General features: G+C 65.3%; 70 protein-coding genes and 1 pseudogene (1 of these 71 only partly in view). 20 read left to right on the top strand and 51 right to left on the bottom strand.

Annotation, left to right across the window (positions count from 1 at the left end):
* The coding region (locus BMY25_RS03260) for a ParB/RepB/Spo0J family partition protein (protein ID WP_092495109.1) at nt 1-1,816 on the bottom strand (1,816 nt) is incomplete at its 3' end.
* Between the two features lie 566 nt (nt 1,817-2,382).
* Here BMY25_RS03260 and BMY25_RS03250 point away from each other — a divergent pair.
* A complete protein-coding gene (locus tag BMY25_RS03250; RefSeq protein ID WP_238858126.1) occupies nt 2,383-3,939 on the top strand; it encodes an AAA family ATPase in 1,557 nt (518 codons plus the stop codon).
* Between the two features lie 2 nt (nt 3,940-3,941).
* Entirely contained in the window at nt 3,942-4,787 is an 846-nt protein-coding gene (locus tag BMY25_RS03245) for an HNH endonuclease (RefSeq protein WP_092495107.1), read from the top strand.
* A gap of 298 nt (nt 4,788-5,085) precedes the next feature.
* Here BMY25_RS03245 and qatD read toward each other — a convergent pair whose 3' ends face one another.
* From qatD to BMY25_RS03205, 8 genes and pseudogenes are all read right to left on the bottom strand, one after another.
* Nucleotides 5,086-5,832: a Qat anti-phage system TatD family nuclease QatD gene (qatD, locus tag BMY25_RS03240; RefSeq protein ID WP_092495106.1), complete on the bottom strand. Its 747-nt coding sequence runs from the start codon at nt 5,830-5,832 to the stop codon at nt 5,086-5,088.
* A gap of 8 nt (nt 5,833-5,840) precedes the next feature.
* A complete protein-coding gene (gene qatC, locus BMY25_RS03235) occupies nt 5,841-7,190 on the bottom strand; it encodes a Qat anti-phage system QueC-like protein QatC (protein ID WP_092495105.1) in 1,350 nt (449 codons plus the stop codon).
* Nucleotides 7,187-7,780: a Qat anti-phage system associated protein QatB gene (qatB, locus tag BMY25_RS03230; RefSeq protein ID WP_238858125.1), complete on the bottom strand. Its 594-nt coding sequence runs from the start codon at nt 7,778-7,780 to the stop codon at nt 7,187-7,189. The genes qatC and qatB overlap by 4 nt, the downstream gene beginning before the upstream one ends.
* A 290-nt stretch (nt 7,781-8,070) precedes the next feature.
* A pseudogene (gene qatA, locus BMY25_RS03225) lies at nt 8,071-10,029 on the bottom strand (Qat anti-phage system ATPase QatA).
* A 156-nt stretch (nt 10,030-10,185) separates the two neighbouring features.
* Nucleotides 10,186-11,442, bottom strand: a complete 1,257-nt coding sequence (locus BMY25_RS03220; protein WP_092495104.1) for a three-Cys-motif partner protein TcmP — start codon at nt 11,440-11,442, stop codon at nt 10,186-10,188.
* Nucleotides 11,443-11,467: 25 nt separating this feature from the next.
* On the bottom strand, nt 11,468-12,250 hold the full coding sequence (locus BMY25_RS03215; protein WP_092495103.1) for a DUF5131 family protein: 783 nt from the start codon (nt 12,248-12,250) through the stop codon (nt 11,468-11,470).
* Nucleotides 12,251-12,286: 36 nt separating this feature from the next.
* Complete coding sequence (locus tag BMY25_RS03210; RefSeq protein ID WP_092495102.1) at nt 12,287-12,718, bottom strand: PIN domain-containing protein; 432 nt, start codon at nt 12,716-12,718, stop codon at nt 12,287-12,289.
* Nucleotides 12,715-13,017 (bottom strand): hypothetical protein, encoded by a 303-nt coding sequence (locus tag BMY25_RS03205; RefSeq protein WP_092495101.1) that lies wholly within the window; start codon nt 13,015-13,017, stop codon nt 12,715-12,717. Before BMY25_RS03205 ends, BMY25_RS03210 begins: the two co-directional genes overlap by 4 nt.
* Before the next feature lie 184 nt (nt 13,018-13,201).
* On the opposite strand from BMY25_RS03205, the gene BMY25_RS03200 reads away from it, so the two are divergent.
* Nucleotides 13,202-14,599: a hypothetical protein gene (locus tag BMY25_RS03200; protein WP_092495100.1), complete on the top strand. Its 1,398-nt coding sequence runs from the start codon at nt 13,202-13,204 to the stop codon at nt 14,597-14,599.
* 425 nt (nt 14,600-15,024) lie between these two features.
* Here BMY25_RS03200 and BMY25_RS03195 read toward each other — a convergent pair whose 3' ends face one another.
* Nucleotides 15,025-15,741: an alpha/beta fold hydrolase gene (locus tag BMY25_RS03195; RefSeq protein ID WP_255365481.1), complete on the bottom strand. Its 717-nt coding sequence runs from the start codon at nt 15,739-15,741 to the stop codon at nt 15,025-15,027.
* Between the two features lie 100 nt (nt 15,742-15,841).
* Nucleotides 15,842-17,008: an MFS transporter gene (locus BMY25_RS03190; protein ID WP_238858123.1), complete on the bottom strand. Its 1,167-nt coding sequence runs from the start codon at nt 17,006-17,008 to the stop codon at nt 15,842-15,844.
* A 124-nt stretch (nt 17,009-17,132) separates the two neighbouring features.
* On the opposite strand from BMY25_RS03190, the gene BMY25_RS03185 reads away from it, so the two are divergent.
* Nucleotides 17,133-17,621, top strand: coding sequence for a MarR family winged helix-turn-helix transcriptional regulator (locus BMY25_RS03185; RefSeq protein WP_092495098.1), 489 nt, complete (start codon nt 17,133-17,135; stop codon nt 17,619-17,621).
* Nucleotides 17,622-18,314: 693 nt separating this feature from the next.
* On the opposite strand, the gene BMY25_RS03175 is transcribed toward BMY25_RS03185, so the two are convergent.
* Complete coding sequence (locus BMY25_RS03175) at nt 18,315-19,823, bottom strand: MFS transporter (RefSeq protein WP_092495097.1); 1,509 nt, start codon at nt 19,821-19,823, stop codon at nt 18,315-18,317.
* 108 nt (nt 19,824-19,931) lie between these two features.
* Here BMY25_RS03175 and soxR point away from each other — a divergent pair, with 108 nt between their 5' ends.
* Nucleotides 19,932-20,402 carry a redox-sensitive transcriptional activator SoxR gene (gene soxR, locus BMY25_RS03170; protein WP_092495096.1) on the top strand — a complete coding sequence of 157 codons (471 nt, stop codon included), beginning with the start codon at nt 19,932-19,934 and terminating at the stop codon, nt 20,400-20,402.
* 978 nt (nt 20,403-21,380) lie between these two features.
* On the opposite strand, the gene BMY25_RS03165 is transcribed toward soxR, so the two are convergent.
* From BMY25_RS03165 to BMY25_RS03155, 3 genes are read right to left on the bottom strand one after another with little or no spacing between them, the layout of a single operon-like run.
* The gene (locus BMY25_RS03165) at nt 21,381-22,493 is read right to left on the bottom strand and encodes an ABC transporter permease (protein WP_092495095.1); all 1,113 of its coding nucleotides are present in this window, start codon (nt 22,491-22,493) and stop codon (nt 21,381-21,383) included.
* Nucleotides 22,494-22,496: 3 nt separating this feature from the next.
* Nucleotides 22,497-25,286, bottom strand: coding sequence for a ribosome-associated ATPase/putative transporter RbbA (rbbA, locus tag BMY25_RS03160; RefSeq protein WP_092495094.1), 2,790 nt, complete (start codon nt 25,284-25,286; stop codon nt 22,497-22,499).
* The gene (locus tag BMY25_RS03155; protein ID WP_092495093.1) at nt 25,283-26,353 is read right to left on the bottom strand and encodes an HlyD family secretion protein; all 1,071 of its coding nucleotides are present in this window, start codon (nt 26,351-26,353) and stop codon (nt 25,283-25,285) included. The genes rbbA and BMY25_RS03155 overlap by 4 nt, the downstream gene beginning before the upstream one ends.
* 210 nt (nt 26,354-26,563) lie before the next feature.
* Here BMY25_RS03155 and BMY25_RS03150 point away from each other — a divergent pair, with 210 nt between their 5' ends.
* Nucleotides 26,564-27,097 carry a TetR/AcrR family transcriptional regulator gene (locus BMY25_RS03150; RefSeq protein WP_177176675.1) on the top strand — a complete coding sequence of 178 codons (534 nt, stop codon included), beginning with the start codon at nt 26,564-26,566 and terminating at the stop codon, nt 27,095-27,097.
* 230 nt (nt 27,098-27,327) lie between these two features.
* On the opposite strand, the gene BMY25_RS03145 is transcribed toward BMY25_RS03150, so the two are convergent.
* Genes BMY25_RS03145 through BMY25_RS03105 form a run of 9 tightly spaced genes read right to left on the bottom strand, consistent with a single transcriptional unit; the run spans nt 27,328 to nt 38,792 of the window.
* A complete protein-coding gene (locus tag BMY25_RS03145; RefSeq protein WP_092495091.1) occupies nt 27,328-29,007 on the bottom strand; it encodes a formate--tetrahydrofolate ligase in 1,680 nt (559 codons plus the stop codon).
* Nucleotides 29,008-29,042: 35 nt separating this feature from the next.
* On the bottom strand, nt 29,043-30,710 hold the full coding sequence (locus BMY25_RS03140; RefSeq protein WP_092495090.1) for a hydantoinase B/oxoprolinase family protein: 1,668 nt from the start codon (nt 30,708-30,710) through the stop codon (nt 29,043-29,045).
* Nucleotides 30,707-32,806, bottom strand: a complete 2,100-nt coding sequence (locus BMY25_RS03135; protein ID WP_092495089.1) for a hydantoinase/oxoprolinase family protein — start codon at nt 32,804-32,806, stop codon at nt 30,707-30,709. The genes BMY25_RS03140 and BMY25_RS03135 overlap by 4 nt, the downstream gene beginning before the upstream one ends.
* A gap of 49 nt (nt 32,807-32,855) precedes the next feature.
* Entirely contained in the window at nt 32,856-33,959 is a 1,104-nt protein-coding gene (locus tag BMY25_RS03130; protein WP_092495088.1) for a DSD1 family PLP-dependent enzyme, read from the bottom strand.
* Nucleotides 33,956-35,368: an MmgE/PrpD family protein gene (locus tag BMY25_RS03125; protein ID WP_092495087.1), complete on the bottom strand. Its 1,413-nt coding sequence runs from the start codon at nt 35,366-35,368 to the stop codon at nt 33,956-33,958. Before BMY25_RS03125 ends, BMY25_RS03130 begins: the two co-directional genes overlap by 4 nt.
* 3 nt (nt 35,369-35,371) lie before the next feature.
* Nucleotides 35,372-36,127, bottom strand: a complete 756-nt coding sequence (locus BMY25_RS03120) for an ABC transporter ATP-binding protein (RefSeq protein WP_092495086.1) — start codon at nt 36,125-36,127, stop codon at nt 35,372-35,374.
* Between the two features lies 1 nt (nt 36,128).
* Nucleotides 36,129-37,157, bottom strand: a complete 1,029-nt coding sequence (locus BMY25_RS03115) for an ABC transporter substrate-binding protein (protein WP_177176674.1) — start codon at nt 37,155-37,157, stop codon at nt 36,129-36,131.
* A gap of 55 nt (nt 37,158-37,212) precedes the next feature.
* Complete coding sequence (locus BMY25_RS03110; protein ID WP_092495084.1) at nt 37,213-37,968, bottom strand: ABC transporter permease; 756 nt, start codon at nt 37,966-37,968, stop codon at nt 37,213-37,215.
* The gene (locus BMY25_RS03105) at nt 37,968-38,792 is read right to left on the bottom strand and encodes an ABC transporter permease (protein WP_092495083.1); all 825 of its coding nucleotides are present in this window, start codon (nt 38,790-38,792) and stop codon (nt 37,968-37,970) included. The genes BMY25_RS03110 and BMY25_RS03105 overlap by 1 nt, the downstream gene beginning before the upstream one ends.
* A 126-nt stretch (nt 38,793-38,918) precedes the next feature.
* On the opposite strand from BMY25_RS03105, the gene BMY25_RS03100 reads away from it, so the two are divergent.
* Complete coding sequence (locus BMY25_RS03100) at nt 38,919-39,650, top strand: GntR family transcriptional regulator (protein ID WP_177176673.1); 732 nt, start codon at nt 38,919-38,921, stop codon at nt 39,648-39,650.
* Here BMY25_RS03100 and BMY25_RS03095 read toward each other — a convergent pair.
* Nucleotides 39,647-40,570 carry a LysR family transcriptional regulator gene (locus tag BMY25_RS03095; RefSeq protein WP_177176672.1) on the bottom strand — a complete coding sequence of 308 codons (924 nt, stop codon included), beginning with the start codon at nt 40,568-40,570 and terminating at the stop codon, nt 39,647-39,649. The two genes, BMY25_RS03100 and BMY25_RS03095, sit on opposite strands and share 4 nt — an antisense overlap.
* Nucleotides 40,571-40,725: 155 nt before the next feature.
* Here BMY25_RS03095 and BMY25_RS03090 point away from each other — a divergent pair, with 155 nt between their 5' ends.
* Genes BMY25_RS03090 through BMY25_RS03060 form a run of 7 tightly spaced genes read left to right on the top strand, consistent with a single transcriptional unit; the run spans nt 40,726 to nt 49,725 of the window.
* Nucleotides 40,726-42,777 carry a hydantoinase/oxoprolinase family protein gene (locus BMY25_RS03090; protein WP_092495080.1) on the top strand — a complete coding sequence of 684 codons (2,052 nt, stop codon included), beginning with the start codon at nt 40,726-40,728 and terminating at the stop codon, nt 42,775-42,777.
* Nucleotides 42,774-44,486 (top strand): hydantoinase B/oxoprolinase family protein, encoded by a 1,713-nt coding sequence (locus BMY25_RS03085; RefSeq protein WP_177176671.1) that lies wholly within the window; start codon nt 42,774-42,776, stop codon nt 44,484-44,486. Before BMY25_RS03090 ends, BMY25_RS03085 begins: the two co-directional genes overlap by 4 nt.
* Nucleotides 44,487-44,534: 48 nt before the next feature.
* A complete protein-coding gene (locus BMY25_RS03080) occupies nt 44,535-46,103 on the top strand; it encodes an ABC transporter substrate-binding protein (RefSeq protein WP_092495078.1) in 1,569 nt (522 codons plus the stop codon).
* Between the two features lie 7 nt (nt 46,104-46,110).
* The gene (locus BMY25_RS03075) at nt 46,111-47,061 is read left to right on the top strand and encodes an ABC transporter permease (protein WP_092495077.1); all 951 of its coding nucleotides are present in this window, start codon (nt 46,111-46,113) and stop codon (nt 47,059-47,061) included.
* Complete coding sequence (locus BMY25_RS03070; RefSeq protein WP_177176670.1) at nt 47,058-47,939, top strand: ABC transporter permease; 882 nt, start codon at nt 47,058-47,060, stop codon at nt 47,937-47,939. Before BMY25_RS03075 ends, BMY25_RS03070 begins: the two co-directional genes overlap by 4 nt.
* Nucleotides 47,936-48,904 carry an ABC transporter ATP-binding protein gene (locus BMY25_RS03065; protein WP_092495075.1) on the top strand — a complete coding sequence of 323 codons (969 nt, stop codon included), beginning with the start codon at nt 47,936-47,938 and terminating at the stop codon, nt 48,902-48,904. The genes BMY25_RS03070 and BMY25_RS03065 overlap by 4 nt, the downstream gene beginning before the upstream one ends.
* On the top strand, nt 48,901-49,725 hold the full coding sequence (locus tag BMY25_RS03060; RefSeq protein WP_092495074.1) for an ATP-binding cassette domain-containing protein: 825 nt from the start codon (nt 48,901-48,903) through the stop codon (nt 49,723-49,725). Before BMY25_RS03065 ends, BMY25_RS03060 begins: the two co-directional genes overlap by 4 nt.
* Nucleotides 49,726-49,945: 220 nt before the next feature.
* Here BMY25_RS03060 and BMY25_RS03055 read toward each other — a convergent pair whose 3' ends face one another.
* The 16 genes from BMY25_RS03055 to BMY25_RS02980 form a co-directional block, all read right to left on the bottom strand.
* Nucleotides 49,946-50,938 carry a Csu type fimbrial protein gene (locus BMY25_RS03055; RefSeq protein WP_177176669.1) on the bottom strand — a complete coding sequence of 331 codons (993 nt, stop codon included), beginning with the start codon at nt 50,936-50,938 and terminating at the stop codon, nt 49,946-49,948.
* 14 nt (nt 50,939-50,952) lie between these two features.
* A complete protein-coding gene (locus BMY25_RS03050; RefSeq protein ID WP_177176668.1) occupies nt 50,953-53,106 on the bottom strand; it encodes a fimbria/pilus outer membrane usher protein in 2,154 nt (717 codons plus the stop codon).
* A gap of 238 nt (nt 53,107-53,344) precedes the next feature.
* Entirely contained in the window at nt 53,345-54,031 is a 687-nt protein-coding gene (locus BMY25_RS03045; protein WP_177176667.1) for a fimbrial biogenesis chaperone, read from the bottom strand.
* Nucleotides 54,032-54,066: 35 nt separating this feature from the next.
* Entirely contained in the window at nt 54,067-54,468 is a 402-nt protein-coding gene (locus BMY25_RS03040) for a spore coat protein U domain-containing protein (protein ID WP_177176666.1), read from the bottom strand.
* 760 nt (nt 54,469-55,228) lie between these two features.
* Nucleotides 55,229-56,020: a putative hydro-lyase gene (locus tag BMY25_RS03035; protein WP_255365477.1), complete on the bottom strand. Its 792-nt coding sequence runs from the start codon at nt 56,018-56,020 to the stop codon at nt 55,229-55,231.
* Nucleotides 56,021-56,064: 44 nt separating this feature from the next.
* Nucleotides 56,065-57,432 carry an amidase gene (locus tag BMY25_RS03030; RefSeq protein ID WP_092495068.1) on the bottom strand — a complete coding sequence of 456 codons (1,368 nt, stop codon included), beginning with the start codon at nt 57,430-57,432 and terminating at the stop codon, nt 56,065-56,067.
* A 3-nt stretch (nt 57,433-57,435) separates the two neighbouring features.
* Nucleotides 57,436-58,116, bottom strand: coding sequence for a DUF2848 domain-containing protein (locus BMY25_RS03025; protein ID WP_092495067.1), 681 nt, complete (start codon nt 58,114-58,116; stop codon nt 57,436-57,438).
* A 40-nt stretch (nt 58,117-58,156) separates the two neighbouring features.
* The gene (locus tag BMY25_RS03020; RefSeq protein ID WP_092495066.1) at nt 58,157-59,440 is read right to left on the bottom strand and encodes a TRAP transporter large permease; all 1,284 of its coding nucleotides are present in this window, start codon (nt 59,438-59,440) and stop codon (nt 58,157-58,159) included.
* The gene (locus BMY25_RS03015) at nt 59,437-60,057 is read right to left on the bottom strand and encodes a TRAP transporter small permease subunit (RefSeq protein WP_092495065.1); all 621 of its coding nucleotides are present in this window, start codon (nt 60,055-60,057) and stop codon (nt 59,437-59,439) included. The genes BMY25_RS03020 and BMY25_RS03015 overlap by 4 nt, the downstream gene beginning before the upstream one ends.
* A gap of 85 nt (nt 60,058-60,142) precedes the next feature.
* Nucleotides 60,143-61,186 (bottom strand): TRAP transporter substrate-binding protein, encoded by a 1,044-nt coding sequence (locus tag BMY25_RS03010; RefSeq protein ID WP_092495064.1) that lies wholly within the window; start codon nt 61,184-61,186, stop codon nt 60,143-60,145.
* 183 nt (nt 61,187-61,369) lie between these two features.
* Complete coding sequence (locus BMY25_RS03005) at nt 61,370-62,284, bottom strand: LysR family transcriptional regulator (RefSeq protein ID WP_092495063.1); 915 nt, start codon at nt 62,282-62,284, stop codon at nt 61,370-61,372.
* 209 nt (nt 62,285-62,493) lie between these two features.
* A complete protein-coding gene (uxuA, locus tag BMY25_RS03000; protein ID WP_092495062.1) occupies nt 62,494-63,678 on the bottom strand; it encodes a mannonate dehydratase in 1,185 nt (394 codons plus the stop codon).
* A gap of 60 nt (nt 63,679-63,738) precedes the next feature.
* Nucleotides 63,739-65,013, bottom strand: a complete 1,275-nt coding sequence (locus tag BMY25_RS02995; RefSeq protein ID WP_092495061.1) for a TRAP transporter large permease — start codon at nt 65,011-65,013, stop codon at nt 63,739-63,741.
* Entirely contained in the window at nt 65,013-65,507 is a 495-nt protein-coding gene (locus BMY25_RS02990; RefSeq protein WP_092495060.1) for a TRAP transporter small permease, read from the bottom strand. Before BMY25_RS02990 ends, BMY25_RS02995 begins: the two co-directional genes overlap by 1 nt.
* Nucleotides 65,508-65,599: 92 nt before the next feature.
* Entirely contained in the window at nt 65,600-66,592 is a 993-nt protein-coding gene (locus BMY25_RS02985; RefSeq protein ID WP_092495059.1) for a TRAP transporter substrate-binding protein, read from the bottom strand.
* Between the two features lie 54 nt (nt 66,593-66,646).
* A complete protein-coding gene (locus BMY25_RS02980) occupies nt 66,647-67,663 on the bottom strand; it encodes a Zn-dependent oxidoreductase (protein WP_092495058.1) in 1,017 nt (338 codons plus the stop codon).
* 169 nt (nt 67,664-67,832) lie between these two features.
* Between BMY25_RS02980 and BMY25_RS02975 the strand changes: the two genes are divergently transcribed.
* Complete coding sequence (locus BMY25_RS02975) at nt 67,833-68,522, top strand: GntR family transcriptional regulator (protein WP_238858122.1); 690 nt, start codon at nt 67,833-67,835, stop codon at nt 68,520-68,522.
* Nucleotides 68,523-68,596: 74 nt separating this feature from the next.
* Here the strand turns inward: BMY25_RS02975 and BMY25_RS20680 are convergent, their stop codons facing one another.
* The 3 genes from BMY25_RS20680 to BMY25_RS02960 form a co-directional block, all read right to left on the bottom strand.
* Complete coding sequence (locus BMY25_RS20680) at nt 68,597-68,998, bottom strand: hypothetical protein (protein ID WP_092495056.1); 402 nt, start codon at nt 68,996-68,998, stop codon at nt 68,597-68,599.
* A gap of 127 nt (nt 68,999-69,125) precedes the next feature.
* Nucleotides 69,126-70,910: a D-lactate dehydrogenase gene (gene dld / locus BMY25_RS02965; RefSeq protein WP_092495192.1), complete on the bottom strand. Its 1,785-nt coding sequence runs from the start codon at nt 70,908-70,910 to the stop codon at nt 69,126-69,128.
* A gap of 32 nt (nt 70,911-70,942) precedes the next feature.
* A complete protein-coding gene (locus BMY25_RS02960; RefSeq protein WP_092495055.1) occupies nt 70,943-72,013 on the bottom strand; it encodes a LacI family DNA-binding transcriptional regulator in 1,071 nt (356 codons plus the stop codon).
* Nucleotides 72,014-72,134: 121 nt separating this feature from the next.
* Between BMY25_RS02960 and BMY25_RS02955 the strand changes: the two genes are divergently transcribed.
* Genes BMY25_RS02955 through BMY25_RS02935 form a run of 5 tightly spaced genes read left to right on the top strand, consistent with a single transcriptional unit; the run spans nt 72,135 to nt 78,265 of the window.
* Entirely contained in the window at nt 72,135-73,151 is a 1,017-nt protein-coding gene (locus BMY25_RS02955; RefSeq protein WP_238858137.1) for a TRAP transporter substrate-binding protein, read from the top strand.
* Nucleotides 73,151-75,088, top strand: a complete 1,938-nt coding sequence (locus tag BMY25_RS02950; protein WP_092495053.1) for a TRAP transporter large permease — start codon at nt 73,151-73,153, stop codon at nt 75,086-75,088. The genes BMY25_RS02955 and BMY25_RS02950 overlap by 1 nt, the downstream gene beginning before the upstream one ends.
* 29 nt (nt 75,089-75,117) lie before the next feature.
* Nucleotides 75,118-75,657 (top strand): VOC family protein, encoded by a 540-nt coding sequence (locus BMY25_RS02945; RefSeq protein ID WP_092495052.1) that lies wholly within the window; start codon nt 75,118-75,120, stop codon nt 75,655-75,657.
* A gap of 2 nt (nt 75,658-75,659) precedes the next feature.
* Nucleotides 75,660-76,928, top strand: a complete 1,269-nt coding sequence (locus BMY25_RS02940) for a ribulose-bisphosphate carboxylase large subunit family protein (protein ID WP_092495051.1) — start codon at nt 75,660-75,662, stop codon at nt 76,926-76,928.
* A 5-nt stretch (nt 76,929-76,933) separates the two neighbouring features.
* A complete protein-coding gene (locus BMY25_RS02935) occupies nt 76,934-78,265 on the top strand; it encodes a four-carbon acid sugar kinase family protein (protein WP_092495050.1) in 1,332 nt (443 codons plus the stop codon).
* A 13-nt stretch (nt 78,266-78,278) separates the two neighbouring features.
* Here the strand turns inward: BMY25_RS02935 and BMY25_RS02930 are convergent, their stop codons facing one another.
* The 7 genes from BMY25_RS02930 to BMY25_RS02900 all read right to left on the bottom strand — a co-directional run.
* A complete protein-coding gene (locus BMY25_RS02930; RefSeq protein WP_092495049.1) occupies nt 78,279-78,692 on the bottom strand; it encodes a VOC family protein in 414 nt (137 codons plus the stop codon).
* Nucleotides 78,693-78,717: 25 nt separating this feature from the next.
* Nucleotides 78,718-80,247, bottom strand: coding sequence for a threonine ammonia-lyase, biosynthetic (ilvA, locus tag BMY25_RS02925; protein WP_092495048.1), 1,530 nt, complete (start codon nt 80,245-80,247; stop codon nt 78,718-78,720).
* 156 nt (nt 80,248-80,403) lie between these two features.
* Nucleotides 80,404-80,985 carry a nucleoside 2-deoxyribosyltransferase gene (locus BMY25_RS02920; RefSeq protein ID WP_238858121.1) on the bottom strand — a complete coding sequence of 194 codons (582 nt, stop codon included), beginning with the start codon at nt 80,983-80,985 and terminating at the stop codon, nt 80,404-80,406.
* A gap of 1 nt (nt 80,986) precedes the next feature.
* Entirely contained in the window at nt 80,987-81,568 is a 582-nt protein-coding gene (locus tag BMY25_RS02915) for an AAA family ATPase (protein ID WP_092495047.1), read from the bottom strand.
* Between the two features lie 38 nt (nt 81,569-81,606).
* The gene (locus BMY25_RS02910) at nt 81,607-82,476 is read right to left on the bottom strand and encodes an SMP-30/gluconolactonase/LRE family protein (RefSeq protein WP_092495046.1); all 870 of its coding nucleotides are present in this window, start codon (nt 82,474-82,476) and stop codon (nt 81,607-81,609) included.
* Between the two features lie 4 nt (nt 82,477-82,480).
* Nucleotides 82,481-82,792 (bottom strand): cupin domain-containing protein, encoded by a 312-nt coding sequence (locus BMY25_RS02905; protein ID WP_092495190.1) that lies wholly within the window; start codon nt 82,790-82,792, stop codon nt 82,481-82,483.
* A gap of 2 nt (nt 82,793-82,794) precedes the next feature.
* Nucleotides 82,795-83,381 carry the 3' portion of an ABC transporter permease gene (locus tag BMY25_RS02900; protein WP_238858120.1) on the bottom strand. It continues 193 nt past the right edge of the window, so only the last 587 of its 780 coding nucleotides appear in the window; its start codon lies beyond the right edge, outside the window; it ends in the stop codon at nt 82,795-82,797.

The following is an 83,381-nucleotide window of genomic DNA, read 5'->3' as shown; positions in this document are numbered from 1 at the left end:
TCGAGCTGATGAAACGCTCAGGAGACGGTGCGACAGCCTGAGCAGCACCCCCGGAAATCCTCCAGCCGGGCGGTCCAAACTCGGGGAGCACGTCAAGCCAACAATGCATTAGATTTGAAACGGGCCACCGATTGGGGGCAGGCCAGCTGGCATTGTCCAGACTGGCGATGAAGCTCCACAGGTCGGCCACGTCGCGCGGCATGTCCGCCGCCCATCCGGCGTGACGATCCGCCAGCGCCTTGCCCGCCGCCGTGTCCTCGATGCCGTCCGCGTGAGAAGCAAGGAAGCTGCTGGTCGGGCGGATTTCGAGGCAGGCAGCATCCACCCCGCGATAGAAGGTCTGCGCCGACAGCGCATGGGTGACGGCGATCAACGCTATGTCCGGCTGCTCGCCCAAGGCAAGGCGAAGGCCCAGCGTCCGGCGCGAGGTCAGATCGCGGATGAGAAGGTCCGACAGCGGCTTGCCCGCATCCCCGGCATCCTCGCCCTCCGTCTCGAGCGCGGAAACGGCATTGCCGTCTTCGTCCCGCTCGCCGTCTTCGATGATCTCACCATGGCCGTTGACGCGAACGCCGTCGATCACGCCGTCGCTGTCCGCATCCTCTTCGGGTTCCGGCTTCTCATCTTCGGCCCGGATGAAGCCGCGTTCGATGCGGGCTTCCCCGTCGTGGGAGAGAATGACGAACACACCGCCGCGCGCGATCTCGTCCGCATCATAGGCGTGACGCAAAGCGTCGATACGCTCGATCTCTGCTTCCAACTCCCCGAACCGCTGATCCACGTCGTCGGGCAGTTCCTCGGCGCTGTCATACTGCTCGGTCAGCGCATCATATTCCGCCTGCGCAGCGGCATAGGCTGCCTCGTCTCCCTCCGACAATTCCACCGGATGCGGATAGGCGCGGCGCAGGCCGTTGCCGTGCGGATAGTCGATATGAACACCCGCCCACTTCCAGCCTTCCCCGGCCTTCACGGTGTCAGCGATCCCCTCCAGCGTCTCGATGACAAGCCGGTCCAGCAACGCGGCATCTTCATAGAAACCGCCGCGATCCTCGGTGAACAGGTCGCGCAGGATGACGCCGCCCGCATCGGTATATGCTTCAGCGCCGACGAAGATCGCCCGCCGATCCGTCGCCGCGATGTGCATACGGGTCAGGTCGCGTCGAATGGTCGAGGGGTCTTTGTTCCACGACAGGTTCTCGTAAACCTGCTCCTGCCGGGCCGGATCGTCCACGATGGCGAAGGCCATCAACTGCTCCAAGGTCAGTCCGCCGTCGCGATAGACCTGCATCAGCTTGGGGCTGACAGCGCCAAGACGCATCCGCTGGCGCACGACATGGGCCGTGACGCCGAACCGGGCCGCGATTTCCTCCGCACCCCATCCGCGCGTTTCGGATAGTTCGCGAAAGCGCTCGAACTGATCGGCGGGCGAGAGGTCTTCCCGTGTGACGTTCTCGTCCAGACTGATTTCGCCCGCATCGTTCACGGTGTCGATGATGCAGCGGATCGGCTCGGTCTTCTTGATCTGCTTGCGCTTCACGCGCAGCAACTGCGCCAGCCTGCGGCCTTCACCGATGCTGACCAGATAGAAGCCGGTCGCGGCTCCCTCGGCGTCAAGCTCCGGCTCCACCACGAGGTTCTGCAGGATGCCCTTGGCGTGGATGCTCGCGGCCTTCGCTTCGATAGACGCTTCGCTATGCGGGGTCTTCCGGGCGTTGTCGGGGTGCTTCTTGAGCTTGTTGAGCGGGATGAACACCTCCGCGCCGGTCACGATCACGGCGGCGGGGATGGCGGTGGTTTCTGTGGCAATGGTCGTCATGGTCTTTCTCCTATGGGCTTGGGTTTCGCGCAGCGAAGCGCCGCGCTGAAACCCTGCCCGTCGGCGAGACCGGGGGGTGCAAGGGCCAGGGCGGCCGGGGTGGAGGGGGATCACCCGGCCTGCACAAGCGGATGTCCGTCATGACGGATGTGCTGAGCATCGCATCCGCGCGGAAGGTCGGGGAGACCACCCCGGCCGGCGCGGCTTGCCGCGCTTCACCCTTGACCGCGCCAGGGGGCAGCGCCCCCAAGCAAACCGCCCGGCGTGAGCGTCAGCGGGAGCCGGGCGCGAAAGCTGGATCAGAGTGCGAAGCCTTCGATGCCGAAATCACGTGACCCTGATCGCCGTACCGTCTTGGGGCGTTGCGGGGTGCCCCCGCAGAAGGGGTCGGACGAGACCTTGGCTCGACCGCAGGGGAAGGCTTTCCCCTCAACCCAAATCCCCATCTGTCTGGAAGATGCTGACGAGGATCAGCTATCCTAAACGGCGAAAACGACCTATCCTCACTATAATCGACGGTCTTTCGCGAGGACGATCGACAATATGCTGCCTTGAGGATCGGCCCGGTGCTGTTTGTAGTCCAAAGAAGGAATGCTCGAATACCAGACGAATACCCACACGTTGTTCTCGTGCGGGATAATTGGGATGACTACGGATACAAGACGACGTTTCAGTCAACGTTGTATCTATCGGCCGACGAGGCGATTGAACTCGGTAGCCTGAAGATCATGCGACGAGACCAGCAAAGCGGCTCGACGGAGATGCCGGCTGATCCGTTTGACGAGCTGGGCGAGCAATACGCATCTCTGGGCGCTGATCTCGACTACTATGAGACGCTCTACAAACTGGGACGGGCAGTTTTCCGGCCCTATTTCAAAGGCCTTCGCGACATTGCCTTCGATGATGACGCGAAGGCTGGTGTCGAGGATCTGGAGGGATTCAGAGTTTCATTATTGCGCTTCAGCGGCGCGGAAAGAACGATTGTCGATGCAACCAAGCTGCTGAAAGCGACAACGGCTCCGGTGAAGCGGCGCAGTGCAGGCTTCAAGGTTAAGTTCAAGACAAGGGTCGCCAGATCGGCCAATCCTTTCACGATCGAGTTCGATTTCCGAAAGCAGGGTCGTCTTCCAAACCGCATCAATGCGCTGATCGGCTACAATGGCACTGGCAAGACGCGGCTGTTGTCGAATCTCGCGATCGCGGCCAGCGGTTATGGCTACGCGAGCAAGGAAGATGTGCTCGACCAAGCGGCTGGGCGCTTCGTTGGGACGAAACCACCGTTCAAAACTGTGGTCGTCATTTCTTACAGCGCGTTCGACACGTTCGTTATTCCTGGCGGCACCGATACCGAAAAGGAGCGACTTGAGGAGCGAGGTGAAATCTTCGGCTACGTGTATTGCGGGTTGAGGGAGCGGGCTGAGAATGTCCAGGCCGGCGTAGAGCCTTCCTATCGTTTGCGAACGCCGAGCGAGATAGAGCGCGAATTCCTGTCGGCGTTGGGCCGCGTACGTGAAGCCGAGCGCTTGGACGCGCTCCTGGACATACTCAAACCCCTGCTGCGAGACCCGTCCTTTCAGCGGATAGGCCTGACGCAGCTCTATTCCAATCGTGATGACGACGACATCGGCGAACTGTTTCGCGAGTTGAGCAGCGGCCATAAGGTTGTCCTGAAAATCGTCACCGAACTGACGGCGCATATTGCCGGGTCCGAACCGACGTTGGTGCTGATCGACGAACCGGAAACACATCTGCATCCGCCCTTGTTGGCGGCTTTCCTCAAGAGTGTCCGCGCTTGCCTGGAGCGCTTCGACGGCTACGCCGTTATTGCAACTCATTCCCCTGTCGTTCTTCAGGAGACGCCAGCCAGATTCGTCCAGGTCTTGCGCCGGGCGGCGGATCAGAATCGCGCCGTGGCAGCGTCGATCGAGACTTTCGCTGAGAGCATCGGTGTCATTACACAGGAAGTTTTCAATCTCGGCGACGGCACGACGGATTGGCATGACACGCTCCGACTGCTCGCGCGGCGCCACACTATCGAGGAGATCGAACAAATGTTCGGGCGGCAACTGGGCTTTGCCGCTCGCTCCTACGTGCTGAGCGTCCGGGACGAGGACGATGAGTAGCGATGCGCTCCATTCCTCTTCTCGACGTCGATGACACCGAGGTCTTCGACGAAATCACGGCAGCAAAGCGGGGGCAACGGCGTGGCCGATTAGCCGCGGCGAGGCCAGCCGTACTGGACGCCTATGCACGCTATGACGACGCGACGCCTGACGTGGGTGCCCTAGCGCAAGCGACGCTCACAGCGCCGCAGAGGGAGGCGCTGAACCATGCGTTCAATGTCGAGACCGCGCCGATTACCGCTATGCGTGGGAGCATTCTCAAGCGTATCGCCGTGGCGCGCTGCCCGTTTTGCGGAATCAGCGAATCCTCAACGCTCGATCACTATCTACCCAAGGAGCAATATCCGGAATTTTCGGTGTTCTCCCTGAACCTCGTGCCGTGCTGTTCCCCCTGCAACACGCGCAAGCGCGACAAAATCCTCGATGACGAGACCAACGTTCGCCTGTTCGTCCACCCACACTTCGACCAGATACCGACAACACTCTTTCTCGCTGCTAATATCGATCTCTTGGCAGATGCCATCGTTCTGGGCTTTCGGGTAATGAGACCTGCGGGAATGGCCCTTGCGACATTCCGGCATTTGTGCTCGCACTTCAGATTGCTTGATCTTGCCGATCGCTATCGGCGCATGGGGCTGGAGCATCTCGGCGGGCAGTACCGCGCGCTGAAACGAGCTTATGGTCTGGGCGAGGATGCGGCGCGCGTCGCGAGCGAACTAACGCTATCTGCTGAGGATTACGAGGATAGATATGGCGAGAACTATTGGCTTGCGGTCCTATACCGGGTGCTCGCTGCCCACGATGAGTTCTGCGACGGTGGTTTCGAAGCGCTCAAATCTTTTCAGTAAAAAGTCAAAAGATACGCTACACGATGGCGCGCGCCCTGTTCCAGCCTGTTGAGACATCGCCCCTTATTTAAGTATTTAAGAACGCTTACCTTAGCTTTCTTGTTATGTAAGCCAAGAGGGAATTGCTTAAATAAGGATTCGGCACCATATTGGGATCATGTCTGAACCGAGCGCCCAATCTCCGGCTAGGCCACTTTATCGAAACACAGCGGTGCTGGTAAGTCGTGTACAACGAATATACGACATAGCGTCTAGGTGGTATTTTTATTCGCAAGCAATAGAGAAAAAGGGCTTCCTTCTAGTTAGAAAGAACGCTCTTGAGATTTCTCAGTATCGTGGCGGATAGTTCGGATGGCGGCAGTCCGTGAAGCCTTGCCAAGCTCTCCACAGTGATCCAGACATCGCTCGGCGTTGCGGGACGTGCATCAGTTTGGGTAAACGGCCCATCTGTTTCCGTCAGCACCCGGTCCAGTGGGAGCGATTTAGTTATCGCCGCACGCTTGTCATTATTGAGCATGTCCGCGTTCACTGAGAAATAGCAGCCAAGATCGACCGCCCTTTTTGCCTCCGCTGCGGTGCCGGTGAACCAATGAAGCACTACGCGCCCGTGCGGGGGCGGCATGTGTTGCTCTATCATATCGAGCACCACCTTGGTCGCTCGAACGCTATGCGTCGTGACGATCTTGTCTCCCGCGACCGCGCACAGCGATAACACGCGGGCAAAAACTTCCTTCTGCGTCTCGAAAGACTTGTAGAACCGTGGGCCGGCGTCCAGCCCGACCTCGCCGACATAGCGGGTCTGCGGCAGCAATTCCTCCCATAGAGCGATCTCATGGGCGCGTTCGGCAACCAACTGAGGATGCAGGCCGAGAGCCGCTCGGACATGACGGGTGGCGGACGCCAGTTCGTGGTTCCGCGGCCAAGCCTTGGGCGTGGTCGTCACCGTGAGCGTGAACACGCCATCGCGCTCGCAACGTTCCACCGCGGCCGCGTGGTCGGGGTAGAGATCCAGATGGCAATGAAAATCGACGAGACCCGAGCGCATGGGGTTTCCTACGACGGTGCGGCGCGAACGCCAGTCAGCAAACGCCCGACCTCTTCCAAGCCGCGACGATAGACATCGGCCAGGTCATCGTGGCGGGAGGGATCATCATAGAGAGGCCCGGGCTTGTGAATAAGGGCCTTGGCCAGTTCCGGGCGCTTCGATAGCCGCGCGATCGCGATCTGGAAGGATCGGACCTGCTGACCTTCGGCCTGCTTGGTGTCCAATGTGGCAGCCTTCAGGTCGGGTACGCCATAAACTGTCGCATCCTTACCTCGCAGGGAGGCCCGTCGAATGATACAGGGCAGACAGTATCCGCAGTGCCCCTGTGGCTTCTTAGTCCAACGCCCCTTCGTCGGTGACGAACATGATAGCGACAACGGGGCAAGCTGCTTCAACAAGACCGGAGTGGCGCACTCGGCGACCATTTCCCCCTTGGTCTTGTTCCAATAGTGATTCTCGACCTTGCCTCCTACGCCGAGCGCTCGGAGCAGATCGTTCCATCGGGCCATGTAGAAGGGATGCGTCGTCCGGGTGCTGAGCGCACCGAGCCGGAGCCGATCGAGCGGGACATTGAGCGCGATCAGGCCGTTCTCCGGAACCTTGAGCACGAAGTCGCGGCCAAGCGCGGTGCCGGCGGCGACACCGAGGGAGAAGAACAGAAACGAGCGGCCGCGCGTGCTATCCTCCGACCCGACATCTTCGACCAGCCCGCTTTCGAAGCTCATCCACACGCGAAGCCGATCGAAGGCGGATGCTTTGTAAGCGCCTTTCAAACCTTCGAAGCATTGGTCCTGCGACTTGCTCACCAGCCCTTCGCCCGCGTGGCTGACCAGGAGCGGCGTCTCCCCAGCCTTCAAGCTGTCGATCGCGCCGATCAAGCTATCCAACCCGCCCGAGAACAGGCTCACGCCATCGAAAGCGGTGGGAATGAGGGTGGGCACGGCTGGAGAGACCAGCTTCGCGTAATCCTTCGTCCGTTTGCGGAATCCGACATCCCATCGGTCGCCGGTCAGGAAGTTCAGGGCACGGACCAAGATCGGCGCCGCCGCGGTCCACAGCGCGGGATCGCTAACGGGGACGACCAACCGAATCTCGCGAGTCCAAGCATCCTGCGATTCCGTCGAGCGCGAGATGCGAGTATCCGCTGCGTGAACATGGGCGGCGACCACGAGCATGTCCGCGCCGATCTCGCTCGGGGTCAGGTGCAGCGCCTTGAGGTCGGCCAAGGCGTGGCCGATCCCATGATCGAGACGCTTGCCCGCCACCAGTTGCAACGTCGATGCGACTTCGTCGCGCGCCTTGGGAACACGGGTCTTATCGTTCTTACCGAAACGGCCGATGATGAGGTGGCGCCTCATTTCGCTGCCTCCCCATCGCCCATCGTCTGCAACACGTCGAAGGCGGATTGATAGACGTTGGTCACGAAACCCATTACCGCGTCAGGAGTCAGCGACTGGATGATGATATCGGCGGCGTTGATCGCGTCGCTGACACCACGCTGGATGAAATCACGCAATTGCGCTTGAACCCTCTCGGCCGCGCGGGCATCGGCGGGCAGAGTAACAACCTTGGTGCCGATGTCGTTGCAGATGCGCGCCTCGATCGCGTGCGTTGCATATAACTCGAAGACAGTCTGAATCTGGCCGGACGTCAGCGCGTCGATGTCGGTGATGCCCGCACCGGCGAGGTCGGCGATCGTCTCGACGAAAGCGTCTCTCGCAATACCTTCATCAATCGACCCGCCTTCAGGGCAGATGTAGTCGGCGAGCCCCGCGAACACTTCCTCGATCGGCCGCCCAGCGAGACTTTCGAGATTGAGCGTTCGCAGCGCTTCGCGAACGCCATTTGCGCTGGCGTTGTTGAGGAATCGGACGAGACCGGCTCCCGCGCCCCGCGATGAGCCCATGCGCTGTGCGGCCTGGCGTGAGCCGCCCGCCGACTTGGACACATATTGCGAGACAGCGCGGCCGAGGCTCCGGCGATCACTGCCGCCGGAGCTTACGAAGCGCGTAAAATTGTTTCGGGCGGAAGTGAAGCGATTCGATGCTCCCGCTGGAGCGGTCGGCCGAGTCGCCGGGGCGGGAGGAACTGCGGGGGGCGATCCATCCTGCGGCGAAGGTTGTCCCCCGTCGCCATCACCCGCGCCTGCTCCGGTCCCGCCGTCGCCGTCACCCTGTAACCAACTCGGAATGAGCGGGGTGCCGCCGCCCGCACCCCCGTATGCGTTCGATGTGCCCATCAGCGACCACCCTTCCGCGTGCGAAGCGCGGCGCTCGCCGTGGGCTTCAGGAAGGACGAACCGGAGGTGGACCATCCCTGGAGTAGCTTCTCGAAGCGCGCTACCGCGTCGGAATCCTTGACGACGCCCTCCCAACCTGACGCGGGCCACGGCCCGCACCGATCGGCCGGCAAGGCTTCGAGCAGATCGAGAAGATTGGCTTGAAGCGTCGGGTGCGCGCGAACCAGCACCGCGAGTCCATCGATACCGGGCGGCACGGTATCGAAGGCGTCACCGCCCATGACGCGTCCGCGAAGCTCCTCGAAGACCTGGGTAGCCTCGGCCGGAACGAGCTGCTTGAGTTCGCCTTCGAACGCTTGGACGGCGAGTTTCGGGCCAAGCAGTTTTTCGACTACAGCGGCGAGACGCCCGAGGACGGAGGCCGCGCCGAAATAGTCTTTCCGATCCTTGGTCACGAACAGATAGGGGCGTAGATCGACCTCAGCCAAGGCCGGGGATAGCCGCGCCCAGGCCCGTATCGCGTCGGCCGCCTTCCATTCTGTCAGAATGGCACTGTCCTTGGAATCCGGCACTAAGGTCGGCTTGGTGTCATCGATGACACTGATCTTCGGCCCGGTCCGCTTCGCCTTAGGAACTGGCTTCTCATCTAACGCGGCGGCTTCAAGCGCCGCCAAGTCTGCGCAGCGGCCGTCCGGATCGCGGGCGGCGGCGCTGGCGATCTGATCGAATAGTCTGGAGAGGAAACGTTCGGCTAGCATGAGCTTCGCCAGGACTGGCAGCTTCACCTCATCTCCGAAACCGCGGGCGAGCGCGGTCTGATGGCGCAGTAGCAGGGTATTCAGGAAGCGCTTGATCTGCCGCGGATTGCCCTGAGTGCCGCTGGCCAGGATTGGGCCGATCTGGTCGCTCAGGGTGAGCGCGTTCTGGACCTTAGCGGCTTTGTCACCCAAGGCGGTCTTGACCGTTTGCGCATCGAGCCCGGCGGTCTTCCAAGGCCGTTTGAGCAATTCACGCGCGACGGCGATGAGCGCCGAGTAAGCCGGGTCGTCCTCTCCTAGCTCTGCGCCGATGAGCAACAGGGTGACGTAGATGCGGGTTTCGGTCTCGCCCAAAGCCGGAATCCGGAACGGGATCTGGATCAGCTTCTCAAGGTAGTTACGCGCATAGTCGCGCGGCCCGGTCGTGTCCGGAAGTTCGGGGAAATGCTTGCGCACCGAATATTCGATCATCGCCTCGTCAGCCGCGACGATGAACGCGGTGCGAGAGGTGAAGACAAACAGCCGGACGGCTTCGAGCGTTTCGATCGCCGTGTCCGGCAGGCAGCGGTCAAGATCGTCGATGAGAACGATCAGTTGCTTGATGCCCGCCTGCTTGAGCAGATCGTCAAAAGCTTTCCGAAACGCTTCGATCTCTTCCGGTACATTCTTCGACTCGCCCGGCTTCAACAGCCCCTAAACGCCGTCGATGGCCTTATCGTAATTCTCCTGCGTGGCGAGTTTCGAGGGATCGGAGAAGATCCCCTTCAAGGTGCCGACCACCGCGCCGATCTGATTAGCTGTGGGGATGCCGGTGAACGCGGTGAAAGCGAGACCGCCCCCGTGCCGCGCGATTTTCAGCCAGTCGATCCGCCGGAAGATGTCTTTCACGGCCACGCCGGCCTGAGTGAGCAACGGCCGTTTTTCGATAAGCCCGGTGACGATACCCTCGATCAGCGCGATCTTGGCGTCTTCGAACCCCTGGAAGCGCCACCCGTTGAATTTGATGCAGAGCACATCCTCATCAGAACTGAGGCCGTTCTCGATCATCTCCAGAATGCTGGATTTGCCCGCACCCCAGTCACCATGGACCCCGATCGTTACGGCGCGCTCGGGTTTTTCACGCAGCAGCTCGATGATGGTCTTGGCGATCGCCTCGTTGTTGAGGAGATCGACCTTCGTCTCATTATCAGTGAGAATCATTTGCCCCGATTCCTCCCCGCGCTTCGCAACGGCTGTATAGTAAGACCCGCACGCAATACTGCCGGAATATTCGAGGGATCGCTATATGTTATGCAGTGGATTAAGCCGATCGAATATGGTGTTGAACTGACGCTGCAAACATCTCCAGCCTTGTCCCTATCTCGTGCCTGTGCCCGCGTTCAGGAACATGGGAAAGAAGCTCCGTTGGTTCTTCAGCTTGATGACGTCATTGACGGCGATCGTATTGGCCCTGCGGCGCTCCCCACCCGCTGGCGTAATCACCTCCAGGTCCGGATTCTCAATGATGGCCGCATGGACATCGTCGGCGTGGGCAGGTGTGAAGTTGTAGATGCTTTCGTAAAATTCCATCACCGATATCGCATCGCCGGCCTCGGTCACGAGACGGGGAATGTCGTCCAGGAGTTGGGTTTTCGCCGAGGCCCGCCCATTGTCGTCGAAAAGATAGAGCATCCCTTCGTCGTGTCGGGGATCGTAGGACAGCATATTAAGGCCCGGGCGACCCACGTGCGCCTGTAGGCTTGCGTTGTCGTGGAGGATGTTGTTGTAGACCTGCCGCGCCCGATAGGCGTTAGCGAAATGGATCAGCCAGTATCGCCATCCACCAGGGTTGTTGATCGAGAACGGGCTGACATATGGCGCGCACAGGCGGAAGGCGTCGAAGACGATCTTCTCGGCCGTGCCGAGCCAGTCCTTGCGGCTCATCAGCCCGTCGAGCGCCTGCACGTCGTTGGCCGGGATGCCAAGGTGATCGAGTTGCGCTCGCAGGCGCTCCGGCTGGTCTTTCTGAAGAAACGCCAGCAGCGAAGTGATGACGAAGGTGTAGAAGATTTCAGCGGCGGGCCACGAATGCATGATGTCGAGGATCGTGCCGCGCTCGACATGGCTGTGGCCGCACTGATCGAGGTTGAAGATGACGCTTCGATAGCGCCCCCGAACCAGCAGCTCTTTGATCTTCGGATACGCAGCCTCGAAAAATTCATTCAGATATTCGACGCGAAGATGCAGTTTTGGACACGTCAGGGCGATGTCGGCCTGCATCGGCGCAACATGGGTTTTCAGAAGCTCGATCGCATCGCGGCTGGCATCGTTGAAGACAAGCAGGCATTCAACCTCGATCGTTCCAAGCCCTTGAACGGCCCGTTGCGTGTTCACGGCCTCAACCGCGCGCTTCAGTTCCTCAATGAAGATCAGCGGCGAGCCGGCCGTGCCACATTGATAGCGCCCGCCACCAGCAAAGCCATCGACGATAGCGAGCCGAAACCGCTCCTGCTGCGGTAGTTTGCAGCGGACGGTGAGATAGTCGAACACGTATTCGCGAAGGATTTTGTGCTTGCGTCGAGAATGCTCTTCGAGTGTCGCGCCGTCAGCCCATTCATATCGCTTCTCGACCACGTTGCCTCCCTTGGTCCCGAACCTGTTATGCGACGGCGTGAGTTACCGCTGGCATCTCATCCCAAGTCTGCCCACGATATTCTCGGCCATTCGCCTTCTTAGAGCGTTTCTTATTGTCCTTGCCCCACGTTCCCCATTGCTTGAAGAAGAACGCTGTGCCCGCCGTCAGGCATTGAGCATAAATTTCGTCGATCCATTCTTCGCGGATCGGACGGGCAAACTTGCCGCTTTCGCCGCCGACGATCGCCCAGTGGATGCCGCTGAGATCGACGGTGCCGACCGCACCTATTAGCGGCTCGAAAGAGATGAAGCGGATCGCCGCGGGCGCTTCGCGCAAGTGGCTGATCCGGCCGACGACATCGGCATCCTCAATGCTGGTGCCGAGCCAGACGTTCGGCAGGATTTCTCCGATCCTGCCAGCGACCAAGCTCGCCATGCGTTCGGGCCGTTTGGTGAGGATTTGATAGTTATGCCAGGGTGTGTCGCGCATTACCTGCCAGACATCGAGAATGAAGGCGTCGCTGACGCCTTCGTGGAACAGATCGCTCATCGAGTTGACGAAGATCTTGCGCGGCTTGCGCCAGCGATGCGGGATCGACAGTGCCTCTCGATCTTCACGCACGACACCGTTCCAGACGGTCCTCTTGCCGGTCTTCCGGGTCAGCCCGGCATATTTAGCGACACCCATCGCTTCCAGGCGCTTCGCCATCTCCATAGCGTAGCAATGCGTACAGCCGGCGGTAACGATCGAACATCCGGCGACGGGGTTCCAAGTGGAGTCGGTCCACTCGATCTGGGTTTCAGCCATGCCGCCCTCCCGAGCGATGCCGAGTGGCTTTTGACATCAGGCCGCTCCGCGCAGTGGGTTGATGAACTGAAGCCCGGCGAAATCTTTTTCGTTGGCCGTGACGACGACGCAATTGTTTGCATCGGCAACGGACGCAACGATCATATCCAGGCCGCTGCGTGGACGACCGGCGATTTTTCCGTCCGCCATCAGCCGCGCCCAGATCAGTCCGGCCCGGTCGTCGAATGACAGGATGCGCCCAGCAAACAAAGCCTGCGGTCCCTCGGGACCGGAGAACCATGCTTCAAGCGTCTCTCGTTTTCTGCCAACTGGTTTCTCCAGAACGCCACGCCGGATTTCCGCGACCGTCAGTGATGCGATGAACAGCGCGTCGTCCGGCTGCGTGGCCATCCAATCCAGCAAAGACGCGGAAGGCTCCGGCTTGACGACATTGCTGATGATGTTGGTGTCGAGCAGATATCGCGTCACAAATCGACCCTGCGCCCTTCCTCGCGAGCGCGACCGAGTTCGAGATCAGCACCGACGAGCGGCGACCGTCGCAAGGCTTGAAGGATACCGCCCTGATGGGGCGGCTCGCCGGACACGATTTTCTGAACCATCGTGCGGGCCTGCGTGGCCTCGGGACCGTCATCGGCAAGCCGCCGCGCGAGTGCGCGGATCAAGTCACGATCGGCATCGAGCGCCTGAACCTCGAAGCGCGCGATGCCTCGCTCGGCCTGACGCGACCGGTAATTACGGATTGCTCGCTTCTGTGCTGCATTGCTCATGGCTAAGCCTCCTCGAATATGGCTGGATATATATCCCGTTGCTACTGTTCTGACAACGCCCTTGTCGTGTACATTCAGTCCTATCGACGTGCTCCGCGCTCGTTGGCGTAAGGTCGCGGGGGCGGTAGAAGATCGGCATGCCGCTTCCCACCTGATCGTCTGCGAGGCTAGGGCAACGAATACCATGTCGATCGATGACTATTTCCGGGAACAGCGTCGGCTCAAGGAACTGATGGGGATCGGTCAAACCGCAGCCGCTATCGCCGAGGCGCATCGGGCGATGCAGCCGCTGGACGGCCTGTTTGGCAATGCACATCGGTCGGCAGCAGAGGAAATTGCGCGGGGCTTGCGGGGGAACGCCTTGGACGGCGTCGGCGCTTATCTACGGGAACAGCAGAGCTTCAGCGCCCGCATCTCCGGCGAGTTTCTGGTTCAGCGCGATGCGGCGATGAAGGCTACCGGGCTGGCAAAGCAGTATCGCGATCAGATCGGCACGCTGAACGACCGAATTCAGCGAGATTATCTCGGCGGCGGCTTCTCAGAGACGCTGCGAAGAGAACTGACTGGCTCGGCCATCGCGCAGCGCGCCGAAGTTGGCGCCATCGCCCGCGCTACGCATTGGTCGTCCGGATTGCTGTCGCGTGACGAGGATGCGTTGTCCCATGCCCTGCAAGCGTCCAGAACCGCGACCGAGGAGATGGCCAGGCTCCAACAGATGGCAACGGGTATTGCCGGTGCGGGCGATCTGGTTGCGCGAGCGAGCCGCGGGATTGAGTTGTTAGGCATTCGCGACGCCACGACCCTGCGGATGTCCGCCTTTGCTGGCGCGCTCGATACTTTCGGGCCACGCACGTCGCTGGGTCAGGCGGCGTTCGACGCACTGCTCGGCACTTGGCATACCCGCCCCGATCTTCCGCCGGCCTTCTGGCGTAACCGACCAACGCGGGAGCGGTTCTACCGTGATGCCGATGTCGATCCCGGATTGGTGGATGCTGACAGCACGGCGGTCGTCGAGGTACTGGTCGATAGCGGTGTCGTCGAAGGCATGCGAACGCGAACCGGCGTCAAGGCTGTGATCGAGGTCGGTCCGCTCCGCATGTCGATCACCACTGGCCGCGCCCGGCACGATGCCTATCGCGCGATCGACGCCTTCGAGGTCGCATTGCGCGCATACATCGCGGCGAGGCTGGAGGCGCACCTTGCCGCCAAGGGCGAGGACGCCGCGAAATGGTTCACGGCGCGCGTGCCCGGGAACATCGTCGGCGAAGCCAAGCGGACGCGGCGCGATGCATACAAGGCTGGAGAGGAGCGACAGCCGCTCATCAATTTCACCAACCTCGGCGACCTGATCGCCGTGATCTCCACGCGACAGAATTGGGAGGAAGTATTCGGAGCGGTGTTCGGTGATCGCGACGGGATCAAAGTCGATCTGCAACGCCTCAACGCGCACCGGCGACCGACGATGCACGCCCGCCCGATTGACGGACTGCGCCTTGCCGAGATCGTCCTGACGATCCGGCGCCTGATGGCGACGATGCAGTCGGATGGAGCGTGGGACATAGGCTGGGATGACGACATCTAAAACGCCGGGGCATCTTTTCTCAAGCCTCGGTCTATAGAGAGGGTGCCCAAACTACCCAATCGCGCAACGGGTAGTGTTGCTGCGACGGCCATGAAAATCACCAATGCCCGCGCGACGGCGCGCGAGCCTTGCCGATAGTAAAAGGGATCAGCCGTCGACCAGCATGAGCGCTTCGGGAGTATAGCGGTCGCGGATCGCACCTGTCAGTGGCCGGACATGCCATATCGCTTTCAAATCGCGCCAAGCCCGTGGAAAGCTCACCTCGTCGCTTCGGGCGGCATTAGAGGGCTATGGCGTAGACGTAGTGCTCATCATCATCTGGCGCGGCCCGCCAGCCCCGCCGATTCTACGCCGTGGCGCGATAAGCTGCGCAATAGCTACGCAAACGCCGCCGATTACCGCGCCCCACCGGGCGGCATGGGCGATCAATCATCGGCGCGGAGGTCCGCCGCCGCATGGTCAGTTTGCAAAAAGGCAAGCAGCCGCGCCGTGAATTCGTCGGACGAGTCAGCATTGGAGATATGCGCCGCTCCCTCGATGATCGACAGTTTGCCGTGCGTCGCTTGCGCTGCCATGCGGCGGCTGAACTCTGGCGGCGACATCTTGTCGAGGCTGCCCGCGATAAACAAAATGGGCATGGCGAGTTCGGCGATGCGGGTGGAGACGTCAAACGTGGTCATGCCGCGCGCGACGTGCGCAAGGGACGCGCCGTCCGAGGTAGCCGCGATGCCGTGCCATATCTGATAGGTGCGCATGCCATCCGCCGTGGCCTGGAACGACGGCGAAACCGATGCGAGCCAGTTCTGTTCGAGGCGTGTTACCGGGCCATGAGGTCGCTCAAAGACCGTTGCCCAGCCTTCGGCCATGGACCCGAATTCCGGTGTCGCCGTTTTGTCGAAGCTGTTCGCGACCACAAGGCGCTGGATTCTTGTCGGGTGCCGAAGCGCCAACTCCAGTGCGACCATGCCACCAAGCGAAAGGCCCACGACATCAAGGCGTTCGATGTCGAGGTGGGCGAGCAGCAATTCCGTGTCGTCGGCAATGTCGCTGACGCCGAACGGACGAAACAGGCGTGCCGAAGCGCCGTGCCCTGCGTGATCCGGCACGATGACCCGATAGCCGGCTTCGACGAGCGCCGGGATTTGCGGCCCCTAAGCCCGGCCGGAATTGCTGATGCCGTGCAGCAGCAGGATTGGCCGGCCCTGCCCGAACTCTATGAAATAGTTGCGGCGGCCATGTGCGTCATAAAAGGCCATGGGAAGGCTCCTTCTGTCGGTTTGAGAATGTGATGCGTTCACCGGGACGGAGGCGAATGGCGATGAGCCCGAGCACGAGACACAGCGCCGCCATCAGCCACCAAGCCGGCGAGAGGTCGGAAAGGCTCCGGCGCAGAAAACCCGCGATGAGCGGCAACGCGGCAGCGAGGATGTAGCCGCCGCCCTGAACGAAACCGGCGATGGCGCCCGCATCGCTCGCGGTTTCCCCATGATCCATGGCGACGATCAGCGAGAGCGGAAAGAGCGCGCCGATGCCGAGCCCCGCCAGGACTGCCGATGGCCATGCGAGGGAAAGCGGGGCGATGGCTAGCCCGAGCAGGCCCACGAACAGCGCAGCGATGGCGGCGAACAATGCCGGGCGGCGATCGGCGGAACGGCCGACCCAGAAGGATACCGCGATCCCTGCGATCACCTCTGCCATTGTGACGACGCCGAGCATCACGCCGGCGGCTTGCGCCGACGACCCAAGTTGCGTGTAGAAAGGCGGCAGCCAGGCCAGAACCAGCGTATAGGCACCCGTCCCAAGCCCGAAGAAAGCCAGCAGCAACCATGCGCGGGGTTCGCGCGAGACGGAACGGCGTTGCGCAGCGTCGGGAACTATATCGGCGGCGTTCGTCGCCCCCCACCACACGATGCTTCCGATGAGAGCGGGAAGCGCCCAGATGCCGAGTGCCAGGGGCCAGCCGAAGGCTTGCGCGATCCACGGGCTGGCCGTGCCGGACAGGAGCGCCCCGCCCATGATCGCGGTCGAATAGACGCCCATCAGGCCAGCCGCACGCGCACCCGCCTGATGCCGGATCACGATCGGAAGCAAGGCCTGCACGATCGCGACGCCGATGCCGCCCATGATCGCGGTCATGAGCAGCCAGTTGGCCGTCGGCAATTGCCAGCGCAGCACGTTGCTCAAGAGGATCATGACAACGCCCAGAGCAACCCCGCGCCGCTCCCCAAGCAAAGTTTTCAGTCTTGTCGTCCCAAGGAGGCCGACGCCCATCAAGGCGACGGGAAGCGTGGTCAACAGGCTCGCGCCAATATCGGAAAGCCCCACGTCTTGTTGAATGGCGTCAAGCAGCGGGCCGATCGCCGCCATCGTGGGGCGCAGGTTGATGCCGACGAGCAGGACGGCCGCCACGAAAAGATAACGGCCTGATAGTCTGGACATGGTGCGCTCCTTCCGCCGGCTTGCCGTGCGGCGGCGTTGCAGTTATGTCTTTACGTAGAGATAGTATGTCTTGACGTCAAGATAGGTGCGAGAGATGGATAGAGCGAGGCAGGCCGCCGAACAATGGGCGCGAGAACGACCGGACCTCGATACGGAGCCAATGGTGCTGCTGGGGCGATTGGCCGAGGCCGCGCTTGTCATCGCGCGCGATCGCCTCAATCCGGCATTTGCGGAATTCGGTCTCCAGCCGGGAGAGTTCGACGTGCTGGCCACGTTGCGGCGGAGCGGTGCACCGCACGCGCTGACGCCCACCGATCTCTACGAAGCGGCGATGATCTCATCGGGCAGCATGACGAACCGGATCGACCGGTTGGAAAAAGCCGCCCTGGTCACGCGCCAGCCGAATCCCGGCGACAAACGAGGCACCCTTGTCGCGCTCACGGACGAGGGACTTACCCTGATCGACCGTGCCGTCGAAGCGCACGTCGCCAACCAGCAAGCCATCGTTCGCGGCCTGGATAAAGAGGACCGGGATCAGCTCTCGATATTGCTGGGAAAACTGCTGGCTTTCCAAAAGAACTAGCCACCCCGTCGGCCGAGCCCAAGCGCGCTCGCGAACTGTCGGACTACGGTTCCGCCGTTATCCCATCAGGCCCGCTGAGAATGCTGCGAGGCGAAGCGGGGGGATCGGTCCAATCGAGCCGGGAAGCGATGCTTCGGCAGGTCCTGGATTGGAAGAGCGATGTGGCATCGGGCGTGGTTCACGATCTCCTGGGCTCGAGAGCTGCACTGTGCCGCTTACGGTCTCTCGATCTGCGGCGGGGCGGTACGGCATCGGTTTCGTCGCCGGCTCCGCCCCAGCGCGGGCGACCTTGCTCTCCTGAAGAGTGGCGATCATGTTGCGCGAATATTCCAGCATGAAAGGTGCAAAGCGGTCTGGCAAAGTCCACCAGACCCGGCCGTTTGTAGAATGCCGGATCGCGCTTGATAGATTGAGCCAATTAGCGCCGGAACCCATACCGTACGGCGTTAGAGGGCTATAGCGTAGATATAGTGCCCATCATGGTCCGGCGGGGCTCGCCAAATACCGCCCATTCTACGCTGTGGCGCGATATTCAGCGCGATGGGTACTCATTCACCGCCGATTGCCGCATGGATGTCCACGTCCAACGCGGATTTCGCATGCGACGTCGGCCTGTCAGTTCTGGCAGAAGCCGACCAATGGTCAGTCGCCCAAATCAGCAAAGTGCGCCGCTTGGCGCACAATTTCTGAAATTTACGACAGCCCTGGACCGTGTGAAGTCCGACTGCCCTCCCGAGCTTTCGAGTGAAGTCGGACCACTCGCTGGCCAGTAAGGAGGCCCAGGATCGGCCCGAACGCGAACATCCCGAACAGCCACCGCGCGGCGCTTGCCGTGCCGGCGACGCCTCCGGGATCGGTGAGGCCGGCGACATTCGCCACCATTCCAGCCAGAGCCGCACCGAGTGCGGTGGCGAACAACTGCACGGTCGTAATCGAGGCGGAAGCCAAATCCTGTTCGCCATCGGGCGCAACCTGAAACACACGGGTCAGCAGATGCGGCCATGCCAACCCCACGCCCAATCCTATGGCGACGAGCGCAAGGCAGATCGGCGCGAGCGCAAGGCAGATCGGCGCGAGCGCAAGGCAGATCGGCGCGAGCGCCAGCCAAGCTCCGCCGCTTTCGGTTGGCATCAGAACGGTAAGCGCCGCCATGCCGGATAATCCGAGCATCGGGCCGGCGAGGATCGCACGGTCGATGCCTTTGCCGCTCGCCCCTGCACTGACGATCGATCCCAGCGTCCAGCCTGCCGCCATGAGCGCGGCGATGTAGCCGGCGGCGAGCGGGGATTGATGGTGGAGCACTTGCAGGAACAGCGGCCCGAATATCTCGCCACTGGTCACCGCAACCGCGAGCAGCGACATCGTCGCATAGATTGCTCCGAGCGCCGTTGTGATCCGGAAAGCACCGGTCGGAAGCAGCCTTTGGCGGGCGCGGCTCTCCACGCCGATCAGTAGGGCCATCAAGATCGCGGCGGCGGCGAGGCCAGCGATATTCCGGGCAAGGACGAGCGAAACGCTACCGGCCGACACGGCGAGGACGGCCGCAGTCAAGAGGAAGAGCTGTATGAGCGGAAGTGGTACACGTTCAGCCCTATCCGTGTCACGTTTCGGCAGCACGGCCGCAGCCAACACCGCGAATAGCGCCGTGATCGGAATAAGCGACCAGAAGGCCGCCCGCCACATATCGAATTCAGCGAAGATGCCACCGATCGCCGGACCGATCAGCGTCGCCACCCCCCACATGCCGGAAACCAGCGCCATCGCACGCGGCCATAGGGTTTCATCGAAAACCAACCGGATCATGGCATAGGAGAGCGCGAACAGGAAACCACCGCCGAGGCCCTGGACAAGACGGCCGGTGAGCATGACGGGCATGGACGGGGCAAGCCCGCAGACGAGCGTGCCGCCCGCGAACACCAGCGCAGCGATCATGTAGGCGCCGCGCGGCCCCATGCCGATGAGCAATCTGGCCGACAGCGCCGAACCGAGAATCGAGGCCGCGACGAACAGCGTGGTGTTCCAGGCGTAGTAATCGATGCCGCCAATGTCCTTGACGCCCGACGGCAAAATTGTGGTGGCGATATAGACGTTGATGGCGTGGAGGACGACGCCCCCGGCGAGCGCGAGCGAACGCACACCATTTTCGCCGGACAGCAGCGCCGCCCAGCCAATCTTTGCGGGCGGACTGTCGAGATTATCCATGTCAGCTCCATTTTCGAGGTCTCACGCGCGATCACGAATGAGAGCTTGCGAGGACAAGCCGACATTCTCTATAGAACCTCATGTATAGATGAGGTCAAGAGGGGGTTTTTGGAATTGCCGATCGATGTGCGCGTGCCTCTTTCGGTCGGAGAAGTCGCCCGCCGATCCGGCGTCACGATCGCCACCGTTCACTTCTACGAGGCGAAGGGGCTGATCCAGGGGTGGCGGAGCGAAGGCAATCAACGCCGCTATGCTCGCGATGTTCTCCGCCGGGTCGCTATCATCAGGATCGCACAGCGCGCCGGTATCCCTTTGGCGACCATCAAGGCGGCGCTCGACGAACTTCCATCCGGGCGGGTGCTGACGGCGAAGGATTGGAAACACCTCTCCACGATCTGGAGGGATATGTTGACCGATCGGATTCGCGGCCTCACCCAGCTTCGCGATCAGCTCGACGGGTGTATCGGCTGCGGGTGCCTCTCCATGGACGACTGCCCGCTCAGAAACCCAGGCGATCGTTTACGCCAATTCGGGGACGGTGCCGTTCTGCTCGAAAAAGACACAATGCCCCAGAGTTAGCTGCCGTACTGCTCTTCACCCGACCTGGACGTTGGGGAATGCCTGAGGTGCTGTTCGGTTGAGGCACATCAGCGCTGGGACCATCCCGTACGGCGTTAGAGTGCCATAGGGTAGACGTAGTGCTCATCATCATCGGTCGCCGCCCGCCATCCCCGTCGCTTCTACGCTGTGATGCGATATTCCGCGTGGTGGGTGCGCGACCCCCGCTGGTTACCGCTTTGACACGGTCGGCGGAACCAAGCGCCATCCGCCCGCTGCCTTGGGGGATCGCATCCAGACTCCCTGCGATGGAAAGCGTCGGCATGGCGAGCGCGGCGATCGCTGGGTGACGTCCAACGCGCCGATCCACCGGCGACAAGGGCGAGCGCGGCTCCATCCGCCGTCGCCGCTGTGCCGTGCCGGACCTGATGGGTGCGCAGCCCCGGGGTTCGGGCACCTCCCAGCATTCCCGCCGCTGCCACGCTGTCGCGCTGATTTGCCGGGTCCCGCAACTTTGTCGAGGATCGCACCGGTCATCGCCCGAAGTGTTGCCGGCCTGGCGACAGACGTTGCAGGTTCGCGCCGACGTGATCGCCGGGTTCGCCCTCAGGGCTTACCATCAGATCGCTTCCGTCTGTAGGCCGTGTTCGACCATCGGCGTCTCGGGAATGCGCGCGTAGATCGTTCGCTTTGCGATGCCTGAGGTCCACACGAGTGCGGCGGCGTCTCGCGCTTGCAGCCCGTTTCAAGAAAGGTGGACGGCGACGCGTCGTTATCCGCTCCGTCAGCTTCGAGGCCGCATCCGCAACCTTTTCCGTGTGACGTCCGGCCTTCCGTGGCCGGGCTGCCTCCTTTTGCGGATCTCTATCCTGCTGGCCGGCCGCCAAGCCCCACCGCATCGCCGGCTCCGAGGCGAAGGCGTCCGCCCCCTGCCCCTGCCCCTGCCCCTGCCTTTGCCCGAACGACCGGGGGTGCCGAGAGCGCGTCTCCGAGCATCCTCTATTTCAGGGAAACCCGGAAACGGCCGAGGGCTAAAGCGAAGAGAGCGGCGCCGATCGCAAGCAGCGCGACGAGTTGCGGCCACACGACGTCCAATCCAGCTCCGCGATAAAGGATCGCCTGTGCCAGCATCACGAAATGGGTGTTGGGCGCGGCGAGCATGATGTTCTGGATAATCTCGGGCATGCTTTCCCGCGGCGTCATCCCTCCCGAAAGAACCTGCAGCGGCAGCAGCACCAGCATGAGCAGGAGTCCGAACTGCGGCATGGAGCCCGCAAGCGTCGCCAGGAAGATTCCGAGCGAGGTCGTGGCGAAAAGCTGGAGCGCGGTGCCGAGCAGGAATAGCGCGATCGATCCCTCGACCGGGACATGGAGAACGCCCTGCACCACGACGATTATGGCGAAGGCGGAGGCAGCGAAGACAACCAGGCCCATGGACCAGATCTTGCCGCACATGATCTCGAAGGGCGTAACCGGCATCACCAGAAGATGCTCGATCGTTCCGTGCTCGCGCTCGCGGATCAGGGCCGTTCCCGTCAGGATGATGGCAAGCATGGTGACGCTGTTGATGACATTCATCACCGCCCCGAACCAGGAGTTCTTGAGCTCGGGATTGAACCGCGCCCGGAGGGCCAGATCCACCGCGGGCGTCGCCGAGCCTCGGTAATGCTGGACGAACTCCGTCACTTCGGCGGTGACGATGCTTTGAATATAGCCGCTCCCCGTGAACGCCTGCGACATACGCGTGGCATCGACGTTCAGCTGTATCGAGGGAACGCGGCCGGCAAGCACATCCCGCTGGAAGTTGCTGGGAATATCGAGCGCGAAGGTATCGAAGCCCGCATCCATCCGGCGGTCCATCTCGGAGGCGGTGATAAGTTCCGGACGGGAGAAATAGGGCTCGCTGAAGGCGCTGGCGATGCGGGCAGACAGCGGCGACTGGTCTTCGTCCACGATGGCGACGGGCGCGTGGCTCAGCGTCTCCGGCATTGCGGTGGCCGCCGTGTAGATCGACAGAGTAAAGGCATAGACGATCAGCACCAGCAGCATCGGGTCTCGAACGAGACCACGCAGTTCCTTGATGCCGAGCTGCAGGATGTTGGAGATCTGCATCGCTCAGCTCGCCTGCTTCTTGAGAAGGAACGCGCTGGCGAGGAGCAGGATCGGACCTGCCAGCAGCAGCGGGATGAAGGCGGATGTCAGGGCGCCGAAATCCAGTCCCTTGGAGAAGGTGCCGCGCGCGATCGTGATGAAATAGGTCGCCGGATAGATCTTGCCGATGAAGGCGCCGGCGCCCTGCAGCGACGAAACCGGATCGATCATTCCGGAATACTGCACGGCAGGTAACAGCGTCAGGATTGCCGTACCGAAGATCGCGGCTATCTGGCTGCTCATGAAGGTCGAGATCAGGAGCCCGAACCCGGTCGCCGCAAAAACATAAAGGAGCGCGGCGACGGCAAAGGCCAGGAAGCTGCCGGTGAAGGGCACCCCGAAGACGAAGATGCCGAAGCCTGTCAGGAGCAGGAAATTCAGCATCGCCAGAGCGACATAGGGAAGCTGCTTGCCGATCAGGAACTCCAGCCTGGTGGCGGGGGTCACGTACAGGTTCACGATCGACCCCAGCTCCTTCTCCCGGACCACGCTCAGCGCCGCCAACATCGACGGGATCATGAGGAGAAGCAGCGGGATCACGGCGGGAACCATCGCGACCAGGCTGGCGATATCCGGGTTGTAGCGGAAGCGCGTCTCCAGATCGAAGTTGCCGGTCACCGCCGCGTCGCCCAGGAGCTGCCGCGCCTTTTGCGTCAGCCAGCTTGCGTGCATGCCCTGCACATAGCCGCGCACGGTCTCCGCCCGCTGCGGCATGGCCCCGTCGATCCAGGCCCCGACCTGAACCTCGTGGCCTCGCGCGATGTCGCGGGCAAATCCCGGCGGGATTTCGATGGCGAGGCTGAGTTCACCGTTTCGCATGCGGCGGTCGAGATCGGCATAGTCAGCGATCGGCGGCCGTTCCTCGAAGTATCGGGAGCCGGCGATATCGAGGATGTATTCCTCGCTGCTTGTCGTCTGGTCGTGGTCGAGAACGGCGAAGGTCAGGTTCTCGACATCCATGTTGATGCCGTAGCCGATGACGAACATCAGCATCACGCTTCCCAGGAGAGCCAGCGTCGCGCGGACCGGATCCCGGCGCAGTTCCAGCGCCTCGCGGCGCGTATAGCTGAACATGCGCCGGAAATCGAAAAATCGCCGGTGTGCGGTTCTCGCCGCGACCGCCGCCGCTCGCGGGAGGGAAGCCGCGGAAGCGGGGGCAACCGGAACAGGCGCGCTCCGGTCGGCCAGACCGATCGCATCCTGGAGATAGCCGATGAAAGCTTCCTCCAGCGAAGAACTGCCTCGTTGCTTCACGATCCCGGCGGGAGTGTCGCTGACGAGGATCTTGCCCGCATTCATCAGCGAGATGCGGTCGCAGCGCTCGGCCTCGTTCATGAAATGGGTCGAGATGAAGATCGTCACCCGGTCCTTGCGGGCGAGATCGACGAGGATCTGCCAGAGGCTGTCCCGGGCCACCGGATCCACGCCGGAAGTCGGCTCGTCGAGAATCAGGATCTCCGGCGCATGCACCATGGCGACGGCCAGCGACAGGCGCTGGCGCACGCCGAGCGGCAGCGCGTCCGGCAGTTCGTCCATGACGCCCGGAAGATCGAACCGCCGCGCCATCTCAGCGACGCGCGCGGGGATCGTGTCCGGCGGCAATTGAAACAGTTTCGCGTGCAGCGTCAGATTTTGCCGCACGGTGAGTTCGGAATAGAGAGAGAAGGCCTGGGACATGTAGCCGACGCGGCGGCGGGTCTGCAGATCGTCGGGATCGACGTCCTTGCCGAACAGGCGCGCAGTGCCTTCGCTGGCCGCCAGCAATCCCGTCAGCATCTTCATGGTCGTGGTCTTGCCGCAGCCATTGGAGCCGAGGAAGCCGAAGATCTCACCCCGCCCGATCCGCAGGTCGACATGATCCACGGCAACGAAGTCGCCGAAGCGCATCGTCAGTCCATCGGCTTGGATGGCGACGTCATCCGTCCCGTCCGCGGTGCGGGGGGGAATGACGACAGGCATGTGGCCCCGGCGCTTTTCCTCCGGCAGCAGCGCGATGAAGGCCGCATCCAGCGATGCGGTGCCCGTCTTGGCCAGAAGCTCGCTCGCATGCCCGGTCGCGAGCACATGGCCACCTTCCATTGCCGCGAGCCAGTCGAAGCGGGCGGCCTCCTCCATGTAGGCCGTCGCGACCAGGACGCTCATGCCGGCGCGGCTGGCGCGGATCTCGTCGATCAGATCCCAGAACTGGCGCCGCGACAGAGGATCGACGCCGGTGGTCGGCTCGTCCAGAATCAGCAGGTCGGGATCGTGAATCAGGGCGCAGCAAAGCCCGAGCTTCTGCTTCATGCCGCCGGACAGCTTGCCGGCCGGACGGTCGGCGAAGCGGCTGAGGCCGGTGCTCTGGAGAAGATCCCGGATGCGCTGCTCGCGCTCTTGCCTGTCCTGGCCGAAGAGCCGGCCGAAGAAGTCGACATTCTCGAAGACCGAAAGCGTCGGATAAAGATTCTTTCCGAGCCCCTGGGGCATGTAGGCGATGCGCGGCCCCACGCGCGTGCGATGGGCTCCCTGCGCGATATCGCCGCCCAGCACCTCGACCGTCCCGTCCTGCACCGCACGGGCACCGGCGATCAGGGACAGGAGCGTAGACTTGCCCACCCCGTCCGGCCCGATCAGGCCGACCATGCAGCCAGCGGGAAGGTCCAGATCGATCCCGTCGAGCGCGCGCGTCTTGCCGTAGGAATGGCTGACATCCTTCAGGCGCACGACCGGGGCCGGCGAGCCGCGCCCCGTACCGTCAGCGGGCGCATCGCTCATTGGGCGAGCTTGCCTTGCAGGTTGGCCGGCCACTCCGCGTCGGGATCGAGGCGGACATAGGCCATGCCCGGCAGCCCGGTCTTCACCTGGCGGATATATTTCTTCAGGAGCTCAGGCGAGATGCGAGCGCGAATGCGGAACATCAGCTTCTGCCGTTCCTCCGCGGTTTCCACCGTCTTCGGCGTGAACTGAGCCACGTCGGCCACGAAGGTCACCTTCGCCGGAAGCACATATTGGGGCGCCGCATCGAGGATCAGGCGCACATCCGAGCCGATCGCCACCTTTCCAGCCTGCTCGGTCGGCAGGAAGAAGGTCATGTAGACGTCGCCGAGATCCACGAGGTTCAGCACGCGCCCTCCCGCAGAGAGGACTTCGCCCGGCTGAGCCACCCGGTACTGCACGCGACCGTCGCGCGGGGCCTTGAGGGCGCTGTCCTCGATGTCGGCCTGGATTCGCTCGATCGTCGCCTTTGCCGCTTCCACGGATGCTTTGGCGTCGATCACCTGGGACTGGGCGGCACTGATGGCGGCGTCACTGGCGGCCAGTTGCGCGTTGGCGGCGCCGACGGCGGCCTTGGCTCCCTGCGCCTTGGCCCGGTCGTCGTCCAGCGTCTGGCGCGACACGTTATCGTTGGCGGCCAGCTTGACGGAACGCCCCAGCCGGCCCTCGGCGGCATCCTGCTCCGCGACGCGCTGGGCCACGACGGCGACCGCCGCCGTCCGCTCGGCCTGACGTTGCGTCACCATGCTGCCGGCGGTCTGTACCGAGATTTCGGCACGCTGGAGCTGCGCTTCGGCTTCGCGATGCTGCGCATCGAGCTGTTGCGTATCCATGCGGGCAAGCACCTGGCCGGCCGTGACGAAGGCTCCTTCGTCCACCTCGATCTTGCTGATACGGCCGGCTGTCCGTGTGGAGATATCGATCTCCGTAGCCTCGATGCGGCCGTTGCCGCTGGCGATGCTCCGGGGCAGTTCGCCCGGCTTGAAGTGCTGCCAGCCATAATAGGCCCCGATGGCGACAAGCAAGGCGACTATCAGTCCAAGCCACCTCTTTTTCAGCCCCGCCATGCACGATCCCTTCAAAAAAAAACAACGGCCAACCGGCCCCGGTGCCTCGGTCATTCGCCGGAATGCGACGATTTCAGGCACCCGAGCCACGACATACATGCGATCCTGCGACCGCACATTGACCTGAGTCAACAGCTGTTGACATTTTCAACCGGAACGGTGGCCAAGGTCTGACGCTTGAGCAACATGGGCACGCATCCAGGAACGAACATGAAGACGCGGGATCACATTCTTCAGGCCGCGACATTGCGGTTTTCCCAGTGCTCCTATGAGGAAATGAAGCTCCGGGACATCGCCGACGATGTCGGGGTCGATGTGGCGCTCGTCCATCGGGCGTTCGGCTCCAAGGAGCGGCTCTTCGCGGAGGTCCTGAAGAGCGTGATGCGGCCGGAGGGATGGCTCGATGGCGATCTTGCCGATCTGATCCCGCACATGGCGCGCCGTGTACTGGCGGATCGCTCGTCTCGATTGGGGACCGTGGACCCGCTTCAGATCGTGGCTCGCTCCATCGCGAGCCCGAAGGCACGGGAGTTGATCCGGGATGCCGTGCTGAATGACTTCATCCGGCCCGTTTCGGCCAAGCTGAGCGAAGCCGATCAACACGACGCGACGCTCTTCACCGCATGCCTCTTCGGCATCAGCCTGATGCAGCATGTGGTCGGCCTCGATCTTTCGAGCGAGGAGACGCGCCCTGCGGACGAGAAGAAAGTGGAGAAAGTGCTTGCCGCATGCCTTGCGGAATGACGCCGCTACAAGCCCGCCCGCACCGGCGCCAAGCGCGCGACAGCTATCTGGCGACTGAGATCCCCGACAATTCTCGCACCGACAGCAGGAGCGCACGCGGGCCGGCGGCCTGCCCCGCTCACGTGAGCAGGCGGCCGACCGCCGGAGGATCGAAGCCCGCCCTGCAAGCACCAACGCTCGCTGACCCGGGGACCGCTGCTTCGGCGAGCGGTTGAGGCTCGCCGCCGCCTCTAGAACAAGCCTTCCACCTCGCCCGCGTCGGTGAGGTGGATGTGCTCGGCGGCGGGATGGCGCGGCAGGCCGGGCATGGTCAGGATGTCGCCGCAGATGGCGACCAGGAAGCCCGCGCCGGCCGCCAGACGGACGGAGCGCACATGCACCACATGATCCGTCGGCGCACCGAGCTTCGACGGGTCTGTGGAGAACGAGTACTGCGTCTTCGCCATGCAGACCGGCAGGTGGCCATAACCATCCTCCTCGAACCGCTGCAATTCGCGCAGCGCCAGCGGCTCGGCCGTGACCCCCGCGCCGTGGTAGATCTTCTCCACCACCGTCTCGATCTTGCCGAGGAGGCTCATCTCGTCGGGATAAAGCGGATGGAAGGTCGCCTCGCCGCTGTCGACGAGTTCCGCGACCTTGCGCGCCAGTTCCAGCGCTCCGGCCGAGCCCTCCGCCCAGTGGCGGCAGAGGATCGCCTCGACGCCCGCCTCCCGCGCGGCGACCTTCACGACCTCGATCTCGGCATCGGTGTCGGTTCCGAAATGGTTGATCGCCACCACCACCGGCACGCCGTATTGAAGACAGTTGGCCACGTGGCGCTTGAGGTTGACGGAGCCACGCCGCACCGCCTCGACATCCTCGCGTCCGAGATCGGACTTGGCGACGCCGCCATTCATCTTCAGCGCCCGCACCGTCGCGACGACGACCGTGGCCGCGGGCCGGAGCCCCGCCTGCCGGCACTTGATGTCGAAGAACTTCTCCGCCCCGAGATCGGCGCCGAAGCCCGCTTCCGTCACGACATAGTCGGCAAGCTTTAGCGCGGCGCGTGTCGCCACCACGGAGTTGCAGCCATGGGCGATGTTGGCGAACGGGCCGCCATGCACGAACGCGGGATTGTTCTCCAGCGTCTGCACGAGGTTCGGCAGCATCGCATCGCGCAGCAGCACGGCCATGGCGCCGTCCACCTTCAGATCGCGGGCGTGCACGGCCGTCCGGTCGAAGCGGTAGCCGATGACGATGCGGCCGAGGCGCTCCTTCAGGTCTTTCATGTCGGCGGCGAGGCAGACGATCGCCATCACTTCCGAGGCGACCGTGATGTCGAAGCCGCTTTCGCGCGGCACCCCGTTGGCCGGCCCGCCGAGCGACTGCACGATGTCCCGGAGCGCGCGGTCGTTCATGTCGACCACGCGGCGCCAGACGATCCGGCGGGGATCGAGCCCCAGCTCGTTGCCCCAGTGGATATGGTTGTCGATCGCCGCCGCCAGCAAATTGTGGGCCGTGGTGATGGCGTGGAAGTCGCCGGTGAAATGGAGGTTGATGTCCTCCATCGGCACCACCTGCGCATGGCCGCCGCCGGCCGCGCCGCCCTTCTGCCCGAAGCAGGGCCCGAGCGAGGGCTCGCGCAGGCAGATGGCCGTCCGCCTGCCCAGCGCCGAAAGACCGTCGCCGAGGCCGACGGTGGTCGTGGTCTTGCCCTCGCCCGCCGGCGTCGGGTTGATCGCCGTCACGAGGATCAGCTTGCCGTCCGGCCGCCCGCCGAGATCGCGCAGGAAACCCGCATCGATCTTCGCCTTGTCCCGGCCATAGGGGATCAGCGCCTCCGGCGGAATGCCCAGCCGGGCCGCCACATCCGCGATCGGACGCTTCACCGCGCCCCGCGCAATCGAGAGGTCGCTCTGCGCTTCAGCCAATCGAAAAACTCCAGTTCGTCAAAAGGATGGGCGCACTAGGCGCCCGGATGGCCGTAGACCCGGCCGGCATAATCCGTCGTCAGCTTACCCTGCCGGAGGTCTTCCGCCACAGCCCCGGGATCGCGATCCGCCGCCGGTCCGTAACCGCCGGCTCCCGCCATCTCGAAGCGAAGCACGTCGCCGCTCATGAAGCGACGTGTGAACTTGGAAGGCAGCGCCTCCTCCTTCTCCGTGCCGGGATTGAGGATCGACACCGCGCCGGCACCGCCGCCGCCGCCGAAGATCCCCCAGGGCTGCGACTTGAAGCGGTCGGATCGGACCTGCACCTGCACGTCGTCGGAGAGGAGCCGGTACTGGCGAACCATGCCCAGCGCGCCGCGATACTGTCCCTCGCCGCCGGTATCGGGCAGGAAGCCGTATTCCTCGATGCGCAGCGGATGCTCCGCCTCGATCAGCTCGACCGGGACATTGGCGAGGTTGCCGATGCAATAAGGCCCGGCGTCCTGCCCGTCGGAATCGGGACCGCCGCCCAGGCCCGTATTGTTGTGGAATTCCAGATGCAGGAAACGGCGGCCGCTGGCGTCGTTGCCGGAGGCCGCGATCGCGAATTCCGAACCGCCGGCGCAGGCCGGCATCCGGCCGGGCAGGAGCAACGCCAGCGCGCCGAGCACGATGGAGCGGAGGCGGAAACCGACCTGCCCGCGCGAACCGACGGCGGCCGGGAACTTCACGTCCACGAATGTGCCGTGGCGGGTCTTCACATGGATCGCGCGGTAAAGGCCGGCATTGTTGGGAATGGCGGCTCCCAAGACCGTGCGGATCGCGGCATAGGCGCAGGAGACGGTGAAGGCGCGGTTGCAGTGCACCGCGCCGCCTTTGTCGTCGTCGGTCTCGCTGAAATCCGCCTCGATCTCGTCGCCCTTCTTGGTGAGCTTGAGATGGATGCGGATCGGGCCGTTGCCCACGCCGTCGTCGTCGTTCCATTCGACGAACTCGACCACGCCGTCCGGCAGCGCCGCGAGATCGGCGCGGGTGAGCGCCTCCGCATAGTCGATGAGATCGGCGAGATACGCCTTGAGCTCGGCCGGCTCCCAGCTCGCGGCGAGCTTCGTGACCTCGATCGCGGCCTGATCGAGCGCGGCCAGCTGGGCGCGCACGTCGCCGACGACGCGGTCGGGAACGCGGGTGTTGAACTCGATGATGCGCATCAGCGTATCGTTGAGCCGACCCTTCTCGACGATCTTCACCGGCGGGATCCGCAGGCCTTCCTCGAAGACCTCCATGCTGTCGGCGGCATTGCCGCCCGGCACCCGGCCGCCGAGATCGCTGTGGTGCAGGATTAGGCTGACGAATGCGATACGCTCGCCGTTGCGGTAGACCGGCTTGAACGTGAAGATGTCGTTGAGATGGCTGCAGCCGGAATAAGGATCGTTGCTGGCCAGCACGTCGCCCTCATGGATGTCGTCGCCGAAATGCTCCAGGCAGGCTGCCAGCGCCGGCATCACCACGCCGAGATGGACAGGCACGGCCAGGCCCTGAGCCACGAGTTGTCCCTCCCCGTCGCAGATCGCGGCGGAGAAATCCATGCTGTTCTTGACGTTCGAGGTACGCGCCGTGCGCGTCACCATCACGAGCGCGTTGTCGGCGGTCGTCACGAGCGCGTTCTTCAGGAGTTCGCGACGGATCGGATCGATCGTGATCATTGCACCTTCTCCCGGGCCACACGGCCGATAATGACGTTGTTCCAGCTGTCGATCGCGGCCTGCCAGCCAGGCAGCACCACGACGGTCGTGTCGTATTCCTCCACGATCAGCGGGCCGGCGAGCGGCTCCGCCGTCAGCGCGCGGCGCGGCAGGACCGGCGTATCGATCCAGCCCGCCTCGCCAAAGAAAGCCTGCCGCCGGTAAGGTTCGGGGCTCTTTTCCGCGCCCCGTTCCACGCGGTCGGGCATGCGCGGCTGCTCGGGCACGCCTTGCGCGACCAGCTTCAGCGAGACGAACTGGATCGCCTCCCTCGGCGAGGAATAGCCGAAGACGTTCTGGTGCTCGGCGTGGAAGCGGGCCGCCAGCGTCGCCAGCACGTCGCCCTCGGCCGGGATCTCCAGCGTCAGCGGCGCCGTCTGGCCGACATAACGGATATCCGCGAAGAGCGTCATGCGACGGCGGCCGTCCTCGGCGAAGCCTTCCGAACGCAGCATCTCCAGCCCGCGCTCGCGCAGCGGCGCGGCGGCGCGGTCGAGCATGTCGAGATCGACATCCTCGTAGCGGCGGTAGAAGGCGCCGACCAGCTGGTGCTCGACATCGGCGAAGAGCATGCCGAGGGCGCTGAAGAGACCCGCGACGGGCGGTACGACGATGTGCGTCATGCCCGCTGCCTCGGCGAGCGAGCAGGCATGCACCGGGCCGTTGCCGCCGATGGCCAGCATCGCATATTGCGAGGGATCGCGCCCCTTCTCCGAGGAGACGCCGCGCAGCGCCCTGAGCATCGTGGCATCGGCGATGGCGTGGATGCCGTACGCGGTATCGGTGGCCGAAAGCCCTACCCTTTCGCCAAGCGCGGCGATGGCGGCGCGGGCGCCGTCGAGATCGACCTCAAGCTCGCCGCTGACCAGGGCTTTGGGATTGAGATAGCCAAGGACGAGGTTGGCGTCCGTCACGGTCGGCTGCTCGCCGCCCCGGCGATAGGCGACCGGTCCCGGCTCGGCGCCGGCGCTGCGCGGCCCGACCAGCAGGCCGCCGGCGACGTCGCTGGCTGCGATGCTGCCGCCACCCGCGCCGACTTCCGCGATATCGATCGTCGGCACCTGCACGGGATAACCCGCGCCCTTGATCATGCGCGTGCCGAGCGCCGCGCCGCCGCCGACTTCCGTCTCCGGGCAGAGCGCGTAGGCGTTGTTCTCGATGACGGTCGCCTTGGCCGTCGTGCCACCCATGTCGAACACCAGCATGTCGGGAATGCCGATCTTGCTGCCGAGCCGCTGGCCACCGAGCACACCGGCGGCGGGACCGCTTTCGATGATGTCGATCGGCTGTCGCGCGACGACGTCGCCCGGCGAGATGCCGCCGCTCGACTGCATGATCATCAGCGGGGCCTTGATGCCGAGCCGGTCCAGCCGCGCCTTCAGGGAGGAGACGTAGCGCTCCACGACCGGGCGGATGTAGGAGTTCACCACCGTCGTGCTGGTGCGCTCGTATTCGCCGAGCTGCGGCAGCAGGTCCACGGACGCGGTGACGGGAACGCCCGGCAGCCGGTCGGCGAGGAAAGCGGCCGCGCGGCGCTCGTGCTCGGCATTGACGTAGGAGTTGATGAAGGTAACCGACAGCGCCTCCACGCCCTCGTGCCGGAAGGTCTCGGCGGCGCGGGCCAGATCCGCCTCGTCGAGCGGCTTAAGCACCGAGCCGTCGGAGGCGATGCGCTCGTCGACTTCCAGGCGCAGCCGGCGCTCCACCAGCGGGTCCGGCTTCTTGTAGGTGAGGTCGTAGAGGCGAGGCGTGCGGAAGCGGCCGATCTCCAGAACGTCGCGGAAGCCCCGCGTCGTCAGCAACCCGGCCTTTGCGCCCTTGCGCTCGATGATCGTGTTGGTCGCCACCGTCGTGGCGTGCACGAATTCGCCGATCTCGGCCGCGTCGACGCCGACTTCCGCGAACAGGGCCGCCACGCCCGTCTCGATGCCCTGGCTGTAGTCCTTCGGCGTGGAAAGGACCTTCTTGCTGAAGATCGTGCCGTCGTCGCGCATCAGGACCACGTCAGTGAACGTGCCCCCGATATCGACCCCGAGGCGATAGGATGATGCTGTCATTGTGTGTCCTGTGAACGAGGGCGGCGAGTTGAATGAGGGGGCCGCGGGATCAGCGCAGGCGGGCGCCGGACGGAATGCGCCAGACCTGCTCGACGCGGCCGTGGCGGATCGCGAAGATTTCGCTGTGGAGGTGGACGGTCGTGTCGGCGTAGCCGACGACGAAGCGCATGCGGTCGCCGACGCGCGGCAGGCTGCTCGGCTCCCGCAGCTCGATCTTGCCGTGCTCGGCGGAGAAGCCGAGGCTCGCGACGGGCGGGATATCGAGCGGGATCGGCATGCCCGCGTCGCTGCTCATCGCCTTTTTCCCCGCGTCGCAGATGACGCGCGTCGGGTTCGGCCGGCTCGTCACGGTCGACAGCAGCGTCAGGCCGTATTCGACCGGAACGTTGTAGATCGTGCGGTAGCGTACATCGCCGAAGATGCCGCCGCCGGCCTGGATCTCAGTCACGCCGGGAATGGCGGCGGAGAAGCGGTAGGTGCCCGTCCCGCCGCAGCTGACGATCCCGACCGGGATACCCGCCGCGCGGCAGAGATCGGCGCTGGCGACGAGCTGGCCGACGGCCTCCTCGATGGCGCCGCGCTTCTCGTCCTGATCCTCGATGCGGGTGGTGTGGCCTTCCCAGGTCATCACGCCGGCAAAGTGCAGCGACGGATGGCCTGCGATGATGCGGGCAAGCTGAAGCACCGGTTCTCCCGGCTGGACCCCGGCTCGCCGGGTCCCCGTATCGACCTCGATCAGAACCCGGAGAACAACGTTCTCCCGCGCCGCTTCATCGGCCAGCGCCTGCACGTTGTCCTCGCCGTCGACGCAGACGGCCACGTCGACGCGCTTTCGCAGGCCGATCAGCCGCGCCACCTTGATCGGCCCGGCGATCTGGTTGGCGATCAGGATATCGGCAATGCCCGCATCCGCCATCGCTTCCGCTTCGGAGAGCTTGGCGCAGGTGATGCCGATCGCGCCGGCGGCGATTTCGAGACGTGCCACATCGGGGGATTTGTGCGGCTTGCAATGCGGCCGCCAGGCGACGCCGTGCTGGGCGCAGAAGCCGGCGATCCGCGCGACGTTCGTTTCCATCACGTCGAGGTCGACCAGCAGCGACGGCGTATCGAGCGCGTCCGGCGTGCAGCCGACGAGGCTTTCGGGGTTCGTCATGCCGCCCGCGCCTCCGTCCGGCAGGCGAGGAAGGACCGCACGAGGTCGCGCGCGTCTTCCTGCTCGTCGAGATGCAGGGCAATGCGCTCCAGCGCGGCGATGGCGGCGGCGTCCTCGCCGAGCCCCCAGTTGAGGCAGTTCCGGAACTTCGCCAGCACCTCCGCCTCGCTCATCGGATCGTTCGGCGCGCCCTTGATGGTGAGGCGGGTGCTCTCGATCGTGCTGCCGTCCCGGAGTTGCAGCCGAACGCGCGCCGGGGCGATCGCCGTCGGCTCGAAATCGGCGGCCTCGCGTGTCTCCAGCCGGGCTGCGAAGGCCACGTCCGCTGCCCGGATCCGCTCCGGCAGAAAGGTCGGGATCGTCACCTCGCCGTCCCTGAGCGCGGCGGCGAAGGTGTAGGCCGCGTTGAACTGGGCGTGGACCACGGGGTTGGGATGGCTCCGGTCGAAGGCGGCGCCGACGATCTGTCGGTTGACGCGGCCAAGCTCGATCGTGCCGCTCTCGATGTCGTCGCCCGTCAGCCCCTCGCGCCGGAGATCGCGCGCCAGCTCGATGACCGTGTGGGTGCAGCGGCAGCACGGATAGGGCTTCATGCTGAGATCGCGGAGGTGCCACTCCGTCCCGAGCCCGTCGGTCAGGATTTCCGGGCGGACTTCGCCGCGCTCATGGAGATTGAAGAGGCCGGCCTCGCCTTCCAGGAAGCGCCACGGCCCGGTCAGCCCATGCCGGGCCATCTGCGCCGCGAGAACGCCATTGCGGGCGGCGAAGCCCGGGCCGAGGCGCTTGGCGAGCGCCCCGTCGGCGATGAACTGCGTGGTCCCGCTCATCTGCACGAAGGCGATGCCCAGGGCATGGACCATCTGCTCTGCATCGAGCTTGAGCACCTTGCCGGCGGCAGCGGCGGCGGCAAGCGAGCCGAGCGCCGTCGTCGGATGCCAGCCCTTGCCGAGCGAATTGTAGCAGGCAAGGCCGAGCCGGCAGAAAAGCTCCACCCCCACGGCGATGGCGGCCAGCGCGTCGCGGCCATGCACCATTTCTTCGGCCTCCACGGCGGCAAGGACAGCCGGCAGCACGACGCAGAATACATGCACGCGTGCGGGGTCGTGCTGGTCGTCGAAATCCAGGCTGTGAGCGGCGGCGGCATTGGCGAGCGCGGCGGTCGCCGGGTTCGCCGTCCGGCCGTTCAGCAGCAGCGTCGCCGATCCGCCCAGCTCCCATTCGCCCAGCGCCGCCAGCAGGTTCTCCATGCCGGGAGCATGGGTGGCCGCGCCGATGACCCCGATGGTGTCGAGCACGAAGGCGCGCGTCGTGGCGAGCACGTCTTCCGGGATGTCCTCATAGCGGATCGCGGTCAAGGCGGTGGCGATCGCCCGCCCGATCGGGGACGATGAAGAGGGTTCGGGGGTCATGATTCAGGCTTCCAGATCGTGCCGGAGGAGCTCCGAAATCTCGCGGCGGAGGCGGAGAAATTCCGGATCGAGCTTCATGTCGTCGTGCCTTGGGCGGGCAAACGGCACCTTGATTTCGCTGAGCACCCGGGCCGGACGCTTGCTGAAGACGAGGATTCGATCGGCGAGATAAAGCGCCTCCTCGATGCCGTGCGTGACGAAGAGAACCATCTTCGGCTCGGCTTCCCAGATCCGCACCAATTCGTCCTGCAGGATGTCCCGGGTCTGCACGTCGAGCGCGCCGAAGGGCTCGTCCATGAGCAGGAGGCTCGGCTGGATGCAAAAGGCGCGGGCGATGCCGACGCGCTGCTGCATGCCGCCGGAAAGCTGGTGCGGCCAGGCATTCTCGAAGCCCCTGAGCCCGACAAGCTCAAGATAATGCCGTGCCCGCTCCAGCCGTTCGGCCTTGCCGACGCCCTTGACCTGCAGGCCGAAGGCGATGTTCTCGATCGCGGTCCGCCAGGGAAAGAGGTCGGCTCCCTGAAAGACCATGCCCCGTCCCGAGCCCGTGCGCCCGGTGATGTCCTCGCCGTCCAGCACGACCCGGCCGCTGTCGGCGGGGATCAGGCCGTTGATGATCTGCAGCAGCGTGGACTTGCCGCAGCCGGAGGGGCCGAGCAGGGCCACGAACTCGCCCTGCTCCACTTCGAGCGACTGGTCCACGAGGACCGGAACGGTGCCGAACGTCTTGGAGATGCCCGTGACGGAGAGATGAGCCATGTCAGGCGAGTTCTTTCAGGGCCTGTTCGAGGTAGGTCCGGTCGATCACCTTGCCGAGGTCGAGCGTGCCCTTCAGGGCCCCGGCCTGCTTGTAGACAGGCATGATCTTGGCGAACGCGTCCGGGTTCAGCTGCTCCATGTCGCTGAACGCCTTGATCTCACCGGTGAGCTGCTGCCAGACCGGCTTCAGGAGCGTATCGTCCGCCGCCTTGAGATCCTTGGAAGAGGCGTACTTTCCGACCTGCGTCTTGTACCAGGCATAGTCGCTGTCGGTCTTGCGGAAGGCGGTGAGCGAGGCCTTCAGCACGGCCACGGCGGCCTTCTTGTTTTCGTCGGCCTTAAGCCAGCCGGACGTCGCCATGATGACCGCGCTGAACCAGTCGTCGTATTCCTTCCAGGGCGTGACCAGCACCTGGTAGTTGCCGCGCGCCTTGATCTGCTCGGCCTGCTCGATATGCATTGGCACCGCGTCGACGCGGCCGGCGAGCAGCGCCCGCGCGCGGTCGCCCGAGCTGCCCATCTCGATGAAGTTCACCTTCTGCGGATCGATGCCCTGCTTGGCGAGCGCGCCCAGCACCATGACGTACATGAAGTCGCCGATGCTGTTGACGGCGATCGTGCCGCCCCTGTCGGCAATGTCGGCGAGGCTCTTCGTCTTGTCCGCGTTGCTGACGATCACCTGGTCGGTGTTGTTGTAGGACAGCCCGATGATTTTCAGGTCCGCCCCCGCTTCTGCGGCGGCGAGCGTGGAGGCGATGTCCGCGTCGCCCATGTCGGCGGCGCCGGCGATCACTTCCTGCGCGATCTGCGGGATCTTGGCGGTCGGACGCATCTCCGCCGGCGCGAAGCCCGCGATCTCGCCCAGCCCGGATCGCAGCGCGGACTGCAGCGGCACGTTCACGGCCGAGGCGGAGGCCAGCGTGTTGATCTTCAGGACACGGGCGTCGGCAGCCATGGCGCGGGAGCCCGCCCCCAGCATGACGACACCTGCTCCGCAAAGTCCCGCGCGCAGAAGATCGCGTCGGTTCATGGCGTCAAACATCATCGTTCCCCTTTATTGTCGTCGATTGTTGCTTGAGCCCGGATCAGCCGCCGGTGCGGCTCGCGTACCAGGGCGCGGCACGCCCCGCGACACGACGCAGGAGTTCCGTCGCCCCGGCGCTGACCAGCATCAGGACGACGATCAGGCCGAAGAGCGGAGCGGTGGAGAGGTCGAGGCCGGCATTGTTCAGAAGCCCGCCGAAGCCGGCGCCGATGAACATTTCCGCCGTCACCATGGCGCGCAGGGCATGGATCAGGCCGATGCGCGCGGCGATCAGCAGGTAGGGATAGAGCGCCGGCAGGATGACGAAGCGGAAGCGCTGGAAGTCGCTGGCGGAAAAGGATTTCGCCACGTCGAGCAGGCGCGGCGACACGGCGCGCGCGGCCTCGGTGATCGACACGACCACGTACCAGAGCGTCGCCACGAAGACGATGCAGGTGCGGAACAGAAGACCCCGCCCCATCAGGATGATGAGCAGCGGCACCAGCGCCGCCGCCGAGACGACGATGAACATCGAGGCCCAGGGCTTCACCACGGTGAAGACCGGACGCGACCGACCCATGGCGATGCCGAGCGGAATGCCGACGGCCAGCGCCAGGAGATAGCCGATCATCATCTGCCCGATCATCAGGCCGAGAGCGGGCCAGAATTCAGGATCGGTGAGGGTTTCCGGCAGCGCTTTCGCCACCTGCACCGGCGTTGCCACGAGGGCGTCGCCGAGATGCATGCCGACGGCCTGCCACAGGATCAGGACCAGAACGATGCCGAGGATATTCGTCGTGAGCCGCCCGAGCTGCATCAGCCCCTCCCCGGTCGCCAGGTGCAGATGCGAGCCTCGACCAGGAGGAGGATCTCCTGCAGGAGGAGCCCCAGCAGGCAGAGCACGAAGAGGACGCCCAGCACGGCCGCGCTGTCGAAATGGGCGGCCGCCTGCTTCATGATGGAACCAAGGTTCACGGCCGCGAGGAAGAGTTCCGCCGTGATCATCGCGTTGACCGCGCGCACCGCGCCGATGCGCAGCGCCGTGAAGACGAAGGACAGGCTTTCCGGCAGGAGGACGTAGCGAACGTTCTGCCAGCGCGTCGTGCCGAAGGAGCGGCCGACATCGAGCAGCCTGCGGTCGGCGTTCCGCGCGCCGACGCTGAGCACGATGATCATGTCGAACACGCACATCAGCACCACCAGGGCGACGCGAGCCTTGAAGTAGAGCCCGCACCAGATCATCAGGAACGGCGCCCAGGCGACGCTTGGAACTGCATAGACAAGCGTCACCACCGGCCCAAGCAGGTCGCCGACGAAGCGGACGCGACCCATGGCGAGACCCACGGGAAGCGCGATCAGGCAGGCGATGAGATAACCCAGGACCATGTGGCCGAGGGCTGCGACAAGCGCCTTGGGAAGGACCCCGCCGAGCGTCAGTTCACCCAGCCGCCGGAACACCGCGACGGGCGGGGCCAGGACGAAACCCGATTGCGTCGCGGCGAAGAGCTGCCACACGACAATGCCGAAAATCAGGGATCCCCAGTAGAGAGCGGCGTTCGAACGCTCCCCGAAACCGGGAATGGCGCGCGAAGCGAACGGTAATCTCCGCTTGATCAATGGGGAAGCATCTGCCTCACTCATGAGGATCCATCTTGCCGGTGCCGAGGCTTCACGTTGCGCTTGCCTCGCTCGCAAGACCGATCCTAAGGGGAGTTCGAAAGTATTGTCTAGTTGCCTATACAGATTTTTTTAAAGGGACCTCATTCCTTGCATCCCGCTGACTTCATTCCCCTTTACGCCCGCATCCAGCGCTTCCTGCGCGACGAGATCGCATCCGGACGGTTGCAGGAGGGCGACCGGACGCCTTCGGAGCCGGAGCTTGCCGAACGCTTCGGGACCACGCGCGCCACCGTTTCCCGCGCCTTCCAGGATCTCGTCTTCGAGGGCATCATCGTGCGTCGCGCCGGCAGCGGCACTTTCGTCGCGCCGCGCCGGATCAGCGCGCCGATCGACCTTACGCATGTCCGCTCCTTCGAGGAGCAACTCGCCGCCACGGGCGCGGCGATCCAGTACGAACTCGTCGGCTTTTCCCGCCGACAGGCCAGTCCTTCGGAGGCGGAAACCCTGCATCTGGACGGCGACGACAATCTCTATCTGCTCGATCGCCTCCGCGTGGTCGCGGGCAAGAAAATGAGCCTGGAGAGCCGGATCATCCCGGAGGAACTCGGCCGCCACATGACGCTCGACATGCTGCAGACCAAGTCCATGCACCGCATCCTCGCCGACGATTTCCACCTGCCGGTGCATCGCGTGGAAGGCAAGATCCGCGCCGACATCGCCAAGCCGGCGATCGCCGACCGGCTGGAGGTGAAGCGCGGCAGTCCGGTACTGATCCGCGATTACGTCCTCTTCAGCGCCGATCGCCGCCCGCTCGTCAGCGGCGAATCCATCTACCGCTCCGAATTCCAGATCGACTACCTCGTCCAGCAGGCGAACTAGGCCTCCCCCGACGCATCCCGGGAACCATTCATCCGCCGGATCGCGCCGTAGAGGCCCCGTTCGAAATCGATCACGGCGCGCGAACGCGCCCGATCCTTCAGCGAGATGATCTGCACTTCGCTCTCCTGCAGAAGCGCGTCGCTGAAGCGCAGGCTGACGAGCCGGCCCCGTTCGGCCGCCGCACGCCCGGAGAGTTCGGCAAGAATGGCGATCAGCGACGCCCGCTCCGCCAGGCCCAGCCGGAGCGGGACGGAATCGCTTTCCACCACGACGCGGAGCCGGATTCCGGCCCTCGCGGCCGCCGCCTCGATGACCTGCCGGGTCGGCGAACCCGCGGGCGCTAGCACCAGCGGCTGCCCGGCGAGATCCGCGAAGCGGATTTCCTCGCATCCGGCGAAGGAATGATGGGGCGAGACCAGCGCCACCAAAGGTTGGGTGAGCGACGTCAGCACCCGCAATGCGGGGTCGGGCGGTGGATTATAGCCGATGCCGATCTCCACGACCCCCTCCTGCACCAGCCCGACGACCTGACGTGTATTTCCGACGCGCACGTCGAAGGTGATGCCGGGATGCTTCTCCCGAAAGCGCGTGATGAGGTCGGGCAGGAGGTCGTCGGCGAACGGCTCGATGCTGGCGATCCGCACCTCGCCCGTGCTCAGCCCCTGCAGCGCGGCGATCTCGTCGCGCGCCAGCGCCACGGCGGCGAGGCTGTCCCGCGCCCGCCGCAGGAAGATCCGCCCGGCCGGTGTCGTTTCCACGCCGCGCGGCAGCCGTGAGAGCAGCGGGGCGCCGAAGGCCTGCTCAAGATTCTGGATCTGCCGGCTCAACGCCGATTGCGCGACGTGCAGGTTCTCCGCCGCCTCCCGGATGGAGCCGGCTTCCGCCACCGCCACGAAATAGCGCAGCGCTTCCAGGTTCATCATCCCTCCTGCGCCGCGTGCGATGCCGAAACGAGATCGCCCGACACCCTGAATTCGACTTGTGAGATCAGGATCGAAGCTGCCTGATGGATTGGCAAGAACAATCTTTGGACAGCGATGACGATGGGCGGTTCGTTCGGACGAGGTAAACGGCGATGATGGTCGGCATCGATGTCGGTGGAACCTTCACCGATCTGGTCGTCGCCCATCCGGAACTGGGCCTGCGCTTCGTCAAGTCGCCATCCACGCCGGACGATCCCTCGCGTGGCGTGCTGGATGCGCTGGAACTGCTGGCGGCAGACCTCGGGCGCCCCCTCGGCGAGGTCCTTGCCGATATCGAACTTTTCATCCACGGCACCACGGTCGCCACCAATATCCTCGTGCAGCGGCGCGGGGCGAAGCTCGGCCTGATCACCACCGCCGGCTTCCGCGATCTGCTGGAATTGCGCGAAGGCTCGCGCGACAACCGGTATGCCCTGCGCGTAGCGGCACCGGAGCCGATCATCGCCCGCCCCCTCCGCCGCGAAATCGGCGAGCGCACCGGCTTCGACGGCGCGGCATTGCTGCCGCTCGACCGGGACGATACGCGCCGGGCGATCGAGGATCTTCGCGCCGCCGGAGTGAACGGCGTCGTGGTCTGCCTGCTCCACGCGCACCGCAATCCGGAGCACGAGCGCGCCGTTCGCGAGTTGATCGAAGCCGCCGGCTGGTCGCCGTTCGTCTCGCTGTCGCACGAAATCCTCAACCGCGAGGGTGAATACGACCGGCTCTCGACGGCTTCGGTGAACGCCTATGTCGGCCCCGGATTGCAGACCTACCTGAACCGCCTTTTCGGCCGCCTCACCGAGCAGGGTATCCGGGTTCCGGTGCTCGTCATGCAATCGCATGGCGGCGTTCTGCCCGTCGAGGATGCCGGACGGCTGGCGGTCGGGGCGGTGACGAGCGGTCCCGCCGGGGGCGCCAAGGCCGGGGCGATGTTCGCCCGCGCGCTGGGCCTGCCCCGGCTCGTGACCTACGACACCGGGGGCACCACCACCGATGTCTGCATCGTGAATGACGGCGTGCCCGCCGAGCGCGACCGCACCGACCTCGCCGACATGCGCATCACCGCGCCGGCCATCGAGGTGAACCCGCTCGGCATCGGCGGCGGCAGCATCGCCTGGATCGACCCCGCCGGCATTCTGGAAATCGGGCCGCAAAGCGCCGGCGCGGTCCCGGGGCCCGCCTGCTTCGGCAAGGGCGGCACGCGGGCAACCCTGACGGACGCCAACCTCGTTCTGGGGCTGCTTCCCGAGACCGGTTTCCTCGGCGGCCGCTTCCAGCTCGATCTGGAACAGGCGCGCGCGGCGGTGAACCGGGACGTCGCGGAGCCGCTCGGCCTCAGCATCGAGGAAGCGGCCTGGGCGATCCATGTGCTGGCGAGTTCCCGCATCACCGAGGGTATCCGGCTGGCCACGGTGCGGCGCGGACTGGACCCGCGTGAATTCGCGATGATGTCCTTCGGCGGCGCCGGCGGTCTTCATGCCAACGAAGTCGCCCGCGACCTGCAGATCCCGTCCGTGATCATCCCCCGCTTCGCCTCGGTTCTCTCCGCGCTGGGCTTCCTCGCGGCCGATGTCCGCCGCGACCGGCAGCGGACCGTGAACGCGCCGATCAATTCCCTGTCGGCGCACGATCTGGAGACGATCTTCAAGGATCTCGCGAACGAAGCGCATGCCGCGATGTCGTCCAGCGTCGCCGGGCAGGGAGACGGCGAGACCTGGACGGACCGCGTCGCGGAATGCCGCTACGAACGGCAGATCCACACGCTGCCCATCCCCACAAAGGCAGGCGACACGCCCTTCGACCTGGAGCGGCGCTTCACCGAAACCTATGGGGAGCTCTACCAGCACTCCCATCCCGGCGAACCGGCGATCGTGGAAACCTGCCGGGTCTCCGTCTACAGCCCGCTCCCCAAGCTCGATCTGCCCCGCTACCCGGTCGAGCCCGGCGCCGATGCCGCCCGCGCTCTCTGCGGCAAGCGGCGCATCCATATCGGCCGCGAGGTGCAGGCGCCCGTCTACCGCTTCGAGTATCTCGTTGCCGGCATGACCATTGCCGGGCCCGCCCTCATCGACGCGGCTTCCACCTCGGTTCTCGTGCTGGAAGGCAGCCTCGCCAGCATCGACGAGACCGGCAGCCTTCGCATCTCGGATCAGCCCGCATGAACGCCGCGTCCTCCCGCCTCGCGCCCAACCCGCTCACCCTTGCCGTCGTCCGCAACAAGCTGAAGGCGATCAGCGAGGAGATGGTGGAGACGATGACGCGCACCTGCTTCTCGCCCATCCTCAACCAGAACCAGGACTTCTCCGCCGTCCTCTTGGATGCGGAGATCCGCACGGTCGCGCAGGCCGAACGCGTGCCGATCCACATGGGCGCCATGCCGCTCGCGGTGCGAATGATGGCGGATGCCTTCCGCGGCGACCTTGCCGAGGGCGACGTGCTGATGGCCAACGACCCCTTCTGGGGCGGCAGCCACCTGCCCGACGTGACGCTGGCGATGCCGTTCTTCCACGCCGGCGAGATTGCCTTCTGGGTGGCGCTGCGCGCGCATCAGGGCGATATCGGCGGCATCTCCGCCGGTGGCTACAGCGCGGCCGCCCGCGAGATCTGGCAGGAAGGATTGCGGCTGCCGCCGGTGAAGCTCGTCGACGGGGGGCGGCTCCGCAAGGATATCCTCCGCCTCGTCGCCACCAATTCGCGCAAGCCGGAAGACCTCGAAGGCGATCTGCTGGCGCAACTCGCGGCCGTCCGGATAGGTCACGCCCGGCTGTCGGAATTGTTCACCCGCTACCGGGGCGAAGAGGTCGCGGGCTGCGTGCAGGCCATGCTGGACGGCGGCGAAGCGGTGATGCGCGCCATGCTGGCGGGCTGCCGCGAGGGTCGCCATTCCGGCCTGAGCCACATGGAGTTCGCGCAGGCACCCGGCGGATTGCTGCCGATCCCGGTGACGGTCACCATCGATAACGGACGGGCGGTCGTGGACCTCACCGAATGCCCCGATCAAGTGGCCGCTTTCATCAACAGCCCCTTCGCCAACACGCGCGCCGCCGTGATGGTGGCATTCCTCTATTTCAGCGGTGACGATCAGGGCCTGAACGACGGCAGCGCGCGGGCGATCGAGATCCGCACGCGCAAGGGCAGCCTGCTCGATCCGGTGTCGCCGGCTCCCGTCGGCGCCTGCACCTCGTCCACGGCCTGCGCGCTTATCGAGGCGTTGCTGCAGGCTCTGGAAGGAGCCGATCCGGCCCGCGCCATCGGCGGCTTTGCCCGCCGCTTCCGCTTCGCCCTCGCCGGGCAGGACCGCGGCGGGCGGCCCTTCATCTGGCACTACTTCTTCAACAAGGGCGGCACCGGCGGCAATGCCGAGCACGATGGCTGGGCCAATATCGGCGGGTTGCACAATCCCGGCGGCACACCCTCGCCTTCGGTGGAGCGGACGGAAGCGGCCTATCCGCTGCTGGTCGAGGAATATTCCCTGCTGACGGATTCCGGCGGTGCCGGCACGCGACGCGGCGGCCTCGGCGGACGGCTGCGCCTTCGCTATGTCGGCGACAGGCCCGCCGTCCTGAATGCCTCCGGCGAAGGCGTGCTGGTGCCGCCTTTCGCCAGCCAGGGCGGCACGGCGGGACCGGGGCATGCCTATTCCGTCGAGCACGGGGACGGGTGCATCGATCGCCTCGGCGTGCATGACAGCGGCGTCGCCATCGAGCCGGGCGCGACGATCGTCTGCATCTCCGCCGGCGGCGGCGGCCATGGCGATCCCGCCAACCGGCCGAGGGACGCCGTCCGGCGCGATGTCGCCTACGGCTACGTCAGCGAAGGGGCTGCCCGTACCGTCTACGACTGGCAGGTGGAAGCCACGGGGAAGACGTAAACTGGCATGCCGATTGCATAGACGACTATACAGATTGAGGGGAACGGGATGAGCGGGTTCGTGATCACGCGGCGAATGCTGATGCAGGTGGCGGCAACGTTGCCGGCGGCCGGCCTCCTGACGGGGTTCGACGATACCGCCTGGGCGCAGAGCTCGGGCAAGACGCTGACGCTGGCGATCCCGAACAGCCCCAACACGCTGGATCCGATCAATGCGGTGCTGCAGGATCCGATGGTCATCAACCAGTGCATCTTCGAGAACCTGGTCGAATATGACGTCGACGGCGTGCTTCGGCCGCAGCTCGCCCGCGCACTGCCCGAAATATCGGCTGACAAGCTGACCTATACGTTCGACCTGCGCGACGACGTGCAGTTCCAGAACGGCCAGCCCATGACGTCGGAAGACGTGAAGTACAGCTTCGAATCCATGCTGGACAAGAAGCGGAACGCCGCTCGTCGCGTGATCTTCGAGAAGATCGCCCGGGTGGAAACGGACGGTCCGCATCGGGTGCACGTGATCCTGAGCGAGCCCTACGCGCCCTGGCTGAACTTCCTGACGAAGTACATGGGCATCTGGCCCGCCGGCTCGCGCGAGAGATACGGCGACGACTATTTCAAGATGAAACCGGTCGGGATCGGCACGGGTCCGGGCATCTTCGAGGAATGGCGGCCGAACCAGTCCGTCACGCTGAAGCGCAATCCCAATTACTGGGACAAGAGCCTGCCGAAATGGGAGCGGCTGGTGGTGAAGTTCGTCCCCGAGGACGCCACCCGCACCGCTTACCTCCTGGCCCGGCAGGCCGACATCATCGGCGCGCCCGCCCCGCGCGATTTCGCCTCGCTCTCCAAGCGCTCGGGACTCGCCGGCGAGGTCCGCTCCACCTTCGGTGGCTGGAGCACGCTGATGATGAACAACGCCAAGCCGCCCTTCGACGATATCAATGTCCGTCGCGCGGTGAACTGGGCGATCGATCGCCAGAAGCTCGCGCAATATGCCTTCTTCGGCATGGTCGATCCCTGCACCCTGCCCGCTCCCCGACAGGCCTGGTGGTATGACGCGGAGGCCGACGGATCCATCGGCTACGACCCGGAAAAGGCGAAGGGCTTCCTCGCGCAATCGAAACACGCCACGGATGCCGCCTTCGAGATGACGCTGCCGGCGACCCCCTACCTGCTCGACCTCAAGGACGCGGCCGTCGCGATCCAGTCGCAGTTGCAGGCGGTGGGCATCCGCTGCACGCTGAAGATGACGGAACCGCTGGTGGCGCTCGGGCAGGCGAAGAAGGGCGAGTTGCAGGCGCTCCTGATGAACCTGACGTCGCCGGGCGAGCCGACCTACCTGCTCGGCCAGAATTTCACGGAGAACCAGCCTTATTCCAAGGTCTCCGGCTATGCCGCCCCGGAGATTGCCGATCTCCTGAAGCAGGCCTATGCCGAGAACGACCAGGCGGCGCTGAAGCCGATCTACGCGAAGATCCTGAAGAAGATCGCCGACGATTGTCCCTATGCGTGGCTGGGCTTCCTCAATGCCGCCAATCTCTGGCGCGGCAACGTGACCGATTTCAGGGTCAACCAGGGCATCACCATGGATGTGCGAAGCGTCGGGCTGAAGGCCTGACCGGCGCATGCTGGGCTTCTTCCTCCATCGCCTCGGCTTCTCGATACTGGCCGTGCTTATGATCAGCCTGATCCTGTTCGTGCTGACGGCGGCGATCCCGGAATCCCCGGCCCGCATCGTGCTGGGCGCGGATGCGCCGGAAGTCCAGGTCCAGCAGTTCGAACATGAGCACGGGCTCGACCGGCCGCTGCTCGTCCGCTACGGCGAATGGGTGGACCGGCTGGCGCTCCACGGCGATTTCGGCACCTCCGTGGTGACCGGCCTCGGCATGAACGAGCAGATCGCCGAGACCCTGCCGGTGACGCTGGAGCTGGTAATCGTAGCCTTCGTCTTCGCGGTGGTCCTGTCGATCGCTCTCGGCACCGCATCGGCCGTCTTCGAGAACAGCTGGATCGACCACGCCTCGCGCATCTTCACGGTGATCGGCGTTTCGGTTCCGGGCTTCTGGACCGCGCTGATCCTCATCCTGTTCTTCGCGATCCGCATCCCGATCTTCCCGCCGGGCGGCATCACGCCGGTCAGCGAGGGGCTCGGCCCGCACATCATGTCGCTGGTGCTCCCGGCCTTCTGCCTCGGCATCTTCTACACGGCCGTGCTCAGCCGCATGACGCGGTCGAGCCTGATCGAGGTGCTCGGGCAGGATTACATCCGCACCGCCCGCGCGACCGGCCTGCCCCGTTCGCTGGTGCTTCGCTACGCCCTGAAGAACGCCATGGTGCCGGTGGTCACGGTCACTTCCATGTCGTTCGGCTACATGTTCGGCTGGGCGCTCATCATCGAGACCGTCTTCAACATCGCCGGCATGTCGGGATCGCTGCTGAACGCGATCAGCCAGCGCGACTACGCGACCGTGCGCGCCGTGGTCTTCGTCTTCACCCTGATCTTCCTTCTCGCCAACCTCGCGGCGGATCTCCTGAACGCATGGCTCAACCCGCGCCTGCGCACGGTGCAGGCATGAACCGCCTCGTCCGCGCCTTTGGCGGTCCCACCGGCCTGATCGGCGGCGCGATCGTCGTCCTCGTCATCGCCATGGCGCTGCTCGCACCGGCAATCTCGCCCTTCGATCCCGATGCGGTGGCGCTCGACCGCCAGCTCACGCCGCCCGACCTGCTCCACTGGTTCGGCACCGACCAGTCCGGCCGCGACATCCTGAGCCGCGTAATCTGGGGTGCCCGTCCGTCGCTGGAGATCGGCATCGGCTCCGTGCTCGTCAGCATCCTCTTCGGCCTGCCGCTCGGTCTGGTCGCCGGCTTCAACCAGGGAAGCTGGGTGGAACAGGTGATCATGCGGACGCTGGACGCCGTGGCCGCGATCCCCACGCTGATCTGGGCGATCGCCGTGGTCGGCATTCTCGGCGTCGGCGTCTCGCAGCTCGGCCCGCTGGCGATCGGCAACCAGACCAAAGTCACGATCCTGCTGGGTCTCCTCTATATTCCCGGCCTCGCCCGCATCATTTACGTGGCGACGCTTGTGGAGGCGCAGGCGGACTACGTGGCGGCGCGGCGCCTGCAGGGCGTGCCGGGCTGGAAGATCCTGTTCAGCGACGTGCTTCCCAACACGCTGTCTCCCGTCATCGTGCATGCGACGCTGCAGATCGCGGTCGGCATCATCCTGGAGGCCGCCATCAGCTTCGTCGGGCTGGGCGTGCAGCCGCCGGCCGCGAGCTGGGGCAACATGCTCGCCGCCTCCCGCAATTTCGTCTTCTCCGGCGAATGGTGGCTCTCGGTCTTCCCGGGCCTCTTCATCTCGATCACGGTGATCGGCTTCAATCTCATGGGCGATGGGATTCGCGACGTTCTGGACCCCCGCCGCAAACTGACGATGGCACCGGCATGAGTGCGGCAGCTCCCGCGTTTCTGGAGGTTTCCGATCTCCGGATCGGATTCCCCGGCCGGGCGGGCGACGTGCCCGTCGTTCACGGCGTGGATTTCGCGTTGTCCGCCGGCGAGACGCTGGCGCTGGTGGGCGAGTCCGGATCGGGCAAGAGCCTAACCGCCCTCAGCCTGATAGACCTGCTGCCGGGCGGCGCGAGGCGGCTCGGAGGCCGGATCCGCATCGGCGAGAACCAGCTCGACACGCTTTCCAGCAATGCGATCCGGAAGATCCGAGGCGGCGAGATCGCGATGATCTTCCAGGATCCGCTGAGTGCGCTGAACCCTGCCTTCACCGTCGGCCGGCAGCTCACAGACGCGATCCGCTCGCACCATCCGCTCTCGCGCGGCGCGGCGGCGAAACGGGCGGAAGAGCTGCTCGACCTCGTCGGCATCCCGTCGCCGAAAGCCCGCCTGCACTCCTTTCCGCATGAGATGTCGGGCGGCCAGCGGCAACGCGTCGCCATTGCGCTGGCGCTCGCCTCAGGGCCGAAGCTGCTGATCGCGGACGAACCCACGACGGCCCTCGACGTCACCGTTCAGGCGCAGATCATGGCGCTGCTGGCCCGGCTGCGGCAGGAACTCGGCCTCGCCATCCTGCTGATCAGCCACAATCTCGATCTGGTGGCCGAGATCTGCCACCGCGTCGCGGTCATGTATGCGGGCCGCATCGTCGAGACCAATACGGTGGAGGAGATCTTCCGCCGGCCGCAACACCCCTATACCCGCATGCTGCTGGATTGCATTCCCCGGCTGGACGACAGGCCCGGCCCGCTCGCCACCATTCCCGGTGAACCGCCGCTCTTCGGCAAGCTGCCATCCGGCTGCCCGTTCCGGCCGCGCTGCCCGGCGGCGCACGAGCGCTGCCTCGCGATGCCACCGGCCTTCCCGCAAGAGGCAGGACAGGCCGCCTGCTGGCTCGCCGCATGAACGCTCCTCCTCCGACCACGCCCATTCTCTCGCTTCGGGGCATCGGCAAAAGCTATCGGCTCAGGGGCGGCCTTCTTGCGCGACTGCGCGGCCGGACGCCCCGCCTCGACGCGCTGCGGGACATCGATCTGGAGATCCGGCGCGGCGATATCGTCGGCATAGTCGGCGAAAGCGGCAGCGGAAAATCGACGCTCGGCCGGATCGTCGTGCGCCTGCTGGAGCCGACGGAGGGCGTCCTGAGCTTCGAGGGAACAGCCCTCTCGGAGGGCACGTCCCGGTCGCTGCGGGCCTATCGCCGCCGCGTGCAGATGATCTTCCAGGATTCCGGCTCGTCGCTCAATCCGCGCAAGCGCATCCGCCGAACCCTGCACGAAGCGCTTCGCGCCGCGGGCGTGCCCCGCGGTCGATGCAATGAGGAGATCGCGCAGCTCCTGCGGCGAACGGGGCTGCCGGAAGGCATTCTCGACCGCCATCCCCACGCTCTCTCCGGCGGCCAGCGGCAGCGCGTGAACATCGCCCGCGCGCTCGCCATGCAGCCGGAACTGCTGGTCGCGGACGAGCCCGTCTCGGCCCTCGATGTGTCGCTACAGGGCCAGATCATCAATCTCCTGATCGGCCTGGCGGCGGAATCGGGGCTGACCCTGATCTTCATCAGTCACGACCTTGCCGTCGTGCGGCGTATCTGCAACCGCGTGATCGTCATGCAGTCCGGCGTGATCGTGGAAAGCGGCACGCCGAGCGAAGTGATGGAGAACCCGCAGCATCCCTATACACGCAAGCTCCTGGACGCCGTTCCGAAAGGGTTGCGAGAAAGCGCCTGATCGGGCGATCGACGCAAGGTCCCGCCCCAGCCCCGCAGCAGGGGATCGGTGAGCGGAGCCCCGACCGGAGTTATTTCCCGTTCAGGCGGCAGGTCAGCATGGCGGCGTGTGCGAGACCGAGAGGCGTGCGTTGCGACACGCGCGCCGACGGACGTCGATGCCCGGCTGAAGCGACGATCGCAGGTGTCGGCCCGGCGTTGAACCCGGCAGGGGCGCCGCCTCAGTAGTTGATCGAGATCGCGACATCGTCGCTGTAGGATCCGGGCGGCGGGGTGGCCGGGGCCTTCTTCACCAGTCCGTAAACGGGAATGCTCTGGTTCAGGCCGCTGCCGGTCTGCCCGTCGAGTGTGTCGGATCCGGTGGTGCTTCCCCATGGCACATGGTGCGCCGCGTCTTTGTAGAGACCGTAGGCTATGGTCTCCGTTCCCCCCGTCCGCTTCATCCGACGCTGAGCGGGATCGGTTCCTCCTCCCGACCCCATCCCCAGGGCGACGCTGTAAGGTGTGGTCGCAGTGCATTTGACGGAGATCGCCGCCTGCGCGGCGATGTCGTCGCGGGTCAGGTCCGTCGTGTTGGGAAACCCGAGATCGGACGACCCGACGGAGCAACCGCCCGCCAGCGTCTCGTTAACACTGAAACTGGCGCTCCCCGAGTAACCCAGAGCCAGGGTGAGAGCGCATCCGCCAACATTCACGCTGATCGTGCCGTATACGAATGGCGTGTCGGCGGCACCGAAACTGGACGTATAGTTTCCGACCGGCAGGTTCTGGTTCCCGGCCACCCGACCGTAGATCGTGGCGTCCGCCGTGGCGCTTCCCGATGTCGGAACGGACAAGATCAGCAGCGGCGGCACACCCACCGATGCATTCCCTCCGCTCCCCCAGATCTGCGTACGAGCCTGGTCGGTAAAAAGCTCATAGCTGAGCCTCGACGTGCCGTTCGCCATGCCTCGATCGCTGGCGGTCGCACCGCCGGAGCCAGCCCCCAGATAGGGGCAGATCGCCACCGAGAGAGGACCAAGATAAACCGGTCCTTTTTGCGAGCAGGAGACGTGGAGCTTACCGGTCGTATCCACGGCGCTCTGTGAAAATGCCGACATCTCGGGAAAGACGATCCCGCCCGGCACGGTGAAACTGCAACTTACCGTCTGCGCGCCCGCGACGCCACAGCAGGCGCCGAACAGCAGGAGAAGCGAAACGATCAAAGCACGCATGGCGGCGGCTCCGTTCATGATGAAGGCAGGCAGGCGACAGGGCCGATGACCACCTGCCGACCGGGATCGGGTTTGAAGGGGAAGGAAGCCGCGCAGCTCGTGCCGTCATCCAGTGTCACCGTGAGGTGGTTCCGAGCGCCCAGGCCGGAGAGATAGGCCTGGCCGTCATAGCCGATGACGAAAGCTTCGCCGTCGTTGAGTTGCCCGCCGAGCCCGGGCGGGAGCAGCGTACCGTTCCTGTCGGAGATGGCGACCACGGCGGACTGCGCCGCCTCCCGGACGCCGAACTTCACGACGGTGCCGCTGCCGGGGCGCGGGGTCACCACCTTCGCGGTTTCGGGGATCGCCGCGTCCACCGGAAGCTTGCGGTTGTCGATGGTGATGCGGTTCGGCTCGTAAGGCACCAGATCCGGCACGAGCAGCGTTCCGCGGCTGTTGGTCGTTCCCGCCTTTCGGCTCTGTGCTGCCACCGGCACGCCGGGCGCTCCGACATCGACGACGGCGAAGGAATCCTCGATAGGCTGGCTCAGGAACAGCTGATGATCTGCTGCGGCGACCGCGCCCGATGCTTCCGCATAGCCGGAAAAGCTGCCCGCATCCTCGCTCACACCGGCCTGGAGCGACGCGACCGAACTCCTGTAGGTTCCGTTGGCATAGGCCTGCTCGGTGCGTCCCTCCTGACCGCCAACGCGCCAGCCGAACCCGCCGACCTCGTCTTTCGCCGTACGGCTGAGTTCAGCCCGACCCGCGACATCGCCGTCGCCCCCGCTGAGGGACGCGGATGCGTTCATGTCGGAACCCAGCGATATGTCGATGCCGGCCAGAAAGGCGAGATTGTCCTTCTCGCGCTGCCCCTCGCCGCCCCCCGACTGCCCGTAGGAAACCGTGGCCTGGAAGCTCGTCCGTCGCATCAGGCTGCGGCCGTAGGAGAGCCCGAAGGTCTGGTTCCAGATCCCGCCCTCGCTTTCGCTTCGGCCATAGCTTGCGTTCAGCACGGACGGATCGAATCCGAGCGGAATGGAGAGGACGGCCTGCTGTGTGGATCGCGCGGGACGAGCCTGGAGACGCGCCGACCTGTCCATCCGGCTCAGGTCGGAGGCGACGTAGGCCAGATCCTCGTAGGCGCCGAGGCTCTGCTCCGCGCTCAGATGCAGCGCGACGCCGCGGCGGCCAAGATCCAGTGCCGCCCGCGCCTGTCCGCCCGGCCCGTCGCCGGAGAAGCTTGCGCTTCCGCCGAGCGTCGCAACGCCGAACGACCCGAGCAGCACGTCGGCGGCGACCGAGCCGTTCGCGAGCTGCGCATCGCCCTCCGCGTGGCCTTCGAGCGTCAGCTTATCTGAGACGCCGTAGCGGGCGCTGGCGGAACCTGCGAAATCGTCGTCATAGTCGAAGGAGGAGATGCCGTAGGAGCGCCGGGGAAATCCTGCCTCGGCGGAGAAGTCCAGACGGCCCTCGGCCAGCAGCTTGGAGGAAACGAAGAAGGGCACCTCGGTCACCGTCGTCCGGCCGAGAAGATCATGGACCACCATGCGTGCCGTCCCGGCTCCGTTCACCGCCGGAACGCTGGCGATCGTGAACGGGCCGGCGAGCACATCCCCGGAATAGCTCTTCACGTCGTTGGTGTAGACGTCGACGGCCGATGGCACGGCCGCGCTGCCTGACACGCTGGGAAGAGCCATCGTGACGAGATCCGGCCGGGATGCGAAATCCCGCTCCACCTGAACGCCGCCCAGCCGAACGGGACGGGTCCAGGAGAGCCCGGACGAGATGAAGTCGCCGGCCCGGTCCGTCATCAGATGCGCGGGATCGGGATAGGTCCAGGTCGTGTCGGTGCGGATCAGATCCGCGCGGCCGCCGGACGAAGCGAGCACGCCCGTGGAAAAGACGCCATAGGGGCTGAACACCTTTCCTTCGAACGCGCCGGAGACGCGCTCGCTCTTCCAGTCGAACCCTCCGGTGCCGGAGGTCGCGGCGATCACGTCATAGTTCAGAACGGCGGCGAGAGCGGATCGGTCCGGGACCTGTCCTGCCTTCCGGCCGCTCGCATCGACGAGGCGCGCGGTCCGGTTGGCCTCGCCGGTTCTCAGATCGACGCTCTGCGAAGCCTCGTCGTAGGCGACCGTCACTCCCGGCACGCGGGACAGATCGACCCGGCCGTCTTCGGTCATCGTGCCCTCCCCCGCTTTCACGTGGAGCTCGGACAGTTCCTCCGGAGTGATCGTGAGATGTCCGTCCGCCGTTCGGCGGAAAGCTGCGATCAGGTTCGTGGTTTGCCCGTTGACGGTCACGGCAAGATACAGATCCTCCGCCGTTGGAGCTGACCCATTCGCCTCGGGAAGGGTCTGCGCAGAGGCCCGGTCCAGGAGGCAGCAGAGAAGCAGCAGGCTCCGGAGAAACGCGCCGGATCTAAGGGGCGCCTGAAGCAGACGCATCCTTTCCTCCAGACCTGCCCGTCCTTACGTGCAAGCTTCCCCCGCCGGCCTTGCCGCGCAGCGTCCAGTGACGTGTCGCCCCGGCAAGCACGTAGCCCGCCAGGCCCCGACGTTCCGCCACGACGTGGCCGCCGCCGTCCTCCACCGAGAGATCCACGATGCGTGCTCTTTTGGTGCCGGTATTGATGGCCGTGACCGCAATTCCTCCACCCGCACGCGTCGCGGTCCACTTCACGTCGGCAGCGCCCGTATCGGGACCGAAGAAGACGGGGACCGAGTAGCGGACGAGAAGCGACACCGTGCCTGCGCGACGGCGGCCCGGATCCGGCAGTTCGTCGACAAGGAGCCTGTAGCTTTCCTCGGACGTGGCGGGCTGCTTGGCGAGGCGCACGATCCGCACCTGGTAATCGGCTCCCGGCTGAAGCCGGACCAAAGGCGGGCTGGCGACAACATCCCTTGTCGGATCGACCCGGTCCTCGCCGTTCTGCTGGGTCCAGCGAAAGACCCGCACCTGAACGGCGATCGGATCCTGCCCGCTCGTCCGCAATGTCACCGACGCCGTGGTGGCGGGGGCCTGCAGGTCGAGCAGGACGGGACTGATGCTCATGCCCGCCGCATGCGCCACGCCGAACGAGGCAAGGGAGGCAAGGGCCGCTGACACGGCCCCCGCCATTGCGCTCACGAAGGCCCGGCGCATCAGTAGGCGACGGAGATCGTGACGGTGTCCGAATACGAACCCAGCGCCGGAAGCGACTGGGCGGGCACCTGGCCGTAGACCGTGAAGCTCGACGTCCCGGCGCCGGACATCATTTGCGATGATCCGGTCCCGTCACCCCAGACCGCTGAGCGGGACGCATCGGAAAACAGGCCATAGCTGACCTGATGCGCCCCATCGGTGCCGCCCAGCTTCATGTAGCGCTGGGTCACCGCGGCGCCGGCCCCCTGCCCCGGATCAAGGGCTATCGTGTAAGCGCCAGTATTGGCGCAGTTGACCGCGATAGTGGCTTGAGCGTTTCTCTCGCTGCTCAGGTCATGAACGCTGCCGAAATCAAGGTCGGCATCGCCGACCGTGCAGGATTCCTCCACCGTCATATGCACGTGAAGGTTGCTCTGGGCGGTCGTGGCGGCCTGAGCCGACCAGCTTAGAACGCACGCGCAAGCCCCGATATAAGCAATTTTACTTACACTTCTACGCATCTTTCCCTCACCGAAAGATTCTATGACCCTCTATAGTACAATTCCCACACGCGCATAAGTGCTATTTTCAACCTTAGATGGTTATTGAAGAACGGTGGCACGAGCGGCAGCACGAGACGACCAGTGCAGCGCCGTGAGCACGGCTCGGGGAAAATCACCCGCGGTGCGGAGAACATGGCGATGCACGCGCTCGCCCTCCGGCCATAACGGGCCTTCCGGATATCGAGGGATAGGCGGAGGGGTACAGGAAGCTGAACGGCATGGCCGAGGTTTGCCGCTCGGGCAGCCGCGAAGGAGCACGAGCGCGCTCAGTCCCCTTCGCCCGGACAGACGAATTGTCATGGGATCTCCGGCATCCCGAGGAGCGAAGGCTGCGAGATTTTTCCGACGAAAGGAGGCATGCGGAACGGCGGCTCCGGAAGCGCGGAGAGGATCGCGCCATACGCGGCATCCGGCCAGTCCTGTGCCGACCGGCCCCGCTCGTCAGGGTCGGCTTGCCGCTGCCCCGCCCCGGCGAGACAGAGGGCGTCGCCCAGGGTCCCGGCGTTTTCCCTCTCGCGGGTTGCGGGTTTGGCAGCGCCGACGACAATTCCGCGCCGTCCGCTCCGGGGCGAATGAACGGTCGGGGCAAGACTGGATTCCGGGGCGGTTGCCCTACCCCTCAGAGCAAAGACAGGTCGCGATTGAGGAGATCGGTTACCAGCATGTGGCCGGGAGCATGCGTGATGCAGAAATCGGGACGGGCATGAGCGATCACGGATTGCGGGGTGACGCCGCAGGCCCAGAAGACGGGCATTTCGCCCTCGCGGATGCTGACGGGATCGCCGTAATCGGGCTTGGCGATATCGTCGATGCCGATCATCGCGGGATCGCCGAGGTGAACCGGGGCACCGTGGACGGCTGGCAACAGCGAGGTGACCTGCACGGCCCGGATCGCCTGCGCCGGCAGGAGCGGGCGCATCGAGACGACCAGAGGCCCGGCGAAGGGACCCGCCGGCTGCGTCTGGATAGAGGTGCGGTACATCGGGACGTTGCAGCCCTGCTCGATGTGGCGCACCGGCAGCCCGGCCGCCAGCATCGCGTCCTCGAAGGAAAACGAACATCCGATCGCGAAGGTGACGAGATCGTCTCGCCAGTACGGCTCCAGGTCGGTCGGCTCCGCCACCAGATCGCCGTTCTCCCAGACGCGGTAGCGTGGGACATCCCTGCGGATATCCAGATCCTCGGCCAGCACCGGCAGCATCGGATCGCCCGCTTCGGAGACGCCGACCAGCGGGCAGGGCTTGGGATTGCGCTGGCAGAACAGCAGGAAATCGCCTGCCAGATCCCTGGGCAGGATCGCCAGATTGGCCTGCACGAAACCGGGCGCGAGATTGGCCGTGGGGCCGGTGAGCGCGCCCGAGCGGGCCAGCAGCCTGACCTCGCGGGCGGCGGTGGCGTTATGACGGTTCACTATTGCTCCGCTCCTCCTATCCCCGCCCGGCTATCCCCGCCCGGCTATCCCCATTGGGCCGCCAACACCCGCTCCACCGCCTGCCCGACGGCGATTACCTTCCGATCGGCATTTGCCGGACCTGCGATCATCAGGCCGACCGGGGCCATCCCCGGCGCATGGCAGGGCACGGAGAGGGCGCAGCCGTCGAGGAAGTTGATGAAGGTCGGATTGCGCAGGTTCAGGCCGTTGGTCCTGGTGTAGGCCTCGTCGTCGTCCCGCAGCGCGGCGACCGGCGGCGCGATCAACGGCACCGTCGGCATGAGTACGGCGTCGAAGCCGGCGATGCGGTTTTCCACCGCCGCGATCCAGGCCGCCCGGGCCTCGATCAAGTCCAGATACTCGGCCGCAGACATGCTTCCGCCCGGCCGTATCCGCGAGAGCACGCGGGGATCGTAGCGGTCGGCCGCCTTTCCTATGAGGTCACGGTGCCAGTGCCAGGCTTCCGCCGCCGCAAAGCTGCCCTTGGCGTTGATCGCCGGCAGATGCGCGAATTCGGGGATCGCGATTTCGCTCACGAGCGCACCCGCATCTCGCAACGCCTTCAGCGCGGTGTGGAAGGCGTCGGCAACCGTCTCGTCCATCCCGTCCAGCACCACGGTGGTGGGAACGGCGATGCGCAGGCCGGTGATGTCGGAAGCGGCCGGGAGCGGCCGGTCGTCGCCCGACAGAACCGCATCCAGAACGGCGCAATCGGCCACGGTGCGGGCGATCGGTCCGACCGAATCCAGCGTGGTGGAAAGCGGCAACGCGCCCTTCGTGGAGACGCGCCGCGCCGTCGGCTTGAAGCCGGCGAGTCCACAGAGCGCGGCCGGAATGCGAACCGAGCCGCCGGTGTCGGACCCGATGCCGGCCACCGCCATGCCATCGCTGACGGAGACGGCCGCGCCGGAGGAAGAGCCGCCGGGAATGCGGCCGGTCTGCCGGTCGAAGGGATTCAGCGGCGTGCCGTAATGCGGATTGATGCCGAGGCCGGAAAAGGCGAACTCGGTCATGTTGCTGCGCCCGACGATCACGGCGCCGGCGGCGATCAGCCGGTCCACGATCTCCGCGTTGGCGGATGCGGGCGCGTTGCCATCGGCCGCGACGGAGCCGGCAAGCGTCACTTCGCCCGCGACATCGAAGAGGTCCTTGATCGAGACCGGCAGGCCATCGATGGGTGAGCGTCGGATGCCCGCCGCGCGCAACGCGTCCGATGCGCTCGCCATGGCGAGCGCCCGATCCCGGTACAGCCGGGTGAAGATGCGCGATCCCTCGCCCGCCGGATCGGCGGCCTTGTCCAGCGCCGCCCGCGTCAGGGCGACGGAGCTCGTCCGGCCCTCGTCCAGTGCCGCGCCGAGTTCCGCGATCGTCGCTTCAGCCAACTCACTCATGGATCACGCAACCTCCGGCAGGATTTCGACAGCGTAGCGATGGCGGATGGTGCGGCCAAGGCGGGGATCGAACAGCTCCATCGAAAAGACCGGAGCGGGGCGGATGCCGCCGATCGCGCCGACAGTGCCGCAGAGCATGCCCGTGCCGTCGGGCAGCGTGCCCGCCCCGCAGAAGCCGGCGATCAGCTCCATCGGCGGCCGCAGCGAGGCGAGCGGGCCTTCCTGGTAGAGCACCTCGCGGCCGCCCTCCTGGATGAAGGAACGGATCACGAGTTCGTCCCAGTGTCCGGCGACATCGGCGAGGCGCCAGGCCTCGCGCGCCACCGGCTTGGCGCAGATCTGCTTGGAGAGCGCCACGCTCTGCGTCTCCAGCTTGCGGTCGGTATGGTCGGAAGCGATGCTGACGAAGAGCTCTCCGCCGGCGGCGAAGACGAAGGTTTCCACCTCGCCGGAGCTTTCGCCGCCCACGACCTGCACGCGCTCGCTTTGCGTCAAGAGGTTCGCCGAGCCGCGATAGAAGAGCGGCACGGCGCTGGGCCGGGGCACGCCGATGGCGAAGAGTTCCTCGATGTGATGCTCGATCGCCGCCATGTCGCGACCCGCCCAGCCGGCAACGACGAGGTTGTCGACCGTGGCGGTGAATGCCGCGCTTTGCCCGTCAGCGATTGTGAATTTCAGTTCCATGTCGATCCTGGAGCATTGAAGGAGAGAATGGTCCTGCCGCTCATCCGAAGGCGTGCGGCAGGAACAGGGCGAGAGCCGGGAAGATGCCGAGCAGGAGCAGCATCACGAACATCGCGAAGACGAAGGGCAGGCTGCCGCTGATGACGGCGCCCATCGACCCGTTCTTGCGCAGGCTCTGCACGACGAAGAGGTTCAGCCCGACCGGCGGCGTGATGAGCGCGGCCTCGACCAAGATGATGATCACGATGCCGAGCCAGATCGGATCGTAGCCGAGCTTGAACATGATGGGCGCCACGATCGGAATCGTGGTGATCATCATGGACAGCGTTTCCATGAAGCAGCCGAGGATCAGGTAGAAGATCACCACGGCGATCAGCATCTCGGTCGGCGTCAGGCCGAGCGACGAGATCGAGCTGGTGATGGCGTCGATCAGGCCCGTCGCCGACATGATGAAGTTAAGGAAGCTCGCGGCGATGATGATCAGCATGATCATCGCGGTGGTCTTCATCGTCCCCTCGATCGCCTCGCGGAGCATGGCGAAGGACAGGCGGCCGAAGCACGCCGCGAGGATCAGCGCACCGAGCACGCCGAGCGCGGCCGCTTCCGTTGGCGTGGCGATGCCCGCATAGATGGAGCCGACCACCAGAAGGAAAATGCCGAGCGGCGGCGCCAGATGCACAAGGCTGCGCAGCCGCTGGCCCCAGGTGGCGTGGATCCGCTCCCCGCCCCAATGCGGCTTCACCACGCAGCCGGCGATGATGGTGAGCATGAAGAGCCCGGCCATCATCAGGCCGGGGATGATCCCGGCCAAATAGAGCTTCGGCACCGATGCGTTCGTCAGCACGCCGTAGATCACGAGGTTCACCGACGGCGGGATCAGGATGCCCAGCGTGCCGCCCGCGGCGAGACTGCCGAGAAACAGCGGCTCGTTGTAGCCGTAGCGCTTGATCTGGGGGATCGCGACGGTTCCGACGGTCGCCGCCGTCGCGACGCTGGAGCCCGACGTCGCCGAAAACAGTGTCGACGCCCCGATATTGGCGTGCATCAGCCCGCCCGGCAGCCAGGAAAGCCACAGGCTCATGGCGCCGTACATGCTTTCCGCGAAGCCGGCCCGCAGCAGCACTTCGCCCAAAAGGATGAAGAGCGGGATGGCGACCATCAGGAATTCGTTGTTGGAACTCCAGGCGAGTTCCCCCATCGCGCGGCTCAGCGGCAGCATCGAATAGAGCGGGTCCAGGATCAGTCCGAGGACGCCGAGCGCCGCGGCGACCGGGATGGAAAGCCCGATCAGCGCCAAAAGCAGGACAAGTGCGGTCGCAATCATGCGGATTCTCCCCTCACCATGCGCTCGCCGGCTTCGGCCTCGTCTTCCGCCTCTTCCCTTGTGGAGCGAACGCCGCAAATCTCGCGGACCGTGTCCAGATCGCCGGTCACCAGCGCCACCGAGGCGCGCAGCAGCATGAGGGCGAGGATCAGGCACATGAAGAGCAGGCCCAGGAACCAGAGCCCCTGCGGGATATAAAGCGGCGTGGCCAGCGGCGTGTTGGCGGTCGAGTGCTGATCCCAGGATGCCTGTACGACACCCAGCGCATAGTAGGTGAGGAACGCCATGAAGACGCCCATGGCGACCAGCGAGAGCCAGTCGAGAACGGCCGACAGGCGGACCGGGAGACGTTGATAAAGCACGTCCACGCGCACATTCGCCCGCTGCAGGGTGGCGAAGGCGAGCGACCACGATGTGCTGATGGCGAAGGCGTAGCTCGACAGTTCGTCGGCCGCTCCGGTATTGCGACCGAGGAACTTGCGGGCCAGCACGTCCACCGAGATCAGGAGGACGCTGGCGAGAGTGAGGGCGCCGCTGAACCAGACGGCATAGCGGGCTAGCGCCTCGGCTCGGCGCGACAGCGCGGCCAGGCGGAGGACTGGGGCGGAGGATGGCATCGGGAAATCCCTGACGGCGGCGTTTCGAGGGGCGAGCGTCGAGGCGGTTCATGCCGGGGGACGGAGCTCCCCCGGCATCGTCGGGTTACTTCTTCGCGGTCACGCCCAGGGTCTTGCCCACGGTCGCGTCGAAGCTCTCCACGCATTCCGCCGAGCAACGCGCCGCCCATTTCGGCAGGATCTGCTCCTGCAGCACCGTCTTCAGCAGGGCCCGGTCGGCCTCGCTCGGCTCCACCAGAACCATCTTGCCCTTCACGTCGAGGGGACAGGCGGCAGCGCCGGTGTTGCAGTCGTAGCCTTCCTGCGTCTGCTTGGCGGCGGCATCCCAGATGTCGTTCACCATCTTGTCGATGTTGGTCTGCAGGAAAGCCTGCACCTTGGGATCGAGCTTGTCCCAGGTCTTCTGGTTCACCGCATGGATCTGCTGGTTCCAGTTGATCGGCAGGGCCATGAGATGGGTAGAAACCTCGTACCACTTGGCCGAATAGCCGGAGAGCGAACCGGTGATGGCGCAGTCCACGACCTTGTTCTGGAGCGCCGGCACCACTTCGCCGAAGGCCATGGTAACGCTGGAGCCGCCGAAGGCGTCCACGAACTCGGCCTGCGTGCGGCTGGAGGTGCGGACCTTCTTGCCCTTCAGGTCGGCGAGCCCCTTGATGTCCGCGTTGCAGAACAGGACCTGCGCCGGATAGGTGGAAATGCCGAGAAGCTTGACGTTGGAGCCTTCGCCGTAGGTCTTGGCCAGGACCGGCTCGAAAGCGTCCGTGACTTCGCGGGCGGTCTTCGCGTCGGGCGACAGGCCGGCGAGATCGATGGCCTCGTTGATCGGGTTGTCGCTGGCGAAATATGACAGGGTCGCCGTGCCGAACTCGATGACGCCCTGCGACATCAGACGCAGGATCTCAGGCCCCTTCAGGCCCATCTCGTTGAAGCCGCGGATCTGCGCGGTCACCTGGCCATGGGACAGGTCCGGCACGGTCTTGGTCCAGAACGGCTTTTCGTAATCCTGATAGGCGGTCAGGTTGCTCAGGCCGCCCACGACCTTGAGCTGGGTCTTCGGAAGCTCCTGTGCTGCGGCAACGGTGCTGCCCGCAAGCAATGCGGCAAAGGCCAGCGCGACGGTTTTCATCTGTTCTCCTCTTCGTCTCGCCCTCGCCTCGCCGCTTGTGACCACGGCTACGGACATGTCCGAAGGTCGAGGGCGCGATCATTTCGGGATCATCCGCCTCGTTTGGAGGCCTGACTACCCTTTGGGCATTCCTCATTGGGAATGAACGTGCGTCCAGCGTCCAATCGTAACTTTGCATGCGGGCTATAAGCGCGGCTTATCGCTGCCCAGAGCGTCGTTGCGGGCGACCGTCTGCGCGATCTGCGCGATCAGGCGAGGCGCCGGACCTTGCGGTCCGTCGAGCCAGGTCGCCGTGAAGCTCAGGTCCGGCAAGGGATCCGCCTCGACCTCGACGATCCTGAGTTCACCCCGCTGCAGTTCCTTGTCGAGGAAAACGGGCGCGATCACGCTTGTGCCGATGCCGTCCATCGTCATCCGCACGATCATGGAAAGCGAGGCGCTGCCGTACATGCGCGGCGAAGCGACCCCCGCTCGCATCAGCATATCGCGCACCACGCGATACGGCCTGCTGCGGGAAGGATAGGTGACGATCGGAAACCGCGCGATCCGGTCGAGCGTGAGCGGCTCCGGCCCGAGATCCAGCGCCGGGCTTGCCACCCAGGCCAGCGGATAGGTGCAGAGCGGCAGGTTCTCCACCCGCGTTTCCAGCACCGGGCCCATCAGGAAAGCCAGGTCGATCTCGCGCGACAGAAGGTGGGATTTCAGCACATGCGTGCTGTCCACCTCGATTTCCAGCACCAAAGCGGGATAGGCCGCGTGGACCCTTTCGATCAGGCGCGGCAGCCAAGTCTGCACGATGGTTTCCGCAACGCCGATCTTCAGCGTCCCGGCGACCGTGTACTGGTCCCGGGCCGCATCGATCATGTCGCGCCGCGCCATGAGAAGCCGCTCGGCATGGACCAGCAGCTCGTGCCCCTTCGGGGTGAGCTTCACCCCGCGCGCGTCACGCTCGAACAGTCGCACGCCGAGGCTGCTTTCCAGCGAGGCGATGCGCTGCGAGACGGCGGGCTGCGTGGTTCCCAGCCGGTCGGAGGCCGCACGAAGACTGCCCAGCGCGGCCGCCCAGAAGAATGTCTCGATATTCCGCAGGTCGATCATGCCCGGGACTGTGACGCGGAAAGGAAAAACTTTTCAATCCGCATGTACGAAGCCCGGCCCCTCGCACCCGGCTCGTTGCAGCCGGCCCCTCGCACCCGGCCCCTCGCACCCGGCCCCTCGCACCCGGCTCCTTGCAGCCGGCGGCCCTTCGATTGCGGCCCGGAAGCCGCAATCGAATTCGCGCTCCCTCCCCCGTCGGAGGCCGTGAGCTAGCCCAGCCGTTCCACCGCCCGCATGACGCCGCGCAGTTCCGCCAGACCGCGCATGCGGCCGATCAGCGGATAGCCGGGATGCGTCTTGCGGCCAATGTCGGAGAGTAGCTCATGGCCATGGTCGGGCCGCATCGGGATCTGCCAGTCGGACCGGCCCTCGGCCCTGCGCCGCGCCTGCTCGTCCATCAGCACCTTCACCAGCGCCACCATGTCCGTGTCGCCGTCGAGATGATCGGCTTCCTCGAAGGAGCCATCGGCATCCTTCCGCACATTGCGGAGATGGGCGAAATGGATGCGATCGGCGAAGCGCCTCGCGATGGCCGGCACGTCGTTGGCGGGGTTGGCGCCGAGCGAGCCGGCGCAGAGCGTCAGCCCGTTGGCCTGCGAGGGCACCGCGTCGAGGATGAAGGCGATGTCGTCGGCATTGGACACGATGCGGTCGAGCCCGAAGAGCGGGCGCGGCGGATCGTCGGGATGGACGCAGAGGCGTATGCCCACGTCCTCGGCCGTCGGCACCACGGCTTCCAGGAAGCGCACGCAATTGGCGCGGAGATCGTCGCGGGTGACATGATCGTAGCGCGACAGCACGGCGCGTAGCCCGGGCACGTCGTAGCGTTCGTAAGCCCCGGGCAGGCCGGCCATGATGTTGGTCAGCAACCGCGCGCGGTCGGTCTCGGTGGAAGCGTCGAACCACGCTTTCGCGCGCCGCAGCACCTCCGGCGTGTGCTCGGCCTCGGCGCCCGGCCGCTCCAGCATGAAGCAGTCGAAGGCGGCATATTCGTGGATGTTGAAGCGCAGCGACGTTCCGCCGCCCGCCAGCGGCTGGTCGAGGCGGGTGCGCGTCCAGTCCAGCACCGGCATGAAATTGTAGCAGATGATGTGGATGCCGCAGGCGGCGAGGTTCCGCATGGACTGGCGGTAGTTCTCCAGCAGCGGCTCGATATCGCCGTCGCCGAGCTTGATCCGCTCGTGGATCGGCAGGCTTTCCACTACCCTCCATTCCAGCCCAAGCGCCGGATCGGCCGAAATCATCGCCTGCCGCCTGGCGATTTCCTCTTCGGTCCAGACCACGCCATAGGGGATCTGATGCAGGGCGGTGACGATGCCGCGCGCGCCCGTCTGCCGGATTTCGGCAAGGCCGATCGCATCTTCCGGTCCGAACCAGCGCCAGGTCTCTTCCATGTTGTCTCTCTTTGGGATTGCGTCGGGGGATACTGCGATACCGGGATCCGGGGATCCCGGTTAGAAGAACAGGCTCGGAAGCCAGAGCGAAATGGCCGGCACGAACGACACCAGCATCAGCACCAGAATGTTGCAGATCAGGAAGGGACCGATCTCGCGGCTGACCTGACCGAGGGTCACCTTGCCGATATTGCCGGCCACAAAAAGGCAGATGCCGACCGGTGGCGTTGTAAGGCCGATCATTAGGTTGATCACCGCGATCATGGCGAAGTGGATCGGATCGATCCCGACCTTGACCGCCACTGCCAGAAGCGGCGGAAACAGGATGATCAGCGCCGCGATCGTTTCCATGAAGGTGCCGACGATCAGCAGCAGGACGTTGATCAGGAGGATGATCAGGTACTTGTTGGTCGTCAGCGACAGCATCGCATTGGCGATGGTCTGCGGGATCTGCTCGCTGGTCAGGATCCAGCCGAAGACGCTGGCAAGCCCGACCAGAAGGATCAGCGCGCCCGAGCCGATCGCGCTGTCCAGCATGATCCGGGGCAGATCGCGCAGGGTGAAGCCCTTGTAGACAAAAAGGCCGACGATGAAGGCGTAGATGCAGGCGACGATCGAGGCTTCAGTCGGGGTGAAGTAGCCGCCGACGATGCCGAACAGGATGATCGCCGTCATCAGGATCGCCCAGATCGCCGACTTGCCGGAGGAGAGCACCTCGCGGAAACCCTTCCACTCCCCCTTCGGATAGTTGCGGATGCGGGCGACGATGTAGACCGTCAGCATCATGCCGAGCCCCATCAGGAGACCGGGAACCGCGCCGGCCATGAACATGCGGCCCACGGAAAGACCCGTCAGCGTGCCGACGATGATCATGGGAACGCTGGGCGGGATGATGGGTCCGACGGTGGAGGCGGCGGCCGTGGTCGCGGCGGAAAAGGCCGCGCCGTACCCCGCCTTCTTCATGGCGGGGATCATGACCGCGCCGATGGAGGCGGTTTCCGCCACCGCCGTGCCGGAGATGCCGGCGAAGATCATCGAGCCCGTTACGTTGGCAAGGCCCAGCCCGCCGCGGATGTGACCGAAGAGCGAATTGCCGAAGCGGACGATCTGGTCGGTGATGCCGCCGCCATTCATCAGGTTGCCGGCCAGTACGAAGCCCGGGATGCAGAGCAGCACGAAGCTGTCCATGCCGGAATACAGGAACTGGGCCACCACGGTCAGGTCGATGCCGGCCAGCCAGAGATAGACGACGGAGGAAACTCCCAGCGTCACCGCGACGGGAACGCCGAGAAGCAGGCAGACGACGAAGGTGCCGAAAAGCGCCGCGATCAGCATCAGATCATCTCCTCGTGCTGCATCGGCCGGCCGAACCCGAGAAGACGCGCGATGGTGAAGACCGCCAGGGCGACGGGGATGATGAAGATCGTGACGTAGACCAGGGTCATCGGCATGTCGAAGGACCGCGCCCGCTCGCCGACGCTGTTGACGACGTAGCCGTAGGCGCCCGGCGCGATCATGATGCAGAACAGCACCACGATGATGTCGACGATCTTGGAAATCACCAGTTGCACCGGCGCCGGAAGCGCGTTGGTGACGAGATCGACGTTGACGAGTTCGCCATAGAGGGCGGCAAGACCGCAGGAAAAGGCGACCAGATAAAGCAGCGCGAAACGGGCGACTTCCTCCGTCCAGGCGGGAGCCGAGATCCCCGGCACGCGCCCGAGCACCTGCACCGTCACCACGCAGATCAGCACCGCGAATGACAGCAGGGTCCCGGCCTTGCAGATGGCCGAAAGCGCGGAGACCACCGCGCCCAGTACCTTTCTCATGATCCGTTTCTCCCCTCCGAAACCGCGCCGTTACCCGGCGTTCTCATGGAGCGCCCGGCACGGCGCCGAACGCTCCTGCCGTGGAGCCTCGCCTATTTGGCGGCCACGATTTCCTTGTAGAGGGGGACGACTTCCGGGTTCAGCGAAGCGAGAACCGCCTGGCTGCCCTTCTCGGCGAAGGCCTTCTTGTCCACTTCGACAAAGGTCATGCCACCCTTCTCCAGCTCGGAGCGGAAGCGCTTTTCGTCCGCCAGGAAAAGCTCGCGCTCATAGTCCTGCGCCACCTTGGCCGCATCGCGCAGCGCCTTCTGCTGGTCGGGCGTCAGCTTCCTCAGCGTGTGCTCGCCCGTCGCCAGATAGATCCAGCTCAGCACGTGATCGGTGAGATTCGTATACTTCTGAACCTCGTTGAAGCTCGCCGAGCGGATCAGCGCCAGCGGGTTCTCCTGCGCGTCGATCACATGGCTCTGCAGCGCGGTGAAGACTTCGGAGAAGGCCATCGGGGTCGGCTTGGCGCCCAGCGCCGTCCAGAAGGACACGAAGAGCGGCACGTTCGGCACGCGCATCTTCAGGCCCGCGAGATCGGCGGGCGTCTTGATCGGCGTGTTGGAGGTGAGCTCGCGCGGGCCACGGGCGAACCAGGTCAGCGGCACCAGCTTGGCCTTGTCCCGGACGGCGGCGGCGATCTTCTCCCCGATCGGGCCGTCCACGACGGTCTTCATCTGGTCGAGGTCGCGGATGGCGTAGGGGGTCGCGAGAAGCGAGGCGTAGGGCGTCCAGTTCTGCAGCGACTCACCCGTGATGGTGAAATCCACCGTGCCGAGCTGGATCCCCTTGATGAGATCGGTTTCCTTGCCGAGCTGCTCGTTCGGGAAGACCTGCACCTCGACTTCGCCGTTGGTGCGGTTCTTCACCTCCTCGGCGAATTTCAGCGAGGCCTTGTGCCAGCTGTTCTCCTCGTTGGCGAGGTGACCGAGCTTCAGCGTCCGGCCCGCCGCACGAGCCGGACGGATGATCGCCGGGGCAAACCCGGCCGCGACGGCGCCGCCGACGAACGTGCGGCGCGAGATCGGAAAGTCCTTCATTCGTCTTCCTCCCTGTTATGTCCGGGGCCTTGTGGACCCGGTTCTTCTGGTCGCTCAGTTGAAGGCGAGTTGGACCTTCACCGTGCGGTCCGGCGCTGCCTCGATCAGGTCGAAGGCAGCCTTCGCGTCTTCAGCGCGATAGGTCTGGGTGATCATGGCCGCGGGCTTGAGGAGCCCGTCTTCCAGCCAGCCGACCACCTCCGGCAGCAGCTTGCGGTTCAGGCGCGAGCCGAACAGCGTCAGCTCCTTTTTCACGATCTCCTGCTGCGAGACGTTGCAGGGCGCAGGCGAGAAGCCGAGGACGCCGATCCGCCCCGCGGGGCTCGCGACCCGGCAGGCTTCCTCCAGCAGAGCGGGAATGCCTGCCCCGTCGATCACGACCGTGGGGCCGAGCCCCTCCGTCTCGCCCGCCACGCTGGCCGGGATATCGTCGCGCCCCGTCCTAAGGAGCCGGTCGGCCCCGAAGCTCTCCGCGCGGGCGAGCCGCTGCCCATCGGGATCCGCCACGATCACGCGCGCCCCCTTGAGCCTGGCGACCTGCAGGACCGTCAGGCCAACGGTGCCCGCGCCATAGACCAGGACGGTGTCCTCCGGCCCGCATCCGGTCCGCGAAAGGACGTTGGCCGCGATCGAGAACGGTTCGGCCAGCGCCGCGATCTCGACCGGCAGCGCCGGGGAAACCCGCACCGCGTTCGCCGCGGGAATGGTGATGTACTCGCGAAAGCCGCCGTCGCGGTGCACGCCCATGACTTCGAGATTGGCGCAGACATTGGGACGCCCGATCCGGCAGGGATAGCAGTGGCCGCAGGAGACGACGGGATCCACGACGATCTGGTCGCCCTCGGCGAGGCCGGTAACGCCCTCGCCCACGCCATCCACCGTTCCGGCGAATTCGTGACCGATCACGCGCGGATATTTCGCGAAGGGATTGGCGCCGTGAAGGATGTGCATGTCGGATCCGCAGATGCCGCCACGCTGCACGCGAAGCCTGATCTCCCCCGGCCCGGGCTCGGTCGGCTCGCAGGAAAGAAGCTGAAGGTGATGCGGCTCGCGGATGGAGACAGCGCTCATCGGTTCATTTCCTCGGCCCAACTCTTGCGAGTTCTCTCGATTTCGCGAGATCTTTTGACCGCTGTAGCACTACCATGGTAGTGCGTCAATTGCGTGATATGACAGGCACTGGAGTGGTAATCGAGCGCCTTTCGTGCGAGACGCGCGACGACGACCAAGGGTGAAGAGCGTGCAGAGAGCGTCCCTCGATCTGCCCATCGACTTGAAGCTGCCGATCACCGGCCAGGTGCACGCCTGGTTGCGGGACGCGATCCTGACGATGCGACTCCAGCCCAAGGAAGCGCTCAGCGAGAAGGAGCTCTCCCTGCGCATAGGGGTCAGCCGAACCCCCGTCAGGGAGGCGCTGATCCGGCTGGCCGACGAGGGCCTGGTCGACATCTTCCCGCAACGGGGCACGTTTGTTTCGCCGATCCGGCTGGCGGAGGTCATGGAAGCCCGCTTCCTGCGCGAGGCGCTGGAAACGGCGATCGCCGCGCGACTGGCCGAGGAGCCGGAGACCGCGTCGGTGCGGGTGCTGCAGGGCTTTCTCGCCCAACAGGCCGAGGCGATCGTGGCCGGCGACGCCGCCCGCTTCATGGTCCTCGACGAGGCATTCCACCGCGCGATCAGCGACAGCGTGTCCATGCCGCGCGCATGGAAGGTGATCCAGAGCGTCAAGGGCCAGCTCGACCGCGTCCGCTATCTCAGCCTGCCGTCGCCCGATCATCTGCATATCCTGATCGAGCAGCACACCGATATCGTCGACGCGATCCGCCTGGGCGACCCGACCCTCGCGGGACAGGCCATGAAGGTTCACCTGGAGGAGGTCTTCAAGACGATCCAGGTGCTGCTAAGGGAAAAGCCGGAACTGTTTTCCTGAAGAGCCGTCGCGAGTTCGATCCGTCAACACGGTGGGGCCGGTCACCTCAGACGAACCGTCCATCCGTTCCGGCTTCAGGTGTGGCGATAGACGGACCACTTCAGGTACTTGCCGAGCGCCAGATGGGCGCCCCCCCCCCGACGACCAGCGCTCAGACCGCGAAGGGGCACACCGACGGAACTGCCGGTGCCGAGCAGGGAAAGCCGATATCGCCGAGACCGTCCGCGCCCAAGAGGTTGGGAAACGTGCGCCATGAAGGAGAGCATGACCTCGCTGCGCACGACATAGAGCATGCCCAACGCGGCGACGAAGAGCACTCCCTTGAGCTGGCGATCAGCACGATCTCCGGCACGTGAACCAGATGGTGTAGCCGAGCGGCCAAGTCGATAGAGGATCAGCGTCCGCCACCATGTTGGACAGGCGACGATGGAGCCGACGGGAAAATCGATGCCGCCGGCGATGATCACGAAAGTCATGCCGATCGCGAGAACTTCCTACAGCGCACGTGCTGATCTTGAACGAGAGCGTGCTGGGTGCCGTCGCGGCGGGAGAGTTTGCTGGGAAGTGAGCCATTCGACATTACGAGGATGCGGTCCGCCAGCGTCATGATCTCGTCGAGGTCGGAGGTGATGAAGGCAATGGCGAGCCCTCTCTTCCATGCTTCGCCGCCTTCGACGTGTGGCCGATACCGGGATTGAAGCAGTTGCACGGGTCGAGATTGCGGTAGTGCTCGCGAAGCGCCGGCTTGGCGACGTACATGTGGCCGACATTGTGCTCGGCCGGGTATTCGGCGCCGCGCTCGTCCAGCAGCTTCCACATCTCATGTTCCAGGGCCATGCAGTCATTGCCCTTCTTCACGATGTAGTCCTGGTGGAACACGTGGCAGAGGAAGTGGCCGTAATAGAGCTTGAGGATCATCCGATCATCGATCTCGGGCGGCAATGTTTCCAGCCAGTCGCGTTCGTTGCGCGGCAGGGCGATGTCCAATGCGAGGATATCCTCGACGCTGCCGGTATGGATCGCGCGGTAGCGGTTGGCGGCCATGGCCGCCGCAAAGCGGTGCAGGAACGCCTTGCCGCCTTCGTCGGGCGTGCATTCGAAAAACGCGCCGGTCGCCGTCTCGCAGTAGCGCATCAGGAAGCGACGCGCCTCCTCCGCCCCTTCCTCGCTGACCTTCAGCAGCAGATGGTGCTCGAACCGCCTGTCGTAATCCCTCATCCGGGGCGGCAGATGACTCGGGAAAAGTCGGCTTGCCGCCTGCATCATACGGTCGGTGAGATGCCGGGGCAGAAACGGTATCCGGTCGAGAATGGCGTCGCAGCGTGCCTTGGCCGCGAAGAGGCCGGGCAGCCGCGCGGTGCCGAGATGACGCACCATCAGGAAGGTGTCCTTGCCGTAGGTTTCGGCCACCCGGAACGCATCCCGGTGCAGGTATTCGCCCGAAATCGGCAGGTGCTCGAATTCGCCGAGGACGGCCCTTCTGATGTCGGTGAGTTCCTCGGTCCGGTTGGTGCCGATGTAGAAAACCCTGGCGTTCCTCGCGATGGGGAACGTATCCAGCCGCAGGGCGAAGACCATAACCTTGCCGGCTGACCCCGACGATTCGAAGAGGCGGCCCGGATCCGCGTTGAAGCGCGCGGGCGTCGCCGCCTCGATCTCGCGCACGTGCCGGACATAGCCATGATCGTGGCCCGCCCCCGCATCGCGCAGCACGTCGCCTTCCGAGAACGTGCCGTTGTCCAGCCGGCCGAGGACTTCCTCCTCCGAGCCGTCCAGCCGGATGCCCAAGTGATTTACGAGGTGCAGGTGCCCCGCTTCGTCCACCCGCGCGAAGACGGACATCTCGGTGTAGGCCGGCCCGCGCTGCACCAGCGAGCCGCCGGAATTGTTGCAGACGCCGCCAAAGACCGACGCGCCGATGCAGGAGGAGCCGATCACCGAATGCGGCTCGCGCCCGAGCGGCAGCAATTCGCGCTCAAGCTGGTCCAGCGTGGCGCCGGGCAGGCAGACGACCTGCTCGCCGCCCTCGATGACGTGGATCGTCTTCATCCGCGACATGCTGACGATGACGAGATCGCGGTCGTAATCGTTACCATCCGGGGTCGAGCCCCCCGTCAGGCCGGTGTTGGAGGCCTGCGCGATGACGATCACGTTCGCCTCGATGCAGGCCTTCAGCACCCGCCATTGCTCCACGAGCGAACCGGGCCGCACCACCGCCAGTGCGCGGCCGAAGCCGAAGCGAAATCCCGTCCGATAGCGACGCGTCGCGCTTTCCTCCGTCAGGACATGCTTCCTGCCGACGATGGATCGCAGATCCGAAATGAGTCGGTTTCGGTCGTTCCGCGATCCGACCGAGGCCGCCGCGGGCCATTCGGAAGCTGCAAGCATGGGGTTTTCTCCGGACATCGGGACTTCGGCGGTCACGGCAGGTTCTCGCGCAGGATGATCTCCGTTTGCAGCGGTTCCACGCCCTGCAACGGGTCGGCGCCGCCACGGATATTGGCAAAGATCGCCCCGCAGGCGGCAATCGTCCGCGATGGATTCTGGGTGATCACCGCATCCATCGTGCCGTCGAGAAGAAGGCCGCGCGTGTTCAGCGTCAGTCCGTGGCCGACAAAGACGATCTCACGGTCGCGCGAGGCTTCCTTCAGCGCCTTGGCCACGCCTTCCGGCGCGCCGCCGATATTGTAGATGCCGTCGAGATCCGGATATTGCCCGATCAGCGTCCGGGTATGGCGATAGTTACGGGCTTCCTCGTCCAGACCTTCGCGGAGGCCCACCACCTGCACCTCCGGTGCCATCTCCTCCAGGAAGTGGAGAAAGCCCATCTCGCGCTCCTCATGCGCCCGATAGCTGCGCGAGCCCGCGATCATGGCGACCGTCGCGGGCCGCCGCCCGATGAAGCGGGACAGGAGCGAGGCGGCGGTGCGCCCGGCGGAACGGTTCTCCAGCCCGAGATAGGCGGCGCGGCGGGAATTCGCGATGTCGGAGATCAGCGTGACGGCCGGCACCCCGCGTTCCGCCAGATCGTTCACGGCCTCGCGAACTGCCGGATGCTCGATCGCCATGAAGGCGATCCCATCGGCGTTCCGGCCCTGCTCCCTTAATTGTCGGGCGAGAAGATCCGGGTTGAAGCTTTCGACGAACTCGACCTTGGCCCTGACGTCCGAGCGGGCCATCGTCTCCCCCGCCGCCACGATGGAGCGGCCCAGCATCGACAGAAAGCGGTTGCTGCCGGCGGGCAGCAGGAAGGTGACCCGGATCGGCTTGCCCGGCCTGGCCGCCTCGATCTCCGATTCCGGGATATAGCCGAGTTCGACGGCGGCCTTGAGCACGCGGTTGACCGTGGCCGGCCGCACGCCGGGGCGCCGGTTGAGAACGCGATCGACCGTGGCGGGCGATACCGCGGCACGCTCGGCCACGTCGCTCACGCTGGCAAGCTGCGTGCGGCGGGAGCGCTTACCCGATGCATCGTCACCCTGCTGCTGCATCCATCAATCCATCAAAAGCCATCATCGATTAGGTTTGACACTGCCCCATCGGCCTACCTAGTGTCCAGCCCAAGGAAATAGCGACGCCATCAAGTCGCATCAAAATTCGGGAGGTTCCATGATGTCGATTTCGCGCCGGACCGTGCTCAGGTCCATGGCTGCAGCGCCCGCCGCGGCGTTTACCTTCGGCCTGCCCGGCATCGCCAGAGCCGCCGAGTTCGACCTCAAATACGGTCACAACCTGCCCGTAACGCATCCGCTGCACATCCGCGCGCAGGAAGCCGCCGATCGCGTCGCCAAGGAATCCAACGGCCGCGTCCGGATCCAGATCTTCCCGAACAACCAGCTTGGCGGCGACACCGACATGCTGGCGCAGGTGCGCTCCGGCGGCATCACGATGTTCACGCCTTCCGCGCTCGTGATAGCCACTCTGGTACCGGTCGCGGCCATCAGCGCCGTCGGCTTCGCCTTCGCCAATTACGATCAGGTCTGGGGCGCGATGGACGGCAAGGTCGGCTCCTTCGTCCGCGCCGCGATCGCCAAGGCCAACCTCTTCACCTTCGAAAAGGTGTGGGACAACGGCTTCCGGCAGATGACGACCAGCGGCAAGCCGATCGAGACGGCCGCCGACATGAGCGGCCTCAAGATCCGCGTGCCGGTCAGCCCGCTTTCGATCTCCATGTTCAAGGGCCTCGGCGCGTCGCCCGCCAGCCTGCAGTTCAGCGAAGTCTATTCCTCGCTCCAAACCAGGATCGTCGACGCGCAGGAGAACCCGCTGCCGATCATCCAGGTGGCGAAGCTCTACGAGGTGCAGAAATCCTGCGCCCTGACAAACCACATCTGGGACGGTTACTGGTTCATCTTCAACGGCCGGACATGGCGCGGGCTTCCGGCCGATCTGCAGACCATCATCCACACCGCCTTCAACGAGGCGGGCACCAAGCAGCGCGAGGACATCAAGGCACTGAACGACACGGTGGTCGCGGACCTCAAGTCCAAGGGGCTGGCCTTCAACTCGCCCGCGCCGGATACCTTCCGCGCCAAGCTGCGGGACGCCGGCTTCTACACGGAGTGGAAGGGCCGCTTCGGCGAAGAGGCCTGGAGCCTGCTGGAAGGCTCGGTCGGAAAGCTCGCCTGATGCTGGCCGACACGGAGGAGGCGGTCCGCGGACCGGATCTGGTCAATGCCGGCAGCCTCGGCGTCGAGAGCGGTGCGGGCTCGACGCCCCGGCGTTCACCACGGCTGCCGATCGTTGAGCGGCTCGACCATTGGCTTCGGCTCCTGGTCGAAGGGGCCGCCGCGGCGCTGGTCGTGGCGGAGATCGTGATCCTCTTTGCCGGCGTCGTCGCGCGCTACGTGTTCCAGAGCCCGCTCGTCTGGTCGGATGAGCTCGCGGGCATCCTGTTCCTGTGGCTTTCCATGCTGGGCGCCGTGGCGGCGCTGCGGCGTGGCGACCACATGCGGATGACAGGGCTGGTGACCCGGGTTCGCCCGGCAACGCGCGCCTTTCTGGAAGCGCTTGCGGTCGCGGCCCCCCTCGCCTTCCTGATCCTGATCCTTCCCGAGGCCATCGACTACGCCAACGAGGAAAGCTTCATCGTCACCCCGGCGCTGGAAATCAGCAATGCCTGGCGGGCGGCTGCCATCCCCACCGGCATCGCACTGATGATGGTTGCGGCGCTGCTCCGGCTTTTCCGCCTGCCCCGGGAAATCGGCTGGCGTCCGGTCATGGGCGCGGTGGTCGTGACGCTGGTTGTGGCCGCCTGCTTCTGGGCGGCGGGCCCCTGGCTCAAGCCTCTCGGCCAGATCAACCTCCTGATCTTCTTTGTCGGGCTGGTCGCGACCTGCGTCTTCACTGGCGTGCCGATCGCCTTCGCCTTCGCGCTCTCCACCTTTGCCTACCTCGCGCTGACAACCTCCACCCCCATGCTGGTGATGGTCGGGCGGCTCGATGAAGGCATGGGCCACCTGATGCTCCTGGCCGTGCCGCTCTTCATCTTCCTGGGCGCGCTGATCGAGATGACGGGCATGGCACGCGCCATGATCCAGTTCCTGGCGAGCATGCTCGGCCATGTGCGCGGCGGCCTCTCCTATGTGCTGATCGCGGCGATGTATCTGGTGTCCGGCATTTCCGGCTCCAAGATCGCCGATATGGCCGCCATCGCGCCAGTGCTCTTCCCGGAAATGCAGAAGCGAGGCGCAAAGCCCGGCGAACTCGTAGCGCTGCTGGCCGCCACAGGCGCGCAGACTGAAACCGTGCCGCCTTCCATCGTGCTGATCACAATCGGCTCGGTCACCGGCGTCTCCATCGCCGCGCTCTTCACCGGCGGCCTCATTCCGGCCTGCGTGCTGGGTGCGATGCTCTGCGCCGTGGTCTGGTGGCGCTACCGGAAAGAGGACCTGAGCGCGATCAGCAAGCCCCGGGCGCGCGAGATCGCCAAGCTCTTCCTCGTGGCCCTGCCCGCGATCCTGCTGCCCTTCGTGATCCGCGCCGCCGTGGTGGAGGGCGTTGCGACGGCAACCGAAGTCTCCACCATCGGCGTGGTCTATTCCGTCGTGATCGGCCTCGTGATCTACCGGCAGTTCGATTGGTCGCGCCTCATGCCGATGCTGATCGACACGGCGGTCCTGACGGGCGCGATCATCATGATCGTGGGCTGCGCCACCGCCATGGCCTGGGGCCTGACACAATCCGGCTTTTCGCAGAACCTGGCGCAGTGGATGGCCGGCATTCCCGGCGGAACCTACGGCTTCCTTGCGGTATCCATCGTGGCCTTCATCATCCTCGGCTCGGTGCTGGAAGGCATCCCGGCCATGGTGCTTTTCGGCCCGCTGCTGTTCCCGATCGCCAAGGCCATCGGCGTCAACGAGGTCCACTATGCCATGGTGGTGATCTTCGCGATGGGCATCGGCCTTTTCGCCCCGCCCTTCGGCGTCGGCTATTATGGCGCCTGCGCCATCAGCCGGATCCATCCCGACGAGGGCCTCCGCCACGTCTGGGGCTACATCGCAGCCCTGCTGGTCGGCCTGTTCCTGGTCGCCGCCGTGCCGTGGTTCTCGACGGGCCTTCTCTGATCCCCTTTCCCTTTCGAAGTGAGTGTTCGATGAGCCGTTTTCTCGGTCAGATCCGCCAGCTCGGCTATGTTGTCGACGATATCGAGCAGGCGATGGACTACTGGAGCCGCGTGCTGGGCGTCGGTCCGTTCTTCTACAATGAACGCGTTCCGATAGAGAACTACCGCTATCGCGGCGAGGCCTACGACGTGCACAATTCCGTCGCGCTGGCGAATTCCGGCTTTATGCAGGTGGAGCTGATCCAGACCCGCAACGATGCGCCGTCCATGTACCGCGACTTCAAGCAGGCGAGCGGCACCGGCCTGCAGCACGTCGCCTACTGGACCGAGAGCTTTGACGAAGACGTCGTCCGCCTCACCGGCCAGGGTTTCGAAATCGCGATGAGCGGCGAGGTCGGCCGCAACGGCCGCTTCGTCTATTTCGACACGGAATATCATCCGGGCACCGTGATCGAGCTTTCCGAAGTGGCGGGCCCCAAGGGCGAGATGTTCCGCCTGATCCGCGAAGCCTCCGAGACCTGGGACGGCAACGATCCCGTGCGCCCCTTCCCCGATCTCGGCAGGCTCTGATCATGCGCGACGATCGCTTCGAGGCGACGTATCTCATCGAGACGCCTCTGGATCCCGCCAAGATCGCGGAGATCATGGCGGGCGAGCAATCCTGCGGCACCTTCACTCGTGTCCATGGCGAAACCGACGAGCTGAGGCAGCGGGCCCGTGCCACCGTCGAGGCGGTCGAGACCGATCCGACGCCGGTGGATGTGCCGAGCCTGCCCAATGCGTGGCTCGACCGCAAGCAGGTGACCGGCCCGTGGCGGCGCGCGCACATCCGCATCAGCTTTCCCGTCGCGAATGTCGGCACCAACCTGCCGAGCCTCGCGGCAACGGTCGGCGGCAACCTCTTCGATCTCGGCGAGGTCACCGGCCTGCGGTTGGAAACGCTGACCCTGCCGTCCGCCTATCGCGATACGTTCGACATGCCTGCTCAGGGCCTTGCCGGAACGCGGGCGCTGACCGGCGTCACCCAGGGGCCGCTGATCGGCTCTATCATCAAGCCGAATGTCGGCCTCTCGCCGGAGCAGACGGCCGATATCGTGGAAGAGCTGTGCGGGGCCGGGCTCGACTTCATCAAGGACGACGAAATCTGCGCCGACCCGCTCCATGCGCCGCTGGCCCAGCGTATCCCGGCGGTGATGGAGCGCGTGCGCCGGCACCGCGACCGCACGGGCAAGGCGGTGATGGTCGCCTTCAACATCACCGACGAGACCGACGCCATGCGTCGGCATGCCGACCTGATCGCGCGGGAAGAAGGCACCTGCGCGATGGTGAGCCTGAACTGGTGCGGCTTCTCGGCGGTGCAGACGCTGCGCCGGCACACCGACCTCGTCCTGCACGGTCACCGCAACGGCTACGGCGCCTTTTCGCGCCACCCGCTGCTGGGTATCTCATTCGGGGCTTATCAGGCGATGTGGCGTCTCGCCGGTGTCGACCACATGCATGTTCACGGACTGCAGGGAAAATTCGCGCAGACCGACGAAGAGGTCGTTTCCTCCGCCCACGATTGCCTGACCCGGATGTCTGAGACGGCGGACGACCGCGTGATGCCCGCCTTCTCCTCCGGGCAATGGGCCGGCACCGCGCCCGTCACCTTCAAGGAAATCGGCAACACCGACCTCCTCTTCATGTCGGGCGGCGGGATCATGGCGCATCCGGACGGCCCGGCGGCGGGCGTCCGCAGCTTGCGGCAGGCGTGGGAAGCCGTGGTGGCGGGCGAGACGCTGGCCGATTACGCATCGACACGGCCGGAATTGGCCCACGCGCTCCAGCGCTTCGGTGCCTGACGCGGATGGAACGGACGGTTGATGAGCCTGCCCGGCCGGTGCCGCGCATCGGCTGGTACGGCGACGATTTCACGGGCGCGACGGATACGCTGGCGACGCTCGCCGGCAGCGGTCTTCGCACGGTGCTGTTCCTCGGCGTGCCCGACCGGCGGGTGCTGGAACTCGCCGGTCCGCTGGATGCGGCGGGCATCGCCGGCGCGTCACGCACCATGTCTCCCCCACGGATGGCGGAAGAACTCGAACCCGTCGGCCAGTTCTTCGAGGAACTCGGCGTTTCGGTGCTGCACTACAAATGCTGCTCGACCTTCGACAGCGCACCGGATGTCGGCAGCATCGGCGCGGCGGTCGCGACGCTTCGGGGGCACGTCGCCAATTCCTTCGTGCCGATCGTCGGCGGGCAACCGAATATCGGCCGCTACTGCGTCTTCAGCAATCTTTTCGCGCGGGCGGGCTCTGCCGGGGCCGTCCATCGCATCGACCGCCATCCGACGATGAGCGTGCATCCGGTGACGCCGATGCGGGAGGCCGATCTCCGGCTCCATCTGGAGGCGCAGGGCCTCGCGCCCGTCGTCGGCCTGCACGCACCGGCCTACCGGACGGATCAGCCGGAAGCTTCGCTGCAGGCGCTGCTCGGAGCGCAACCGGGCGCCGTCCTGATGGATCTCGCGGAGGCGCAGGATCTCGCGGCCATCGGTCGGCTGATCTGGAACGAGGCCAAGCGGGAGCCGCTTCTCGCGGTCGGCCCCAGCAGTGTCGCCCAGGCGCTTGCCGCCCATTGGGAGGCGCTCGGCACGAGCCCGGGCCTTGCCTCATCGCGAGAGCTAGGACCCGCGAGCGGTCCGGTCCTGCTTCTCGCCGGCAGCCTATCCCCGGTGACGCGTCGCCAGGTGGAGGCCGCCCGTTCCTACGAGCATGTCGCGCTGGACGCGGGGAGGCTTGCCGTTGAAGACGCATATGCGACGAAGGTGGTCGACGACCTTTCCCGCCACCTTCGCGATGGCCGGCATGTGCTTGCCTACACCGCATCGGAAGGCCCGCCATCGGATACGGGCCGCGCCGGGGCGATCGCCGCTGCGACCGCGAGGCTTGTCACAGAGGTGCTGAGGATCACGCCACTCCGGCGGATCGGGATCGCCGGCGGGGATACGTCGAGCCTCGCCGTCAAGGCGCTGCCTATCTGGGGCTTGTCCACCCTGACGGTGCTTTCGCCGGGGGTCACGGTCTGCCGGGCCCACAGCGAAAACGATCTGGACGGGATGGAGCTGATGCTCAAGGGCGGCCAGATGGGTTCGGACGATCTCTTCGAACGACTCCTGTCCGGCGCTCCCTCCGCGTAAAGCCTCGCGCTCCTCAGGCGGCGAAGACGGATTCGAAATCGCGGAAGCCCTTGACCTCGATCGGATTGCCCGAGGGGTCGAAGAAGAACATCGTGCGCTGCTCGCCGGGCTGGCCCTCGAAACGCACCACGGGCGGGATGTCGAACGCGATGCCGTCCCGCTCCAGCCGTTGTGCCAGCGCGAACCAGTCGTCGAGCCCCAGCACCACGCCCAGATGCGGCATCATCACCATGTGATCGCCCACCTTGCCGGTGCGGGTCACCTCGAACGGCTTGCCGAGATGCAGCGAGATCTGGTGGCCGAAGAAGTCGAAATCGACCCAGGTCTCGGTCGAGCGCCCTTCCTTGCAGCCGAGCGTGCCGCCGTAGAAGCGCCGCGCCGCATCGAGGTCCGTCACGTGGTAGGCGAGATGAAAGAGCGACTTCAAAGCGGTTCTCCCTAGGAGTGAGGTGTCAGGCCCGATCGTCGCCGGTGCCGAGAAAAAGGCCGTAGGCCGGATTGTCCGTCTCGTCAGTGAAGGGATAGCCGAGGCTGGTCAGCCGCTCCAGAAAGGCGGCGCGCTCCGCTTGCGGCACCTGCAGGCCCGCCAGCACGCGCCCATTGTCGGAGCCGTGGTTGCGATAATGGAAGAGCGAGATGTTCCATCGCGGGCTGAGGCTGTCGAGGAACTTCAGGAGCGCGCCCGGCCGCTCCGGGAACTCGAAACGGAAGATGATCTCGTCGGCAAGCTCCGGCACGCGCCCGCCCACCATGTAGCGGACATGCAGCTTGGCGAGCTCGTTGTCGGTCATGTCGACCACCGCATAACCCTTGCCGCGCAGAGTGGCGACGAGATCCTGCCGCTCGCGGTCGCCGCCCCTGAGCTTCACGCCGGCGAAAACATGGGCCTTTCCCGTTTCCGCCCAGCGATAGTTGAACTCGGTGATCGCCCGCTCGCCGATGGCGCCGATGAAGGCGCGGTAGCTGCCGACCTCCTCGGGAATCGTGACGGCCAGCAGCGCTTCCGTCCGCTCGCCGACATCGGCGCGCTCGGCCACGTAGCGCAGGCGGTCGAAGTTGACGTTGGCGCCCGTGTTCACCGCGATCAGCGTCGCGCCTGACAGGCCCTCACGCTCGACATATTTCTTCATGCCGGCGAGGCCGACCGCGCCGGACGGCTCGGCCACGGCGCGGGTATCGTCGAAGATGTCCTTCACCGCCGCGCAGATCTCGTCCGTGGTGACCGTGACGATCTCGTCCAGGAATTGACGGCAGAGGCGGAAGGTCTCCGATCCCGCCAGCCGCACCGCGACGCCGTCGGCAAAGAGGCCGACCTGGTTCAGCGCGACCGGACGGCCCGCCTCCAGCGCCGCCTTCATGCTGGCCGCGTCCTCCGGCTCCACGCCGATCACCTTCACCTCCGGCCGGATGAACTTGATATAGGCCGCGACGCCGGCCGCGAGCCCGCCGCCGCCAACCGGCAGGAACACCGCCTCGATCGGCCCGGAATGCTGGCGCAGGATTTCCATGCCGATGGTGCCCTGCCCGGCGATGACGTGGAGATCGTCGAAGGGGTGCACGTAGACATAGCCGTGCGCCTCCCGCAGCTCGCCCGCATGAAGGCTCGCCTCGTCGAAGGTGTCGCCATGGAGCACCACGGCCGCGCCACGCGAGCGCACGGCGTTCACCTTGATGTCCGGCGTGGTGCGCGGCATCACGATGGTGGCGCGGACGCCGAGCCGCTGGGCCGCCAACGCCAGCCCCTGCGCGTGGTTGCCGGCGGAAGCGCAGATCACCCCGCGCGCCAGTTCGTCGACGGAAAGCTTGGAGATTTTGTTGTAGGCGCCGCGCAGCTTGAAGGAAAAAACGGGCTGCAGGTCTTCCCGCTTCAGGAGCACCTTGTTGCCGAGCCGGCTCGAGATCCGCGGCATGGAATCGAGCGGGCTCTCGATGGCGACATCATAGACGCGGGCGGACAGGATGTTCTTGATCAGGTCGAGCACGGACCGGGCTCCGGTTTCTCGGGCCCATGCGACAGCGGCCCTGACGGAGGTGGGTAGGCAGTTTCACCCCCGCGCGCAACAAGGCTTGCTCGCCGACAGGAAAGGGGCGCCCGAAGGGGCGGCCGATCGGTCGCCCCTTCCTTCATCTTTCTGAGTTCAGCCCGGAAGCCGATCCCGCGCGATCCCGAGGCACTCTTCCAGTGCGCCGAGATCGTCCAGGATACGGGCGGGCTCGACCCTTCGCCGGACGATCACGCCGCCGTTGCGGTCGATGCCGCCATCGACCATCAGATTGTCGACCATGCCGTGATCCTCGACCATGAGGCCGTCCGTGCCGCGAAGCACGCCCTCCGCGTCCGCCTCGACCTTCCCGGCATAGAAATCCCCGGTCAGGCGCTCGACGTATCCCCGGGGGTCGTTGGTGTAGCCGAAGGCCGGCTTGCCCATCGCGCACATGAAGCCGAGTTCGTAGGCGGTGCCGATATCGGCGCTGATGCCGCGAAACGGCGTGAGATTGGCGATGATGAGATCGCTGTCCCGCATCACCGCCTCGTTCGCCGCGCTGATATAGAGGCCGAAGGCGAAAGGCTCGGCAGGCGGCGGCTCGCCCTCGCCCAGCCAGACATTCGGCTCGAAGCCATAGCGGCGGGTCAGCGCCTGCTTGGCCTCGATCACCTCGCGCCCGTTGGGCAGGAAGACCTCCGGCCCGGCGAGATAGACCTTCATGGGTGCCGGCATCTCAGGAAAGCTCGCCGGCTTCGATCGCCGCCATCAGGCGGTCGCGGTAGCTGGTGTCGCGATCCTCGATCATGTTTTCCACGCGCGAGGCTTCGGTCATGAAGTGCTCGTAGCCGCGTCCCATCTCCCAGCCGCGACGGGTATGCATGTCGATGGCGAAATCGGGAATGGGCGGGGCCTTGTCGCGCGTCTGGATCTCCAGCTTCGCCCAGTTCACCATGTCGTCGGAGGTGCGGTCCTTGGGACTGGTCGCGAGGACGCGGATCGCATGGGCGGCGAACAGGAAGCGGTCGCCCAGCGGACGCGGATAACGCTCGTGGTTGCGATACAGCGTATCGATCAGAACCGGCGCCATGATGTTGCCGGCGCCGACATCCTCGACGGAGATCACCGTCAGGCGCGACCACAGCATCTCTTCCATCTGCGGGCTGGTCAGAAACATCTCATAGGCGATCAGCAGCGCGTTTTCCGTGAGGCCGCGCCGGATGCATTTCTGCAGGGCCGAGATCACCTCGTCGGCCGGCACGTCGTGCTCGGTCCGGACGTTCTGCCAGGGGTCCTTGGGCAGGGTGACTTTGGTCATTTCTTCTCCTTCGAGTTGAGTCGCGAAGGTGTCCGGCCTCAGCCGGCGAACTTCGGTTCTTCCACGCCCCGGACGCCGAGGTCATGAATGGCAAAAAGGCTGCCGCGCTGCGGATTGCGGTCGGTGACCGCCGGATCCAGCGGCGACGCCATGGATGTGACGAAAAGAACGTCGAGCGCCGGGCCGCCGAATGTCACGCTGGTGACGGCAAGCGACGGCAGTTCGATCGTGCGGATGAGCTCCCCTTCGGGAGAATAACGGCGGATCGTGCCCCCATCGGGCTGGGCGCTCCAGAGGCAGCCTTCGGCGTCGACCGTCGCCCCGTCCACCGTGGCACGCTCCTCCGCCCGGCAGAACAGCCGCCGACCCGAGAGACGGCCTTCCGCGGCGGCGAAGTCATAGGCATGGATCTCGCGCGTGCCACTGTCGCCGAAATAGAAGGTGCCGCCGTCCGGGCTCCAGCAGGGTCCGTTGGAGCAGGCGATCCCCCGATCCACCACCCGCAGCGTCAGATCGGGATCGAGCCGGTAGAGCGCGCCCGTGGGCTCCGGCCCGGCCGTGTTCATCGAGCCGAACCAGAAGCGGCCGGCGCGGTCGACCTTGCCGTCGTTCAGCGTGTTGTCCGGCAGATCGGGCTCGGGATCGACCAGCCATTCGAGATCGCCGGTGGCGAAGTCGAGAAAATGCACGCCGCTGCGCAACGCCAGCACCGCGCCTCCCCGCCGCCGCAGGACCATGGAGCCGCAGCTCGCCGGCGTCGTCCAGGCCCGCACCTCGCGCCCATCGGCGGTGGCGCGGAAGACGCGACGGCCGAGGCTGTCGACCCAATAGATGCGCTCGGCATCCGCGTCCCAGACGGGAGATTCGCCGAGCGTCGTCTTGACGTCGACCACGACCTCGATGCGCATCCGGCTACTTCAGCTCGATCTCGACAAAGGCGAAGTCGCTGTCCTCCGACGGATTGACGACATTGTGCTCCACGCCGAGGAGCCGGCTGTAGGACGCTCCCGCCCGCAATTCGGCCGTGTGCGACGAGCCGTCGGGCTCTTCCAGCATGAGGTTGCCCGTCGTCAGCGGCACCACGACGTAATCGTGCCCATGGCGGTGCCAGCCCGTTTCCGCGCCGGGGGAGAAGCGCCAGAGCATGACGCGGACGCGCTCGTTGTCGATCTGCAGCGTCGGTTCGGCCTTGGGGCGTCCAGGTCGGGGCCGCTTGTCGGTCATGGTCAGTTCCACTTTCTGAGGACGGCGCGCTCGGCCCAAAGCGCGAAGGTGAAGCAGAGCACCGAGATCACGGTGGCGACCACGCTGGTGCCGAGCGCACGCTCCGTCTGGAATCCGGAAGCGGCGGAGCGGAAGAGATAGCCGAGGCCGCTGGTGCCCATCAGGAATTCCGCCAGCATGGCCGACAGGACCGCCGGCGGCGCGGCGAGACGGAAGGCGATCATCCAACTCGGCACGGCGGAAGGCAGGACAAGCCGGGTGAACCGCGTCCAGCGGCTGGCGCCCAGCACCCGGAAAAGATCGGAGCTGCCGGGCGGCAGCGTCTTCAGCCCCGCGGAGGTGAAGACGAAGGCCGGGAAGAAGGAGATGATGACGACGATGGCGAGCACCGTCTTCAGGTCGTAGCCCATGATGCGCGCGATCACCGGGATCAGCGCCACGACCGGCACGGAAGAAAAGACCAGCCCCAGCGGGGTAAGGATACCGCTGAGCAGCGTGGAAGACCACGCGAGAACGGCGATGACCGTGCCGAGCAGCATGCCGAGGATCAGCCCGAGCGCCGCCAGAAGCAGTGTCTGCCCGGCATTGC

Source organism: Faunimonas pinastri (genome assembly GCF_900110915.1).
Lineage (GTDB): Bacteria > Pseudomonadota > Alphaproteobacteria > Rhizobiales > Afifellaceae > Faunimonas > Faunimonas pinastri.
The sequence above is the reverse complement of the archived record's forward strand: the minus strand, read 5'-3'. Positions and strand labels throughout refer to the sequence as shown.

Bases quoted from the DNA above. Each gene is read 5' to 3' on its own strand.
- BMY25_RS03245 (WP_092495107.1), top strand. From the start codon at position 3,942: ATGCGCTCCATTCCTCTTCTCGACGTCGATGACACCGAGGTCTTCGAC.
- qatD (WP_092495106.1), bottom strand. From the start codon at position 5,832: ATGCGCTCGGGTCTCGTCGATTTTCATTGCCATCTGGATCTCTACCCC.
- qatC (WP_092495105.1), bottom strand. From the start codon at position 7,190: ATGAGGCGCCACCTCATCATCGGCCGTTTCGGTAAGAACGATAAGACC.
- BMY25_RS03215 (WP_092495103.1), bottom strand. From the start codon at position 12,250: ATGGCTGAAACCCAGATCGAGTGGACCGACTCCACTTGGAACCCCGTC.
- BMY25_RS03205 (WP_092495101.1), bottom strand. From the start codon at position 13,017: ATGAGCAATGCAGCACAGAAGCGAGCAATCCGTAATTACCGGTCGCGT.
- BMY25_RS03200 (WP_092495100.1), top strand. From the start codon at position 13,202: ATGTCGATCGATGACTATTTCCGGGAACAGCGTCGGCTCAAGGAACTG.
- BMY25_RS03185 (WP_092495098.1), top strand. From the start codon at position 17,133: ATGGATAGAGCGAGGCAGGCCGCCGAACAATGGGCGCGAGAACGACCG.
- BMY25_RS03175 (WP_092495097.1), bottom strand. From the start codon at position 19,823: ATGGATAATCTCGACAGTCCGCCCGCAAAGATTGGCTGGGCGGCGCTG.
- BMY25_RS03165 (WP_092495095.1), bottom strand. From the start codon at position 22,493: ATGCAGATCTCCAACATCCTGCAGCTCGGCATCAAGGAACTGCGTGGT.
- rbbA (WP_092495094.1), bottom strand. From the start codon at position 25,286: ATGAGCGATGCGCCCGCTGACGGTACGGGGCGCGGCTCGCCGGCCCCG.
- BMY25_RS03155 (WP_092495093.1), bottom strand. From the start codon at position 26,353: ATGGCGGGGCTGAAAAAGAGGTGGCTTGGACTGATAGTCGCCTTGCTT.
- BMY25_RS03150 (WP_177176675.1), top strand. From the start codon at position 26,564: ATGAAGACGCGGGATCACATTCTTCAGGCCGCGACATTGCGGTTTTCC.
- BMY25_RS03140 (WP_092495090.1), bottom strand. From the start codon at position 30,710: ATGATCACGATCGATCCGATCCGTCGCGAACTCCTGAAGAACGCGCTC.
- BMY25_RS03135 (WP_092495089.1), bottom strand. From the start codon at position 32,806: ATGACAGCATCATCCTATCGCCTCGGGGTCGATATCGGGGGCACGTTC.
- BMY25_RS03130 (WP_092495088.1), bottom strand. From the start codon at position 33,959: ATGACGAACCCCGAAAGCCTCGTCGGCTGCACGCCGGACGCGCTCGAT.
- BMY25_RS03125 (WP_092495087.1), bottom strand. From the start codon at position 35,368: ATGACCCCCGAACCCTCTTCATCGTCCCCGATCGGGCGGGCGATCGCC.
- BMY25_RS03120 (WP_092495086.1), bottom strand. From the start codon at position 36,127: ATGGCTCATCTCTCCGTCACGGGCATCTCCAAGACGTTCGGCACCGTT.
- BMY25_RS03115 (WP_177176674.1), bottom strand. From the start codon at position 37,157: ATGAACCGACGCGATCTTCTGCGCGCGGGACTTTGCGGAGCAGGTGTC.
- BMY25_RS03110 (WP_092495084.1), bottom strand. From the start codon at position 37,968: ATGCAGCTCGGGCGGCTCACGACGAATATCCTCGGCATCGTTCTGGTC.
- BMY25_RS03105 (WP_092495083.1), bottom strand. From the start codon at position 38,792: ATGAGTGAGGCAGATGCTTCCCCATTGATCAAGCGGAGATTACCGTTC.
- BMY25_RS03095 (WP_177176672.1), bottom strand. From the start codon at position 40,570: ATGAACCTGGAAGCGCTGCGCTATTTCGTGGCGGTGGCGGAAGCCGGC.
- BMY25_RS03090 (WP_092495080.1), top strand. From the start codon at position 40,726: ATGATGGTCGGCATCGATGTCGGTGGAACCTTCACCGATCTGGTCGTC.
- BMY25_RS03085 (WP_177176671.1), top strand. From the start codon at position 42,774: ATGAACGCCGCGTCCTCCCGCCTCGCGCCCAACCCGCTCACCCTTGCC.
- BMY25_RS03080 (WP_092495078.1), top strand. From the start codon at position 44,535: ATGAGCGGGTTCGTGATCACGCGGCGAATGCTGATGCAGGTGGCGGCA.
- BMY25_RS03075 (WP_092495077.1), top strand. From the start codon at position 46,111: ATGCTGGGCTTCTTCCTCCATCGCCTCGGCTTCTCGATACTGGCCGTG.
- BMY25_RS03070 (WP_177176670.1), top strand. From the start codon at position 47,058: ATGAACCGCCTCGTCCGCGCCTTTGGCGGTCCCACCGGCCTGATCGGC.
- BMY25_RS03065 (WP_092495075.1), top strand. From the start codon at position 47,936: ATGAGTGCGGCAGCTCCCGCGTTTCTGGAGGTTTCCGATCTCCGGATC.
- BMY25_RS03060 (WP_092495074.1), top strand. From the start codon at position 48,901: ATGAACGCTCCTCCTCCGACCACGCCCATTCTCTCGCTTCGGGGCATC.
- BMY25_RS03055 (WP_177176669.1), bottom strand. From the start codon at position 50,938: ATGCGTGCTTTGATCGTTTCGCTTCTCCTGCTGTTCGGCGCCTGCTGT.
- BMY25_RS03050 (WP_177176668.1), bottom strand. From the start codon at position 53,106: ATGACCGAAGACGGCCGGGTCGATCTGTCCCGCGTGCCGGGAGTGACG.
- BMY25_RS03030 (WP_092495068.1), bottom strand. From the start codon at position 57,432: ATGAGTGAGTTGGCTGAAGCGACGATCGCGGAACTCGGCGCGGCACTG.
- BMY25_RS03025 (WP_092495067.1), bottom strand. From the start codon at position 58,116: ATGGAACTGAAATTCACAATCGCTGACGGGCAAAGCGCGGCATTCACC.
- BMY25_RS03020 (WP_092495066.1), bottom strand. From the start codon at position 59,440: ATGATTGCGACCGCACTTGTCCTGCTTTTGGCGCTGATCGGGCTTTCC.
- BMY25_RS03015 (WP_092495065.1), bottom strand. From the start codon at position 60,057: ATGCCATCCTCCGCCCCAGTCCTCCGCCTGGCCGCGCTGTCGCGCCGA.
- BMY25_RS03010 (WP_092495064.1), bottom strand. From the start codon at position 61,186: ATGAAAACCGTCGCGCTGGCCTTTGCCGCATTGCTTGCGGGCAGCACC.
- BMY25_RS03005 (WP_092495063.1), bottom strand. From the start codon at position 62,284: ATGATCGACCTGCGGAATATCGAGACATTCTTCTGGGCGGCCGCGCTG.
- uxuA (WP_092495062.1), bottom strand. From the start codon at position 63,678: ATGGAAGAGACCTGGCGCTGGTTCGGACCGGAAGATGCGATCGGCCTT.
- BMY25_RS02995 (WP_092495061.1), bottom strand. From the start codon at position 65,013: ATGCTGATCGCGGCGCTTTTCGGCACCTTCGTCGTCTGCCTGCTTCTC.
- BMY25_RS02990 (WP_092495060.1), bottom strand. From the start codon at position 65,507: ATGAGAAAGGTACTGGGCGCGGTGGTCTCCGCGCTTTCGGCCATCTGC.
- BMY25_RS02985 (WP_092495059.1), bottom strand. From the start codon at position 66,592: ATGAAGGACTTTCCGATCTCGCGCCGCACGTTCGTCGGCGGCGCCGTC.
- BMY25_RS02980 (WP_092495058.1), bottom strand. From the start codon at position 67,663: ATGAGCGCTGTCTCCATCCGCGAGCCGCATCACCTTCAGCTTCTTTCC.
- BMY25_RS20680 (WP_092495056.1), bottom strand. From the start codon at position 68,998: ATGACTTTCGTGATCATCGCCGGCGGCATCGATTTTCCCGTCGGCTCC.
- dld (WP_092495192.1), bottom strand. From the start codon at position 70,910: ATGCTTGCAGCTTCCGAATGGCCCGCGGCGGCCTCGGTCGGATCGCGG.
- BMY25_RS02960 (WP_092495055.1), bottom strand. From the start codon at position 72,013: ATGCAGCAGCAGGGTGACGATGCATCGGGTAAGCGCTCCCGCCGCACG.
- BMY25_RS02955 (WP_238858137.1), top strand. From the start codon at position 72,135: ATGTCGATTTCGCGCCGGACCGTGCTCAGGTCCATGGCTGCAGCGCCC.
- BMY25_RS02950 (WP_092495053.1), top strand. From the start codon at position 73,151: ATGCTGGCCGACACGGAGGAGGCGGTCCGCGGACCGGATCTGGTCAAT.
- BMY25_RS02945 (WP_092495052.1), top strand. From the start codon at position 75,118: ATGAGCCGTTTTCTCGGTCAGATCCGCCAGCTCGGCTATGTTGTCGAC.
- BMY25_RS02940 (WP_092495051.1), top strand. From the start codon at position 75,660: ATGCGCGACGATCGCTTCGAGGCGACGTATCTCATCGAGACGCCTCTG.
- BMY25_RS02935 (WP_092495050.1), top strand. From the start codon at position 76,934: ATGGAACGGACGGTTGATGAGCCTGCCCGGCCGGTGCCGCGCATCGGC.
- BMY25_RS02920 (WP_238858121.1), bottom strand. From the start codon at position 80,985: ATGCCGGCACCCATGAAGGTCTATCTCGCCGGGCCGGAGGTCTTCCTG.
- BMY25_RS02915 (WP_092495047.1), bottom strand. From the start codon at position 81,568: ATGACCAAAGTCACCCTGCCCAAGGACCCCTGGCAGAACGTCCGGACC.
- BMY25_RS02910 (WP_092495046.1), bottom strand. From the start codon at position 82,476: ATGCGCATCGAGGTCGTGGTCGACGTCAAGACGACGCTCGGCGAATCT.
- BMY25_RS02905 (WP_092495190.1), bottom strand. From the start codon at position 82,792: ATGACCGACAAGCGGCCCCGACCTGGACGCCCCAAGGCCGAACCGACG.